Origin of the sequence: Kribbella caucasensis, from assembly GCF_004361855.1 — a bacterium.
Taxonomy (GTDB): domain Bacteria; phylum Actinomycetota; class Actinomycetes; order Propionibacteriales; family Kribbellaceae; genus Kribbella; species Kribbella caucasensis.
Window position 1 is genome coordinate 569896 of sequence record NZ_SNWQ01000002.1, and the last position, 114169, is coordinate 684064.

Genomic DNA, 114169 nt, shown 5'->3' on the forward strand with positions numbered 1-114169 from the left:
AACTGCTGGGCGTCCTCGCCGTACAGGAACGCGAGAACGTACCACTCACCCCTGTCGAGGAACGGCTTTTCGCGGGCCTGGCGAACCAGGCCGGCCTCGTACTGCGGGGCGTGCGGCTGCGGGCTGAACTCGTCCATCGGCTCGCGGAGCTCTCCACGTTGGCCGAAGAGTTGCAGTTGTCCCGGCAGCGACTCGTCGACGTACAGGATGCCGAGCGCAGACGGTTGGAGCGCGACATCCACGACGGCGCCCAACAGCATCTCGTCGCGCTCGCCGTGAACCTCAGGCTCGCCCACACACTGGCGCAACGGTCGCCCGACCGGGCCGACCGGCTGATCGCGGAACAACGCGAGGCGGCGACCGCGACCATCGAGACGATCATCAGCCTGTCGCGGGGTATCTACCCGAGCCTGCTCGTCGACGAAGGGCTGACGGCCGCTTTGCGTACGGCGATCGCCCGGAATCCTCTGCCGGTCGAACTCGTCGCGGCCGACCTCGGGCGGTATCCCGCCGGTGTCGAGGCAGCGGCGTACTTCTGCGCACTGGAGGCGCTGCAGAACTCGGCCAAGCACTCGGCGGCGAAAGCGATCCGGATGGACCTCCGGGGTGGTCCCGGCGTCCTGGAGGTGATCGTCCAGGACGACGGTTCCGGCTTCGATCTCGGCGCGACGCACGCCGGCGCCGGTCTGGCCAACATGCGGGACCGGATCGAGTCGGCCGGCGGAAGGCTGACGATCCGGACGGCACCCTCAGGCGGCACGCTCGTCGCGGCGAGGCTGCCGGGTGTGCGCCGGCCGAGCCGTCCGGAAGGATGACATGTACGCGCGCATGGCCTGGCTGCTGACGGCGCTCACCGTGCTTGCCGCCGGCGCGGACGTCTGGGTCACCTCGGCCTACCGGCCGCTGCTGTCCGAGGAAGCCGTCGCCGTGCACGGCTTCCCATTCGTCACCGCCGCGGTCATGGGCTCGGCGGTGATGGGTGCGCTGATCGTTCAACGGTACGCGCGGCACCCGATCGGCTGGCTGCTCTGTCTGATCGGTTTCCTTGCCTCGATCTCGTTGCTGACCGAGGCGTACAGCGTCTGGGTGATCACGGCTGACGGCCCCGGGTCACGGAGCCTCGGGGGTTTCGCCGGCTGGATCTCAGCCATCCTCGGCGGACAGTTGTCACTCGCCGCGTTCGCCATCCTTTTCCTGGTGGCGCCGGACGGTCGTCTGCTGTCCCGCCGTTGGCGCCTTGCCGTGGTTGTGACGTTGGTAGGGCTCGGCTCCTACACCGCGGGACTGCTGACCCTTGCGCCGGCCGAATTCGACCTCGACCACCAAGAGGCCGGGCCGGTCGGCAGCCTCTTCTTCATGGCCGGCATGCCTCTGATCGCCGTCGGCCTGATCGCCGCCATGGTGTCCATGGTCCGCCGGCTATGGGGTAGCCGGGGCGAGCAGCGGCAGCAGTTGCGGCTGATCGCCGTGGCGGCGGTGTTGATTGCCCTGAGCTTCGTCTTCCTGATCGTCGTCCAGCTGTTCAACGGCGGAGTGCAGACCTGGACCGCGAGCCTTCCCCTGTTCGCCTCGTACTTCTGCCTGCCGCTGCTGTTCGCCTTCGCGGTACTGCGGTACCGGCTGTTCGACCTGGACCTGATCATCAACCGGGCCGTCGTCCTTGCCTTGGGCACCGGTTTCGCCGCGATCGGCTACACCGTCCTGGTGGTGGCCGTCGCCGCACTCGTGAACACCCGGACCAGCGGATTCTGGTTGTCGCTGCTCGCCACCGCCCTGGTCGCCCTGGCCTTCCAGCCGCTCCGCCGGCAGGTCGTCCGGCTGGCGAACCGGCTCGCCTACGGGGCAAGGGCGTTGCCTTACGAGGCGCTCTCCGAGTTCAGCCGTCGCCTGGCGGAGACCCCGTCACCGACATCGCTGCTGCCGGCTGTCGCAGAGGCCGCGGGGCGGGCCGTTTCGGCCCAGTCCTCGACCGCGGTACTGCGTGTGCCCGGTGCCGAGGCCATCGTCAAGGTCTGGCCTGCCACCGCCAACGGAGCACCGGAGTACGAGGTGCCGGTTCGGCACGGCGGGGTGACCCTCGGCAGCATCGGCGTCACCATGCCGAAGGGGCGCGGGTTGCGCGCCGCGGACGAGCGCCTGCTGCATGATCTGGCCGACCAGGCGGCGCTGGCTTTCCGCAATGCGGCGATGGAGTCCGAGCTGGCCGCGCACGTGGCCGCGCTCGATCGGACCACTGGCGCGCTCGCCGAGTCCCGGCGAAGGATCATCGCGGCCGACGACGCCGCTCGGTATCGGCTGGAGGCCGCGATCTCCCGCGAGGTGTTGTCGCACGTCCAGCCGTTGCCGGAGCGGCTGAACAGCCTCAGCGTGGCCAGGTCCGGGACCGCCGCGTCGGCCGAGCTCGAGCAGTTGGTGACCCGGACGAACACCGCACTCGAGTCGCTGCGGGAACTGACCCGCGGGGTGTTTCCCACCCAGCTGGCCCGGGCGGGTCTGACCCGTGCGCTCCGGTCGCACCTGGCGAGGAGCGGTCTGGCCGCAACCTTGTCGGTCGATCCGGCGGCCGATCGGCGGTTCCCGCCGAGGGTGGAAACGGCGGTCTATTTCTGCTGTGTCGAAGCCTTGCGCGCCGGATCCCCGGCCGCCCGGATCGACCTGCGGATCGTCGGAGCGGACCTGGTCGTGCAGGTCCGTGGCGTCGCCCGCGACGAGATCGACGTCCAGGCGATCGTCGACCGGGTCGAAGCGGTGGGCGGATCGCCGTCGTTGGATGACCTGCGCCGGTTGTCCGTCAGCATTCCGGTCGGCGCCGTCGAGCCTCCGTCGGCGCCGGTGGCGGTCTAGTCCGGCAGGCTGGTGCTTCGGGATGGATCGGCGGGCTCGTGGCGGCGGCCCATTCGGCCGCGAGCCGGTCCGGGCCGAACGCGGCCTTGGCGAGGTACGCGGCGGCACCGCAGCCGGAGAGGTCGAACTCGTCCTGGTCGTAGGTCGAGAGCAGTACGACGACCGGCGGGTCGGCGGCCAGGGTGATCCTCCGGGTGGCCTCTATACCGTCGATGCCGGGCAGGTTGACGTCCATCAGCACCAGGTCCGGCCGGAGCCGCGCGACGGAGAGCAGCGATTCCTCGCCGGATGGGCTGGACGCGACCACGACGAAACCGTCCGTCTCCGCCACGACGGCGGCGATCGCCCGGCGAAAAGGCTCCTGGTCATCGACGACCAGCACGCGTACATCGGCCACTGACCCACCTCCTGGCGTCAGCATGACGCGGCAGCTGGTCGCGGCGACATCGTGCTGCCCGCTCGGATGGGTGGGGTTGTCCCCACCATCGAGCCGCCGGGCGGTCAGCGACCGGCCGGACCACCGGTGGCATCGAGGAAGGCGAGCACGGCCATCACCCGGCGGTTCACATCGGACTCGTCAGTCAGCCCGAGCTTCTGGAAGATCGCGCTGATGTGCTTCTCCACGGCGCGTTCGCTCATGAACAACGCCTTCGAGGTCGCCGCGTTGCTCCGCCCGGCGGCCATCTCCTGGAGCACCTCGCGCTCGCGGTCGGTGAGCCGGAGCAGTGGCGATCGCGACTCCTGGGCCTTCCTCGTGAGCAATCCCTCGACGACTCTCGGATCGAGGACGGAGCCACCCCGCGCGACGTCGTGCAGGGCCCGGACGACTTCGTCGAGCTGCGAGACCCGCTCCTTCAGCAGATACCCCAGTCCGGCGACGCCCTCGGACAGCAGGTCGAAGACGTAGTCCTCCTCGACGTACTGGGACAGTACGACGACTCCGGTCGAGGGGTGTTCGGCCCGGATCCGCTTGGCCGCGTCGATGCCCTCGGCCGTGAACGTCGGGGGCATCCGGATGTCGGTCAGGACGGCGTCCGGACGGTGCACGGCAACGGCCCTGAGCAGGGCGTCCGGCGCGGCGACAGTTTCGACCAACTCGATGTCGTCGGCTTCCGTCAGCAGTGCGGAAATGCCTTCGCGCACGAGAAAATTGTCCTCCGCAAAGACGACTCGCAGCGCCATGCTGCCACTCTAGTGTCCAGTGTCCAGCCCTGGTGTTCGTTGGCGAGCGGCCCTCTGGCGGGATTACTCGGAGGCGCGGCGGAGGGCTTCGGAGAGGCGTTCGGCGGCGGCCATGACGGCGGGGGCGTGCATCCGGCCGGGCTGGCGGGAGAGGCGCTCGATCGGGCCCGAGACGGAGACCGCTGCGATCACCTTGCCGCTCGGCGACCGGACCGGGGCGGAGACCGAGGCGACGCCTTGTTCGCGTTCGCCGACCGAGTGGGCCCAGCCGCGGCGCCGTACGCCGGCCAGGGCGGCCGCGTTGAAGGTCGCGTTGTGGAGGCCGCGGTGCATCCGCTCCGGGTCCTCCCAGGCGAGCAGTATCTGCGCGGCGGATCCGGCGGCCATGGTCAGCTGGCTGCCGACCGGGACGGTGTCGCGCAGGCCGGACGGACGCTCGGCGGCGGCGACGCAGACGCGGTACTCACCCTGGCGGCGGAACAGCTGTGCCGACTCGCCGGTGATGTCGCGGAGCCTCGCCAGCACGGGGCCGGCGGTGGCGAGCAGCCGGTCTTCGCCGGCCGCGGAAGCCAGTTCGCTCAGCCGGGGGCCGAGCACGAACCGCCCTTGCATGTCCCGTCCGACCAGGCGGTGGTGCTCGAGCGCGACGGCGAGCCGGTGGGCCGTCGGACGGGCCAGACCCGTGGCCGCTACCAGGCCGGCCAGGGTCGCCGGCCCGGACTCGAGCGCGGACAGAACGAGGGCTGCTTTGTCGAGAACGCCGACTCCGCTAGAGTTGTCCATGGGACGATATTGCCGTCTCGAATCGTGGAACGCAAGTCGCTCGGACGCACCAATACGGAGCAGTGTGAGCGATACAGCACCACAAACCATCCTCGTAAGGAGAAGTCTGATGGGCAGGACGTTGTCGGAAAAGGTCTGGGATGCGCACGTCGTGCGCCATGCCGACGGGGAACCCGACCTCCTCTACATCGACCTCCATCTGGTTCACGAGGTGACCAGTCCACAGGCGTTCGACGGGCTCCGGCTGGCCGGCCGGGGCGTCCGCCGCCCGGATCTGACCATCGCCACCGAGGACCACAACGTCCCGACCTTCGACGTCGACAAGCCGATCGCCGACCCGGTCTCCCGGACCCAGGTGGAGACGCTGCGGAAGAACGCCGAGGAGTTCGGTGTCCGCATCCACACGCTGGGTGACCCGGACCAGGGCGTCGTGCACGTGATCGGCCCGCAGCTCGGCCTGACCCAGCCCGGCATGACCGTGGTCTGCGGTGACAGCCACACCTCGACCCACGGTGCGTTCGGCGCGATCGCGTTCGGTATCGGCACCAGCGAGGTCGAGCACGTGCTCGCCACCCAGACCCTGATGCAGGCCCGCCCGAAGACGATGGCGGTCACCGTCGACGGCGTACTGCCGGACGGCGTCTCGGCCAAGGACCTGGTGCTCGCGCTGATCGCCAAGGTCGGCACCGGCGGCGGTCAGGGCTACATCGTCGAGTACCGCGGCGAGGCGATCCGCGCGCTGACCATGGAAGCCCGGATGACGATCTGCAACATGTCGATCGAGTGGGGCGCCAAGGCCGGCATGATCGCGCCGGACGAGACCACGTTCGCCTACCTGCAGGACAAGCCGCACGCCCCGCAGGGTGCGGACTGGGAGGCCGCGGTCGAGTACTGGAAGAGCCTGGCCACCGACGAGGACGCGAGGTTCGACCGCGAGGTCGTACTGCGGGCCGAGGAGATCGCCCCGTTCGTCACCTGGGGGACCAACCCGGGACAGGGCGTGCCGTTGTCCGCGACCGTCCCGGCGCCGAGCGACTTCGGCACCGAGAACGACCGGATCGCCGCCGAGCGCGCGCTGGAGTACATGGGCCTGACCGCCGGTACGCCGATGCGCGAGATCAAGGTGGACACCGTCTTCCTCGGCTCCTGCACCAACGGCCGGATCGAGGACCTGCGCGCGGCAGCCGGCGTACTGGCCGGCCGGAAGGTTGCCGAGGGCACCAGGATGCTGGTGGTGCCGGGCTCCGGCCGGGTCCGGTTGCAGGCCGAGGCCGAGGGCCTGGACGTGATCTTCAAGGACGCCGGCGCGGAGTGGCGGGGCGCCGGGTGCTCGATGTGCCTGGGCATGAACCCGGACCAGCTGGCCCCGGGTGAGCGCAGCGCGTCCACCTCGAACCGGAACTTCGAAGGCCGGCAGGGCAAGGGCGGCCGGACCCACCTGGTCTCGCCGCTGGTCGCCGCGGCCACCGCGGTCCTGGGCACCCTTGCCGCACCGGCCGACCTGGCGCCGGTAGAGGTCGCCGTACCCGAGAACGTCTGACCGCCGAGAACGCCTGAGGACAGAGGAATCATGGAAGCCTTCACCCAGCACATCGGCACGGCGGCCCCGCTGCGCCGCAGCAACGTCGACACCGACCAGATCATCCCCGCCGTGTACCTGAAGCGGGTCACCCGGACCGGGTTCGAGGACGGGTTGTTCGCGGCCTGGCGCAACGACCCGACGTTCGTGCTCAACCAGCCCGAGTACGACGGGGTCTCGGTGCTCGTGGCCGGACCGGACTTCGGCACCGGATCGTCCCGCGAGCACGCGGTCTGGGCCCTGCTCGACTACGGATTCCGGGTCGTCGTGTCGGCCCGGTTCGGCGACATCTTCCGCGGCAACTCCGGTAAGTCGGGTCTGCTCGCGGCACTGGTCACGGAGGACGTGGTCGAGCGGTTGTGGACCACGATCGAGGCCGACCCGGGGACCAAGGTCACGGTCGACCTTGAGAACAAGACGATTTCGGCGGGCGAGCTGGTCGCGCCGTTCGAGATCGACGACTACACGCGGTACCGGCTGCTCAACGGTCTGGACGACGTCGGCATCACCTTGTCGCGCGAGGCGGACATCGTCGCGTACGAGGCCACCCGGCCGTCCTTCAAGCCCGCGACGCTGCCGGCCAAGGCCTGAGTTTCACCAGCATCAGCAGCTGTGGTTGGGCATCTGCCCGGCCACAGCTGCTGTCGTTTCCGGAGGTTCTCGCAGTACCCAGGAGCCAGCGGCCGGAAACCTCGGCGTAACGGATTGCACATCCGGACCGATAACTCTGGTGTTACCCTTGGCGAGTTGTCCGAACAAGGCCGCGAGACTCTGGAGGTGAGGCGCTAGTGAACAGCGAACCCTCCAGACATACCGATCTCGCTCGGCCTTGAGGCTCTAGTTCCTCTTCCAGGTCAGGTCACCCCGGCGCGATCGCGTGGGGTGGGCTGTGCTGTGGTGTGCGACGTCCACGTCGCGAGGCCGGGCAGATGGTTGCCCCTCACACCACCTGACCTCGCACCTGGAGGACCATCATGTCCGACCGTCGCCTGCGCACTCTGCGCGCCTTCAGCCGCACCCCTTCGCTTCGCGCCGCCGCCCGCCGGTACGCCGGTGGCGTCGCGCCCGCCATCGAATCGGCCGAGCAACTGCCGAACGAGCATGCGGTGGACCTGAAGCCCAGAGGCCACAGCGTCGTCGACAGCGCGATCTACTGCGACGGCATGCGGGTCGCGTCGCCGGGTTCCCTGGCCGACACCTACCAGGTCCTGCACGAGGCGCCGAAGAGCCTGGCCTGGATCGGCCTGTACCGGCCGGACCGGCGTGAACTCGCCTCGCTGGCCAAGGAGTTCGACCTGCACGAGCTCGCCGTCGAGGACGCCATGGAGGCGCACCAGCGGCCGAAGCTGGAGCGCTACGGCGACACGTTGTTCGTGGTCCTGAAGGCCGCTCGCTACCGGGATGCGACCGAGGAGGTCGAGTTCGGCGAGGTGCACGTGTTCGTCGGCCCGGACTTCGTGGTGACGGTCCGGCATGCCGAGGCGCCGAACCTGGCCGCCGTACGCCGCCGGGTGGAACGCGATCCCGAGTTGCTCCGGCGGGGTACCGAGGCCGTTCTCTACGCGATCATGGACAAGGTCGTCGACGGGTACGCGCCGGTGGTCGCCGGGCTGGAGAACGACATCGACGAGATCGAGACCGAGGTGTTCCGCGGCGACCCGTCGGTGTCCCGGCGCATCTACGAGCTGTCCCGTGAGGTGATCGAGTTCCAGCGCGCGACCCGGCCGCTGGTCGGCATGCTGGACAACCTGCGGGCCGGTTTCGACAAGTACGGCGTGGACGAGGAACTGCAGCGTTCGCTTCGTGATGTGGCCGACCACGTCACCCAGGTGGTCGAGCGGGTGGACGGATTCCGCGAACTGCTGCGCGACATGCTGACCGTGAACGCGACCTTGGTGGCGCAGCAGCAGAACGAGGAGATGAAGGCTCTCACCGTCGCCAGCAACGCGCAGAACGAAGAGGTGAAGCGGATCTCCGCCTGGGCCGCGATCCTGTTCGCGCCGACGCTGATCGGCACCGTCTACGGGATGAACTTCGACATGATGCCGGAACTGCATTGGCGGTGGGGTTACCCGTTCGCGGTCGCCATGATGGCGGTCGTGTGCGTCAGCCTCTACCAGATCTTCAAGCGCCGCAGCTGGCTCTAGCGGGCCACCAGCTTCGGACCTCGCTACTCTGCTGGCACGACAGCGAGGAGGCTGAGATGTGGTTGTTCCTGCGGCGACGGCTGATCATGTGGGCGGTGCTGGCGATCGCGGTGCCGTTGCTGGACTGGTTGCTGGGCAAGGTGAGCGAGACCCTGCGGGCGCGCAAGGGTGAGACCGCGGTGACCCGAGGTCTCGACACCGCCCGATCGGGGGTCCGGACATTGCGCGGCAAACGCCGCTGACCGGTACTTCGGGGCTGTGGCGGGGGTTGCGTCAACGGTGCGGCGGGGTTGTGATTAGGGCTGTGGTGGGTTGTGGCATGGGTCACCGAAGGTCGCCGGATCGTTGCTCTACAGGGAATCCAGAGCCCTCCAGAGGTCGATTCGGGGCCAATTTGGGCCCAAATCGCCCAAAACAAGGCCGAATTGCCGCGTTGGTGTTTGTGAACTCACCCGTTAGTCCATAACGTTCACGAGAGATCGAGCGCTGTGCTCGACGTCTACGTTCACGGAGGGAAGCAGTGAACAAGAGCCAGTTGGTCGAAGCGCTCGCAGTGCACTTCGACGGAAATCGCCGTTCGGCCCAGCACGCCCTGGAGTCGGTGATCGACACCGTCCAGCGCGAGCTGACCAAGAAGGGCGGCAAGGTCGCCATCACCGGGTTCGGCGCGTTCGAGGCCATCGAGCGCGGTGCTCGGATGGTCCGCAACCCGCGGACCGGTGAGACCAAGCGCGCCAAGAAGACCGTGGTGCCGAAGTTCCGCGCGGGTGCGGAGCTGAAGGCCGTTGTCTCCGGTGCGAAGAAGCTGCCGAAGCTGGTTGCTCCGAAGCCGGCGACAGCCACCAAGACCGCCGCGGCCAAGAAGGCTGCCCCGGTCAAGGCCACAGCCACCAAGGCCGCCGCGACCAAGACCACCGCCAAGAAGGCGCCGGCCAAGGCCGCCGCGACCAAGACGGTGGCCAAGAAGGCGCCGGCGAAGAAGGCCCCGGCCAAGGCCGTTGCCAAGAAGGCGGCTCCGGTCAAGAAGGCCACTGTGGCCAAGAAGGCGCCGGCCAAGAAGGCCCCCGCCAAGAAGGCGCCGGTGAAGCGCGCAACCGCTCGCTGACCTTCAGCACTGCAGCACCGCAACACTGCACTACCGCAACACCAGCGAAGGCCGGTCACCCCGCACCAGGGGCGACCGGCCTTCGCCGTACCCGGTGTCGTCGGCCGGGACGATGTCGTCGGCAACTTGTCCCGTACTGCTTTGTCCCGTACTGCGGGGCGGCGGGCTACCGTATTGGTCATGCAAGCCACCGTGAGTCGCTACGACGCCGAGACGCGTTCGGGTGCAGTGCTGACCGACAAGGGGATCGAGCTGCCGTTCTCCGCGGACGAGTTGAGGTCGCCGGTGCGATTCCTGCGCGTCGGTCAACGGGTTCGGCTGGACACCAGTGGTTCGGGTGCGGGGATGGCGATCACCGGCGTCCACTTCATCACACTGCCGTAAAGCGCAGCATCACGTTGCCGTAGTAGGCATCACGTTGCCGTCGTACAAGCGGCTAGCAGGCGATGCCTTCGGTGCCGGTGGCGGCGCCCAGGACCAGGGACATGACGTCGGCGGTGCGGGGGCCGACGCCGAGTTGTACTGCGTGCGCGAGGTCCGCGGCGGTGTCGACATCGCGGCGGAGCGAGTCGATCGACGTGAGCTCGAGCGGAACGGCCCCGGATGCCTGATGCGCCAATGCGGAACCGACGCCGAAGCGGGGATCCAGTCCGACGCCCGGGCCCGCGGCAAGCATCGTCGTACCGGTCCCTGGCAGATCGATGACGAAGCTGCGATCGGCGACGGAGGCGGCGAGGGCGGTGGTGAGTTCGAGGGGACGCAGCGCGGGCAGATCGGCCGACAACGCGGCGACACCGGACTCGGGGAACTCCGCGGCAGCGACCGCCGCACCGTGCTCGAGGGCTTCGTTGAGGCCCACGCCGGGCAGGTCCGGGATCACCCGCGCACCGGCCTCGGTGACGTCCGCGGCGACCACCGGATCGTCGGTGACGACCAGTACGGCGCGGACGAGAGGAGAGGACAGGGCGGCGGCAGTAGTGTCGACTGCGAAGGCACGGGCCAGCTCCGGACGGTGCTGGGGGTAGGCCGCAGCGAGCCGGCTCTTCGCGATCGCCGTACGCTTCACCGGGATCACCACGATCCAGGGAGCGACCTGTAGGTGTGCCATCAGGCAGGATTCTCCCATGACCGACGGCAACGACGAGCACCAGGAGGCAGCAGTGGAGGGCCAACGCAACGATCCCCGGCCACCGCGGGGCTTCTGGTTCGGCCTGGTGGTCGCGATCGTCAAGCCGTTGCTGCTCGTCTTCACCAAGCAGGACTTCCGCGGCCGGGAGAACATGCCGCGGCAGGGCGGGGTGGTGTTCGTGACGAACCACATCTCGCATCTCGACCCGTTCGTGCTCGGGTTCTACATCTGGGAGTGCCGGCGGATCCCTCGGTTCCTGGGGAAGGCGTCGCTGTTCAAGCTGCCGGTGGCGGGGCGGATCATCACCAGTGCGGGACAGATCCCGGTGTACCGGGACTCGATCCAGGCGGCGGACGCGTTCCGGGATGCGGTTGCCGCGGTGGAGCGGGGGGAGTGCGTCGGGGTCTATCCCGAGGGGACGATCACCCGCGATCCGGACATGTGGCCGATGACCGGGAAGACCGGGGCGGCGCGGATCGCGTTGATGACCGGGTGCCCGGTGATCCCGATCGCGAACTGGGGTGCGCAGGAGATCTTCGAGTCGTACGGCAAGGTGCGGATCCGGTTGCTGCCGCGCAAGACGCTGCAGGTGAAGGCAGGGCCGCCGGTGGATCTGAGCGCTTTCCAGGGCAAGCCGATCACCAACCAGCTGTTGCACGAGGCAACCGACGTGATCATGACGACGGTCGCTGCCGGGCTGGCCGAGCTGCGGGGTGGGACGCCGCCGAAGGAGCTGTACGACGTCCGCAAGGCCCGCGCCGAGGCCGCCGCCGAACGCCGGGCGGAAGCGGAAGCCGGTGCGCGGAACGCCGACGGGGTAGACGCCGACGGGCCGGATGGGGTGAACTCCGGCGGGGCGGATAAAGCCAGCGGCGGCGGGGACGAAGTACAGGGGAGTCGTGGGGACGAAGTGCCGGTGAAGCGCGAGGACGAGGAGAACGCATGACGAAGGTCGCGGTGTTCGGTGCCGGTTCGTGGGGGACGGCGTTCGCCACGGTGCTGGCGAACGCGGGCAACCAGGTCTCGATCTGGGGCCGCCGGGAATCGCTCTGCGAGGTGATCAACAGCCAGCACGAGAACCCCGACTACCTCCCCGGCCTGCGCCTGCCCGACGCGATCACCGCGACCCACGATCCCGCGGCCGCGGCCGACGGTGCCGAAGCCGTCGTACTGGCCGTGCCGAGTCAGTCGCTGCGGGCCAACCTGTCCGAATGGGCCGGCGTGCTGCCGTCCGCGGTACCGCTGGTGAGTCTGATGAAGGGCGTCGAGGTCGGTACGACGAAACGCATGAGCGAAGTGATCGCGGAGCTCACCGGCGCCGGCCCGGAGCGGATCGCGGTCGTCTCCGGCCCGAACCTCGCCCGCGAGATCGCCGAAGGACAGCCGGCCGCGTCCGTGGTCGCGTGCGCCGACGAGGGGACCGCCACGCGGTTGCAGAAGCTGTGCCACTCGCCGACGTTCCGCCCGTACACGAACAACGACGTGATCGGCTGCGAGCTCGGCGGCGCGACCAAGAACGTGATCGCCCTCGCGGTCGGGATGGCGATCGGCCTCGGCTTCGGCGACAACGCGCGCGCTTCGGTGATCACCCGAGGCCTGGTCGAAACGGCAAGACTCGGTACGGCGCTGGGCGCGGACGAGCACACGTTCTCAGGGCTCGCCGGCTTGGGTGATCTCGTCGCCACGTGTTCGTCGCCGCTGTCCCGCAACCGGACCTTCGGCGAGAAACTCGGTCAGGGCCTGACGGTCGCCGAGATCGCCGGCGCGACCCGCCAGGTCGCCGAGGGCGTCAAGTCCTGCTCGTCGATCACCGACCTGGCCCACCACCACGACGTCGAGATGCCGATCGCCGAACACGTCACCAGGGTCGTCGCCGGCGAGATGACCCCGAAGGACATGCTCTTCAGCCTGATCTCCCGCTCCGCCAAATCCGAACGCTGGGGCTAGACCGGGACCGTCACGCTGGTTCCGGTCGGTAGCCAGCTGAGGCTGGTGCTGACGTCCGCGGGTGCGGCGGCGAAGGCCTGCTCGATGGTGTCGCGCCCCTGGGTGAAGTGACTCCAGCCTTCGTAGTGCACGGGCAACACCGTGCGCGGTCGCAGTTGCCGGCAGAGTTCGACACCGTCCGGGCCGGACATCGTGTAGCGCAGTGGCCCGGTGATGCCGAACTGGACGGCGCCGAGGTGGAGCAGCACCGTCCCCACGTCGAACCGGTCGCCCACCTGCCGCAGGCCGTCGTACAGGACTGTGTCGCCGGAGATCCACAGGATGCCGTGTTCCTGACCTTCCCAGCGCAGTGCGAAGCCGACCACGTCACCGGTGATCCGGCGGCTGAACGGCGGCCCGTGCCGGCAAGGCGTCGCGGTGATCTCCAGCGTCGGCAGTCCGGGCTTTCGCAGTGAATGCACCGACCACGGCGTGAGGCCGACGGCACCAAGTCGACGTGCGCCGACGGCCGTTGTGATGACGGTGCCGACGGCCGGCAACAGTGCTCGGCCGGCGTCGTCCAGGTTGTCGGCGTGCTGATCGTGGGTCAGCAGTACGGCGTCGATCGGTGGCAGGTCCGCAACGGCGACGGTGGGGCCCGACATCTTGGTGGAGGCCGAGCCCCAGCCGAACGTGTACCTGCGTCCTGGTGGATCGAAGGTCGGATCCGTGAGCAACCGCCAGCCCTCGATCTCGATCAGGGTCGTCGGTCCGCCGATGTGAGTGATCCGGACGTCAGTCACGAACAGCCGCGAGCGCCCAGTCCAGGACCTCGTCCGCGATCTTCTCCCATCCCGCCTGAGCCGGGAGCAGGTGCGCGTAGCCGTCGTACTGCTTGTGTTCAGTGACGGTGTTCGACTTGTAGTGCTTGGCGTTGGAGCGCTGTACCTCGGGCGGCATGATGTGGTCTTCCGAGCCGGAGACGAACAGCAGTGGCGCGCGGTTGTCGTTGTGGTAGTCGACCCAGGTGTCCTGATGTCCGGGCTGGAAGTTCGCGAGCACACTGCCCCACAGGATTCCGCCGTTCGCCGGGATCGCGTACCGCTCGTACAGGGCGTGGGCCTCGTCGTCGGTGAACGTGTTCGTGAACGCGTAGTTCCACTCGTCGAACGACAGCGGGATCGCCTTGTGCCGGTTGGCCGGGCTCTTCAGGACCGGGAACGTCGACTTGACCTGCGAGATCGGTACGACGCGTACGCCCTCCGTCGGGGCCGAGTTCAGGGCGACCCCGGCCGCTCCGAAACCGTGGTCGAGCAGGATCTGGGTGAACGCCCCACCGGCCGAGTGGCCCATGATGATCGGCGGCGTCTCCAGTTCGCGGACCACCGCTTCCAGGTGCTCGATGATCTGCGGGACAGTGACCTTGAGGATCGGCGTCGGGTCGGCGTTGAGCGCCTCGACCTCCACCTCGAAACCCGGGTATCCCGGCGCGAGCACGCGGAACCCACGCTGCTCGTAGTGCGTGATCCAGTGCTCCCAGCTGCGCGGTGTCACCCAGAAGCCGTGAACGAGAACGATGGTGTCAGGTGTCATGACTGGTCCTTCTGTCGAGGTGAGGTCATCAGGAGGTCTGCTCGGCGGCATCGACGATGAGGTCGGTGGTCGGGCCGGGCCTGGAGATCATCGCGACGTGAGACGCCTTCACCTCGGCGGTGTGGGCGCCGGCCCGTTGCGCCATGAAGCGCTGGGCGGCGGCGGGAATCACCAGGTCGTCGCGGGCGACCAGGGTCCAGGACGGGATCGACTTCCACGCCGGGACACCGGACGGTTGACCGAGCGTGTTCAGTTCGGCCGGTCGCTGACTCCTGGCCATCACGGCGGCGGTAGGCGGCGTGACGTCGGCTGCGAACACCTCCCGGAACAGCGAGAGCTTGATGTAGCTGTCCGTGCCGCCCGGGTACGGCCGGAAGTCCAGGGCGTCCGGGCCGAGGCGGCTGCCCGGGAACTGCATGGACAGGCCGCCGACCGTGTCGCCGGCATCCGGAGCGAACGCGGCGACGTACACCAGCGCCTTGACGTTCGGGTTGCCGGTGGCGGCGTTGGTCAGCACGAAACCGCCGTACGAGTGACCGACCAGCACGATCGGGCCGGTCACGGTCGCGAGAACGCTGCGCAGGTACGCGCTGTCGGAGTCGACGCCGCGCAACGGGTTCGCCGGCGCGAGTACCGGATAGCCCTTGCGTTGGAGGCGGTGGATCACGTCGTTCCAGCCGGAGGCGTCGGCGAACGCCCCGTGCACGAGGACGACGGTCGGCTTCGGGCCGTGATCCGAACCGGCGGCAGCGGATCCGGCGACGCCGAAGACCAGCGCGAGCGACAGCAGGAGATGGGCAACGGGCCACTTGCGCACGAACATGTTCTTCCTTCGCGGTCGATCGATCGGAGGGAGGGAAGACTGCGACAGCTGCAGTGGGGCGCCTGGTTGGCGAAAACGTAGCTCGGCTTCGGACGTGGACCGTAGGATGTGGCTGCACGGAACTGGGTTGTGAGTGCACAATCCGGTCGGTGGGTGCAGGCCCGGGGGTGGGCGCAGTGTCAGGGGGTTTGGATGGCCGTTCTGCTCGACACTGCGGAGCTGCCGCGGCACGACCGGGCCGAGGCGTTCTACGCGGCGATGATGTCGGCGAGTGTGCCGTCGCGGGTGGAGCATGAGGATCCGCACGGCGACGTGCACGCGCGGATGGATTACTGGCTGCTCGGTGCGCCCAATCTGTTCCGCAACGAGGGATCCGGGATCCGCCTGGTCCGTACACCGAAGCACGTGCGCATCGGTGGTCCGGAGCGACTCGCGCTCGCCGTCCAGGTGATCGGGTCCGGTGTCTTCAGCCAGAGTGGCGCCGATCAACGCGTGCACACCGGTGAGTTGATGCTGGTCGACCTGACCGCGCCATACGACTTCGCCTGGAGCAGACACGCGGCGTCGCAGGCATTCCAGATCGACTATGCGGACCTCGGGTTGAGCGTCGAGACGGTACGCGCGGCAGCGCAGCGGTTACCGAGCAGCCCTGTGTACGGTCTCGTGCTTCATCATCTGACCGTGCTGCCGGCGATCATCGACTCGCTCCAAGGCAGTCAGTCGGCCGACATACTCGGTGCTGCCACCACGCAACTGGTTCGGGCGTTGCTGACGTCGGCCGCGGATCAGGACGACCGGCAACCGCCGATGGCCGACGTACTGTTCACCCGCATCACTTGGTACGCCCGCCGGCACCTGGCCGATCCGGATCTCAGCCCGTCCCGGATCGCCGCGGAGCACAACATCTCGGTCCGGTACCTCTACAAGCTCTTCGCCGAACACGAGCTCAGCCTCGAGCAATGGCTGATCAGCCAACGCCTCGAGGGCGCCCGCCGCGAGCTGGCCTCACCCACCAGCCGCCACCGATCGATCGCCACCATCGCCGCCAACTGGGGCTTCCTGGACCCCGGCCACTTCACCCGCCGCTTCCGCCAGGCCCACGCGATGACTCCCCAGGAGTGGCGCCGGTTGCAGCAGTCGGGATGAGCTTGGGTTACCAACCCAGGGCGTGGTGGAGGACGAGGGTTGCGGCGCCTCGGAGGGCGGAGTCGGGGGTTGAACGGGAGCTGGTGACTACTAGTTCGGTGGTGGCTAGGGGCAACGATCTGGCGTAGATGGATTCTCGGAGGCCGGCCAGGAGGGCGTCGCCTGCTTGGGAGAGGGAGCCGCCGACGACGATGACCGACGGGTTGAGGAGGCTGACGCAGGCGGCCAGGACGGTGCCGATTTCCCGGCCGGCTTGGCGGACCGCTTGGGTTGCCGTGGTGTCGCCGGCACGGACCAGGGCGACCACGTCGAGGCTGGTCGCTGCGTCGATACCGGCCGCTCGTAGTTGTTCGGCGATTGCTGCGCCTGAGGCGACGGCTTCCAGGCAGCCGGTGTTGCCGCAGCGGCAGGGTTCGGTGCGGGCGGGGGACTGGATGTGGCCGATGTCGCCGGCCGCGCCTTGGGCTCCGCGGTGGAGGCGGCCGCCGCTGATGACGCCGGCGCCGATTCCGGTGGCGACCTTGACGAAGAGGAGGTGCTCGACGTCGGCGTACTCGGTGGTGTGTTCGCCGAGGGCCATGATGTTGACGTCGTTGTCGACCAGGACGGGGGCCGCGAGGTCGGCGGTGAGGTGGCCGGCGACGTCGTACGAGTCCCAGCCGGGCATGATCGGTGGGTGGTTCGGGCGGCCGGTTCGGTGGTCGACGGGGCCGGGGAGGCCGACCCCGATGCCGGCCAGGTCGGCGGTCGAGCGGCCGGCGGCGGACAGGAGTTCGCGGCCGGCGCGTGCGACTGCGGCGAGCACGATTTGAGGGCCCTCGGCGATGTTCAGCGGTGTCGACGACTGGTCGAGGATGACGCCGGTCAGGTCGGTGAGTGCGACCGACAAGTGCGTCGCACCGACGTCCGCGGCGAGGATCAGGCGGGCGGTCGGGTTGAACCGGAACCGCGCCGGCGGCCGACCACCGGTCGAGGCCGCTTCACCTGACGGTACGACGAGGCCCGCGGCGACCAGCGACTCGATCCGGCCAGTGACCGTGGAACGAGCCAGACCGCTCAGGTCGATCAGTTCGGCACGGGTCCGCGGGTGGCCGTCCAGCAGCAGACGCAGGACAGCACCCGCGCCCGCAGTACCGAGATCGGTCATGGGAGGAGGCTTTCGTCGTCGGGGTGGTGGACTTTTGCTTGACAGGGTTCAAAAGTGTCACATAGCGTCCCGAGCGTGTCCACAGACAAGCTCAGGATCGGGATCGTCGGCGGCGGGTTCATGGGGCGCGTGCACGGGCGGTCCGCGCTGGTCGCCGGGGCGAAGGTGGTCGGCGCGGTCGGGTCGAGTCCGGAGCGGGCGGCGGCCGCGGCCGAGGCGACCGGCGCCGAGCAGGGGTTCGCGACGATCGGCGAGCTGCTTGCCGCCGACATCGATCTCGTCCACGTCTGTACGCCGAACAACACCCACCTGGCGGTCACCCTCCAGGCGTTGGAGGCGGGCAAGCACGTCATCTGCGAGAAGCCGCTGGCCACTTCGCCGAAGGACGCGACCGGATTGCTAGCGGCAGCGCAGGAGACCGGGCTGGTCGGGACCGTGCCGTTCGTGTACCGCTACCACCCGATGGTCCGCGAGCTGCGCACCCGGATCGCCGAAGGTGAAGCCGGACAACTCACCAGCCTGCACGGCAGCTACCTGCAGGACTGGCTCGCGAATCCCGACGACGACAACTGGCGCGTCGACGACACCGCCGGCGGTCCGTCGCGGACGTTCGCGGACATCGGGTCGCACTGGTGCGACCTGACCGAGTTCGTCACCGGCGACCGGATCGCCGCGATCAGCGCGCAGACCCGCACCATCCGGGCGACCCGCGGCGGGGCCGAAGTACGGACCGAGGATCTGGCCACCGCGCAATTCCGGACCGAGGCCGGCGTGGTCGGCACGATCGTGGTCAGCCAGGTCGCGGCCGGCCGGAAGAACCGCCTGTACCTCGAGGTGTCCGGGACCGAGTCGAGCTTCGGTTTCGACCAGGAGGACCCGGATCGGTTGTGGGTCGGCCGCCGGGCCGGTAACCAGGTGCTGACCCGGGACCCGGAGACGTTGAGCCCGCCCGCGGCCCGGGTGAACCGGCTGCCGGCCGGCCACGCCCAGGGCTACCAGGACGCGTTCGACTCGTTCGTCGCCGACAGTTATGCCGCCGTCCAGGGCGATCGTCCGGACGGTCTGCCCGATTTCGCCGCCGGTGCGCGGTCCGCCCGCCTGGTGGACGCGGTGCTGCGGTCCGCGGCGGCGGACAGTTCCTGGATCACCGTCGAAACCTGAGGACTACCGTCGAAACCTGAGCCGGTCGGCCCGGCCCGGTACGGCGACCACTTACGTCAACCCCTGAGACGATCACCGGAGGAGTCCGCGGATGCCACGTCCGATCACCCTGTTCACCGGCCAATGGGCCGACCTGCCGTTCGAGGAGGTCTGCAGCCTCGCCTCGAAATGGGGCTACGACGGCGTCGAGATCGCCTGCTCGGGCGACCACTTCGACGTCCAGCAGGCGATCGATGACGACGGCTACATCGCCGGCCGGCACGAGATCCTGCGGAAGCACGACCTGCAGGTTTTCGCGATCTCGAACCACCTGGTCGGCCAGGCGATCTGCGACGACCCGATCGACTTCCGGCACCAGGCGATCCTGCCGTCCCGGGTCTGGGGCGACGGCGATCCCGAGGGTGTCCGGCAGCGCGCCGCCGAGGACATGAAGAACACCGCGCGGGCCGCGGCGAAGCTCGGCGTGAAGACGGTGATCGGGTTCACCGGGTCGTCGATCTGGCAGTACGTCGCGATGTTCCCGCCGGTGCCGGCCGAGCGGATCGAGGCCGGGTACAAGGACTTCGCCGACCGGTGGAACCCGATCCTGGACGTGTTCGACGAGGTCGGCGTCCGGTTCGCGCACGAGGTGCACCCGTCCGAGATCGCCTACGACTACTGGACCACCCAGCTCACGCTGGAGGCGATCGGGCACCGGGAGGCGTTCGGGCTGAACTGGGATCCGAGCCACATGGTCTGGCAGGACATCGACCCGGTCGCGTTCCTGTGGGACTTCAAGGACCGGATCTACCACGTCGACTGCAAGGACACCCGGATGCGGGTCGGCGGCGGCCGCAACGGCCGGCTCGGGTCGCACCTGCCGTGGGGCGACCCGCGACGCGGCTGGGACTTCTACTCGACCGGTCACGGCGACGTGAAGTGGGAGGACTGCTTCCGGGTGCTGAACGCGATCGGCTACGAAGGCCCGATCTCGGTCGAGTGGGAGGACGCCGGGATGGACCGCCTGGTCGGCGCCGCGGAGGCCGTCGACGTCATCCGCAACCTCGCCTTCGACCCGCCGGCCGCTTCGTTCGACGCGGCCTTCGCCACTGACAAATAACCCGCGGAAGTACGCCCGAAAGCCAACCAGTCGGCCCGGAATGGTCGGCGGGTTGGTGTATGTATGGGTGCCTACGACTGGAGGGGCGAGCGTGGAGCTGGACTGGGGAACGGGGAGCTACGAGGAGACCGGCGTACAGCTGCTGCCGGTGTCCGAGGTCGTGGTGGAGCTGGCGAAACCGCTGGCTGGACGCAAGGTCCTGGATGTCGGGTGCGGTACGGGTAACGCGGCTCTGTTAGCGGCGGCCGAGGGTGCCGAGGTGACGGCGGTCGACCCGGCTGCCCGGTTGCTCGAGGTTGCTGGTGAGCGAGCCGCTCAGCGGGGGCTGCAGGTTGAGTTCCTGTCCGGCGACGCGGGTGGGTTGCCGGTTGGGGACGGTACTGCGGACGTGGTGCTGTCTGTCTTCGCGGTGATCTTCGCGCCGGAACCCGAGAAGGCGATCGCGGAACTGGCTCGGGTCACCGCGGAGGACGGGCGGATCATCTTGACGGCCTGGCCGCCGGGTGGGCCGTTGACGGAGATCGCGGTGACGGCCGGGAAGTTCATGGCGCAGGTCTTCGGTCAGCCCGACGGTGATCAGGCCACGTTCGGTTGGCACGATCCGGATGCGTTGCGGGCCGCGTTTGCGCCGCACGGGTTCGAGGTCGAGGTCGAGCGTCGCGAGTTGGTCGTCAACCATCGGTCGCCCGAGGCGTTTGTCGAGCAGTCTTCGAGTCACCCGATGGCCGTCGCCGGGGCGAATGCGTTGGCCCAACGACCTGACGGCGCCGAGTTGGCGCAGGAGCTCGAGGCGCGTCTGCTGGCGGTTGCGCGCGCCGCAAACGAAGACGCCAACGCCTTCCGCGTCACCAACCCGTACGCCGTCGTGACCGCCCGCCGCGCCTGATCTCTACTTCGTTCCGACGCCGATGTTCAGTGGCGCGGTCAGGACGAGCGGGTCCTTGCCGCCGGAGCGCTCGCGGATCATGCCGTCGAGTACGCGGATGATGTCTTCGCGTTGCCGGTCGGTCAGATCGGCGACCAGCTGGCCGGGGATCGGGTTGCTGCCGATGGTCCAGTCCCACAGCTGCTGTCCGGTCCACACGCTGATGCGCTCCTGATTGCTCGTGTCGACGATGACGTCAGTCAGACCTGCGTCGATCAATCGCCGCCGCAAGACCTCCGGATCGGCAACCTGGAACTCGAGCATCGGCTCGTCGTCCGCCGGCCCCTCGAAGTCGGGGACCACCGCTTGCACCGCGCTGATGAAAAAGTGCAGCGCCTGGAACTCGCGGAGGTTCCCGTAGGCGATGAGGAACACGCGACCACCCGGCTTCGTCACGCGCACCATCTCACGCAGCGCCTGCGGTTGATCGGGAACGAGCATGACACCGAACTGTGAGCCCGTGACGTCGAAGCTGTCGTCGGGGACGTCGAGCGCGTGGCAGTCCATCACCCGGCCTTCGGCGTCGAGTCCTTCGGCGGCTACGCGCGCGTTGAAGTGCTCGATCATCTTCGGTGACCAGTCGGTCGCCAGTACTTTCGCGCCGAGCCGCGCGGCCGGAAGGCTCAACCCGCCGGTCCCAGCGGCGACGTCGAGGAACTCCTCGCCCGCTCGCAGACCCGCCAGCCGAAGTCCAGCCGTTGCCAGTTCGGACTCACCCGGCGCGACGTGCTCGTCGTACAGAGCCGCGATCGCATCCCACGCCTCGACGGGCGCGGTGTGTTGCTCTGATTCCCGCTGCAGATCTGTCATGGCCAGCTCCCCTGTCCTGAGATGTTCGAGGACTCGAACGCTAGGGCGGGCAGGGATCGACGGCTTCGGTCGAACAGCCCAGGACGGGCCCGGAAGGCGTGGGTAGTTCTGCGCACTAGATCAGGTTGTTCTCGTACCCGTAGGCGGTGGCCGCGGCTCGGGACGACACCCCAATCTTGGTGAAGATGTTGCTGACGTGACGGGCGATCGTCTTCTCGGACAGGCCGAGTTCCCTCGCGATCGCGCGGTTGGTCTTACCGGACGCGAGCAGGCGCAGCACCTCCGCCTCGCGCGCGGTCAGACCACCGGGGGCTTCGCCGTACGGCCGTCTCGTCAGCACCTCGAGCCGCTCGAGGTCCGGCTTGGCTCCCAGTTGCTCGAAGAGCCGCCGCGCGGCGTCGAGCTCCAGCGCGGAGGTCTCCGGATCGCCGAGTGCACCGCACGCCTGACCGATCAAGACCCGGACGCGCGCCGTCTCGTAAGGGGCAGTCAGCTCTCGCCACGCTGCCGCGGCGACGCGGAGTGTCCGCAGGGCCGATCGAGCGTCGCCTTCCGCGAGCTGAACCGCTCCCTGCGCCGAGGCGGCCACCGCCCGTAGGTAGAGCACATCGATGGACTCCGCGATCTGGCCGAGCTCGTCGGCGCCTGTTCGGGCCGAGAGCACATCCCCTGAGGCGAGCATGGTCTCGATGTAGGCGGGGAGGATGCGAGACCGGGCCGACGGCTCCTGCGGCTCGTTCAGCGCGCGCTGCAGGACGCTGGTCGCGACATCGATGCGCCCTTGTGCCAACCGGAGCAACGCCAGGCCGGGTTCAGGTTCGCGACCGGACTCATTGGCCTTGCGGTAGCTCTCCTCGGCTTCGGCGAACTCGCCACGCAATCGCTGCAGTTCGCCGAGCTGGTAGTAGGCCGAACCGAGCGTGTCCCACCTGACCGGGCCGGACAGGTGCTCGCACGCCTGCCGGGCGGCCGCGACCGCGTCGGTCCACGCGCCCTCCAGCTGCAAGAGCTCACATCGATGGACCAGGCAGTTTCCACGAAAGGGGACCAGATCGGGCTGGGAGTCGCACCAGCGGCTGAGCGCGGCCGTCCATTCCCTGGCCCGCCGCAGGTCGAAGACTTCCGAGCAGCCGGCGATCACCGTGCAGTACGCGATGCCGGCGTACATCGGCGACACCTCACCGGACGTGACCCCGACCATGACCTCGTCCAGCAGGGCCATCCCGTCCCGGACCAGTCCCTGGATGACCAGACACATTCCCTGGCCCTGGCGCGACATCGCCAGTAGGTCGGTGTCGTCGAAACGTCGGCCCACCGTGACGCCTTCCGCAAAGGCCGCCTGGGCATTCTCGAGGTCTCCGCCCCACATCTGCACATAGGCGTTCCAGGTGAGCAGCCAGCCACGTTCCGCGCAGTCGCCACAGCCTTCGAGTACGCGCTCACCGCGGGCGAACCACCCCATCGCGGGTGCGGACTCACCGCGGAACAACAGGCCGCCCCCGATCAGTACGGCGTTCCGGACAGCGCGCAGCCGATCGTTGCGCCGAACGGCTTCGTGGTGAGCGCGCGTCCAGGCCCGGGTGGATTCCGCATCGAGGCCGGACAGATATGCGGCGAGCGCGAGCTTCTCGAGGTCATCCGGATCGAGCGGCGCCGCGGCATCGGCCGTCGCGAACCGCTGGAACGCGTCGCGCCAGGAGCACTGGGCGAAGGACGCCCGCGCCTGCTCGAGTACGACGATCGTCGTCACAGGCCCATTGTGAGGTCTGGCCGAGGATCCGTCGGGGCGCGCCGCGGATCCGTAGTACAGGGCCAGGTCAGCGGGTCAGGGCGCGGCCGACCGTAGTACGGGGGTGCTCAGCGGGTTGGGGCGCGGCGGCGGGTGGGGTTGAGGACGGGGGCGAAGGCGATCAGGCCGATCGTCAGGGCGGTGACGACGATGAACGAGCTGGTCAGGCTGGACGCTTCGGCGATGCCGCCGATGACGGACGGGGCGACCAGGCCGGACGCGTAGGTGACGGTCGCGACGCCGGCGATCGCCTGGCTCGGGTTCGGGCCGGTGTGGCCGGCCGCGGCGAACGCGAGCGGGACGACGACCGCGATCCCGAGGCCGAGCAGCCCGAATCCGGCCATTGCGACCACCGGATGCGACGAGAGCACCACGAGCAGGCCGCCGAGGGCAGCGATGAGGCCGCTCACCCGCACGGTCGGTACGGCGCCGAACCGGTCGATCACCCGGTCGCCCGCGATCCGCGCGATCGCCATCGTCAAGGTGAAGCCCGTGGTCGCGCCGGCCGCGACACCAGCCGAGGTGGTCAGCACGTCCTCCAGGTAGACGGCCGACCAGTCCAGGCTCGCGCCTTCGGCGAACACCGCGCAGAAGCCGACCGCCCCGATCAGCCACGCCGACTTGGGCGGCAACGCGAAGCGCGGCGGCGCTTCCTCGTCCTCGTGCGGATGCAGGTTCAGCACGTAATGACACGCGAACGCACCGATCAGAGTCAGCACGACGGCCGCCGCGATGTGGTGCAGCTGGGCGTTCACGTCGAGGTGAGCGGCGAGGGTGCCGACCCCCGATCCGAGCAGGGCGCCGACGCTCCACATGCCGTGCAGGCCGGACATGATCGATCGGTTCAGCCGGTGTTCGACCTCGACGCCGAGCGCGTTCATCGCGACGTCGGCCATGCCCGCGGTCCCGCCGTACACGAGCAGGGCGGCGCAGAGGGCAGGCAGGTTCGGGGCGAGCGAGGGGAGGACCAGCGCGAGCGTCCAGAGCGCGAGCAGACCGCGCAGCGCCGCGCGGCTGCCGAATCGGTGGCTCACCCGAGCGGCGAGCGGCATCGCCAGCGCCGCACCGAGGGCCGGGAAGGCCAGAGCCAGTCCGAGCTCGCCGGGGCTGGCGCCCGCGTGGTCCTGGATCCATGGCACCCGGGTCGCGAACGAGCCGGTCACCGAACCGTGCACACAGAACACCACGCCGACCGCGATCCGGGCGCGGCGGACCACATCGACCGACAAGTGGGGGCTCCCTCGGCTGCGCTGGGACTGGGCTGGACTGCGGTTCGGCGAACAGCAGAAACCCTACACTCCAACAATCGGTTTGTTTGAACGATCAGCAGAATGTTAGATTCAGCGCCGTGAAGAGTGCCGAACGTCAGCGGATCATCGTCGAGCGACTGCGCGACGCACCCCGGGTCGCCGTCGCCGAACTGGTCGACGCCACCGGTGCGTCCGATATGACGGTCCGCCGCGATCTCGACTTCCTCGCCGCCCAGGGGGTGCTCAAACGCGTCCACGGCGGTGCGATCTCGGTGCTGCCGGCCGGCGTCGAGCCGCCGTTCGCCGCGCGGTCGACGGCCGACGTCGCCGCCAAGCTGGCGATCGCCCGAGCCGCGGTCGAGTACCTGCGCGACGGCGAGACGATCGTGCTGGACAGCGGTACGACGGCCCTGGAGGTCGCCAGGCTGCTGCGGAACCGCACGATGACGGTGATGCCGCTGTCACTGCACATCGCCCAGGAACTCGCCGACGCGCCCGGGATCCGGCTGCTGATGCCCGGCGGCGAACCCCGCAAGGGCGAGCTCGCGCTGGTCGGGCCGTTGACTACTGCGTCGCTGCGGGCGTTGCGCTTCGACGTCGCCGTACTGAGTCCGTGCGCGTTCGGTCTGGAGAGCGGGCTGACCGCGTTCGATCTCGGCGACGCGGAGGTGAAGTTGCAGGCCATGGAAGTGGCGACGCGGTCGATGATCCTGGCCGACGGCGCGAAGTGGGATCGGGCCGCACTCGCCTACATCTGCCCGGTCGAGCGGCCGGATCTGATCATCACCGACAGCTCTGCCCCTGAGTCGGCCCGAGCCGCCTTGGCCGAACGCGGCGTCTTCGTACACGTCGCCCGAGAGGACGATTTGTGACAGCCGCTCTCCCAAAGGCCGCGCGGGTTGCGACCTGGGTCTACTTCGGCCTGAACGGGTTCGCGGTCGGTATGTGGGTCGTCCACATCCCCGACATCGAACACGCGACCGGCATCTCGCACAGCACCCTCGGTCTGCTGCTTCTCGTCCTCGGCGGCGCCGCGTTCGCCGGGATGCAGATCGCCGGCCCGCTCGTCGACCGGATCGGTCAGCGTCGCCTGGTCCCGGCCGCTGGTGTGCTGCTCGGACTGGCGATGTTCGGGCCCGGTCTGGCGGAGAACTGGTGGACTCTCGGCTTCACCCTGCTGTTCGTTGGCTTCGGCAACGGTTCGCTCGACGTCGCGATGAACGCGCAAGCGGTCGTGGTCGAGCGTGCGTATCCACGGCCGATCATGGCGGCCTTCCACGCGATGTGGTCGATCGGCGGCGCCTTCGCGGCCCTCATCGGCGCCGGAGCGCTCAAGGCCGACGTGCCGGCGGCCGTCACGCTGAGCGGCGCCGGGGTTGTCTGCATCGTCGTCTCACTTGTCGCCGGCCGGTACCTGATCGAAGGCGAGCCGGTTGAGCAGGCAGTTGCCGACGAGCCCGCACCGAAGACGCCGGCCAAGTTGGTCTGGCAATTGGGTGCGCTCGCCTTCGGCCTGATGCTCGCCGAGGGCGTCGCGAACGACTGGGCCGCCCTGCAGTTCCGCGACGTACTGGACACCTCGACCAGTACCGCGGCCTACGCGTACGGCGCGTTCGCGGTCGCCATGACGGTCGGCCGGTTCGCCACGGACCGGGTCGCCGCGGTGGTCGGCCCGGCGGCGATCGTCCGGTACGGCGCGGGGCTGGCCGCGATCGGTCTGACCACGGTGATCGTGGTGCCGTGGGTGCCGGTGGCCCTGATCGGGTGGGCGCTGTTCGGGCTCGGTCTGGCCGGGGGAGTGCCGCAACTCTTCACCGCGGCCGGCAACCTCGATCCGCGAGCGTCCGGTGCGCTGATGGCAAGGGTCGTCGGGCTCGGGTATGTCGGCCTGCTCGCCGGGCCGGCCTTGATCGGTGGGCTGACGCACTGGATGCCGCTCAACGTGGCGTTCGTGCTGCCGGTGATCCTCTGCGTCCTCACCGTCATCGCCGCGCCGCTTCTGAAAACCGGCCAACCCGCGAAGGAAAAGGCCGAGACCCTGAGCGCCTGAGGCCGACAGCCGGCTGAGGTCCGGGCCCGGCTGAACCCGGGCCCGGCTGAGGTCCAGGCGGCCGGCTGACATTCAGAGCTTGAGTGCTTGAGCGAGGTCGGTCCAGAGGTCGTCGCGGTGCTCGATGCCTACCGACAGGCGGATCAGGTCCGCGGGGATCGTCGGTGCCTCACCCGCCCAGCGCCGACGGCGTTCGAGCATCGACTCGACCCCGCCCAGGCTCGTCGCGTGCACCCAGAGCCGCGTGCTCTCACACACGCGCTGGGCCGCCTCCGCATCTCCACCGAGCTCGATCGCGAGGATCGCGCCGAACCCGGACATCTGTACCGCGGCCCGCGCATGCCCGGGGTCGTCCGGTAGACCGGGGTACCGAACTCGGCTAACGCGCGGATGCTCCACCAGCCGAGCGGCCAGGAACCCGGCGGTCTCCTGTGCGCGGTCGAGTCGCAACGCGAGTGTGCGCAGGCCGCGAAGCGCGAGCCAAGCCTCCATCGGTCCTGGGATCGCGCCGAGATTCCGGCGCCTGAGCTCCAGCGCGGTCCAGAGATCGTCGTTCGTGGTGACGATCGCCCCGAGCAGCACGTCCGAGTGACCGGCGATGAATTTCGTTGCCGAGTGCATCACGAGATCCGCGCCCAGGCTCAACGGCTGCTGCAGCAGGGGCGTCGCGAAGGTGTTGTCGACGACGACGGTCGCCCCGGCGGCCCGGCCCGCGGCGGCGATCGGGGCGATCTCCGCGACCTCCATCGCCGGGTTGGTCGGCGACTCGATCCACACGAGGTCCGCTCCCGCGACAGCTGCCACAACGGCGTCGGTGTCCGCGATGTCCACCCGCTCGACTGACAACCGGCCGGCCGCCGCCTGCTGATCGAGCAGAGCCAGTACGCCGCTGTATGCGTGCTGTGGTGCGACCACACGACCGCCGACCGGGACCAGATCGCAAACCGCCGCGGCAGCCGCCATGCCCGACGCGAACGTCAGCCCGCGGCCGCGTTCGAGTGCGCCGAGGGTCTCCTCGAGCGCAACCCAGGAGTCGTTGCCGAACCGGCCGTAGCCGCGATCCCCGCCGGCGATGTAGGTCGAGCTGAACACCGGCGACCCGCCGAGCGGCGCGTTCGGCACCCGCTCCGGCCGACCCGCGTGCACCACGACCGTCGAGGGATCCAGCTCAGGCGTCATACCCGGATTCTGCCGGGTCTGCGGTCGCCAGGGGGTAGTGGGGCGCCGTCGGCGCCTAGTACGAGCGCGGGGTTACTGACAGCAATCTGAAGGGATCTTTACCAAACCCCGGTCAAGTCTTGACGCCGGTGCCGCTATCGTCGAGCCGGTGAGTGAATACTCGAGGGAAGAAAAAGGCAAGCCCCGCGTCGCCGTGGTTTTCGGCGGCCGGTCGAGCGAGCACGCCATCTCCTGCGTGACCGCGGCCAACGTGCTGCAGGCGATCGACCGGGACAAGTACGAGGTCGTGCCGGTCGGCATCACCACCGGCGGGCACTGGGTGCTGGAGAGCGGTGACCCGGAGCGGCTGTCGATCACCGACGGCAAGCTCCCCGAGGTCGACGTGACCGCGCTGCCGGTGCTGTTCGGCGCGGATCGCGAGCTGGTCGTCACCGAACCCGACCAGGTGCCCAGCACGCTCGGAGAGGTGGACGTGGTCTTCCCGCTGCTGCACGGGCCGTGGGGTGAGGACGGCACGCTGCAGGGACTGCTCGAGATGTCGGACATCCGGTACGTCGGGTCCGGCGTCCTGTCCAGCGCGGTCGGGATGGACAAGCACTACATGAAGGTCGTGTTTGCCGCCGCCGGCCTGGAGGTCACGCCGTACGTCGTGATCCGGGACCGGGACTGGTCCCGCGACCCGCAGGCCTGCCGGGAGGCGGTCGACCAGATCGGCTACCCGGTGTTCGTGAAGCCGGCCCGCGGCGGGTCCAGCCTGGGGATCAGCAAGGTGAACAACCTGGCCGAGCTGGACGACGCGGTCGCCGAGGCGCGGGCGCACGACCCGAAGGTGATCGTCGAGGCGTCGGCGAACGACCCGCGCGAGATCGAGGTCGGTGTCCTGGGCGGCCTGGACAACGGGCCGGCCGAGGTCAGCGTCTGCGGCGAGATCAGCGTCTCCGGTGGTGGGCACGACTTCTACGACTTCGAGACCAAGTACCTGCCCGAGGGTGAGGAGTACACCCAGCTCGCGGTGCCGGCCGACCTGCCCGAGGAGATCGTGGCCGAGATCCGGGCCAAGGCGCTGACCGCGTTCGACGCGATCGAGGGCGAGGGGCTGGCGCGGGTCGACTTCTTCCTGGAGTCCGACGGCCGGGTCGTCATCAACGAGATCAACACGATGCCCGGGTTCACCCCGACCAGCATGTTCCCCCGGCTGTGGGCGGCCAGCGGCGTCGACTACCCGGCCCTCGTCGACCGTCTGCTGACCCTGGCGCTGACCCGCCCAACCGGCCTGCGCTGACTCTGCCGGGGGCCGCCGCTGAGGCCTCAGGTGCACGGAGTGATCAGGGTGTTGTGCTGTTTGACGGCGTCCGACACGTCGGTGAGGGCGTTGGCCTCGGGGCGGTACTCCGACGGGACCGCGAGCTCGAGGTAGAGCTTGCGGCCGATGGTGGTGAAGATGACGCCGTTGGTCACCTCCTGCGCGAACCAGCCGACGCCGTTCACCTCGAAACACTGCGACTGTGCCTGCGCCATCCCGGCCGGCGGGGCCACGCCGCAGGTGACCTCGATCGGCGGATCCCCGTACGCCGTGGTGAGCGGGCTGGCCGGTTCGGTATCGCGGCGCTCGGCGTCCAGGACCTTGGCCGGCAGCGCCTTCACCAGGGACGCGCAGGCCTCGGCCACTTCGGGCGCGGGCGACGGTACGGCGACCGGCACAGGGCCGGACCCGCAACCGGCGGCGAGCAGCAGAACCGCGGCGGCGGCCGCGAACAACCGGTTGATGGGTCAGATGTGGACGACGGGGCAGGTCAGCGTGCGGGTGATCCCGGGCACGTTCTGCACCTTGGCCACCACCAGTTTGCCGAGTTCGTCGACGTTGCGGGCCTCGGCGCGCACGATCACGTCGTACGGGCCGGTGACGTCCTCGGCCAGCGTGACGCCCTGCACCTCGGCGATCTGCGCTGCCACGTCGGCCGCCTTGCCGACCTCGGTCTGGATCAGGATGTAGGCCTGGACCACCACGGCGTTCTCCACTCAGTCGTCCTCAGCTGGCTCCGGCCACAGTACTGCCAAGCGGCCGTGCGTACTCGTCGTTGCCTGGTCACCGTACCGCCTAGACTCCACGTGGGTATATGGGAGGCTGGCTGACGTGACAGAGACGTTGGGGAGTACAGGGGAGTTCGGCCTGATCGCGGCCGTCACCCGGGGACTCGCCAGAGGTGAGGACGTCCTGGTCGGGCCGGGCGACGACGCTGCCGTGGTGGCGGTGCCGGACGGCCGGCTGGTGATCACGACCGACCTGCTGGTGGAGGGCCGGCACTTCCGCCAGGACTGGTCCTCGGCGTACGACGTGGGCCGCAAGGCAGCCGCGCAGAACCTGTCCGACATCGTCGCGATGGGCGCCCGGCCGACCTCGATGGTGGTCGGATTCGGTGCGCCCGCGGACCTGCCGACCGCTTGGGCGCTGGAGCTGAACCAGGGGCTGGTCGACGAGGCCGAGCTGCTCGAGGTGAGCATCATCGGCGGCGACACGGTCCAGTCCGACAAGATCGTCGTCTCGGTGACCGCCTTCGGTTCACTCGACGGCAGAGCTCCGGTACTGCGCTCCGGTGCGCGCCCGGGCGACGAGGTGGCCGTGGTCGGCCGGCTGGGCTGGGCCGAAGCCGGGTACGCCGTACTGCAGCGTGGATTCCGTTCACCGCGTTCGGTCGTGGAGGCCCACCGCCGCCCGCAACCCCCGTACGCCGAGGGGCCGCGCGCCGCGATCGCGGGTGCGTCGTCGATGTGCGACGTGAGCGACGGCCTGCTCTCCGATCTCGGTCACATCGCCGAGGCCAGCCAGGTGGTGATCGACGTCCGATCGCGCGCGTTGACCGTGGCGGAGCCGCTGCAGGCGGTCGCGGCGGCCACCGGTGCGGATGCGCTGGGATTCGTGCTCACCGGCGGCGAGGATCATGCCCTGGTCGGCACGTTCGAGCCTGCCGACGTCCCGGACGGCTGGACCGTGATCGGCGCGGTTGCCGAGGGCAACGAGAACGTGCCGGCCGGGACGGTCACGGTCGATGGTGCCGCGTACACGGCGGTCAGCGGCCACGCGCATTTCAGGAGTTGATCAGATGACCACCGCGCCGCCTCGCGTCCTCACCATCGCCGGATCCGACTCCGGCGGGGGAGCCGGGATCCAGGCCGATCTCAAGTCCATGCTGGCCAATGGTGTGCACGGGATGAGTGTGCTCACCGCGATCACGGCGCAGAACAGCATCGGCGTACAGGGTGCGTGGGAGTTGCCGCCGGAGCAGGTGGAGGCGCAGTTCCGCAGTGTGGTGGACGACATCGGCGTCGATGCGGTGAAGACGGGGATGCTCGCGTCCGCGCCGATGGTTCGGTTGGTCGCGTCGCTGCTGCGGACGTTGCCGGCCGGCGTACCGGTTGTGGTTGATCCGGTGTCGGTGTCGAAGCATGGGGACGCTTTGCTGGCCGAAGACGCGATGGCCGCTGTGCGTGCGGAGATCGTGCCGTTGGCGACTGTGCTCACGCCGAATCTCACCGAGCTCGGTCCGGTTGCTGGGATTGAGTTGCGCACTCCGGAGGATCGCGAACTCGCTGCGAAGACGTTGCTGGATGCCGGTGCTCGATGGGTCTTGGTGAAGGGTGGGCACGACGCTGGCCCCGTGTCGGTCGACGTACTGCATGGGCCTGGGGTGCGGACGGAGTACAGCGCGCCTCGGGCGGACAACCGGCACACCCATGGGACCGGGTGCACGCTGGCGAGTGCGATCGCGTCGTACCTGGCCCGTGGGTACGACGTACCGGGGGCGGTCGGGGCTGCCAAGGAGTACATCAGTGGGGCGGTGGCGGCCGGGTTCGCGCTGGGTGGTGGGATCGGGCCGGTCGATCATGCGTGGCGTTTCCGAGGGAGTGCGAGTTGACGAAGAAGCAGCAGCCGCCGGTGGACGGGCTCTGCGAGGAGTGCGGGTTCAACTACGACACGGGTGAGTTGCAGGGCACGGTCACGTTGTTGATCCGGCAGGGTGCCGAGTGCGCGATGGCGTTGACGAAGGCGGCGGCCGGGCCGGATCCGGATGTGGTGCGGTTGCGGCCGGAGCCCGAGGTCTGGTCCGCGATCGAGTACGCCTGCCACGTGCGCGACGTACTGGAGGTGCAGCGGTTGCGGATCGCGCAGTGCCTCGCGGAGGAGCGGCCGGTGTACGCGCCGATGGACCGGACAGGGCGGGTGAAGGAGGCCAAGTACGAGGACCAGAACCCGATCGAGGTGGCGGCGGCGCTGACCCGGTTCGCGCGCGAGTTCGGGGCGGCGGCGCGAGTGCTGACACCGCCGCAGCTGGGGCGGCTCGGGCTGTACAACTACCCGGTCCGGGCACCCCGCACGCTGGGCTGGATCATCCGGCACACGGCCCACGAAATCCAGCACCACCGCCAAGACATCCTCACCATCCTCGCCAAAGTAGAACCCCCGATAATCCCCGCCCCCAAGCCCTCAGAGCCCGCCGCTGAGGATGCCGACACCGCCTCGGCGCCTCTGTCGTAGCCCTGCACGAGTTGCTTCAGGCAACTGTTGGGTCAGGCGTGGATTTCGGACCAGGCGGCGAGGGCTGGTTCGGTGGTGAGGTGGTCGAGGCCGAGGGCGGCCGCGCCGCGGAGGGCTCCGTCGTCCTGGTGCGCCGAGTCGAGCACCGGCGGCGGCGCGTCGCGGTGGAACGCCATCAACCCATCGGCGTAAGCCTCCTCGAACGCCTCAGGAGCCGCGGCCCGAAGCGGGATCGCCAAGCCGCCGAGCGTGACGACCTCTGGATCATGCGCGTTGACAAGACCAGCGATCCCGGCAGCGAGCGCGGTGGTGACCTTGGCAATCGCCTTCGCGGTCGTCTTGCCCGCCGCCCGGCTGAGTACGCTGATCGCATAGCCGTACGGGTCATCCGGTTCGGGTTCGCGCAGGTGCCGGGCCAGCGCGCGCCCATCGGTCTCGAGATCCCAGCAACCGTGCGCCCCGCAGGGACACACCAGCCTGCGATCGCCAAACGGCATATGCCCGTACTCACCGCCGGCGCCCGTCGCACCGCTGGCCGGGATCCCGTCCTGGATGAGCGTCCCGCCGATGCCCACCTCGACGATGAGATGCAGTGCCGTACCGGCCCCGGCCGCCGCACCAGTACGAGCTTCCGCCACACCGCTGAGCGTCGCGTCGTTCCCCACAAGCAGGGGTACCCCCGTGTCGGCCGTGGGCGTGTTCAGGTCCACGTCGCGCCAGTTGAGGGTCGACGCCTGCATGAGGTGGTTGTCGCGGACAGTTCCAGCGATTGCGAGAGCCACAGCGAGCAGGCGGTCGGCGTACTGGTGCTGGGTGGTGAGCACTGCCTCGCGGAGGGTCGACAGTACGGACTCCGGTCGCCTGCTGCGGTGTCGCTTGGACTGCATGGCGTCCAGCGAGCCGTCGAGGCCCACCACCGCGCTGCGCCAGCCACCTTGCCGTAGGTCGAGCGCCAGTACTACGGGACCGCGCGGGTGCGCCTGGAGGAGTGTGGTCGGCCGCCCGCGTCCATGACTAGGTGCGGGTGCCTCGGTGATGAGTTCGAGTTCTCGGAGACGTGCGGTCACCTCGGTCGCCGTACTGGTGCTCAGATGAAGCTCGCGGGCGACCGCGGCCCGGGTGATGCCCGGGTGCCGCCCGAGGAGGCCGAGCACCTCGGCAGCCGTCTGCCAGCGCCCCCGTCGCGCCGTACCGGATGCTGTATTAGCGCTTGCAGTCACGGGGACCTCCTCGGTTATCCTCGTAGGACGAGTTTAATGGAGGGGACGATGGAACTGCGGGAGATCCGCGCGGTCTTGTTCGACATGGACGGCACTCTCGTCTCGTCGGACGCGGCGGTCGAGCGGGCGTGGACCGCGTGGGCGCGGGAGTACGACGCCGACCCGGCCGCGGTGCTCGCCATCGCCCACGGCGCTCCGGCCGATTCCACCGTGGCCCGCATCCTGCCCGCCCTTGACCCATCGGCCCAAGTGACCGCGGCGGCCCGGCAATTGGAACTCCAGTACGACGACCTGTCGGACGTTGCCGCGACTCGTGGAGCGGCCGAGGTGATCGGCGTACTCGAGCGGCTCGGGTTGCCGTGGGCCGTCGTCACCAGCGCGGACCAGCGGCTCGCGAAGGCGCGGCTCTCCGCGGCGGGCATCGAGCCGCCGGTGCTGGTCACGTTCGAGGACATCAGCCACGGCAAGCCTCACCCCGAGGGCTACCTTCGCGCCGCCGCGCTCCTCGACGTACCGGCTGCTCACTGTCTGGTCGTTGAGGACGCGGAGGTCGGGCTGAAGGCAGGCCGCGCCGCGGGCGCGTACACCGCTGCCCTCAAGGGTCTCGTCGGCGACCTGTCGCTGACCGACCTGCAGCAGCTGGCGGACCTCCTCCCGGCTAGTCGCTGACGCCGTGCACGGCGGACTTGTGATGAGCCGGCGCCAAGGCGACCTGTTGGCCAGCCTGTCGCTGGCGGGACTCGGCTTCGCGATCGCCAGCCTCGGCCCGTGCGTAGCCCTGCTTGCGCGTGACCTGGAGGAGCCTGCAGGCGACCTTGCCTGGCTGTCGTCCACGTTCGCGGTCGGCCTGCTGGTCATTGCCGCGGTTGGTCCGCTGGTTCTCCGCACCGACGCCAGAATGCCGGTACTACGGGCCGGCGCCCTGGTCTGTGCAACGGGTGCCGTCCTGCTGGCGGTTGCCCAAGGCCTGATCGTCGCCCTCCTCGGCGGCCTGCTGGTCGGTCTGGGTGGCGCGCTGATGCTGCTGGTCGTCCCTCTCATGTTGAACGGTCCCGACGCAGCGGTTCGTATCGCCCGAGCCAACGCCATCTCCAGCGGCCTCAGCATCCTGGCCCCGCTCCTCATCGGCGCCCTGGACACGCAAGGCCCCACCGGCCGCCTGGCCATCTTGCTCGCGATCCCGCCGCTCGTGGTCCTGGTAGCCCTAGCCCGCCCGACCCCCTCCCGCGCCCTCAGCGCCAGATCCTCACGTCGCACCGACGTCCCCCAAGCCAACACCCTCGAGCCCGCCATCGCGCCGCGCGCTGAAGGGTTCGGGACCACTGGCGCCGCGGCCGGTGTGCCCAATACCGCCGTACCGCGGGCGGATGGGGTCGGGGCCGGCACACCCGACTTCACCAGCCCGGGCCTCGTTGTACTCGGGGCGGCGCAGGGAATGTGGGGGACTGTTGCCGCGCGGTGGGTACGGGTGGTGCTGGCGGTCGGGGTGGAGTTCTGCTTCGTCATCTGGGCGGTGGCCCGACTGGTCGCGACCGGGTTGCCAGCGGCAACGGCCGCGTTGCTGGGCAGCGTGTTCCCGCTCGGTATGGCGATCGGGCGAATGATCGGTCCGGTGCGACTTGGCCGGACGTCTGCGTTGTTGCCTGGTTCCGTGGTGGCCGCGGCGGGCGCAGTACTGGTCTGTTCGGCCAACTCACCAGGGCTTGTCACGATCGGCCTCGCCCTTGCCGGCCTGGGTGTCGCGACCCTCTACCCGATCACGGTCGCCGACCTGATCGGTACGCCGGGCGCCCGCCCCGCCCATCTCGCATCCCTCAGCGCCTTCGCCTCCGGCATCGCGATCCTGGTCGCCCCCGCCGTCCTCGCCGCACTGGCCAACGTGGTCGACCTCCGAACCGCCTTCCTGATCACCTTGCCGTTGCTGGCGATCCTGCTGACGGTCCGGGTCCGACGGCCTGATCCGGCCCTTCCCGACCAGGACAACCAAGGCCCGGACAAGCTCACGAACGAGCACTACAAACAAGCATCCTGACCACGCTCACGCCCCACCGCCGCCGACGCCCTCCACCGCCGCCGACGCCCTCCACCGCCGCCGACGCCCTCCACCGCCGCCGACGCCCTCCACCGCCGCTCATCCCACACCGTTGCCCTCAGCACCGTTCTCCTCAGCGCCTTTCCTCTCCACCCTGATGACCACCAACGCCAGCTCCTCGGTCAACTGCCCCCGCGGCCTCCTGTGGATAGTGGCAGGAGATTGCCAACCCTCACCTCCTTTGGCGCAGCACCATCCTCCCGACGGCTAGCTGCCCTGCGGATATCTGTGGATAGTGGCAGGAACTTGCCAATCCCGAGATCCCTTGTAAATAAGGTCTTCTGAGCCCAGAAACTGTCGGCGGCGCCATCTAGGCTCTCGGTATGGACAGGTGGTACGAACGGCCCGCATGGTCGATGACCGGCAGCGAAAAGCTGTTGGCCCTCGACACATTGCAGGCCGACCTCACCCGCCTGTCCACCCGCCGCCTCGAACTCCTCGCCGCGTTGGACACCGACGGCTACGCCACCGAGCTCGGCGCCCGCGACACCGTCGACCTGATCGCCATCCGCCACCGCCTCGACCCGACGGAGGTACGCCGAGACCTCAAGCTCGCCCATAACCTCCCCAAGTACAGCGCTGTCAACGCCGCCCTCCACGCCGACCCCACCACCACGGACGACGACGATGACCACCCAGCGCCGGACACGGCCGCGGAACCCCCACCCGCGACCCAGCCGGCAGCCGACACCGACAACCCGACCGACACGGACGGCGCCGAACCGGACGGGGACCAGGAGCACGATGGGGAGCCGGCGGCCGAGCCGCTGGTGCTGCATCTGGGGCAGGCGGCCGTGATCGTCGATGCGCTGGACAAGATCCCGTCCTCGGCGCGGGTCTCGGCCGAGAGCCTCCGGTTCGCCGAGGAACAGATGGTCAAAGCCGCCCAGGTGTTGCCGCCCGGCGAGCTGCGCAAACTCGGCCGGGAGGTCCGCAACCGGCTCGACACCGACGGCCCCGAACCGGCCGAGAAACGCGCCGCCGCGAACGAACGGCTGTGGCTGAAGCGGACCGACGACGGCATCAAGTTCGGCGGGTTCCTGGCCGGTGACAACGCCGAGTTGCTGCAGACGATGGTGTTCGCCAACTCCAAGCCCCACAAGACCCCCGACGGGCAGCGCGACCCGCGCAGCCGCGGGAAACTCCAGGCCGACGGCCTCACCGACATCCTGCACACCGCCGCCGCCACCGGTGCCGCCCCGGCCCACGGCGGCATCAAACCCCACATCACCGTCACCATCTCGCTGGCCGACCTGCTCGCCGCCACCGGGACCGGTGACCTGGCCCACGGCGGCACCCTGTCGGCGGCCGCGATCCGCCGGCTCGCATGTGATGCCGGCATCATCCCGCTGGTCCTCGGCGCGAACTCCGAGCCCCTGGATGTCGGCACCGAAGAACGGTTCGTCAACCGCGCGATGCGGCGTGCGTTGAACGCCCGGGACAAGGGCTGCATCGTCTGCGGCGCCCCACCCGCCATGTGCGAGGCCCACCACATTGTGCATTGGGCCAACGGCGGCCCGACCACGGTCGAAAACCTGGTCCTGCTCTGCAAGCGCCACCACATCGACGTCCACCACGGCCACTGGACCATCACCATGCACAACGGCCAGCCCCAACTGTCCCGACCCGGCTGGGCCACCCCCACACCAACCCACACCCCCACACCTACCCGCAGCCCCAGCCCAACCCGGACTCCCGCACCGCCGCCGGATCCCTGGACCGCCAGCCCACCCGACGCGCCACCCGCCCCGAGGCGACGCGGTGGCTCACCCGAGCCTGCACCAGAAACTCCACCAGGTGCCGGGCCAACCACACCCGAGCCCAGGCCAACCACACTCGAGCCCAGGCCAACCACACCCTGGGCCGACGAGCAAACCACACCAACCACACAGCCGGACACCCACACCACCCGGCCACGCCCGCCTGGCACCGGTCCGACCAGCCCAGACCCCTGGCCGGACAACGATTCCACCGCGCCAGCCACCGCCGGCGGGACAGATCACGTCATCGCGCGCCCGCCCGGCCGATCCGCGGATCCGCTCGGCGACAGCCCCCACCCACTCGGCGGTACCGCCCGCCCGCTCCCGATCTACGAACAGTTGCGCCGCGAGTTCGCCGACTCCCCGGATCCCTGGGCCGACCCACCGGCGCCACCACCAGCAGATTGGCAGCCGCACGCGCCTGGCACCAACCCCCGACCAACCACCACACCCGGCCGATGACGACACCGCCCCGAGAACCGCACCACACCCACCGCGCCGCCGGCGGGTGTCGGTCGGTTCAGACGAGTGCTTGGAAGGTCCAACCCCAGGCCCAGATAGACCCCAGGCCCAGATTCACCCCAGGCCGGGAACCGCGCTCACTTGTCCGGGTCGGTATCGGCGATGCCGTCGCCGAATGCGGCTGCGAGCGCCTTCGCGATCAGGTCGGGTAGCTCGGTCCGTCCGTCGTCCTCGGCCCAGCGCACCAATGCCGTATGCATGGCGGCCAGGCAGGCGCTGGCGGCCGCGTGGGCGTGGAACGCGGTGTCGGGATCGGTGCCATCGTCCCCGAGCGCGTCGACGATGGCCTGCTGCAGCGCGTAATTGTTGTCCAGGTGCTTGGCCCGCAACGCCGGCGTCGAGATCATCAGCCGGAGGCGCGCCAGCAGGAACTGCTCGTTCGCCGTCAGGTCGTTTCCGCTGCCGCCACCGGTCAGCGCCTTGGCCGAGTCGACGAGCGCGCTGCCGATTCGGCGTACCAGGGGCTGTAAGGCGGACGTCGCGGTGATCTGCTCGGCGACGAGCTGGACGCGCTGGTCGACGAGTACGAGGTCCTCCTTCGTTGGGAAGTGCCGGTACACGGTCATGGGGGAGACGCCCGCCGCTTCGGCGACGTCGGCCACGGTCGTTGCGTCGTAGCCGCGCTCGGTGAACAGCCGTACCGCGTGCGTCTGAATCATGCGCTGCGTGTCGGATCGCCGTCGCGCTCGCAAGGTTGAGTGTTGGTCTGGCACGTGATAGACACTACCGCAGTGGTAGTCACTAACAGTTTGGTAGTAACTAACATCACGAGGTGGTTGATATGAGTGATCTGACCGGCAAGACGGCTCTCGTGACCGGCGCATCGCGTGGCATCGGGCAGGCGATCGCGACTCGGCTGGCGGCCAACGGGGCAGCGGTCATCGTGCACTTCGGCACGGACAAGGACGGTGCGACGGCGACGGTCGACGAGATCGAACGTGCCGGTGGAACCGCGTTCGCCGTCCGGGCAGAGCTGGGCGTGGATGACGACGTCGAGACGCTCTTCGCGGGAATAGAGACCGGCCTGGCTGGACGGCCACTCGACATCCTGGTCAACAACGCGGCGGCTTTACCCGCCGGCCCGATCGGAGTCACGACGCGAACGGAGTTCGATCACCTCTTCGCGGTGAACGTGCGAGCACCGTACTTCATCATCCAGCGAGCATTGCCACTACTCCGCGACGGTGGCCGCATCATCACGATCTCGTCCGTGGCGACCCGGATGGCCAACAACACGCAGACGTCCTTCGCTATGACGAAGGGTGCGGTCGAGACGATGAGCATGACCTTGGCCAACGAACTCGGGGTCCGGGGAATCACGGTGAACGCGGTCGCTCCCGGCGGCACCCGGACGGCGACCAACGAAGCGGTCCTCGAAGCGCCGGGCGTGACCGAACTCATCACTGGTTTGACGGCTCTCGATCGACTGGGCGAGCCCTCCGATGTGGCCGACGTGATCGTGTTCCTCGCCTCCGACGCTGCGCGCTGGATCACCGGTCAGGTCATCGACGCGAGTGGTGGGCTGTTTCTCGGTCCACGCGTCTGATCGCAGGTTGCCCGGCTCATGACGTCGCGGTTCATGGAAGTGCGGGGGTGATGTCGCTCCGGTCGGTGATGGGGAGGTCGTAGGTGCGGCGGACGCTGCTGCCGGTACGGCGGAGGTCGGTGCCGTAGATGTGCAGGGAGATGCCGACCGTCGTACCGGCGTTGGTGACGCGATGGATGTCTCCGGGGGGAGCGAAACCGGATACGGAACCGGGGCGGTCGAGACGTTCGCCGATCGGGTTGAGGTGTGCGCCGGCCGGGTCGAGCCGGAATCGTTCCTCGCGCTCGATGCCGTCGATCAGGGCGACCACGCACCAGGTGGTGTGGTCGTGGATGCTGGTCGCCTGTCCGGGACGGGTGACGAGGGCGACGATGGAGAAGGTCCCGTCCGGCTCGACGTGCAAGGTCTGGCTGCGATCGTGGCCGCGCCGGGCGCTCTCCGGGATGGCGCGCAGTACGTCCTGCGCCTGCGGCAGACACGGCCGGACCTTGGCGGCGACGGTGTCGACCGTGAGGTCCCAGTCCGCCGGCGTACGGGTCGCGACGCGTACTGCCTGACACAGCTCGTCCAGTGCGCTCGATACTTTCGTCATCATGTCTCCTAGTGACTAGATGACTTGAACGTACGGCGATGACTGGCATGCCGTTAAGGTCCGGTTGTATGGCAGTTGAATGGTCCGGTTTGACGCCGGAGATCATGCTGCAGCTGGATCGCGGTTCCCGCGGCACGCTCGGCGCGCAGCTCCAGGGGGCGCTGCGTACGGCGATCCGGTCTGGACGGCTGCGAGCCGACGAGCGGCTGCCGTCGTCGCGGAAGCTCGCGTCGGACCTCGGGGTCTCCCGCGGACTGGTCCAGAGCACGTACGAACAACTGGCGGCCGAGGGGTACCTAACGGCGACGGCCGGTGGCACAACGCGGGTCGCGCCGGCCGTACGGCAGTCGGCGATCGAGAGGACCGCGGTCGGTTTGCCGGTCGACGTGGGCATCGCCTTCACCCCGGGACGGCCGGACTTGAACAGCTTCCCTATGCGTGACTGGCTGTGGGCCTGTGGTGAAGCCGCCCGGATCGCGTCGCGAAGGGACATCGGGTACGGCGAGGCAGCCGGTTCGTCACGTCTGCGGGAGGTGCTCGCCGCCTACGCCCAGCGGGTCCGGGCCGCGTCGATCGGTTCCCGTGACGTGATCGTCTGCAGTGGTTTCACCCAGGGCGTCGCGCTCACGCTGCGAGTGCTGCGGGAACAGGGCGCCGAAACCGTGGCCGTCGAAGACCCGGGCCACGGCGAGCTGACCATGCACGTTCGCCGCGCCGGTCTTCAGGCAGTACCCGTGCCCGTCGACGCCGATGGTTTGATCGTCGACGAACTGCGCAGTACATCAGCCACGGCCGTCATCCTCACCCCGGCACACCAGACACCCACGGGCGTCGTACTCGGTCCCGGACGTCGCCAAGAGTTGCTGCGATGGGCCGACGAACGTGACGGCATCATGATCGAGGACGACTACGACTCGGAGTTCCGCTACGACCGCCAACCGGTCGGTGCCCTCCAGGGGCTGGCGCCCGACCGCGTGGTGATGATCGGCTCGGTCAGCAAATCCCTCGGACCCGGTCTGCGGTTGGCCTGGATCCTCGCGCCGTCGCGTCTCGCCGCGGCGATCGCCGAGGAGAAGCACCACAGCGACCTGGGGTCACCCAGTCTCGACCAGCTCGCACTCGCCCGACTCCTCGAATCCGGCCGGTACGACGCTCACCTGCGCCGGATGCGCAGGGCGTACGCCGCCAAACGGGTCGCGCTCACCGAAGCGCTGCAGCAGCATGCTCCGCATCTACGGTTGACCGGACTCGACGCCGGCTTCCACGCCGTAGCAGAGCTGCCTCCGGGGACGGACGAGGCCGCGATCATCAGAGCCGCGGCTCGGCGGTCGGTCCACCTGCACGGGATGCAGCGGTACCGGGTGCTTGGTGCGGACGACCGCCCAGCCATCGTCTTCGGCTTCGGTGACCTCAACGAGCACGCCATCCGGTCCGGCATCGCCCGCATCGCAAACCTCCTGCAACCAGCCGTCGACGTCGGCGATGCCTAGTGCCGACGTCAGCCTGAGCCGGTGCGGGGCTGTGTGGCTGGCAGGTTGTTAGACCGACGGCGGGTTGTCGCGGGCTATCGGTGCAACGGGCCGATTGTGGTCCAACAACCCGCCATCGGGCGGGCCGGTACTGCTTATGGGCGGGCGTTGGTGGCAACCATTCTGACCAAGGTGTCGGGTGGGACGATCTTGACGTGTGGGGCGAGGCCGTTGACCACGGTCATCACGCTGTCGACGGACTTGCTCCAGGCGTGCCAGAGGACGACCGAGTAGCCGGCGGTGGAGGACGGGTTGCGGGTGGCGCTGTTGAGTTCGGCGATGACGCTGGTCTCGTCGGCGCCGGGCAGTCCGTCCCAGAGCATCGTGCGCGCGGAGATCACCGGCTTGCCTTCGAACCAGACCACTTGGCCCTTGTGCGTGTCGTAGCGGGAGTACTCGAGATAGATCAGCCCGTCGATCTGCGGGCGCTTCAAGTACGACGACCACAGGCGCGTGTTCGGGAACGAATCGAAGTCGATGATCTGCACAACCGAGAGGTCGGATCGCTCCATCGCCTGGGCCAGGGATGAAGTGTGCTTCTCCAGGGCGCTCGCCGGATAGCGGCTCGGGTACATGTACCCACCACCTGATGGGCCGACGACCCACCTGTCCTTCACTGACTGGTCGTAGTACCAACGCATCACCGACGGCGCGAGATCGATCAGCGACGGCGAGATCCCCCACCCGAGATCGACCTGTCCCCGCAACGGGCTCCCGAACCACCGGCGATCAGTCACGAAGTCGCCGAGCATCCACTGGATGTTGTCCCCGTCGGTGATCAGGAAGGTCACATAATGCGCATCCGGATCGGGCTTCGGCGCTGCTTCTGGGGCCCCACCCCCACCCCCTCCACCGTTTGTGACCGTGCCGGCGGCTCTCGGCCCGTGGGCAGGGTCGTAGAGCCGACCGCGTTGGGTCAGCCGGTCTTCGCTTACGCCGGACAGCACGGACAGGTTGCGGGCGTGGTCGGCGGGGATCGCCTTGACGCCGGCGGTCGAGTTCGTGCCGATGAAGGCATCCTCGCCGTCGGACGCGTCGCCCCAGCCGATCACGGTCGCGTCGTCGTCCAGGGCGCCGACCACGTCCGCGCGGAACTTCGAGTTGCCGTCGAAGAACGTGAACGCGCCTGCCATCGCCGCGTAGTCGCGAAGCCGTTCGGGCCAATCTCCTCTCTGCTCGATCGCCACGTCGTGCCGGAGCCGGGACCAGTAGTTGTCCCGGACCCAGCGGTCGTCCTTGTCCCGGACGTCCAGGACCTTGCGCAGGCCGCGCCGGATCGCGGTCGCTTCCAGGGACTCCTCGATCGCCACCGCACCAGTCAGGCCGGAGAGAGTGGTTGCGACGTTGACCGATGGAGTGCCCTGTCGAAAGAGAAGATATCCGTCCACCTGTGCTCGCCAGACGGTTTTCCACAGGTCGCCGGGTTGGGTGCGGACGCCGTACCGCTTGATCAGGTCGTCGAGCCAGATGTGGTACCCGAGGGAGGGGATATCGAGGTAGATGCCTTCGCTGCTGCGGCGGGCGAGGAGGCCTTGCAAGGTGGTCGCGAGGGTGCGCTCCGCGGGGGAGAGCGAGTTCTCGTCGAAGACGTTGAGGATCCGCGGCCGGACACCCTTGGGGTAGGCGGTGGGGGCCGGCGTCGTACCGGGTGAGCCGCCGGCAGCGGTCGAGGGGCCGGCTGCGAAGGCGTTGGAGCTGAGGGCGTTGGGGCCGAGGGCGCCGAGGCTCGCGCCGAGACCGGCGGTGAAGCCGAGGCCTAGAGCGCGGCGGCGGGTCAGGGCGAGGCGGCGGGGGCGGTGGGGGTGTCGATCGGACATGTAGTGCCTCCCAGGGCGGCGGGGGGTGAGCTGTCCTACGTTGTCAACCGGCCGTGACGATGCCACAGCCGCGCACAGCGGACAAGACCTCAGTCCGAAGAAGACCGCACGATTGCTGTCAGGGAGTCGGGGGGAGGCCGTGGGTGGCTAGGAGGGTGCGGAGGGCGGGGATGCCTTCGTCCAGGTCGTACTGCGCGGCCTGAAGGCCGACGGCGCGGGCGCCTTCGATGTTGGCGGCCTTGTCGTCGATGAAGAGCACCGACGACGCGGGTTTGTCGAGCGCGGTCAGGATCGACTTGAAGTACGCCGTGTCCGGCTTCGCCACGCCCAGATCGCATGAGTAGAACGTCTGGTCGAACCAGTCGCGGTAGCCTCGCTCGTCCTGCATGATCGCTCGCCGGTACGCGTGCTGGTTGGTCGCGAGATGGCAACCGATACCGGCGGCGCGGAGTTCGGCGATGATCGCGACGACCGCCGGCTCGGCCTCGAACCGGTGCCACAGGTCCAGCACCGTCTCCATCGGAGCGGTCGACTCCCAGCGAGCCAGCACATCGGCCACGGCGACGCGGAAGTCGCCCTTGCCGGAAAGCCCCGGCACCTCCGACTCCATCAGATCGAGCACGAACTCCTCGGCCGACTGATCAGGGCGGACGAAAGACTCCAAAGTGGTTCGCCAGTCCACGGTCGGACGCTGGATCACGCCGTCGGCGTCGAAGAGCACGGCCTCGATGGTCATGCCCCCATCCAATCAGGCGCCGGTAACCAGTCGCCGGGCCACATTCAACCCGCGGACTTTCTTTACGGCAAAGGAAAAGTCTTGATCCCGCACGATGACTACAGTCCGTCCTGCGTCGATGGACACAGTGACACAACGGACCCTTGACCGGTTCAGTCGGTATGCGCTTACCTTGGGCCTGGCTCCAACATTTGTGGACAGCTTCTAGCGGAAACGAACACTCACAGCGAACACCCCGCGAACACCCCGGAGAAAGACCCAGGTGAGGCACATGACTGTGACAAGACGGAAGTTCCTGGCGATCGGGGCCGGCGGGGCCGCGGCCGCCGCGGGTCTCACCGGGTGCGGTGGGTCGCGAAGTTCGCTCGGCGGTCCGGACGAGCTCAGCATGTGGACCTGGGTCGGCTCGGTCAACGACACCCTGATCGGTCAGGCCGAGAAGGCGATCCCGGGCGCGGACACCATGCGCCTGTCGATGACCCGGATCGGCACCGGCTACAAGACCAAGCTGCTGACCGCGCTGGCCGGCAAGTCGCTGGTCCCCGACATCGTCGCGATGAACGACGACGTCGCCACCTACTTCCCGAACGCGGACCAGTTCCACGACCTGCGCGACCTCGGTGCCGAACAGCTCGCCGGCGACTACCTGCCGTGGAAGTGGCGGCTCGGCGTCACCCCGGAGAACCGGATGATCGCGTTCCCGATGGACACTGGCCCGACCGCGCTGTTCTACCGCTACGACGTCTTCCAGAAGGCTGGCGTAGAGATCGAACCGGACGACGTCGCCGCCGCCGCGCCCGACTGGGACACCTACATCCAGCTCGGCAAGAAGATCAAGCAGGCCGTCCCCGGATCGGTGATCACCGACAACATCTCCGGCGTCTACCAGTCGGCGCTGGCCCAGCAGACCAAGCGGTACATGACCAAAGAGGGCCAGTACATCGGCGACCAGGACCACGTCCGCCAAGTCTGGGAGCTCGCCGTCCGGATCGTGAAGGAAGGACTGTCGGCCAACGCCCAGTCCGGTACGACGGACGTCAACGCGGTGGTCACGAACGGCAAACTCGTCGCCTACAACTCCGCGGTCTGGTGGGCGCAGCTCGGGCCGAAGAACGCCGCTCCGGACACCAAGGGCAAGTGGCGGGTCTGCCCGGCTCCCGGTGGCGCCGGCAACCGCGGCGGTTCGTTCCTCGCGATCACGAAGTACTGCAAGGATCCCGAGGCCGCCTTCAAGTTCATCACCTGGCTCGAATCGGCCAAGAACCAGGCCGAGGCCTTCCTCGACCCGGTGCTCTTCCCGTCCACGCCGGCCAGCTACACAGACGAACGGATGACCGCCCCGGACCCGTTCTTCGGCGGTCAGCGCATCGTCGACGTGTTCGCCGCGTCCGCGAAGAAGTACCCGGGCGCCTACTTCAGCCCGTTCGACACGATGATCCAGACCCCGATCACGGCCGAACTGGTCAACGTCGAGGTCGGCAGCAAGTCGTCCGACCAGGCCTGGAAGGACGCTCAGACCCAGATCGAGCGCGAACTCACCAGGGCGGGGGCGATCTGAGATGGCTGTCACCACCGAGAAGGTCGACGTACCGGCGGTCAGCACCCCGAAGCATGCCGGCGGCAACAAGCGGCCGAACAAGTACCGCAGCGCGCTGCCGCAGTACGTCGCGATCTCGCCGTTCTTCATCCTGTTCGCGATCTTCGGCGCGTTCCCGGTCTTCTTCTCGATCTGGTTGTCGTTCCACTCCTGGGACGGCATCGGCGCGATGAAATGGGTTGGGCTGGAGCAGTACAACTACCTGCTCGGCGACCCGAAGTTCTGGACCGCGATCAGCAACACCCTGGTCATCTGGGTGCTGTCCACCGTGCCGATGCTGCTACTGGCCCTGGTGATCGCGAACGCGCTGCACAACGCGACCCGGTTCCGCAGCTTCTACCGGATCGCCTACTTCATCCCCAATGTCACCTCCGTGGTCGCGGTGACGATGGTGTTCGGCTCGATCTTCAGCAACAACTTCGGCCTGCTGAACGCGTTCCTGCAGTCGATCGGGCTGTCCCAGATCGAATGGCTCAGCCAGCCGTGGGGGATCAAGATCGCGATCGCCACCATCGTCACCTGGCGCTGGGTCGGCTACAACGCGATCATCTTCCTGGCCGGCCTGCAGGCGATCCCGTCCGACGTCTACGAGGCCGCCAAGGTCGACGGCGCCTCGCCGCGGCAGACGTTCTGGCGGGTCACCGTACCGCTGCTGCGCCCGGTGATCCTGTTCACCGCGGTCACCTCGACGATCGGCGGCCTGCAGATCTTCACCGAGTCCCAGGTGCTGCTCGGCGACACCGGCGGCCCGGGCGGCGCCGGTACGACGATCGTGTCGTTCCTGTACGAGAACGCCTTCGTGAAGAACCAGTTCGGGTACGGCGCCGCGATCGGCTGGGCGCTGTTCATCCTGATCGTGCTGTTCTCCATCATCAACTGGCGCCTGATCGGCGGCGACGAATCCGAACGACTGACCAGCCGGCTCCGTCGGCGGACCCGGAAGGAGCAGACCGATGCGCACTGACCGGATCCGCGACCTCGTCAGCCACGTGGTGCTGATGTTCGGCGTCGCGCTGTCGATCTTCCCGTTCTACTGGATGCTGGTGATGGCCTCGAACACCACGCCGGACATCTTCACCTACCCGCCGAAACTGCTGATCGGCTCGCACCTGTTCGAGAACATGGGCAAGGTGCTGGACAACATCGACTTCTTCGGCTCGATGCTGGTCACCGTGATCGCCTCACTCGGCGTCACCGTGCTGGTGCTGTTCTTCGACTCGCTCGCCGCGTTCGCGTTCGCGAAGTACGAGTTCCCCGGCCGGAACTGGCTCTTCGGGTTGCTGCTGGCAACCTTCATGATCCCGGCCCAGCTGGCCCTGGTGCCGCAGTTCGTCACCCTCGCCGAGTTCGGCTGGATCGGATCGCTGAAGGCGCTGATCATCCCAGGCGCGGCGAACGCGTTCGGCATCTTCTGGATGCGCCAGTACGCCCGCGGCGCCATCCCCGACGAGCTGATCGCGGCCGCCAAGGTCGACGGCGCGAGCTTCTTCCGCCAGTACCTGACCGTCGGCCTGCCGGTACTGCGGCCCGGGCTGGCGTTCCTCGGCATCTTCACCTTCATCAACGTCTGGAACGACTACCTCTGGCCGCTGATCGTGATGACCGACCCGAACAAGCTTCCACTCCAGGTCGCCCTGCAACAGCTGAACGGTGTGTACGGAACCGACTACAGCATGGTGATGGCGGGCGCCCTGATGAGCGTGATCCCCTTGATCGGTGTCTTCATCATCGGCGGCCGGCACTTCATCGCCGACATCGCCGCCGGCGCCGTGAAGTCCTGATCCTGATCGCACCACCCGACGAGGGGACCCTCTGTGCCAATCGAAAAGCTCCGCTGGGGAATCCTGGGCACCGGCAACATCGCCGCCCGGTTCGCCAGTCAGCTCCCGTCCTCGACGACCGGACAGCTCGCCGCGGTCGGCAGCCGCAGCAGCGCCTCGGCCGACGAGTTCGGTGACCGTTTCGCCATCCCGCACCGGCACGCGTCGTACGGCGAACTGCTTGCCGACGACACCGTGGACGCCGTCTACATCGCCACCCCGCATCCGTCCCACGTGGAGTGGGCGATCAAGACGGCCGAAGCCGGCAAACACGTGCTCTGCGAGAAGCCGCTCGCGATCAACCGGTCCTGGGCCGAGGCGATGATCGAGGCCGCGGTACGCAACGACGTCTTCCTGATGGAGGCGTACATGTACCGCTGCCTGCCGCAGACCAAGCTGATCGCCCAGCTGATCCGCGACGGCGAGATCGGCACTGTGCACCAGATCCAGGCGTCGTTCGGGTTCCAGGCGGCGTTCCGCGCCGAGAGCCGGATCTTCGCCGACGAACTGGCCGGCGGCGGCATCCTCGACGTCGGCGGCTACCCGGTCTCGATGGCGCGGATGATCGCCGGCGCGGCCGCCGGAGCGCCGTACGCCGATCCGGCGGCGGTGACCGCGGTCGGTCAGGTCGGCGAGACCGGGGTCGACGAATGGACCGTGGCGACCCTCTTCTTCGACGCCGGGATGACCGCGCAGGTCAGCACCGGGGTCCGGCTCGGCGACGAGAACCGGGTCCGGGTGCTCGGCTCGAAGGGGTACCTGGTCGTCGAGGACCCGTGGTTCGGCGGCGACGGCAAACCGACCCACGTCACCGTGCACAAGGTGGGGGAGGAGCCGCGGGACATCTCCGCGGAGCCGGCCTTCATCTACGCAGCTGAGGCGGACGCCGTCGCGGCCGCGATCGAGCAGCGGCAGGCGCCGGAGATGTCGTGGGCCGACACCCTCGGCAACCTGACAGTCCAGGACGCGTGGCGGAAGGCGATCGGGCAGCAGTACGCGAGCGAGCGCGACGACGTGGCCGTCCCGACCGCGACCGGGCGCCCGCTGACCAGGCGCGACGACGCCCCGATGACGTACGGCAAGGTGGCCGGCCTGGACAAGCAGGTGTCCCGGCTGGTCATGGGCGTGGACAACCAGGAGACCCTGACCCACGCCGCGACCATGTTCGACGATTTCGTCGAGCGTGGCGGCACCACCTTCGACACGGCGTACATCTACGGCGGCGGACGCGGCGAGAAGCTGCTCGGCCAGTGGATCAAGTCCCGCGGCAACCGCGACGAGGTCGTTGTCATCGGCAAGGGTGCGCACACGCCGTACTGCGACCCCGAGTCGATCGCCTGGCAACTCGAGGAGAGCCTCGATCGGCTGCAGACCGACCACGTCGACCTCTACCTGATGCACCGGGACAACGAGGAGATCGGCGTCGGCGAGTTCGTCGACGTACTGGATGAGCAGTTCCGGGCCGGCCGGATCAAGGCGTACGGCGGGTCGAACTGGTCGACTTCACGGTTCGACGAGGCGAACGCGTACGCCGAGGCCAATGGGAAGCAGCCGTTCACGTTGCTCAGCAACCACCTCAGCCTCGCCCGCGCGTACGACGTACCGTGGAAGGGCTGCCGGCACGTCAGCGATGACGAGTCGCAGGCGTGGTTGCGGGATCGGCAGGTCGCGCTGTTCCCGTGGTCGAGCCAGGCGCGCGGGTTCTTCACCGGTCGGGCGAAGCCGGAGGATCGGTCCGACGAGGAACTGGTCCGCTGCTTCTACTCCGACGAGAACTTCGAGCGGCTCCGGCGTGCCCGGGAGCTGGCGGCCGCGAAGGGCGTCGAGCCGACCGCGATCGCCCTGGCCTGGCTGCTGCACCAGTCCTACCCGGTGTTCCCGCTGATCGGGCCGCGGCACATCAGCGAGACGCGGACCTCGCTGCCGGGGCTTTCGGTGCAGCTGACCGACGAGGAAGTGGCCTGGCTCACGCTGTGATCTTTGGACCGGTTCGGCCTCACCTTGTGCGGGTGAGGCCGAATTGGTCGGGGGTCGGAGCCCTGTGTAACATGGTCTGTCGGTGTCACGACCCTGAACACGGAGAATCATGTCTAAGAAGTGCGAAGTTTGCGGCAAGCAGCCGCAGTTCGGCAACAGCGTTGCGCGACTCGGTAAGGGCGCGATGATCCGTCGGGTCAAGGCTCGTACCGCGCGCCGGTTCAACCCGAACATCCAGCCGGTCCGCGCCATCATCAAGGGCACGCCGACCAAGCTGAAGGTCTGCACCTCCTGCATCAAGGCAGGCAAGGTCCAGCGAGTCGTCGGCTAGTACTTCCGGCCGGCCACCCCGGCCGGACCTCCGTACAGGGCTTCGACCAGGCGCCCGGGAACCTCCCGGGCGCCTGGTCGCGTATACCCACAGCTCCACTGCCCCGGCACCCTGCCCCGCCACCCCGCCCCGGCACACCCTGCCCCGCCACCGGACCCGCCACCGCCACCGGACCCCGCCCCCGGCGAATCTCGGAGGCTAACCTCTCCGCTGAATGGTTAGCCCACCGAAATGCCGAGGGGCAACCATTCACCTCGGAGGTTAGCCTCCGAGATTCGCCTGGGGTGGTCGGCGGTTCGCCGGGGTGTGGGGGACCCGGCTGGGGATGGCCGTGCGGGGGACTCGGCTAGGGGAGGTGGGCGATTACGGTTAGTTCGCGGCGGTTGTGGTGGAGTTGGCGGGCGTGGAGTACGGCGTACTCCTTGGCCAGCAGTTCGATGCCGCGGCGGGCCGAGTCGAGAGGATTGCGGCCGCCGCCTTTGAGGGTGACAATCGCGAGGGCGCCGCGGCGGAGGTGGGGGACGGCGTCGAGCATCACCCGGGCGCTCATCACCTGATCCATCCGCATGTCATTGACCACGACGTCGAACCGCACCCGGTTGTCGTGGAAGAACCGGCCGGCCGTCGTCGGTACGTGGTGGATCCCGCGGTCGCCGGCGAGGCGCGCGTCGAGGGCACCGGGGTCGACCGACCAGACCTCCTGCCCGTACTCCCGCAGGATCCTGGTCCACCCGCCCGGACTCGCGCCCAGGTCCAGTGCCTTTCCACCGGGCGCGAGGAACCCACCGGTTGACGGGCGTTCACCGGGTCCGCCGGGCGAGAGGCGCCCGCCGGGTGAGTGGAGCGCACCGGGTGAGGACGGTCCGCCAGGCGAGGGGCGCCAACCGGCGGACGGGAGCTCACCGCGAGAGGGGACCCCACCGGGTGAGGAATGTCCGCCGGGCGAGGGGACCCCACCGGGGGGCGGGTCGCCGGGAGTGGGGTGTCCGGCGGGGGAGTGGGGTTCGCCCGGGGTGAGGGCTAGGTGGAAGGTTTGGATTGCTTCCTCGAGCTTGAACTCCGAGCGGGAGACTCGGTCGTCCGAGCGGGCGAGGCGCATTCGGCCGCCGGGCCAGTCGGAGAGGCTGTAGTCGAGCAGGTTCACGCCGAGGATGACGGTTTTGCGGGAGATGAAGCAGGACACGACGACGTCTTGACCTGACCGGGTGACCTCGACGCCGCGCTCGCCGAGTGCGTCGGCCAGCAGGTGGTAGAAGGATCCGCCGGTCCCGGCGCCGTCGGTCCACGTCTGCACCGCTAGCGCGTTCGGGTGTCGTGGGAGCTCGGCCAGTACAAGGTCGGCCAGTTCGTGCGCGGGCGGGATGTCGTCCGGCGGGAAGGTCGCGATCTCCTGGGTCAGGTGCCGGACGAACATGATCCGGCCGACGTCGCATGCCTTCGCGAGTTCGACGATCGGGGGAGCGTCGGCCACGATCCGGCCGAGGTCGCCGCTGACTCGCTCGATCCCTAGGTCGCGGCCGAACTCCTCCCGCAGTTCCCGGACCGCCAGGTTGTAGCTGTCGGTCGCCACCGAGAAGAGCAAAGGAAGCACAGCACATGGTAGGGCGGGAGGCGAAATCCCCGGCGCGCGCCTCGCCCCCTCCGCGCCGCGCGCCTCGCGCCTCGCGCCCCTCCGCCCTCCGCACCTCCGCCCTCGCGCCCCTCCGCGTCTCGCGCCCGCGCGCCCTCCGGGGGGTGCGAGACCCAGGTAGCTCTCGAAAGTAACGCGGGATACATTGGGGCATGTGACGGCTGATCGAGCTGGGCAGCGCTGGTTGGTACTGGTGATCCGGATCCCGACCGAGCCGTCGCGGCATCGGGTCGCGGTCTGGCGGGAACTGCGGAAGGCGGGCGCGCTCTCGCTCGGGCAGGGTGTGTGGGCGGTGCCGGATCTGCCGGTGTTCGCTGCTGGGATCGAGCATGCGGTGGAGTTGGCCGAGCGGGCCGAAGGGGAGGCGACGATCCTCGCGGCGGCGGGGCGGAGTGAGGCTGACTCGGCTCGGTTCGCGGCGTTGTTCGATGCCGCGCGGGAGGCGGACTGGACCGAGTTCCTGGCCGACTGCGGGAAGTTCGAGGTCGAGATCGCGAAGGAGATCCAGATCGAGAAGTTCACCCTGGCCGAGCTCGAGGAGGAGGAACAGAGCCTGGAGCGCCTGCGCCGGTGGCACCGCGACCTGACCGCCCGCGACGTCTTCGGCAGCCCCCTCGCCCCGGACGCAACAGCCCGCCTGAAGCAGTGCGCGGAGATCTGCGAGGACTACGCCGACAGAGTCTTCCAACACCTCCACGAAACCCCCGTGGGCGGGGTGGAAGTGGGTGCTACCGAAAGGGCGGAGGCGGCGGGGTGTGGGTGAGTGGTGCGCGCGGCGGGGCGGAGGCGGCGGGGTGTGGGTGAGAGGTGCGCGCGGCAGGGCGGAGGCGGCGGGGTGCGGGTGAGAGGTGCGCGCGGCGGGGCGGAGGCGGCGGGGGTGCGGGTGAGTGGTGCGCGCGGCGGGGCGGAGACGGCGGGGGTACGGGCGGGCGGTGTGCAGGGCGAGGCGAGTGGGGCGCGCGGGGCGGGCGCGGGTGGTGGCGGGAAGGCGGCGGGGGCGGCTGGCGAGATGGGGGCGGGGGAGCGGTGACGGCGGTGGGTGAGCGGTGATGGCGGTGGGTGAGGGCCCGGCGTCGAGGTGGCGGATGGCGCCGTTGTGGGCGGCCGGATTCACTACCGCGTTCGGGGCGCACGCGGTGGCGGCGAACCTGGGCGGCTTCTCCGAGGACGCCGTGAGGTCGCTGCTCACCCTGGGCGTCTTGCTAGCGCTGTACGACGGTGCCGAGGTGGTGCTGAAACCGGTGTTCGGGGCGATTGCGGACCGGATTGGGGCTAGGCCGGTGTTGCTCGGGGGGCTGGTTGGGTTTGCGGGGGCGTCCGCGTTGTATGCGGTCGCGGACAGTCCGGGGTGGTTGTGGGCTGCTCGGCTTGGGCAGGGGGCTGCTGCGTCGGCGTTCTCGCCGTCGGCGTCGGCTCTGGTGGCACGGCTCAACCCGGCCGCGAAACACGGGCGCGCCTTTGGGAGTTACGGGTTCTACAAGAGCATCGGGTACACACTCGGCCCGTTGCTCGGTGGGGCGATCGTCTGGTTGGGCGGGCTGCGGCTGCTGTTCACCGTCATGGCGGTGCTGGCGATGGTGGTCGCCGCGTGGGCGTTGGCCGTCGTACCGGCTGTGCCGCCGCTGCCGCGGACTCGGCAGACCGTGTTCGACCTGGTCCGGCGGGTGACTGACGGGCCGTTCCTCAGGCCGACTGCTGCGCTGGCTGGGGCGACGGCCGCGCTGTCGGTTGGGGTTGGCTTCCTGCCGGTGACGGGTGCTGCGGCCGGGTTGGGACCAGTCGCCACCGGTGCGGCGGTATCTGTCCTCGCTGCGACCGCCGCCCTGGTACAGCCTCGCGCCGGGCGTGCTCTGGACGCGGGGCGGCTCTCCATTCGCACGGGGATCACGACAGGTCTACTGCTCTCCGCAGCGGGGCTAGCGGCAGCCACAATCCCCGGACTGGTCGGGGTACTCCTTGCCGCAGTACTGATCGGTGTCGGCACGGGCCTGATCACGCCGCTGGGCTTCGCTGCGCTGGCGGCCTCGACTCCGCAGGCGCGACTCGGACAGACCATGGGGACGGCAGAGCTGGGGCGCGAGCTCGGTGACGCCGGCGGGCCGTTGCTGGTCGCGGGGGTCGCCACTGTGGCGACCCTCGGGTATGGGTACGCCGCCCTCGCGATCGTTCTGGCGGTCGGGCCGGCGGTGGGGCTGATCAGGACCTCCCGACGCCTCCTCATCTCGAATCCGGACCGGAGCGGTTAGCCTTCGGGCGTGGGTGAGCTGACGGTCGAGGTACTGCGGAGCTGGGCTCGTACGGCGCTGGCGGAGCTGGGGCGCGCGCGGGTCGAGATCGACGAGCTGAACGTGTACCCGGTGCCTGACGGGGACACCGGGACGAACCTCTACCTGACCTGGGAGGCCGCCTGCGACGCCTTGCCTGAGGGGGAGCTGACGTTCGCCGAGGCGGTGCAGGCGTTCGGACGCGGTGCATTGCTCGGTGCGCGGGGGAACTCGGGGGTGATCACGTCCCAGCTGGTTCGTGCGTGCGGCCTGCGGTTGGCGGAGAACCTGCCGCGGTACCAGGAGGTCGAGCCGAAGTCCGTGCTGGCCGATCCGCGGATGAGTGAGGCGGTGGCCTTTGCTGACGCGCTCGTGTACGCCGCGGATGCCGCGTACGGCGCGGTCGCGCAGCCGGTGGAAGGCACGATGCTGACGGTCGCCCGGGCGGCGGCGAATGCGGCACTGGCGGCGGCGAATGAGGGGAAGACCCTTGCCGAGGTGTGCCTGGCGGCGGTCGCGTGTGCGCGGCAGGCGTTGATGCGTACGACGGATCAGCTGGAGGTACTGCGGCGGGCGGGAGTGGTCGACGCGGGCGGTGCCGGGCTGGTGGTGATCTTGGGCGCGATGGAGTCGGTGCTGTCGGGTCGGGCTCCCGGCGAGTCGACCGGAGTGCCGCCCCGTCAAGCCGTTCAAGCAGGCACGCCGACAGCGGACGGTTCCGGGGACGCGGGCAGCGCCGGAGACGCGGCGGGGGCCGGACGTACGGCGGGACCGGGGGAAGCCGGCGTCGGCGGCGCGGCGGGTCCGGGGGAAGCGGGGAGCCCCGGCGGTACGGCGTACGAGCTGGGGCCTGAGGGGCCGGCGTACGAGGTCATGTATTTGCTGGATGCGGCCGATGAGGCGATCGGGGAGTTCCGGCGGAAGCTGGACGGGCTGGGCGACTCGGTCGTCGTGGTCGGTGGCGACGGGCTGTGGAACGTGCATGTGCACACCGACGAGGTCGGGCAGGCGATCGAGGAGGGCATCGGGATCGGCCGCCCGTACCGGATCCGGGTGACGCATTTCGCCGATCTCGCCCCGCACGAACCCGTGCCGAGCCGGGCCGTGATCGCGGTCGCGGCGGGCGACGGACTGGCCGGCCTGTTCAGCGAGGCGGGCGCGATCGTCATCCCCGGCGGCCCCGGGCGGCGATGTTCGACCGGCGAGATCCTGAAGGCGATCGAGCGGTCCAAGGCCCTCGAGATCGTGCTGCTGCCGAACGACAAGGACTCGATCGCAGTCGCCGAGGCAGCGGCCACGGCGGCCCGGCAGGACGGCGTACGGGTGGCTGTGATCCCCACCAGGGCGCAGGTTCAAGGGCTAGCCGCGATCGCCGTGCACGATCCCGAGCAGAGCTTCGACGACGTCGTCGTACACGTGTCGGCGGCGGCAGGGCAGACTCGGCACGGCGCGGTCACGATCGCGGTGAAGGACGCCTGGACGATGGCCGGAACCTGCCGGGTGGGCGACGCGTTGGGGGTCGTGGACGGCGACTTCGCGTTGATCACCGACGACCTGACGGCGGCCGCGATCGGCGTCACCGACCGGCTGCTCGGCGGTGGCGGCGAGCTGATGACGATCGTGACCGGCCAGGGCGCCGACCCGGCGCTGGTCGACGGGGTGGTGCGGCACGTCCGCCGGCTTCGCAAAGATGTCGACGTGATGGTGTACGACGGTGGGCAGGAAAGGTACCCGTTGCTGATCGGGGTGGAATGAAGACTGACATCGACCGGTTGCTGCGCGACTTCCTCGGCGCCCGGACGGCCAAGACGTTCGCCGAGGTGCTCGGCATCGAGACCGTCGGCGAGCTGTTGCGGCACTACCCGCGGCGGTACCTGAAGAAGGGCGAGCTGACCCCGTTCGACGAGCTCGAGGTCGGCGACCAGGCCACCGTCAGCGGGCGGGTGAAGAAGGTCACCGTGCGCGATCTCGACAAGAAGATGGAGATCAAGCTCGACGACGTGCAGAAGTACCGGCGGCGCAAGACGCTGACCAAGGTGATCGTCACCGACGGCCGCAACGACCTGGAGCTGGCGTTCTTCAACCAGCCCTGGCTGGCGACCAAGCTGCTGCCCGGGACGGCCGCGCTGTTCTGGGGCGAGGTGACGAAGTTCCGCGACATCCTGCAGCTGAAGACCCCGGGCACCGAGATCCTCGACGAGGACGACCTGACCGAGGCCGAGATCGAGCGCCGGGCCAAGCCGTTCCGGCCGCTCTACCCGGCCAGCGCGAAGCTGCCGACCGCGACGATCGAGCGCAGCCTGAAGATCGTGCTGGACAACCTCGAAGAGCTGGACGACCCGATCCCCGAGCTGATCCTGCGCAAGGAGAAGTTGCTCGGCCTCGGCGAGGCGCTGCGCCGGATCCATCTGCCGGAGACCGAGCAGGACTGGCTGGCGGCGCAGAAGCGGTTCCGGTTCGAGGAAGCCCTGGTGATGCAGACGATCCTGGCCCAGCGCCGGGCCGTCACCGACGCGCTGAACGCGGTGCCCCGCAAGCGGACCTCGGGTGGTCTGCTGGACGACTTCGATACCCGGCTGCCGTTCGAGCTGACCGCCGGGCAGACCGAGGTCTGCGAGGAGATCTTCGCCGATCTGGCCCGCGAGCACCCGATGCACCGGCTGCTGCAGGGTGAGGTCGGCTCCGGCAAGACCGTGGTGGCACTGCGCGCGATGCTGTCGGTGGTCGACGCCGGCGGCCAGGCGGTGCTGCTCGCCCCGACCGAGGTGCTCGCCACCCAGCACCACAAGACGCTGACGAAGATGCTCGGCGACCTGGCCGAACAAGGCATGCTGGGCGGCGCCGACCGGGCGACCCGGGTGGGTCTGCTGACCGGATCACTGGGCGCGGCGGCGCGTCGTACGGCGATGCTGGACGCCGCGAGTGGAGCCGCGGGGATCATGGTCGGTACGCACGCGTTGCTCGAGGACAAGGTGCAGTTCGCGGACCTGGGGCTGGTGGTCGTCGACGAGCAGCACCGGTTCGGCGTCGAGCAGCGGGCCGCGCTGAGCCAGAAGTCGGGTGACAACACCCCGCACGTGCTCGTGATGACGGCGACGCCGATCCCGCGGACGGTCGCGATGACGGTGTTCGGCGACCTCGCGGTGTCGACGCTGACCGAGTTGCCGGCCGGCCGGTCGCCGATCAGTTCGTCGGTGGTCCCGGCCGCCGAGAAGCCGGCCTGGCTGGAGCGCGCCTGGCAGCGGATCCGCGAGGAGGTGGCCAAGGGACACCAGGTGTACGTCGTCTGCCCGCGGATCGGCGACGAGGTGAAGAACGCGGCGGACGAGGAGGCCGAGTTCGCCCAGATGGAGGAGGACAACGGCGGCAAGCCCGGCCGGAAGGAGCTGCGGCCGCCGCTGTCGGTGGTGTTCATGGCGGAGAAGCTCGCCGAGATCCTGGCCGGGCTGCGGATGGAGGTCCTGCATGGGCGGCTGCCGGCCGACGTCAAGGATTCGGTGATGACGCGGTTCGCGGCGGGCGAGATCGACGTCCTGATCGCGACCACCGTGATCGAGGTCGGCGTCGATGTGCCGAACGCGTCGACCATGGTGGTGATGGACGCGGACCGGTTCGGCATCTCCCAGTTGCATCAGTTGCGTGGCCGGGTCGGCCGGGGCAAGGTTCCCGGACTCTGCCTACTGGTGACCGACAGTTGGCCAGTCTCGAAGTCCCGCCAGCGCCTCGACGCCGTCGCCGGCACGACGGACGGGTTCGAGCTGTCCCGGATCGACCTGGAAAGCCGCCGCGAGGGTGACGTGCTCGGTGTCGCCCAGTCCGGCCGCCGGTCCAGCCTCAAACTGCTCAGCGTGCTCCGCGACGAGGACATCATCTACACCGCCCGCCACGTGGCGACCTCGATCGTCTCGGTGGACTCGGAGCTGACCGGCTATCCCGTACTCCGCTCCGTCGTCCGCAGCGCGTTGGAGACCGAGAGCACCGAATACCTGGAGAAGACGTGACCCGGATCGTCGGCGGAGCGGCGGGCGGCCGGCGGATCGTCGTACCGCCCGGAAGTGGGACCAGGCCGACCGCGGACCGGGTCCGGGAGGCGTTGTTCTCGTCCCTGGAGTCGGAGTTCGGCAGCTTCCACGGGTTGTCTGTCCTGGACCTGTACGCCGGATCCGGGGCGATCGGGTTGGAGGCGTTGTCCCGGGGTGCGACGCGGACCGTGCTGGTGGAGGCGGATCGGCGGGCGGCCGAGGTGATCGCGGCGAACATCCGATCGGTGGGGCTGCCCGGAGCCACGCTGCTCACCCGGCCGGCCGAGAAGGTTGCCCAGGGCGACAATTCGGGTGCGGTGTTCGACCTGGTGTTCGCCGACCCGCCGTACAAGCTGGAAACCGTTGAACTGCAGGAGGTTCTGCTCGCGTTGGCCGAGCACGGCTGGCTCGCGGACGACGCGGTGATCGTGGTCGAGCGCGGCAAACGGGAGCCGTGGGAGTGGCCGTCCGGGTTCGCCGCGCTACGGGATCGCAAGTACGGCGAGGCCCGGCTTTGGTACGGTCACCGCCATGAGTAAGGCGGTCTTCCCGGGCACTTTCGACCCACCCACCAACGGGCATCTGGATGTGATCGCCCGGGCGTCGGTTGCCTTTACCGAGGTGGTCGTCGCGGCCGGGGTGAACGCATCGAAGCAGCGACTGTTCAGTGTCGAGGAACGGATCGAGATGCTGACCGAGATCGCCAAGCCGTTCGGCAACGTCACGGTCGGCACGTTCGACGGCCTGCTGGTGGACTACTGCCGCTCGATCGACGCGGCCGTGATCGTGAAGGGTCTGCGGGCCGGCGGCGACTACGACTACGAGCTGCAGATGGCCCAGATGAACCGCAAGCTGACCGGTGTCGACACCGTCTTCCTGCCGACCGCGCCGGACAACGCCTACGTCTCCTCGTCGCTGGTCAAGGAGATTGCGAGACTCGGCGGTCCGGTTGACGCTTTCCTGCCCCCGGCCGTTCACTCGCGGTTACTCGCGAAACTCTAGACTGCCCCCGAATTGGGCCGAACGGCGCTGAGTTGGTAGTCTTGTCAACCGGTCTCGACGAGACTGAGATTCTGCCTGCCCACGCCTGAAAGGGATGTTCTGAGCGTCTTGGACCCGCGGTCCCCACTCGTGATCGACACGCACGAGTTGACCCGCCGCGCAGGGTCCCAGCGCGAAGTCTCCTTCACGGCACCGGCACCGGCCGATCTCGGGATCGACGTGATCGGCGTCCCCGAAGGCGACCCCATCCAGTTCGATCTACGGCTGGAGTCGGTTGTCGAGGGGGTACTCGTCACCGGGACGGCTGCAGGCCGGCTGACCGGGGAGTGCGCGCGGTGCCTGGTCGATATCGAGGACGAGTTCCTCGCTGACGTCCAGGAGCTGTACGTCTACCCGGAAAGCGAAGCCGAACCTGACGAGGCCAGCCGGATGGAGGGCGATCTGATCGACCTCGAGCCGGTGCTGAGGGACCAGGTGGTGCTTGCGCTGCCCTTCCAGCCCTTGTGTACGGACGACTGTCCGGGACTGTGCCCCGACTGTGGGGTGCGCCTGGCGGACGAGCCCGGCCACAAGCACGAGGACGGCGCCGACCCGCGGTGGTCCGCGCTCAGCGGTCTGCTCCAGACCGACGAACGCCCGCAAGACAACTAGATACTGATCAAGCCAGCCAGCCGGCCGGGTCTCGCAACCCCCGGCCGAACCGAGGAGTCATAACCGTGGCCGTTCCGAAGCGGAAGATGTCGCGCAGCAACACCCGCAACCGCCGGGCCCAGTGGAAGACCAGCGCGCCGTCGCTGGTCACCTGCGTGAACCCCGCCTGCCGCGCGAAGCACCTTCAGCACACCGTCTGCCCGACCTGCGGCCAGTACGGCGCCAAGGGCGAGCGTCGCCAGGTCGTCGAGAGCTAAGAGGCACCAGCCAGTGAATTCGGTCAACCCTGAGTTGATCTCCAACGGGGGACTCTACGCCGAGCTGAACCAGCGGCTCGGCGTATCGCTGGCTGACGAACTACTGGAGCACGCCTTCACGCATCGCTCGTACGCGTACGAGAACGGTGGCCTGCCGACCAACGAGCGGCTGGAGTTCCTCGGTGACTCGGTGCTCGGTGTGATCGTCACCGAGTCGCTCTTCCGGAACCACCCGGACCTGTCCGAGGGCCGGCTCGCGAAGCTGCGGGCCGCTGTGGTGAACATGCGCGCCCTGGCGTCGGTCGCCCGCGAGCTCAAGCTCGGCAAGTACCTGCGGCTGGGCCGGGGCGAGGAGGCGACCGGTGGGCGGGACAAGTCGTCCATCCTGGCCGACTGCGTCGAGGCGCTGATCGGGGCGGTCTACCTCGATCGGGGCTTCGAGGTGGCCGGCCGGGTGGTGCACACGCTGTTCGACGACCTGATGGCGTCGTCGGCACGGCTCGGCGCCGGCCTGGACTGGAAGACGTCGCTGCAGGAGCTGGTCGCGCAGTTGAGCGTCGGCATCCCGGAGTACGTGATCGCCGAGTCCGGCCCGGACCACGCCAAGACGTTCGAGGCGCGGGTCCGGATCGGCGCCGACACGTACGGGCACGGCATCGGCCGGAGCAAGAAGGAAGCCGAGCAGCAGGCCGCCGAAACCGCCTGGAAGGCTTTGCGCGCCGCCCATCCCGACAGCACAGACCCCTCCCAGTAGTCCTGAGGTGCCTGAGCTTCCCGAAGTAGAGGTCGTCCGCCGCGGACTCGCGGAATTCACCACCGGGCGGACGATCGACGCCGTCGAGGTGCTGCATCCACGGCCGCTGCGGCGGCATCTGGCCGGGCCGGACGACTTCGCGGCGCGGCTGAAGGGCCAGACCTTCGCGGAACCGGCCCGGCGCGGGAAGTACCTGTGGCTCCCGCTCACCTCGGGCGACGCGGTGCTCACGCATCTGGGGATGAGCGGACAGTTCCGGGTGCAGCCGGTCGGTGCGCCCGAGGAGAGGCATCTGCGGGTCCGGATCCGGTTCGCCGACGACGGCGGAGAGGTCCGTTTTGTGGACCAGCGGATGTTCGGTGGTCTGTCGTACTCCGAGGGTGGCGCGACGCTGCCGGAGGAGATCGCGCACATCGCCCGGGACCCGTTCGATCCCTTGTTCGATCTGGAGCGGTTCGTGGCCGGCGTACGGCGTCGCAAGACCGGTCTCAAGCGTGCATTGCTGGACCAGTCGCTGGTCAGCGGAATCGGCAATATCTACGCTGACGAAGCGTTGTGGCGCGCCAAACTGCACTACGCCCGGGCCACCGAGACGATGAAACCCTTGCAGATAAGGGAAATCCTCCGGCACGCCCACGAGGTGATGGCCGCCGCGCTGGACGTCGGCGGGACCAGCTTCGACGCCCTGTACGTCAACGTGAACGGGGAATCCGGGTACTTCGAACGTGGGCTAGCGGTCTACGGGCAAGAGGATTCGCCGTGTCCGCGAGATGGCCGGCCGATCCGTCGCGAGTCGTTCATGAACCGTTCCTCGTTCCGCTGCCCGAAGTGTCAGCCCGTCCCCCGACACGCCCGGTGGTGAGCGAGGTATCGTTAATTGGCGTAGCTCAGGTTGACCCGTGGCTCAGCCGGTGCCACCCTGAAAGACGGCACACTTTTTTGAGGCGCTCCTCGGACCAGGGGCGCTACCTGCCAGAACCCTTCCGGAGGACAGCACAATGGCCAAGGCTCTTCTAGGGCACCTTGGAGGCACTGACCCGCGCATGCTCGAGCAGGTTCGTCTGCTCAACCGGCGTGTCGCCGATCTGGAGGCGCATGTGATGCGCCTGCAGGCAGAGAACGACCATCTGGTCGCGGCCGTTCACGACGGCCGGCTGCTAACCGTGGACGAGGCGCTGAGCGCCCCCGCCTCGGTCTGAGGTTTCCGAGCCACACAGCAACAGCGGTTTTCAGAGCAACACCCAGCACCGTCCGCATCACCCACGGCGGCGGCCCCCGTCCGGGCCTCCGCCGCCCTTTTTGCCCGACCCTGATGCCCCCGCCGCATTTCGGCGCCGGATGTCGCCTGACCGCCTTCGCGGTCGGCCTCCACAGGATCAGCCCAGGCAGTCGGTAGACTGCAGGCGGAACACTTCCCCCGGGTAGCGGCAGCGACACCAGCGGTTACGACGGTTCCTTCGGTATCGTCTGTCCTTTCACGGGTTGGAGAGCAACGCTTTGTACCTGAAGAGCATGACGCTCCGGGGTTTCAAGTCGTTCGCGTCGGCCACGACGATGAACTTCGAGCCAGGCATCACCTGCATCGTCGGCCCGAACGGCTCCGGCAAGTCCAACGTCGTCGACGCCCTCGCCTGGGTGATGGGTGAGCAGGGCGCGAAGTCACTGCGTGGCGGCAAGATGGAGGACGTCATCTTCGCCGGCACCTCCGGCCGGGCCCCGCTGGGCCGCGCCGAGGTGGTGCTCACCATCGACAACACCGACGGCGCGCTGCCGATCGAGTACTCCGAGGTGACGATCTCCCGGACGATGTTCCGCAACGGCGGCTCGGACTACCAGATCAACGGCCAGAACTGCCGGCTGCTGGACGTCCAGGAACTGCTCAGCGACTCCGGTATCGGCCGGGAGATGCACGTCATCGTCGGCCAGGGCCAGCTCGACTCGATCCTGCGCGCGACCCCGGAGGGCCGCCGCGGTTTCGTCGAGGAGGCCGCCGGCGTACTGAAGCACCGCAAGCGCAAGGAGAAGGCGCTGCGGAAGCTGGAGGCCACCGAGGGAAACCTGCACCGGCTCGGCGACCTGATCAACGAGATCCGCCGTCAGCTCAAACCGCTCGGGCGCCAAGCGGAGGTGGCGCGCCGGGCTGCGACGATCCAGGCGGAGGTCCGGGACGGCCGGTCCCGGCTGCTCGCCGACGACATCGTGCAGGCCCAGTCCGCGCTCGAGGCCGAGCTGAAGGACGAGGCCCGGCTGACCGAACGGAGGGCCGAGATCGAGGCCGCGCTGCGGGAGGCCCGCGAACTGGAGGCCGACCTGGAGGAGGCGCTGCGCGAGGACGCGCCGGCGCTGCAGGCCGCGCAGGACACGTGGTACCAGCTGTCCGGCTTCGGTGAGCGGATCAAGGGCACCGCCCGGATCGCAGCCGACCGGATCCGCTCGCTCAACGACGAGGCCGACGAGCCCCGGGCCGGTCGCGACCCGGAGGAGCTGGAGCTCGAGGCAGCCCGGGTCCGGGAGACCGAGGCGCAGATCGAGGCCGAGGTCGAGGCGCACTCCGAGCTGCTCGCCGAGGCCGTCGAGCGACGCCAGCAACTTGAGGCCGAGCACGCCGAGGAGGAGCGCCGGATCGCCTCGCTGATCCGGGCCGCCGCCGACCGGCGCGAAGGGCTGGCCCGGCTGACCGGCCAGGTGAACGCGCTGAAGAGCCGCGCGGCCGCCGCCGAGTCCGAGATCGGCCGGCTGGAGAGCAACAAGAGCGAGGCCGAGGCGCGGGCCGCGAAGGCGCAGCACGACTTCACCGCGCTGGAGACCCAGGTCGCCGGGCTGGACGCCGGTGAGAAGGGCCTGGACGAGGAGTACGAGGCCGCCCAGAGCGTGCTCGACGAGCAGGACGAGCGGCTCGCCAAACTGCGGGCCGAGGAGCGCGACGCCGAGCGGGAGCGGACCGGTCTGGCCGCCCGCAAGGAGGCCCTGGAGATCGGCCTCAACCGCAAGGACGGCGCCGGCGCCCTGCTGGCCGCGTCCGAGCAGGTCACCGGGCTGATGGGCTCGGTCGCCGCTCTGCTGAGCGTGCGGGTGGGTTACGAGACTGCCATCGCAGCCGCTCTCGGTGAGGCCGCCGACGCGGTTGCCGTGACGCACACCGAGGCGGCCGTGGACGCGGTCGGGCACCTCAAGGAACACGATCTCGGCCGCGCCGGGATGCTGCTCGGCGACGCCCCTGCCGACGACTACTCGTCATGGCCCCAGTTGCCGTACGGCGCGACGTACGCGACCGACGTCGTGGACTGCCCGGAGACCCTGCGCCCGGCGTTGCGCCGGCTGCTCCGCAAGGTGGCCGTGGTCGACGACGTACCGGCCGCACGGTCGCTGGTCCGGCACCTGCCCGATGTCACTGCGACGACTCGGCTCGGCGACGTACTCGGTGCGCACTTCGCGTACGGCGGGTCGGATGCGGCACCGAGTCTGATCGAGGTGCAGTCCGCGGTCGACGAGGCCGCCGAGAAGCTGATCGAGGCGACTGCCCGGAGTGAGCGGCTGCGGTTCGAGCTGGCCGCCTTGGAGCACGAGCGGGCGCGGCAGAAGGAGCACGTCGAGATCACGCTGGCCCGGCTGCACGAGTCGGACGCGGCGATGGCCGCGGTGGCCGAGCAGCTGGCCCAGTTCGGGTCGCTGGCGAAGGCGTCCCGCGGCGAGGCGCAGCGGATGGCCGAGGCGATCGCGGCGGCCGCCGAGGAGCGGGACCGGAACCTGTCCGGCCTGGCCGACCTCGAGCACCGGCTGACCGAGGCCGAGATGTTCGATGACGAGGGCGACGAGCCGGACTCGACCGAGCGCGACCGTCTTGCCGAGGCGGCCAAGGCCGGCCGTGCGACGGAGATGGAAGCGCGGCTCGCGCTGCGGACCACCGAGGAGCGGGCGCGGGCGCTGGCCGGCCGGGCCGACTCGCTGGAGCGCGCGGCGCGGCAGGAGCGCGAGGCGCGGGCCCGTGCGGTCGCGCGGGCGGCCCGACGTGCTCGGCAGGCCGAGGCGGCGCAGGCCGTGCACCTGGCCGCCGGACACGTGCTGGCCCGGCTGGAGCACTCGCTGCAGCTCGCGGCCACGGAGCGTTCCGCGATCCAGGCGCAGCGGGCCGACCGGGAGAAGGCGCTGGCCCAGGCCCGGTCGGCGACCCGGAACCTCAGCTCCGAGCTGGAGCAGCTGACCAACACCGTGCACCGCGACCAGCTGGCCCGGGCCGAGCAGAAGATGCGGCTCGAACAGCTCTACGAGAAGGCGCTCGGCGAGCTGGGCACCGAGGTGGAAGCGCTGATCACGGAGTACGGGCCGGATCAGCTGGTGCCGCCGCTGCCGAAGGACGGCGAGGAGAACACCCTCGAGCTCGAGGGCGAGCCGTTCAACCGGACCAAGGTGGAGAAGCGGCTCAAGCAGGCCGAACGCGCGCTCAACCAGCTCGGCAAGATCAACCCGCTCGCGCTCGAGGAGTTCGAGGCGATGGAGGAGCGGCACCGGTTCCTGGCCGAGCAGCTTGACGACCTGAAGAAGTCCCGTCGCGACCTGATGGACATCGTCAAGGAGGTCGACGACCGGGTCGAGCAGGTCTTCACCGAGGCCTACCGCGATGTCGAGGTCGCCTTCGAGCACGTCTTCAGCCGGCTGTTCCCCGGTGGTGAGGGACGCCTGGTGCTGACCGATCCGGACGACATGCTCGGCACCGGGATCGACGTCGAGGCGCGCCCGCCGGGCAAGAAGGTCAAGCGGCTGTCGCTGCTGTCCGGTGGCGAGCGCTCGCTGGTCGCGGTCGCGTTCCTGGTCGCCCTGTTCAAGGCCCGCCCGTCGCCGTTCTACATCCTCGACGAGGTCGAGGCCGCGCTGGACGACACCAACCTGGGCCGCCTGCTGGAGCTCTACGAGGAGCTGCGCGAGAACAGCCAGCTGCTGGTGATCACCCACCAGAAGCGCACCATGGAGGTCGCCGACGCCCTGTACGGCGTAACCATGCGCGGCGACGGCGTATCCGCCGTCATCTCCCAACGAATCCGCGAGCCCGAACCGGTGTGAACGGGGACCGTGAACAGGTTGCCGGGGGCGTAGACAGGTCCCGTTGCTGTTCGCAGTCCCGCGTTGGTGTTCAAGCCCCTCAGGCGGTGATTGTCATGGAGGCGATCTGGTCGGCCTGGACGTCGAAGGTGAAGTGGGACGGGCCGTTGAAGCCGTCGCCGCCGACCTGGGTGAGCAGGGTGATCGGGTTGCCCGGGGTGGTCACTTTCGTGTCCGTGAAGGTGACGTTCTTGCCGATCAGCTCGTTGTCGCTCCAGGACCGGATTCGGTCCGGCCCGCGGAACTGCCGGCCCCAGTCGTCCACGTACCCGTCCTGCGCGAAGGCGGCCACGAAGGCGTCGTTGTCCAGCCGGTCGATGGCGTCCAGAGTCCGCTGTACGGCGGCGGGGATGTCGTTGGTCATATCGTGACCTTAAACCTGTCGCCGGGGCTGAACCGGTTGGCGTGAATGTCCGTGTGGGTGGTGACGAGTGGTCAACAACCCGAGGAGTTCAGCCATGAAGCGCATCGCCATCCTTGTCGGCACCGTTGCACTGGGCCTGTCCGTGGTCGCCTGCGGTGACGACAGCACGCCGGCCGGATCGCCGGGAACCACCACCAACACCACGACCAGCCAGCCCGCGGCCGCTGCGGTGAAGCTGGCTACGGCCGACGTTGCGGACTTCGGCAAGGTCGTTGTCGACGGCACTGGCCGCACGCTGTACGTGTTCGACAAGGACACCGCCAACCCGTCCAAGTCCAACTGCGACGGCGAGTGCGCGGCGAAGTGGCCGCCGGTGCTCGCCGGTTCTGGTACGCCGCAGCTGGACGGAGTGGACGCCGCGCTGGTCGGCACCGTGACCCGGACGGACGGGACCAAGCAGGTCACGCTGGCCGGACTGCCGCTGTACCAGTTCGCCAGCGACACCAAGGCCGGTGACGCCAAGGGTCAGGCCGTCGGCGAGGTCTGGTGGGTCGTCGGCGCGGACGGCAAGAAGATCACCACAAAGCCCAAGTCGGGCGACGGCTACTCGTACTGATCAACGATGAGCTCCACCAGTTACCTCCTGCTCGGCCCCGACCTGGTTCGCCCCGACCTGGTTCGGGGCCCCGCGGTCTCGCCCGGGAGGCGATCCCCTATCGTACGATCGACCGCGAGAACCGACCCCGGGAGGACAGCGGTGGGGGAGACGGACCGCCGTCCGGACAGCGCCGAACTGTTGATCCGGTCGCTGTACGCCGAACACGGCCGCAGCCTGCTCGCGTATGCGACCCGGCTGACGGGTGATCGCGCCGCGGCCGAGGACGTCGTACAGGAGACCCTCGTACGGGCGTGGCGGCACGCCGACAAGCTGGTCGAGGGCAAGGGATCGGTGCGGGGCTGGCTGTTGACCGTGGCCCGCAACCTGGTCACGGACCGGGCCCGGGCGCGTGCGGTGCGGCCCGCGGAGGTAGCCGAGATCGAGGACCGCCCGCCGGTGGAGAGCGACCACTCCGAGGCAGTGGTGAACACCATGGTCGTGATGGACGCACTGGAGCAGGTGTCACCGGAGCACCGCGAAGTGCTGGTGGAGCTGTACTACCGGGGCCGGTCGGTGACCGAGGCCGCACAGGAGCTGGGTGTGCCGCCCGGTACCGTGAAGTCGAGGTCTTACTACGCCCTGCGTGCGTTGAGAACCGTGTTGGGTGGACCAGGAAGCAAACCAGGAGCGGAGGTGGCCCGATGAGTGAACACGACCACTCGCAGCTCGGCGCCTACGTTCTCGGTGGGCTGGAGCCGGACGAGATCCGCACTGTGGAGGAGCACCTGGCCGGGTGCGCCGAGTGCCGGACAGAGGTTTCCGAGCTGGAGGAGATGAAGGAGTTCCTCGGTGAGGTCCCGCCGGAGGCGTTCCTGGACGGTCCGCCGCCGGACGGCGATCTGTTGCTGCAGCGCACGTTGCGCGAGGTACGGGCCGAGGCCGCTGTTGCGGTCGAGCCTCCGCCCAGTGTGGAAGCTCCCGCGCGGCATGCGGCGGCGCCTAAGCGGTCGCGGTGGTTGGCGGTGGCCGCTGCGGTCGTGATTGTCGCGGGTGCGCTGGCAGGCGGTGTGGCGATCGGGCGGCAGTCGGTCGACCAGGTGGTCGCGGAGCCGCCGGTGGCCGGGTCGAAGCAGGTGACCACGACGGACCCGACTACCGGTACGACGATGGCGACCACGGTGGAACCACGGGCCGGCTGGAGCTGGATCGACGTCAACCTCACCGGGCTGAAGGCCGGCGCGGAGTGCGAGATGCTCATCACCGACACGTCGGGCAAGACGTGGGTGGCGGGCAGCTGGGTGGTGTCGCCGAAGGCCGCGAAGGAAGGCAGCAAGTTCAGCGGTGGAGTGCTGGTGCCACTGGACAAGGTGAAGTCGGTGGAGGTCCGGACCGTTCAGGGAGAACATGTAGTCACGGCCCAGGTGTAAACGAGTTGCCGCCCTGGGAGAGGATGGAAGGGTGGCTTACTCGACTACCGCTACCTCCGATGATCTCCGGGCTCGACGTAAGGCGGCCGCTGCCGAGTGCACCCGCTGGCTGACCGGACGCAGGCTCCCCGTGGCCGAAACCCTGCGGCAGCTGGCCGACGTGGCGACCGAGGACGAGCGGGACGGGTACGGCAACGGTGGTGAGGTCGCCCTGCTCGAGCAGGAGGTCGCGGAGCTGCTCGGCAAGCCCGCTGCGGTGTTCATGCCGACGGGGGTCGCCGCTCAGCAGAGTGTGTTGCGGGTGTACGCCGACCGGGCCGGGACGCAGCGGGTCGCGGTGCACGGCCTGTCGCATTTCCTGCAGCACGAGTTGAACGCGCTGGAGGAAGTGCACCACCTACGGATCGAGCGGTTGACGTCCGACCCGCGTCAGCCCCGGCCGGACGAGCTGGCGGCCATTCCGGGGAAGCTGGCCGCGGTAACGCTTGAGTTGCCGCTGCGCGATGGCGGATTCGTTCTGCCGACGTGGGACGAGCTGGTCGTGTTCGCCGGCGCCTGCGCGGATCGCGGCGTACCGCTGCACTTGGACGGTGCGCGGTTGTGGGAGAGCACGCCGTACCTGGAACACAGCCTGGCCGAGGTGGCCGCGCTGGCGTCGACCGTGTACGTGTCCTTCTACAAAGGGCTTGGCGGGCTGAGTGGTGCCGCGGTTGCCGGGCCTGCGGATGTCGTCGCCGAAGTACGCCGCTGGCAACGACGGCTGGGCAGCAACGTCTATACCCTCTTCCCGTACGCCGTGTCGGCGCGCGAGGGGTTGCGCAAGGTGCTGCCGTTGATGGGGGAGCTCCACCAGCGTGCGGTCGAGCTGTCGGCCGCACTGCAGGCGAACGGATTCCGGGTGTTCCCGGAGCCGCCGCATACCAACTCGTTCCGCGTCTACGCGCCGGTGCCGGCCGATCGGATCGAGCTGGCCGCGATCCGGCGGATGGAGGTGACCCGGGAGGCGATGAGCTACACGTGGCAGGCGGCCGACGTACCCGGCTGGTCGTGGGTCGAGCTGGTGGTGACTCCGGACACGTTGGCGTGGCCGGTCGACGAGGTGGCGAAGGGTTTCGCGGAACTTCTGGAAGACTGAGTTCGTAGCACTACGAGTGAGGGTAGTGCCGGGGAAACAGGCGGGGAGCGAAGTAACACTGTGCTGACTTTTGTCATCACCATGGTCATTCTGTTGGTTCTGTCGGGGCTGGTGCTGCTGGCCGTCGCACGGGGCGAGGGGAAACACATCGGCCACTGAGCTGGGGTACTAACCTGCTGGGATGAGACGGCTCATCTTCCAGGAATACGTGACGCTGGACGGATACGCGGCCGGGCCGAACGACGAGCTCGACTTCTCGACACGGTCGCGGAGCAGGCGGACGAGGACAATCTCGAGCTGCTCGATCGGCTCGACACGATGCTGCTCGGCGCCCGGACGTACCGGCTGTTCGTCGACTACTGGCCGACGGCAACCAACGAGGTGATCGCGCCTCGGCTGAACGCGCTGCGCAAGGTGGTCGCTTCGACGACCCTGGACGCCGCGCCGTGGGGTGACTGGGAGCCGGGCGTGGTCGTCCGTGATGCGGTTGCGGCGGTGCGGGAGCTCAAGGCCGAGGACGGCAAGGACATCATCCTGTGGGGCAGCATCTCCCTGTTCCACACGCTCTTCACCGAGGGCCTGGTCGACGAGGTCCAGCTGCGGGTATGCCCGCTGGTACTGGGTGCGGGAAAGAGCGTGTTCCCCACCGGCGCCGACTCCGTACCACTCGAGCTGGTCGAGGCCAAGCCCTGGGCGAGCGGCGGCGTACTGCTCCGCTATCAGCGCACCGGTGGGTGAGTGATCACGCCGAGTGGATGAGCTACATCGGCGAGCGGGTGGGTGACATGGCCGGGTGGATCACCCACAGCGCCAGGCTGTGAAGTCGGCAGTGGGTCGTCCTCCCACGGATCTTGGCGTGCGGCGTCGTCACCCCACGGATCTTGGCGTCCGGCCTCGTCACCCCAGGGGTCCTGGCGCGGGGCTGCGGTCGCGGGTTCGGTGACAGGGGTCGTTGGCCATCCGGGTGCCGCTGGTGTGGTGGGTGGGCTTGTGGTCCACGGGTCCGGTGGCGTGGCGGGTGGTCTGGTAGTCCACGGGTCCGGTGGGTCGGCGGTCGAGTGGTCCGGTGGTGGGGCCGAGATGGGGTTGGCCCAGCCGGGGCGGGACAGCCTCGGTTGGCTGTTGACCATGGTGATGGTCCAGTGGCCGTGGTGTACGTCGATGTGATGGGCCTTGCACAGCAGCACCAAGTTCTCGACGCGGGTCGGGCCTCCGTTGGCCCAGTGCACGAGGTGGTGGGCCTCGCACATCGCCGGCGGGGCGCCGCAGACGATGCAGCCCTTGTCGCGGGTGTTCAGGGCGCGGCGCATGGCGCGGTTGACGAAGCGTTCTTCGGTGCCGACATCGAGGGGTTCGGAGTTGGCGCCGAGGACGAGGGGGATGATGCCGGCGTCGCAGGCGAGGCGGCGGATCGCGGCGGCGGACAGGGTGCCGCCGTGGGCGAGGTCGCCGGTGCCGGTGCCGGCGAGCAGGTCGGCCAGGTTGATGGTGACGGTGATGTGGGGTTTGATGCCGCCGTGTCCGGGCGCGGCCGTCCCGGTGCCGGCGGCGACGGTGAGGGCGGTGACGAGGCCGTCGGCGTGGCGTTTGCCGCGGGGGCGGGGATCGGGTTGCCCGTCGGGGGTCTTGTGGGGTTTGGCGCCGGCGAAGATGACGGTCTGGAGGAGTTCGGCGTTGTCGGCGGCGAGGAAGCCGCCGAACTGGATGCCGTCGTCGCGGCGTTTCAGCCAGAGGGTTTCCTTGGCGTGGGCGCGTTTCTCGGCGGGTTCGGGGCCGTCGGTGTCGAGGGTGTCGCGGACGCGTTTGCCCATCTTGCGCAGTTCGCCGGGTGGCAGCACCTGCGCGGCTCGCACCATCTGTTCCTCGGCGACCCGCAGGTTCTCCACCGGCACGTTCGCCGCGGCCGGGACCCGCTCGAGGGCGTCGATGATCGCCTCGGCCTGGCCCGGATGCAGCACCAGCGGGCCAGGCTCCGCACCACCCTCGGCGCCCACGTCGCCGTCGGCGCTCGCGCTCGCGCCAGCGTCCGCGCCCGTGCCCGTGTCGGGCCCTGCGTCGGTGGTGGGTTCGGTGTGGAGGGCGGTGTTGACGGCCTCGTATCTGGGCAGTGCTTTGGCGAGTTTGAGGTCGTTGCGGACGATGGTGGGGTCGAGGCGGTGGCGGATGGCGATGAGTTGGACGGTGTTGCGGGCGCCGATTTCGGTGGCGTGGCCGTTGGCGTCGAGGGCGGCGAGGAGTTCGAGGCGGTGGGTGTTGATCCGGTTGAGGTCGGCCTGGATTCGGTCGAGGGCGGCCAGCATGTCGCTGCCGCTCATCGACCACACGGGCCGTTGCTCCAACCGTTCCATGACTAGAACCCTAGACGAGACCACCGACAGTTTTCGATCCAGAAGCCCTTATCTACAAGGGATCTCAGGATTGTCCGGTTCCGGCCAAGTTGTCCACAGGAACGCACAGGCTGTCCACAACTTCGGCAATTTGTTGTAGGCCAACCCGTGTAGGAGTTGGAGTCCCGTTAGCTGAGGGCGTTTGCGAGTGCTTTGAGGATCGGGGCGGCGACGGTGACGGTGGGCAGGACGAGTAGGGCCGCCGCAGCGGCGTACGTGGTGGCTGAGAGGACTGGGTAGCGGGGCTCTGGGTCGGCTAGTCGCTGCACTCTGAGGACTGTTGACGACTTCGCTGCGGCGAGGCCTGCCTCCGGTGCGGGGGAGCCGGCGAGTGCTACGAGGGCGCGGGCTAGTGGGAGTGGGCCGTTGCGTCTGCGGGCGTCGTCGTCGGCCAGTAGCTCGACCAGAGTGCGTGCCTGCTCCAGAGCTACCTCGCTGCGAACCCAGCGGGGGAAGGCGGTGTGCAGGGCGGTGAACGCTTCCAGCACTAGGTCGTGCCGAGCCCTGAGGTGTGCCTGCTCGTGGGCGAGGACGGCGCGCAGTTCGCTGTCGTCCAACCTGTCCAGCGCGCCGACGGACACGACCACTCGCGCGCCGCGGAGAGCGGGTAGGCAGTAGGCGAGTGGTGTTTGTTCGGCCAGTACGCGCAGGCCGGGGATCAGTCCGTCCGGTGTGGCCAGTACGTCGACCAGGTCGCGGTGGCGTTTTCGCCGTGCTCTGGTACCGACCGCGACTCGGCCCGCTGCCCACAGCAGCTTGATGCCGACCAGCGCGGTCAGCGCAAGTACTGCAGCTGCAGCGAGGTCGCGTGCCGAGGACGGGTCGAACTGTGGTTCGCCGGGCTGGCCCGCGGTCGAGTACGACAAGGCGATGCCCGCCCCAAGCGCAGCGAGTACGGCGGCCAGCGCGATCGCCTGCCACAGGGCGACAGCCGCTCGGGGGATCCGGTAGGGCCAGGTAGACCGCGCCAGGAGGGCCGGTGCCGGTCCCGTCAGCACCAGGGCCAGCGCGGCGAGCAAGACCGGGGCGATCACCCCTCCCGCTCCTCCAACTTCCTGGCAGCCGGCGCGACGCCGTCCGCGTCGACGCCGCCCAGCTCCGTGGCCTCCAACCGGCTGAGCGCCTCGCGGAGGAGAGCGGCCTCCTCGTCGGAGACCTGGCCGACGAAGCGAACCAGTGCCTCGCGCCGGTCGCCGGCCCGGTCCAGGGCGTCCCGCATCAGGTCCACGGCCAGCTCCTCGCGCGGTGCGGCCGCCTTGTAGCGCCAGGCCTTGCCGTCCCGCTCGCGCTCGGTCAGCCGCTTCTTGGCCAGCCGGTCCAGCACGGTCATCACCGTTGTGTACGCGAGCTCACGGGTCCCGGACAGCCGCTCGTGCACCTCGCGCACGGTCAGCGCGCCGTCGACCGCCCACAGCTGGTCCATGACCAGTCGCTCGAGGTCGCCGAGCGGTCGCGGGGCCTTCGGATCACTGGTCACGTGACCAGTATAACTACACCTTGTAGTAGATCTCCGCTAGCATCTACTACGTAACGTCGTAGACAGCTCCGGAGGGCTGACGCGTGGACACCCTGGACCTGGCCCGCTGGCAGTTCGCGATCACCACCGTGTACCACTTCTTCTTCGTCCCGGTGACGATCTCGCTGGTCGCGATCACAGCCGGCCTGCAGACCGCGTGGTACCGGACCGGGAAGGACAAGTACCTGCGGCTGACCAAGTTCTACGGGAAGCTCTTCCTGATCAACATCGCGATGGGCGTCGTCACCGGCCTCGTGCAGGAGTTCCAGTTCGGGATGAACTGGAGCGACTACTCGCGCTTCGTCGGCGACGTGTTCGGCGCCCCGCTCGCACTGGAGGGGCTGCTCGCGTTCTTCCTGGAGTCCACCTTCATCGGGCTGTGGATCTTCGGCTGGGACCGGCTGCCCCGCCGCGTGCACCTGGCCTGCATCTGGATGGTGGTGCTGGGCACGCAACTGTCGGCGTACTTCATTCTCGCGGCCAACTCGTGGATGCAGAACCCGGTCGGCTTCCGCTACAACGCCGACCGCGGCCGGGCCGAGCTGACCGACATCTGGGCGGTGCTGACCAACAAGGTCGTGCTGGTCACCTACCCACACACGATTTTCGCCGCGTTCATGGTCGGCGGCGCGTTCGTCGCCGCGGTCGCCCTCTGGCACCTGATCCGCCGTGCTGGCACCGATACAGAAGCATTCCGTACTGCGCTCCGCATGGGTGCGGTCATCGTGATCGTCGCCGGCGCGGGCGTCGCGTTGAGCGGTGACCAGCAGGGCAAGGTGATGACAGAGGTGCAGCCGATGAAGATGGCCGCGGCCGAAGCGCTGTACGAGTCGGAGAAACCCGCGTCGTTCTCGGTCTTCACGATCGGCACGCTGGACGGGTCGAAGGAGATCTTCTCGGTCAAGGTGCCGTACCTGCTCTCGTTCCTCGCGACCGGGCACTTCGACGCCGAGGTGCAGGGGATCAACTCGCTGCAGCAGGCTTACGAGGAGCTGTACGGACCGGGGTCGTACAAGCCGAACATCCCGCTCACCTACTGGACCTTCCGGTTGATGATCGGGGTCGGGATGTCGGCCGCCGCCGTCGCAGCCTGGTTGCTGTGGGCAACGAGACGCGGGCGGTCGCCGAGCCGGTGGATGGTCTGGCTGGTGGCGCCGCTGCCGTTGCTGCCGCTGGCGGCGAACACGTTCGGCTGGATCTTCACCGAGACCGGGCGGCAGCCGTGGCTGGTGTTCGGCCTGCTGCCGACGTCGGCGGGTGTGTCGCCGGGGACCACCACAGCCGAAGTACTGACGTCGCTGATCGGGTTCACCGTCCTGTACGGCGCGCTGGCGGTGGTCGAGGTGAAGTTGATGACCAAGTCGATCCGGGCCGGGCTGCCGCCGGCGGATGTCGTGCCGGCCGATCCCGACGGGTCCGATGACGGGTCCGGCAAACCGTTGTCGTTCGCCTACTGATTCGCGGACTGAGGGGAGCAGAGATGGAACTCACGACGGTCTGGTTCATCATCATCGCGGGGCTGTGGGTCGGGTACTTCGTGCTGGAGGGGTTCGACTTCGGGGTCGGCACCCTGCTCCGGGTGATCGGCCGGGACGAGCCGGAGCGGCGCGCGGTGATCACCACGATCGGGCCGGTCTGGGACGGCAACGAGGTCTGGCTGATCGTGGCCGGCGGCGCGACGTTCGCGGCTTTCCCGGAGTGGTACGCGACGTTGTTCAGCGGGTTCTACCTGCCGTTGTTCGCGATCCTGGTGGCGTTGATCCTGCGCGGGGTGGCGCTGGAGTACCGGGGCAAGCGCGACGATCTGCTCTGGCGGGGCCGGATGGACACGGTGATCACCATCGGGTCGGTGGCGCCGGCGTTCCTGTGGGGGATCACGTTCGCCAACCTGGTTCGCGGCGTACCGCTGGACTCGTCGTACGAGTACGTCGGGAGCCTGGGGGATCTGCTGAGTCCGTTCGCGTTGCTGGGCGGGGTGGCGTTCACGGCCGTGTTCGTGGCACATGGGGCGATCTTCTTGGCGCTACGAACGACCGGTGAGTTGCGGGAGCGGGCGAACCGGTTTGCGGCCCGCTTCGGAGTGGTTGCGGCTGTGTTGACCGTCGGGTTTCTCCTGTGGGCGTTGGAGTTGCGGGGTGATGTGGCGTCGAGCGTGCTGGCGGGGGTGGCCGCGTGCGCGTTGGTGGCCGGGTTGGTGGCGAACCGGTTCCGGCGGGAGGGCTGGGCGTTCGCGGGGACGGCGCTGGCGATCGGGTTGGCGGTGACGGCGTTGTTCGTCGCGATGTTCCCCGCGGTGATGCCGTCGACTCTTGATCCCTCGTCAACGTTGACAACAGTTGATGCGGCGTCAACCCCGTACACGTTGAAGATCCTGACGATCATCGCCGCGATCTTCACGCCGCTGGTGATGCTGTACCAGGGCTGGACGTACTGGGTTTTCCGCAAGCGCGTCACAGTCGAGCCGGTCGCGGTTTCATGAGGCCGGTTGATCCGCGGTTGCTGAGGCGGGCACGGCCGGCCCGGGTGTTCCTGGCGGGCTCGGTGCTGATCGGGGTCGCCACTGGTCTGCTGGTGATCGTCCAGGCCGTGCTGCTGGCCCGCGGGATCAGTGACGTCGTACTACGGGACGCGGGCGTCGGACCCGTCGCGTGGATGCTTGCGGCCGTGATCGCCGTACGGGCAGGCCTGGTGTGGTTGCAGGAGGTCGTGGCGCAACGGGCATCGGCCGCGGTGAAGTCGACATTGCGGCGACAGGTGCTCGAGCACTCGCTGAAGCTCGGGCCGGCCTGGTTGAGTGGGGAGCGCAGCAGTCGACTGACCACGTTGCTGACCAAGGGCCTGGACGACCTGGACCCGTACTTCGCCCGGTACCTCCCACAGTTGGTGCTGGCGGCAACGGTCCCCGCGGGTGTGATCGGCTGGATGGCGACCGGTGATCTGATCGCGGCCGGGACCGTGCTGGTGACGCTGCCGTTGATCCCCGTCTTCATGGCACTGGTCGGTTGGGCTACCCAGGCGCACAGCAGGCGGCGGCAGCGCGCGTTGGAGGTGTTAGCGCACCACTTCGCCGATGTGGTGTCGGGACTGCCCACGTTGAAGCTGTTCGGCCGGGCGAAGGTCCAGGCGTCCGCAGTACGGCGGGTGACCGACAAGCACCGGGCGGCGTCGATGTCGACCCTGCGGTTGGCGTTCATGTCGTCGATGGTGCTGGAGTTGCTCGCCAGCATCTCGGTCGCGCTGGTCGCGGTGGGGGTCGGGCTGCGCCTGGTCGAGGGGCGGCTCGGGCTGGAGACGGCGTTGATGGTGCTGATCCTCGCGCCCGAGGCGTATCTGCCACTGCGGCAGGTGGGGGCGCAGTTCCACGCGAGTGCCGACGGGGTGGCGGCTGCCGAGGAGGTCCTGCGGGTGCTGGAGACGCCGTTGCCGGTGGCGGGGGAGCGGGCGGATGTGCCGGATCTACGGCGGACGCCGCTGTATCTGCACGACGTGACAGTGCGCTACCCGGATCGGTCGGAGCCTGCGGTCGAGGGGTTCGACCTGGAGCTGTGGCCGGGGGAGGTGGTCGCGCTGACTGGTCGCAGTGGGGTGGGGAAGTCGACCCTGCTGGCGGCGATCCTCGGGTTCGTCACTGTGGAGCGCGGAGTGGTTGTCGCCGGTGGAAGTGCTGCGGATGAGTTCGATCCAGTCCTGTGGCGGCGGCAGTTCGGGTGGGTGCCGCAGCGGCCGGGGCTTCGGGTCGGGACGGTCGCCGACAACGTGCGGCTCGGACGGCCCGACGCGGCCGACTCGCAGGTGCGGCAAGCACTGGATGCCGCCGGTGCCGCGGAGCTCGCACTGGACACGCCTGTGGGTGAGCAGGGCCGGCTCCTGTCGGGTGGTCAACAGCGGCGGGTCGCCCTGGCGAGAGCCCTCATCACCGAGGCCCCCGTCCTGCTCCTGGACGAGCCCACTGCCGGCCTGGACGCCGACACCGAAGCCACCGTCATCGCCGGCCTTCGAGGAACCGGCCGCACAGTCCTCCTAGTCGCACACAGACCCACCCTCCTAGCCGCCGCTGACCGCACAGTCGAAGTCGGCGCACGCAAGTCCCCAATTGACCGGTTGGTTGAACGTGAGTTGGTGACGCCTTGAGTGCGTACGGGATCGCATTGCCCGACCGGCGGTTGGGGTGGCGGCTTGCCCTCGCGTTACTGGCCGGAGTGTTGGCTTCCGCCTCGTCTGTGGCGCTGCTGGCGACCTCTGCCTGGCTGATCACGACAGCGGCTGCGCAACCACCTGTGCTGATCCTCATGGTGGCGATCGTGGCTGTGCGGGCCTTCGGCGTGGGACGGGGCGTGTTCCGGTACGTGGAGAGGCTCGCGGGACACGACGCGGCGTACGGGGTGTTGGGGGAGACCCGGGCGCGAGTGACGGAGCGGTTGGAGGAGTTGGCGCCTGCGGGGTTGTCGTTGCGGCGTGGGGATCTGCTGACCCGGTTGTTGATGGACGTGGACGCAGTACTCGATCTCTGGTTGCGTGTCGTGCTCCCGGTGCTGGTGGCAACGGTGACTGCGACCGCCACGGTCGGGTTGTTGGTGGTGCTGTTACCGACAGCGGGTGTGGTGGTTGCGCTGGCCGTGCTCGTGGCGTGCATGGTCGTGCCCTGGTTGACGGCGACTACCGCGCGGCGGGCCGAGCGGACGATCGCGGGGGCCAGGGGAGAGGTCGCAGCCCGGGCTACTGAGGATCTGTTGACCGCGGCGGATGTGGTGGCGTTCAACTCGGTGGACGACGTACTGAAGGAGTTCGCCGCGGCCGATGCGGAACTCGCTGCCGCGGAACGGCGGTCTGCGTGGAGTGCAGGGCTCGGCAACGCGTTGCTGGTGGTGTGCGTTGGAGTGGCGACTCTCGCGGGACTCGTGCTCGGCAGCGGTGCGGACCTGGCCGGCCCGGCGTTCGCAGTACTGGTGTTGACGCCGCTGGCATTGGCGGATGTGCTCGGTGGGGTTCCATTGGCTGCACAGCTGGCGATTCGGGTACGCGGGTCGCTGGACAGACTGCAGGACGTGCTACGAGCTCCGGCGCCGGTCACAGAGCCAGCCGAACCGGACGAGCTGCCCGGTGGGTGGGGGTTGCGCGTACGGGGCCTGCGAGCCGGGTACGACGGGGCCGACGTACTGCGGGACGTGGAGATCACCATTCCCGAGGGGAGCCGGGTCATCGTCACCGGGCCGAGTGGTTCGGGGAAGAGCACGTTGGCCGCGGTACTGCTGCGATTCCTCGAGCCCAGTGGTGGTGAGGTGCTGCTCGATGGTGTAGCCACGACCAGGCTCGGGGGCGACCAGGTGCGGTCCGTGGTCGGGTTGCTGACGCAGGAGAGCCACGTGTTCGACACGAGCATCCGGGAGAACCTGTTGCTCGCGCGGCCTGATGCGAGTGACCTGCGGCTGTGCAACGCGTTGTACCGGGCCCGCCTCGGGGAGTTCGTCGAGGGGCTGCCGAAGGGGCTCGACACGATGGTGGGGGAGCACGGCGCCCGGTTGTCAGGTGGTGAGCGGCAGCGGCTCGCGTTCGCCCGTCTGTTGCTCGCCGACCACGACGTACTGGTGCTGGACGAGCCGACCGAGCACCTGGACGAGGAGACGGCGCGGATCCTCCTGAAAGACCTGTTCGCCGCCGCGGGCCGCCGTACGGTCGTCCTGCTCACCCACAGACCGGAGCTGGCCCCTCACCCAACGCAACCAGTACTACGTCTCACCTGAAGGATGCGGGGCTGCGACCGGGCGTCTGCGAAGATTGGGAACCGTGTTGACTTCCCAGCTCGTTCCCCTGCTCGCCGACGCGGTCCTGATCGCGATCATCGCGGTGGCCGTCGTCCTCGTCGCCGGTACCGCCGGACTGGTCGTCACCCGGCGCCGTAAGTCCGCCGAGCTGCCCGCGCCGACCCAGCCCGCGCCGCTGGAGACGGCTGAGCCCAAGGTCGGTGAGGACGCGGAGGAGCCGCGGGACACGCCGACGCGGACGCTCGAGGACACCGAGCTACCTGCGCTGGAGAAGCCCGAGTCCGCACAGGGCCGGCTGGTCCGGTTGCGGGCCAAGCTGGCGCGGTCGCAGGGGTCGCTCGGCAAGGGCCTGCTCGCGCTGCTGTCGCGGGACAAGCTGGACGAGGAAGTGTGGGAGGACATCGAGACCACGCTCATCACCGCCGATGTCGGCGTCGCCCCGACCCAGGAACTGGTCGAGCGGTTGCGTACGAGGGTCCGGGTGGAAGGCGTCGGGCCGGAGCAGGCCCGCGCGATCCTGCGCGAGGAGCTGATCGAGCTGGTGAACCCCTCGCTAGACCGGTCACTCAAGGTCGAGCGCAACGGCGACCAGCCGGCCGTCGTACTGGTCGTCGGCGTGAACGGCACCGGTAAGACCACCACAGTCGGCAAGCTGGCGCGGGTGCTCGTCGCGGAGGACAAGCACGTGGTGCTCGGTGCGGCCGACACGTTCCGCGCCGCGGCGGCGGACCAGTTGCAGACCTGGGGCGAGCGGGTCGGCGTGCGGACCGTACGGGGGCCGGAGGGCGGCGACCCGGCGAGCATCGCGTTCGACGCGGTGAAGCAGGGCATCGCCGAGTCGGCCGACGTGGTGGTGGTCGACACGGCCGGGCGGCTGCACACCAAGATCGGGCTGATGGACGAGCTCGGCAAGGTCAAGCGGGTGATCGAGAAGACCGCCGAGGTGGACGAGGTGCTGCTCGTCATCGACGCCACCACCGGGCAGAACGGGTTGACCCAGGCGCGCGTGTTCGCCGAGGTGATCAACGTGACCGGCCTGGTGCTGACCAAGCTGGACGGCACCGCGAAGGGCGGCATCGTGATCGCGGTCCAGCGTGAACTGGGCGTCCCGGTCAAGCTCGTCGGCCTCGGCGAAGGCGCAGACGACCTGGCCCCGTTCGACGCCGAGCAGTTCGTCGACGCCCTCCTCGACTGATCCGGTCCGAGTGTCCCGTGTCGGAGACCCCGATGACCCTGGAAGACCTGTTGCGGGAGCTCGCGCCGCAGGTTCTGGGGGCAGTGGTCCGGCGTACGGGTGACTTCACGGCGGCCGAGGACGCGGTGCAGGAGGCGTTGCTGGCCGCGGCACAGACCTGGCCGCGCGACGGTACGCCGGACAACCCGAAGGCATGGTTGATCCAGACCGCGTACCGGCGGGTGATCGACGAGATCAGGCAGGAACAGGCGCGGCGCCGCCGGGAGGAGCGCGCGGCGTACCGGGAGGTCCCCGCCGGTGAGGTGGAGGAGCGGGACGACACCCTGCAGTTGCTGTTCCTCTGCTGTCACCCCGACCTGAGTCCGGCCTCGGCGATCGCGTTGACGCTGCGTGCGGTGGGTGGTCTCAGTACGGCCGAGATCGCCAAGGCGTACCTGGTGCCCGAGGCAACCATGGCGCAGCGGATCAGCCGGGCCAAGCAGCGGATCAAGACAGCGACCCTCGAGGTGGACCCGAGTGAGGAGCGGCTGCGGAACGTACTGCACGTGCTCTACCTGGTGTTCAACGAGGGCTATGCCAGCAGCGGCGGTGCGGAGCTGCACCGCAGTGACCTCGCCAACGAGGCGATCCGGCTGACCCGGATGGTGCACCGGCTGCTACCGGACAACGGGCAGGTGACCGGGCTGCTGGCGCTGATGCTGCTCAACGACGCGCGGCGGGACGCGCGCACGGGCGACAAAGGCGAGCTGATCCCGCTGGCCGAACAGGACCGCAGCCGGTGGGACAAGGAGTACATCGAGGAGGGGCTGGCGCTGGCCGTCGAGGCGTTCGGCAAGCAGCCGCTGGGGGAGTACCAGTTGCAGGCCGCGATCGCCGCACTGCACGACGAGGCCGAGCGGCCGGGGGACACCGACTGGCCGCAGATCTTTGCCCTGTACGGCTTGCTCGAGGACCTGTCGGGCAACCCGATGGTCACCCTCAACCGGGCCATCGCGGCCGCAATGGTGGACGGCCCTTCGGTCGGGTTGGCGATGCTCCAACCACTCGATGACAAGCTGGCCGGGCACTACCGGCTCGACGCCGTCCGCGGGCACCTGTACGAGATGCTCGGTGACACCGACACCGCGGCCGAACACTTCCGCGCGGCGGCCCGGCGTACGACGAGTCTGCCGGAGCGGGACTACCTGACCACCAAGGCGGCAGCGGTCAGTGGTGCTGCGCGAAAGCCGCAGTGATCTCGTCCGTGCCCTCACCTGTTGCCAGCAGCAACCTCAGCAGCACGCGGGCCTTGTACGGGTCGAGGAAACCGCCGTCGATCAAGCCCCGGCCGAGCAGGTCCGTCTCGGAACCGACAGAGCGGTAGGTGGTGCGCAGGATCGAGCCGGCGCCGGTCCGTGACGTCAGCACGACCGGGATCCGTTCGGCGAGCGCACCGAGCACGGGAGCCAGTGCGGACGGGACATGGCCCCCGCCGTACGCCGCGACAACCAGTCCTTGGTGCGTGTCGGCCAGTCCCTCCAGGAGGAGCCCGTCGTCGTCCAGCGTGACGGTGTAGAGCGCCACCCGCGTGGCATCCAGGTCGGCAGGCTCTGCACGACCCGGTACGCCGTCCTGCCGGGCGGGGCGGGTGAGGATACGGACCTGGCCCTCCACGACGTGGCCGATCGGGCCGGCGTTGGGGGACGCGAACGTCGCAGTACTGGTGCTGTGCGTCTTCCGGACCCAGCGGGCCGCGTGGATCTCGTCGTTGAACACCACCAGCGCACCGAGGTCCCGGGCGGCGGGGGAGTAAGCGACGCGGGCAGCGGCCAACAGGTTGGCCGGGCCGTCCGCACCGGCCAGGGACGGGTTGCGCATCGCGCCGGTGAGGACGAACGGCTGTGCGTGCGGCCAGACCTGGTCGACCACGAAGGCGGTCTCCTCCAGCGTGTCCGAGCCCTGCGTGACGACGATACCGGTGGCGCCGCCACTGATCGCCTTCGACGCGGCGTCGACCACGTCGAGCATCCTTGCGACGGTCAGATTCGCACTGGGCACCGCCTCGACGTCCTGCACCTCCAGGGTTGTCCCCAGCTCAGCCAGGCCAGGGACCGCGGCGGTCAGATCGGCACCGGACAGACGGTCCGCACCGCCGCTCACCGAGATGGTGCCGCCAAGGGTGAAGAGCGCGATGCCCACAACCGATTCCTCTCGCTAGCAACAACCAGCCGCCGCAGGTTACTACCTGCCGGGGAGCGCTCGGGAGTACCTACTTCGAGCGGGCGCGGACGTGCATGCGTTCGCCCTGCGGGCCGTAGAGGCACAGCATCTCGGCCGGCCCCGGGCCGGGGTTGCCGAACCAGTGCGGCACCCGGGTGTCGAACTCCGCCACCTCGCCCTCGGCCAGCACGAAGTCCTTGTCGCCGAGCACCAGCCGGATCCGCCCTGACAGCACGTAGATCCAGTCGTAGCCCTCGTGCGTCTTCTGATCCACCTCGCCGCCCGGCCAGCCCTCCGGCACGATCTGCTTGAACGCCTGCAGCCCACCGGGCCGCCGCGAGAGCGGGATGTGCACCACGCCGTGATGCTTGATCGGTTTGGCGTGGATCCGCGGGTCGCCGGTCGTCGGGGCGTCGACCAGTTCGTCCAGCTGGACCTGGTGGGCGCGGGCGAGTGGGAGCAGCAGTTCCAGGGTCGGGCGGCGCTGCCCGGACTCCAGCCGGGACAGCGTGCTCACCGAGATCCCGGTGTCCGTCGACAGCTGGGCCAGCGTCGTACCCCGATCCTGCCTGAGCTTCCTCAGCCGCGGTCCAACCGCCTGAAGTACATCTTCGTATGTCTCCATGTTGAACTCCTTCCCCGCCCCACCACCCCGGTCGTTGCCATTCTGGCAAAGAAACTTGTCGTTTCGGCCAGGATCGCGGATCTTCGGGTCAGGACTTCCAGAAGGAGACAGCATGTACGACGTGATCGTGGTCGGCGGAGGAGCCGCCGGACTGAGTGGGGCCCTCGCACTCGGACGGGCCCGCCGGTCCCTGCTGGTGATCGATCAGGGCGATCCCCGCAACGCACCTGCCGAGGGGGTGCACAACTACCTGTCCCGGGACGGCGTCGCACCGCACGAGCTGTACGCGATCGGCCGAGAGGAGATCACCGGCTATGGCGGCGAGGTGATCGATGGCACGGTGGTCTCCGCGACCGCACTACCGACAACGGACACCCCGGTCGAAGTACAAGTCCCCGGGTTTGTTGTTGCGCTGGAGGGCGGATGGTCGTTCGAGGCGCGGCGGTTGCTGGTGGCAGCGGGGGTCACGGATCAGTTGCCGGAGGTGCCGGGGCTCGCGGAGCGGTTCGGGCGTGATGTGTTGCACTGCCCGTACTGCCACGGGTGGGAGGTGCGCGACCAGGCGATCGGCGTACTGCAGACAGGTCCGATGGCGATCCACCAGGCGTTGCTGTTCCGGCAGTGGAGTGACGACATCACCCTGTTCCTGCACGAGGGACCAGAGCCCACCGATGACGAGTGGGAGGAGCTCGCGGCCCGCGGGATCTCCGTAGTACAAGGCGAAGTGGACGCAGTCGAGACCGAGGACGACCGGCTGACCGGCGTACGGCTGAAGGGCGGCAAGGTGATCGCGCGGCAGGCTCTGGTGGTGCAGACGTACCTCCAGGCCCGCGCGGACTTCCTGGACACGCTGGGGTTGAAGGCCGTTGATCGGGAGGCCCGCGGCGTGCGCATCGGGACCGCGATCGAGTCCGACCCGACCGGCGCGACGAACGTCCCCGGTGTGTGGGTGGCGGGCAACGTGACCGATCCGATGAGCCAGGTGATCAGCTCGGCCGCAGCTGGGCTGACCGCCGCGGTGACGATCAACGCGGACCTGATCGCCGAGGAGACCCGGCTGGCCGTGGCCGCCCGCCGTCGCTGAAGCGTCAAGGCGTCGAGGCGTCAAGGAGTTGGGGCGCTGAAGCGTTGGGGCATTGAGACGTCGAGGCGTTGAGGCGCCGGGGCGGGGAGGAGTTGAATAGGGGCGGGAGGTCGGATGCGCGACACGGTCGACCCCGAGTTCGCCTCGTACGTGGACGCCCGCCAGGCCAGGTGGTTGCGATGCGCCTATCTGGTGTACGGCGACCTGGACCGGGCTGAGGAGCAACTGCTGCACGCCTTCAGCCGGCTGGCGCCACGGTGGGGCAGGGTGGATGACCCGGACGTGTTCGTCCAGCGCCTGCTGTACCAACCCGCCCTGCCCCACTGGACCGCCGCCCCCTGGAACCACGCCCCACCGCAACCCGGCGACGAGGACCCGGTCCGTACTGCGCTCGCCGGGTTGAGCGCAGTACAGCGCACGGTGTTCGTGCTGCTGTACTTCGAGGAGCTCACCGAGTTCGAGATCGCGGACGTGCTCAACCTGTCCCACAACGCGGTCCACGGCCATGCGCAGAGCGCGATGACCGCCTTCCGCACCGGCCTCGGGTACGGCGACTGGCGGAACGCGGGGAAGCCCCGATGAGACGCGAAGAGGTCCGGCCGCTGCTGGAACGCGTCACCGACGACCTCCCCGAACCGGACCTCGCCGACGCGGCCTGGTCCGGCGGACTGGCCCTCCAGCGCAAACAACGCCGCAGTACCGCGATCGTGGTGCTGGTGGTCGCCCTGGTCGTCGCGGCCACCGTCATCACCGCCGCGATCACCGGTACGAGGCCAGGCGTGGTACCGCCGGATCGGCCGCCGACCCACCCGCCCGGCTACGTGCCGCCGGCCGGACAGATCGCGGGGATGGACTTCTGGATCGCTCCGCCGTCGGGGAGCGAGCGGTTCCTCGACCGGTTGGCCACTCCGCTTGGAGACCCCCTTCGGCTGCCGGACGACCCGAGCGATCTCGCCATCGAGCCGATCGAGCAGATCGCCGCAGTCGTGCTCAGCAGGCTCGGTGACGGATACGAGCCGATCCTGCTCGGCAGCGACGGACTCTGGGCCCGGGCGAACCGTCTACTCGACCCGATCGCGACGGGCGCACCCCTCAGTCCGGGGGCGATCTCGCCCGACGGGCGGCGAGTGGCGTTCCCGCAGCCCGGCCACGTGGTCGTGATCGACTCGATGACGGCGGAGGGTATGCGCATCCCGTTGCCTACCGGGGACGTGCGCAGTGTCTCCTGGTTGCCGGATGGCGAGCGGGTGCTGGTCAGTGGCCCCACTGCCACGTACCGCGTGCTCGTCGGGACTGGTGGGAACGGCGAGCGCCTGATCACGTCGCTGCACACCGGGACGACTCCGGACGCCGCGACAGCGCCGTACCGGCTGGACAACCTCGAGGGGCAGGCGACGCTACTGGACTATGTCGAGAGCGGTTGGACGGCCGACTATCCGCTGCAGCTGCCGGTGGACACGTGGGTCGGGCAGACGTTCACCGGCGACGCCGTGGCGGCTCGGCTGTTCGTCGCGTACCCGTTGCCGCAGGTACCGACAGTCGCGTCCAGGGCGCAGGTCTTCGCGGCGATCTCCACTCTGCGGTGGCAGCCCAGCCGCCTGCTGGTGCTCGGCGAGACCCCGCACCCCACGCCGACCCCCGGATCGCCGACCCCGGCGGCGGTCCGCACCTCGGGCTGCTGTCAGATGCTCGGCTGGTACAACGAGGGGACGGCGCTACTACAGGTCAGCGGCTGGGTGCTCGCCTGGGAGCTGCGGACCGGCCAGGTTCACCGCGTCGCCGCACTCGAGGTCGACGGCCTCGCCGTCGGCCCCGGTATCGACGGCTGAGCGCGCGCCGGCAGTTGTCGTACCGGACCTCTCACCACCTTGTCACAGCGTGCTGGTCGGTCCTCTCACTCCGTGATAGAGCGCATCGTCATCGCGACCAGGTGGTCGACGTCCTCGACCGTCGGCATCGGCTGGTTGGTCAGCATCCGGAGGATGAGGACGCCCGCGAGCCACTCGACCATCAGCACCGGATCCGCGTCGTCGCTGATCGGCTCACCACGCTGCCGGGCTCGCTCGAGCGCTTCCTCGGTCAGCTTGATCCGCCGGTCCAGGAACTCCCGGTATAGCGAAGCGATCTGCACGTCCCGGTTCGCCTCGGTGACCGCCAGCCGGATCAGCCCGCTGCCGCGCGGGCTGTTCACGAAGGCCAGCGCGTCGGTGTAGACCCGGAGCAGGTCACCCGCGATGGAACCCGTATCGGCATCCGGGATCTGGATGTCGAACATCTCCGTCAGCGCGTCGTTGGCCAGCTGTTCCTTGCTGGCCCAGCGCCGATAGATCGTCGCCTTGCCGACGCCGGCCGCTTCGGCCACGTCGTCCACCGTCATCTTGTCGAATCCGCGCTCCAGCAGCAGCTGGACCGCGTACCGGCGGATCCTCGGCTCCGCCTCCGGATCGCGCGGCCTGCCGCGACGCGGCCTCTCCCCGTGAGTCTCCATTTCGCGTCCCCAGTTCGGACGATCGCAGTGGCGCGGCTCCGATCGTGTGATGAGGCCAGAGTGCCACACCTGAGCCGATGTCACCTGGATGTCACTTTCGGGAGTGCTTTGTCACATTCCTGAAACATGAGGACCGATTGGTTGAAACGGCTCGCCGACACCGTTTGCGGTGTGGCCGCGAGCGGGCTTCCCGGCGTTGTGGAGTTCCCCACCGATGAGAACGTCGGCCACCCCCCGATCGATCGAAGGGATGACGTTGATGGAGATCAACGCCGGCGATACCGCCTGGGTCTTGGTAAGTGCCGCCCTGGTGTTACTGATGACACCTGGCCTGGCTTTCTTCTACGGCGGCATGGTGCGTGTGAAGAGCACGCTCAACATGATGATGATGAGCGCCATCACCATCGCCGTCGTCACCGTGCTGTGGGTGGTGGTCGGATACTCGCTCACCTTCGGCGGTGACACCGGACGGGTGATCGGTGATTTCTCCACCGTCGGCCTGAAGGGCCTGCTGGCCGAGGACGCGGTGAGCGGAACCATCCCGACGCTCGCCTTCGTGGCCTTCCAGCTGATGTTCGCGATCATCACCCCGGCGCTGATCTCGGGTGCCATCGCCGACCGCGCGACGTTCCGCGGCTGGATCGTGTTCGTCGCGCTGTGGACCACGCTGGTCTACTTCCCGGTCGCGCACTCGGTGTGGTTCCTGGACGGTGACAACCCTGGTGGCTTCATCGGCACCGGGATCAAGGCGATCGACTTCGCCGGTGGTACGGCGGTGCACGTGAACGCCGGTGCGGCCGCGCTGGCACTGGCGATCGTGCTCGGCAAGCGGATCGGCTGGCGCAAGGACCCGATGCGGCCGCACAGCCTGCCGCTGGTCGTGCTCGGCGCCGGACTGCTGTGGTTCGGCTGGTTCGGCTTCAACGCCGGCTCGGCGCTGAGCGCCGGCGCCACCGCGGCGATCACCTTCGTGAACACCCAGGCCGCGACCGCCGCCGCCGTGATCGGCTGGCTGATCGTGGAGCGGATCCGGCACGGCAAGGCCACCACGCTGGGGATGGCGTCCGGTGCGGTCGCCGGTCTGGTCGCGATCACCCCGGCCTGTGGTGCGGTCACCCCGCTCGGCGCGCTGATCCTGGGTCTGGTCGCCGGCGGTATCTGCGCCTTCGCGGTCTCGCTGAAGTACAAGCTGGGCTTCGACGACTCGCTCGACGTGGTCGGCGTGCACCTGGTCGGCGGTCTGGTCGGCTCGCTGGGGATCGGCTTCCTGGGTACGGCGGCCGCTCCGTCCGCGGTGGACGGCCTGTTCTACGGCGGCGGTGTCGACCAACTCGGCCGGCAGGCGCTGGCGAACCTGATCGTCGGTGTCTACTCCTTCGTGGTCGCCTTCATCCTGGCCAAGCTGATCGACCTGACCATCGGCTTCCGGGTCAAGGAGGACGACGAGGTCATCGGTGTCGACCAGGTCGAGCACGCGGAGACGGCGTACGACTTCCTCGGCGCTTCCGGCCTGCGCGGTCACGGCCCGGCGATTCGCACCACCGCCCCGGCCGAGGTGGAGGAGGCTTCCTCCGAGGAGCCCACTAAGAAGGAAGGCGCGAACGCATGAAGCTGATCACGGCGGTGGTCAAGCCGCACAAGCTGGAGGACGTCCGGGCCGCGCTGGAGACGTTCGGGGTGACCGGGATGACCGTCACCGAGGCGAGCGGCTACGGCCGGCAGAAGGGCCACACCGAGGTCTACCGCGGCGCGGAGTACGAGGTGGACCTGGTTCCCAAGGTCAAGCTCGAGGTGGTCGTCGAGGACGGCGACAGCGCCGAGGTGGTGGACGTGATCGTCAAGGCCGCGCAGACCGGCAAGATCGGCGACGGCAAGGTCTGGGTCGTTCCGGTCGAGTCGATCGTCCGGGTCCGCACCGGTGAGCTCGACGGAGACGCTCTGTAGATGGTGGATCGAGCAGAACAGCGGCGCGCTCGTGCCGACGAGGCCGACGCGCTGCTGTACCTGCTCCTCTCGAAAGCCTGTGACGCCCTCGGTGTTCCCACCGAGGGCGTCGCGCTGGTCGCCGTCGGCGGCTACGGCCGGGAGGAGCTGTCGCCGTACAGCGATCTCGACGTGATGCTCGTGCACGCCGAGGACTACCCACGGGTGGACGAGCTCGCCGCCCAGATCTGGTATCCGCTCTGGGACTCGCGGACCAGGCTGGACCACAGCGTCCGGACGATCGCCCAGGCCCAGCAGGCGGCCGCGGACGACCACCGCGTCGCACTGGGGTTGCTGGACGCACGGCATGTGGCCGGCGATTCACACCTCACCCTGCAACTGCGGTCCGTGCTGATGGCGGACTGGCGCCGTACTGCGAAGACCCGGCTGCCCGCGCTCGCCGATGCGTGCCGTGACCGGGCAAGGACGGTCGGGGAGCTCGCCCACTTGGCGGAGCCCGACCTGAAGGAGGCGTACGGCGGTCTGCGTGACGCCGTCGTACTGCGTGCTCTGGTGGCGTCCTGGTTGGTCGACGTACCGCATCCGGTGGTGGAGCGGGCCCGGCTCGATCTGCTGGACATCAGGGACGCATTGCATGCCGTCGCTGGGCGGTCCACCGACCGCCTGATCGCCGACGTGGCCGGTGACGTGGCGACCAGGTTGGGGATGTCCGATCGGGACGAGTTGCTGCGGCACGTGTACTCCACCGGCCGCACGCTCGCCCACGTGTGCGATGTGTCGTGGCGGCGGATCGAGAGCCTGATGGCGAGGCCCCCTCGGTCGCGGCGCGGGCGGCGCTCGGGCGGACCGTTGCTGCTGGCACTGGACGAAGGGGTCGCGCAGCACGAGGGCGAGGTCGTCCTGATGCCCGACGCGCGTCCCGAACGCGACGCCGCCCTCGGTCTGCGCGCTGCTGCGGTCGCCGCCGACCGCGAACTGGTCCTCTCACCTGCTGTGTGTGCACGGCTGGCGTCCAGCGCGGCCGCGTTGCCCGAGCCGTGGCCGGGGGAGGCCCGCCGGCTCTTCTGCGCCCTGCTCGGTGCGGGGCCGGGGTTGCTCGAGGTCTGGGAGGCGATGGACCAGGCCGGGTACGTCTCGCGGTTGCTGCCGGAGTGGGACGGCGTCCGGTTCCGTCCGCCGCAGTCCGCGGTGCACCGCTTCACTGTCGACCGGCACCTGCTGGAGACGTGTGTCGAGGCTTCGAAGATGGTCCGGGACGTACGCCGCCCCGACCTGTTGCTGGTCGCGGCGCTGGTGCACGACCTAGGCAAGGCGGTCGACGGAGACCACAGCGTCACCGGCGCCGTGATTGCCGCTCAGGTGGCTCGCCGGATGGGGTTCACCGAGGCGGACGCCGACACGATCACGCTGCTGGTCCGGCAGCACCTGGTGCTCGCGCAGGTGGCGACCCGGCGCGATCTGGACGACCCGATGACGGTGGAGCTCGTCACGGGCATCGTTGGCAATACGGACACACTGGATCTGCTGGAAGCCCTCACGTATGCGGATGCCCGGGCTGCCGGTCCCGCCGCTTCGTCGCCCTGGCGGATGCGTCTGGTCGGTGAGCTGTCCCGGCGAGTGCGTGCGGAGCTGTCCGGTGGGGGTGCGGGGATCTGGACCGAGTCGCCGCCTGTCCCGGTCCCCGAGTTGCACCAGGTGGTCGGAGTGGGGCGGCTGGGTGTGACCGTGTCCGAGCATCACGGCGACCTGCGGATCAACGTCGCCGTACCGGACCAGGTCGGCACGCTGTCCACCGTCGCCGCAGTACTGGCTGTTGAGAGGCTCGCTGTACGGTCCGCGGTGATTACGTCGGTCGAGGGCCTCGGCATCTCGCAGTGGACCGTTGCCGGATCGCTGCCTGACCCCGTGCGGCTGCGGGACCGGCTCGCTGTCGCGCTGCGCGATGACAGCGACCTGGTACGCCGCCTGACCGCGCGCGACTCGTCGGTGAGCAGGGGGCCCGCCAGCCGGGTCGACTTGTTGCCGGAGGCATCCGAGACCGCCACGGTGCTGCAGGTGCGGGCGCACGACCGCCCGGGCCTGCTGTACGACGTCACGGCGGCCATCGCGTCGACCGGGGCCGACATCCGCTCAGCCCACGTCAGCACGCTCGGCGCCGAGTGCGTGGACGTCTTCTATCTCACCGACCAGCACGGCTCGCCTCTGGACGAAGAAGACGCGCGGGTCACCGCAAAGTCAGTCCTGGATCGCCTGACCTTCTAGCCTCGGTGCGTGGACCTTGTAGAGGCTTTCCAGCGCCAGGCGGTTGCTTGCGAGGAGCTCGGCTCACCGCTCTATGCAGAGCTGCTCCGTCGGGTTGTAGACGATTACGAGCTTGGTGGTGTGTCCACGGAGGTGCTGGCCGGGCGTGAGCAGGACCCTGGGCCGTCTGCGCTGGCACTGCGGTTGTTGGGGTCTGTGCACCGGCTCGTGCTGGCCGGTGACGTTCCGGAGCTCGCGGTGTTCTATCCGAGCGTTGGGGGAGAGTGGGACCCGGTGCTTGGCTGGGAGGCGTTCGAGCAGGTGCTGCAGGCACGGGGTAGGGAGCTGCGCACGCTCCTGGACCAGCCACCGCAGACGAACGAGGTGGGACGCTCGATCGCCTTGTACGGCGGCCTGTTGCAGCTTGCCGAGGAGGTTGAGTTACCAGTTCGGTTGTTCGAGATCGGTGCGAGCGGTGGGTTGAACCTGCGCGCCGATCACTTCCGCTTTGACGTTGCAGATGGGACGTCGTACGGGGCGGTGGAGAGCCCGGTGGTGTTCCGGGACGCATGGTCCGGTCGGCGGATCGCGCCGGTGCCGGGGTTGCGGATCGCGGACCGGATCGGGAGCGACATCAACCCGGTGAACCCGTTGTCCGAGGACGGCGCGCTCACGCTTACGTCGTACGTGTGGCCGGACCAGGCCGCGCGACTTGAGCGCTTGCGTGGTGCGTTGGCGGTGGCCCGGGAGGTACCGGCCGACGTACGGCGGGAGGACGCGTTGTCCTTCCTGCGGAACGTGGAGCTGAGCGAGGGACACGTGACGGTGATCTGGCACTCGGTCATGTGGCAGTACTTGACGCCGGACGACAAGGTGGCCGCGGACCGGGCGATCGGAGTACTGGGGGAGCGGGCGACTCGGTCGGCCCCGTTGGCACGGCTCTGCTTCGAGCCGTTGCGCCGTACTGCTGGTAGCCGGCACGAGTTCCTGATCGCGTTGCAGGTGTGGCCGGGCGGCGTACGGCGGATCCTCGGGCGGGCCGAGCCGCACGGGCTGCCCGTCGTCTGGGAGTGAGACTTCCACTCAGCGGCGCCACCGCGCTGACCGCCGGCCTGGTCGCTCCGGCCTCGGCCGCGCCCGGCAGCGCCAGCAACCTCGGCATGACCCTCAACGCCTCCAACGCGACCGGTCTGGCCGCCGCCGGCGAGACCATCACGGTCACCGGCAGCGGCTACAACCCGCTGGCCGGGTACTACGTCGCCCTGTGCGCTGTACCGTCCGACTACAGCTACGGAACCAAGCCGAGCCCGTGTGCGGGTGGCGACGGCCAGGGCGGTACCGGGGTCGGCGCGTCCGCGTGGGTGACGAACGCCCCGATCGGCGGCAGCGCGTCCTACCCGATCGCCGCCGACGGCACGTTCACCGCGCAGATCCACATCGGCGAGGTGAACACCGGCCTGGACTGCAGCGACCCGGAGATCACCTGCGCGATCGTGACCCGGCGCGACCACCTGGCCGCGAAGACCGCACCGGCGACGTCTACATCCCCGTCTCGTTCAGCTGACGGCCCACTGACCACCGCCGGCTGGACGGCCACTCCAGCCGGCGGTGTCTTTTTGGGTTGCGCTCTGTCTTTCGGCGCCGTGCCTATCAGCTGAGGGCGTCCACCAGGGTGTCGGTGAGCTCCGCCGCATAGCGTCCGTCCGGGTCGAGGTCCGGGTCGAAGATCCCGATGTCGATCCCGACGCATTTGTCCGATGCCAGCATCGGTCGCAACAAGTCCTTCAGTTGCTGATGATCCAGCCCGCCCGGATCCGGGCTGTCGACGGCCGGCATCACCTCGGCGTCCAGGATGTCCACATCCAGATGCACCCAGAACCCGTCGAGCTCGTCCCGCTCGAGATACTTCAGTACTCCGGCCGCGGCCGCCCCTGGGTCGTCGATGATCTCCCTTGCCCGCCACAACGGAATCCCGGCGGTCTCCACGTCCCCGGCGTACTCGTCGTCCTCCCGAATCCCCAGCAGTACCGCGTCCGTGTCCCTCGCGTACGGCCCGAGCTTCTCCAGGTCGGTCAGATCCGCCTGCCCCCGCCCGGTCACCAACGCGAGCGCCTCACCGCCTGCGGCCCCGACGTACGGCGAGTTGTCCACGGTCCTGAAGTCCGAGTGCCCGTCGAGATACACCACCCCGAACCGCCCCCGCCGCCGCAACGCCAACCCCGGCCCCAACAGGTTGCTGCACTCCCCACCCAGCAACACCACGAACTTGTCCTCATCGAAGAACTTCCCCAGCCGATCCGCCAGCTTCACGGTGTACCCGGCAATCGCCGCGGCGTTGAACACCCCATCCCCAGGCTTCCAGTCCCCCCGGTCGTACCGAGGCGGCGTCACCACCCCGCCCTCCTCCGCCCCAACCCTCCGAACGAATCCCTCATCCCGCAACGCCCCCGCCAACTTGTAACACCCCGGCACCACCCCCACCCCCGGCGGCCTCAACCCCAAATTGGACGGCCCATCCACCACCACCCGCCGCTTCACCACATCGGCCCCTAACCTCTAGATCACAAACAATCGGTTAGCGAATGCTCCCGGCGCGGCATGGGCATGTCAAACGTTTCGCCCTTGGGCCAACCAGCCACCATCAGCTGCCCGCCGTCGGGTCGTAGTCGTCGCTCCAGGGATAGAACCTGCTGTCCAGGAGTTCCTGTTCGGCGCTGTCCAGCGGGCGGGGCATATAACGAATCCGGGCGGCGTCTTCACCGGCTCGGTCGGCGTTTATCCACAGGCTCAGCTCGCTCTACTCGCGCGGGCGATCCGGAGGTCGCTGCGAGGGGGAGTGAGTGAGGGGCCGTACCGACGTCGCCCCGGTGTCGCGTGCTCCGTCCCCGAGTGCCGGTTTCGCATGTACAGCACCCGTCGGCGGCGCCTGGCCGGCAAGGAACCTCATCTGCTCGGCGCCAGCCACACGATGCTGTACGTCGGTATCCGGTGCCCGCATCTGTACTGGGTTAGGTGGTTCCGCCGGGAAGGGCTGCTGCGGATTCGGCAAGTAGTACCGACGGATCTCGTCGACCTTGGCGTTGAGATGTTGGCGGACCTCGTTCGCGAGGTGTTCTCCCGCGTCCGCGGGACGATGCTGGATGCTCGGCCAATACGCGTGGGTCATCGTTGGGATCAGTGCGGCACGGACGGCGCGCCGGTGCTCTGGATGGTGAGGAACGACCTCCGCCAAGCGGTTCCGGACCACTGCATCAGCCAGTTGATCGAAGTGCATGACTCCCGGTCCGCGGGTCGCCTCTTCAAGGAGCGCAACGGTGGATTTGGCTGGTCCAGTCGCTTGGGCGATCAGACCTTCCGCGGCGGTCAACGCGCCGGGGTACTGCGGCTCCGCCAGGACCAGCCCGGAGTAGCCGGAGCGCTCTGTGAAGAGGTCGAAATCGGCCAGGGTCCGGACTTCGGCGATGCCTTCCATCAATCCCAGCGAGTGCCTGGTCCGTACGGCGTTCGGCTCGTCCGGCGCGTCGGTCAGCATCCCCGCGTGGGTTGCTTCGTGCAGGACGGTGGCGAGCGCTTGGGCCTGCCGGTGCGGTTCGGTCGGAGAAATCGAGCCGGTGAGATGCCGGAGAACCCGGCTCGGGGACAGACGGATGGAGCCCGTCGCTGGGTCAAAGGCACCCCAGTTCTCGGCCGCAACGGCGTAGAGGTCTCCGTTCCAGCGGTCGACGCTGGTCGGACGAAGCTGCCGGGCGACTTGGTACAGGCGGACGAACTCCTGATAGACGACGGAGTCGCGTGGGACGAGCCCATCCCGGTCGGCCATTGTTCACCCCGACTGGCCGGGCGGTTCGGCTGGCCAGTCGGGGTTTCGTAGGCCGTTCTCCAGGTGTTCCAGGGATCTCGTCATGGCTCGGATGTCGGCTTCCTCCTCGTCTGACGCTCGGTCGGCGATCGCCCAGATTTGGCGCCGGGCTGCTTCGAGGGCGGCGAGCTGTTGTTCGGTCGTGCCGCCGGAGTAGAAGGCGGCTGAGTGGATCCGGCCCGCTTCCGCGTAGAGCTCGCTCCGCTGTGGGGGGTCGGGGAGTGGTTCGGCGAGGCGGTCGATCATGCGGAGGGCCCAGTCGCGTTCGTCGTCGTCGGGCTCTTTGGCGATCAGTTCGCGCAGGTACGCCTGGGCCGTGGTGACGTCGAAGTCCGGCTCGGTGCGCTGTCGGCGGCGCGCATCGGAGAACACCGAGTTGAACTTGGCGATGTCCATGTCCTGCCTCCTTGGGGCTGGCTCCTGGGCTGGGGTGACTGATCGTCACGATAGCGATCGGTGGGGTGTGCTGGTGTCGGTTGTCCACAGGGTCCCGCGAGAGGGGTGTGGCGGCGGTACGGCGTACCGGGGGCTGGGGGGCCGGTAGACTCGCTGAGTTGCCGGGTTGTGTGGTGACGATCTGCTCCATCGAAAGAAACGGACTGTTCCTCGTGTTCGACACGCTTTCCGATCGGCTATCCACCGCGTTCAAGAATCTGCGGGGGAAGGGCAAGCTGACCGACGCCGACATCGACGCGACCACCCGGGAGATCCGGATCGCGTTGCTGGAGGCGGATGTCGCGCTGCCGGTGGTGAAGGAGTTCATCGGCGCGGTCCGGGAGCGGGCCAGCGGGGCCGACGTCCGGGGCGGGCTGAATCCGGCCCAGCAGGTGATCAAGATCGTCAACGAGGAACTGGTCAAGATCCTCGGTGGCGAGACCCGTGAGCTGCGGATGGCCAAGCGGCCGCCGACGGTGATCATGCTGGCCGGTCTGCAGGGTGCCGGTAAGACCACGCTGGCCGGGAAGCTGGCCAAGTGGCTGAAGGAGATCAAGCACCAGACGCCGATGCTGGTCGCCGCCGACCTGCAGCGGCCGAACGCGGTCACCCAGTTGCAGGTGGTCGGCGAGCGGGCCGGCGTACCGGTGTTCGCGCCCGAACCGGGCAACGGCATCGGCAACCCGGTCGACGTCGCCCGGAAGGCGATGGAAGAGGCCAAGGCCAAGCAGCACAGCGTGGTGATCGTCGACACGGCCGGCCGGCTCGGTGTCGACGAGGAGCTGATGAAGCAGGCGGCCGACATCCGGGACGCGGTGTCGCCGGACGAGATCCTGTTCGTCGTCGACGCGATGATCGGTCAGGACGCGGTCACCACCGCGCAGGCCTTCCTCGACGGTGTCGGCTTCGACGGGGTGGTGCTGTCCAAGCTGGACGGTGACGCCCGCGGTGGTGCCGCGCTGTCGATCTCGCACGTCACCGGCCGCCAGGTGATGTTCGCCTCCAACGGCGAGAAGCTCGAGGACTTCGACGTCTTCCACCCCGACCGGATGGCGTCACGCATCCTCGGTATGGGCGACGTGATGAGCCTGATCGAGCAGGCCGAGCGCACCTTCGACGCGGATGCGGCCGCCAAGACCGCGGCCAAGCTGCAGAAGAAGGGCGGCAAGGACTTCACCCTGGACGACTTCCTCGCCCAGATGCAGTCGGTCCGCAAGATGGGCCCGCTGACCAAGATCTTCGGCATGCTGCCCGGCGCGGCCCAGTTCAAGGACCAGTTGGAGAACTTCGACGAGCGCGAGATCGACCGGATCGAGGCCGTCATCCACTCGATGACGCCGGCCGAGCGGGCCGACCCGAACATCATCAACGGTTCCCGGCGGGCCCGGATCGCGAAGGGTTCCGGCACCGAGGTGGCGACCGTCGGCGGGCTGGTCGAGCGGTTCTTCGAGGCGCGCAAGATGATGTCCGCGATGGCCACCGGCAAGGGCATGCCCGGGATGCCCGGGATGCCGGGGATGCCCGGGATGGGTGGTGGCAAGCGGGCCAAGCAGCAGGCGAAGAAGGGCAAGGCCAAGCGCGGTTCCGGCAACCCGGCCAAGCGCGCCAACCAGGCCACGAACCAGCCCGCGGAGCCGGCGCCCGGTCAGCTGCCCGCGGCTTTCGGCGGTACGGCGGCCGGTGGCGACGACTTCGAGCTCCCGGACGCCCTGAAGAACATGCTCGACGGAAAGTGACGACCGTCTCGCGGTGGGCGACGCCACCTGGCAGCTAGGTAACAGATAGTCACCATCCTCGGGGGAGGCCTTGACTGCGTCGGTCGGACGCACCGTTACTGGTTGTCGGGGGGCAGCCGGCGGCTAAGATCGTCCCTACGCCCGGAGTTGGTACTGCGGAATACGTCGAGGGACGGTTCGGATGAGGCAGCAGTTCAGAGATCTGGATACGTGGCGGGGGAAACTGACCGCGACGTGGATCTGTCTCGCTCCGCCTGCCGCGATGGTTGCCGTGTTCGTCGCCGGTGGCGTTCCCTCCAACACGTTCGTGGTCGACTCGCACGCACTGTCCCAGCCGCGGCAGGACGCGATCTTCGACGACCTGCTCGAGGACGTACCGGCCGAACCGGGTGTGGACGGCAGCGTCGGCACCGAGAAGCGGTCCTCCATCGAGGTACCGGTGACCGGTGCCATCGACAACAAGCAGCAGCCCGTGATCGGTCCGATCGGTTCGGCTGCCGGAATCCCGAGCACCGTGCTCGCGGCGTACCAGAAGACCGCCCGGGACCTCGCCCTCGCGCAGCCCGGCTGCCACATCACCTGGCCGTTGCTGGCCGGGATCGGCAAGGTCGAGTCCGCGCACGCGTCCGGCGGCCGGGTCGATGCCGCGGGCAACACGCGTGGGCAGATCCTCGGGCCGGTACTCGACGGTGGTCCGGGGATGGCCGCGATCAGTGACACCGACCAGGGGCAGTTCGACGGCAACACCCAGTGGGACCGGGCGGTCGGGCCGATGCAGTTCATCCCGGGGACCTGGAAGTCGTTCGGTGCCGACGGCAACGGTGACGGGCTGAAGAACCCGCACAACATCTTCGACGCGACCCGGGCGGCCGGTGACTATCTGTGCTCGGGCGGCGCCGACCTGAGCAACGCGGCGGGCCTGGTCCAGGCAGTACTCCGGTACAACCATTCGATGGACTACGTGTCCACGGTGCTGCGCTGGATGCAGACCTACAGCAAGTCGACGATCACCACGCCGAACGGTGACGGCGTGATCGACGAGCCGGGCGACGACGGCAACGTGCAGCACGGCGATGACCCGAATCAGGAGCTCCCGAGCGACGACGACACCACACCGATCCCGACAGCGACCGCGACGACCACCAGTACTACGGCCGTCCAGCAGCCGACCAAGTCGCCCACGACGACGCCGACGCAGACCCTCCCGGTCAGCCCGAAGCCCACCAGCCCCAAGCCCCCGTGGACCGTCTCGCCGTCGGACAGCCCCACCAAGCCCCCGCCGCCGACGCTCACCCCGTCGCCCACGACGACCCCGACGACGCCGACGAACACTCAGGACACCGAGACTCCGCCGACCGAGACCCCGACGACCTCGACCCCGACGTCGCCGTCGCCCTCGGACCCGACGATCTCGACTCCGCCGACCTCGACCCCGTCGGACACGCCAACGACGACGGACACCCCTTCGCCGACTTGCGACACCCCACCGGCCGGAACAGAGACCCCGACGCCGGCGCCGACCTGCACCCCCACGGCGCAGGAGAGCACATCCGCCTCGGACAGCGTCTCCGCCTCGGACAGCACCCCCACCGCCAGCTCCTCCTGAACCACCCATCCGTACGCCGCCCGCTCGGCCGGCCGCCGTTCCCGGTGCCGCGTGACTGCTGCGGTCCCACCCAGGGGGAAATCTCAGAGGCTAACCTCCGAGACGACACGTTGGCCCATCAGATTCTCAGGGGGCGGCCTCCCTTCCCGGAGGTTAGCCTCTGAGATTCGCCAAAGTGGCGATCAGGGGGCGGGCGGATGGGTTGGAGGTGGATGTGGGAGTGGGGCGGGACCTGCGGGCGCGGAGGTGGGAGCGCGGCGTACGGGTGTTTTAGGCGGTTCGGAGGCTGTTGACGCGGGTGTTATCGACTCAGGTAACTTTCCGTCGCTCTTCGGTAACTTTCCGGCGCGTCGGTCGTTGAGGGGACTATGCGCCTAACCCGTAGTGGTAATCGTCGGGTCAAAATAATCATCGCTTCACTGTGCACGGCCCCTCTCCTGGTTGGGGCCATCGTGACAGTCGCTTCGGGTGGGACCGGTGCCTCCGGTCAACTCGCGGCGGACAGCCCGGTCGCCCCTTCGCCTGGGGCCGGGCTGAACAGCGGTGAGTTCGACGAACTGACCATGGTCGTTCCGCAGCGTCCCGGAGTGGACGGCCGGATCGGATCTGACAAGCCTGCCCGTGCCGACGTCCCCGTGCAGGGGGCGACCGACGGCCGGTCCGTGGTCCGCCCGGGCCGCCCCGGCGCGGTGAACGGCATTCCGCGCGGAGTATTCCCCGCGTACCGCCGGGCCACCGCCAACCTCGCCGTCGTCCGGCCGAACTGCGGACTCACCTGGCCGCTGCTGGCCGGGATCGGCAAGGTCGAGTCGAACCACGCAAGCGGCGGCCGGGTCGACGTGGCCGGCACCACCCGGGGCAAACTCCTCGGCCCGGTGCTCAACGGCAAGGCCGGGCTCGGCAAGATCCGCGACACCGACAAGGGCCGGTACGACGCCGACCTGACCTGGGATCGCGCGGTCGGGCCGATGCAGATCATCCCGGGCGTCTGGTCCGAGTTCGGCGCCGACGGCAACGGCGACACCTACCGCAACCCGAACAACGTGTACGACGCGGTCACGACCGTCGCGGTCTTCCTGTGCTCCGAGGGCGACGACCTGAAGGCGCCCCGGGACCTGGTCGCGGCCCTGCTGCGGTACCAGCACTCCAAGGACTTCGTGGCCACCGTGCTGCGCTGGATGCGGGTGTACAGCAAGAGCGCCGTGCTGATCCCGAACGCGAAGGGCAACCTGTCCACCCCCAAGCCGGGTGGCAACGCCGAGCGCAAGGTCGACCCGCGGGACGTCCCGGACATCCCGGACGACAAGAAGGCCACGCCGAAGCCGACGACGCCGACCGCCACGGCGACCGACCGGCCGACGATCCCGTTGCCGGTCGAGGAGACGCCGACCAGCCGCCCGACCACCAGGCCGACGCAGAAGCCGACCGACCGGCCGACGACGCAGACGCCGACACCGCGGCCGACGCCGACCCCCACGCCGACACCCACTCCGACCCCAACGCCGACACCGACCCCCACGCCGACACCGACGGACTCTCCGACCGGCTCGCCGTGCGCCACCGAGACGAACCCCACGCCCTGCACCCAGGGCACCGGCTCGCACGGCTGACACCACCCCGGTTACGGTCGGCGGTATGACGACCGGAACCGGGGTACTCAGGCTCGCCGGCATCGTGCTGCCGGCCGGCGAGCGGCAGGACATCCACCTCAGCGGTGGGCTGGTTGTCGACCGGCCCACCGCTGCCGACGTCACCACCATCTGCGCCGACGGCTGGATCGTGCCCGGCCTGGTCGACGCGCATTGCCACATCGGTCTGGACCAGCGCGGAGCCGTCGACGAGGCGATCCAGACCGAGCAGGCGATCGCCGACCGGGACGCCGGCGCGCTGCTCGTCCGCGATGCCGGGTCCGCCGCCGACACCCGCTGGATCGACGACCGCGAGGACCTGCCGAAGATCATCCGGGCCGGCCGGCACATCGCAAGATCCAAACGCTACATCCGCAACTACGGCTGGGAGATCGAGCCGGACGAACTGGTCGCGTACGTCGAGCAGGAGGCCCACCGCGGGGACGGCTGGGTCAAACTCGTCGGCGACTGGATCGACCGGGACGCCGGCGACCTGACCCCATGCTGGCCGGCCGAAGTCCTCGACGCCGCGATCGCCCGCGCCCACGAGCTCGGCGCCCGCGTCACCGCCCACGTCTTCGGCGAACACGCATTGCCTGATCTGCTTGCCGCCGGCATCGACTGCCTCGAACACGGCACCGGCCTGCTGCCCGAAATGCTGGACGAGATGGCCGCTCGCGGTGTCGCGGTGGTGCCGACGCTCGTCCAGCTGGAGAACTTCCCGATGTACGCCGACCAGGCCGAAGCGAAGTTCCCGCAGTACGCCGCCCACATGCGCGACCTGTTCGACCGGCGGCACGAAACGCTACAAAACGCGGTTGAGGCCGGCGTGCCCGTGTACGCCGGGACCGATGCGGGCGGCGTCCTCGGTCATGGTCTGGTGGCGGCCGAGATCCAGGCGCTGACCGAGATCGGGATGACAGGGGAGGAGGCGTTGGCCGCGGGTTCGTGGGCGGCGCGCGAGTGGCTCGGCGTACCGGGGGTGCTCGAGCCGGGTGCGCCCGCGGACCTGGTCGTGTACGACGAGGACCCGCGCGCGAATCCCGCCGTACTCGATCACCCCCGGCTGATCGTCCTGCGCGGCCGAGTCGTCAAAGGCTGAGTCGTCGTCAAAGGCTGAATCACCGATACGTGACCAGGCAAGTTCATGCCGTGACCGGAAGATGTTCACCTGACCCCTGGTATGGAGGGAACATTTTCCCCTACGGTGAGCTGCACCCGCCGACGCCCCTCGGTGGGACGTCCGGTCGCGGGAGGCGCGTGCGGACGGAGCAGGGGAAGGATCCGGCCATGCGCAAGACCGCCCGCATCCCCAGACTGACCGCGGTGCTCGCAGCCGCGGCCGCCGGTGCCCTCGCACTCAGCGGCACCATGCCGAGCAACGCCGCCCAATCACCCGAACCCGCAAGCGCACCCGGCCTGGCCGACGCCTTCCGGACCGCCGCCAGCCAGTTCGACGTACCGCGGGAGCTCCTCGTCGGGATCGGGTACGCCGAATCCCACCTCGACGACCACGACGGCCAACCGAGCCAGGCGAACGGCTACGGCCTGATGCACCTGGTCAGCAACCCCTCCAACCCGACCATGTCGGAGGCGGCCAAGCTCACCGGGCTCGGTGTCGAAAGGCTCGCCAAGGACCCCGGGTCCAACATCCTCGGTGCGGCCGCCGTCCTCGACTCGTACGCCGACCAGGCCGGCCTCACCGCCGAGGCCCGCAAGGATCCGGGCAAGTGGTACGAGATCGTCGCGCAGTACTCGCACTCCGCGGACGGCCCGACCGCACGGCTCTACACCGACGAGGTGTACAAGATCATCGGCACCGGAGTCGGGGCCGAAGGCGTCTCCACCAAGCCGCTGAAGGTGACCCCGGACCGCGGCCAGTACGCGAACGTCGCCCCACTGGGTACCAGGACGCCGGCCTCGATCGCCGCGGTGGACTACCCAGGCGCGATCTGGAACGCGGCCAGCACGAGCAACTACCGGGTCGGCCGGACCGCGGCGATCACCACGATCGTCATCCACGTGACCCAGGGCTCGTATGCCGGCACGATCAGCTGGTTCAAGAACCCGTCGGCCCAGGTCAGCGCGCACTACGTGGTCCGGTCCAGCGACGGCCAGATCACCCAGATGGTGGCGGAGAAGGACACCGCCTGGCACGTCCGCAGCGCCAACCCGTACACGATCGGGATCGAGCACGAGGGCTGGGTCGACCAGCCGTCCTGGTTCACCGACGCGATGTACCGGGCGTCCGCGGCGCTGACCAAGAACATCGCCGACCGGCGTGGCATCCCGAAGGACCGGGCCCACATCGTCGGTCACAACGAGGTGCCCGGTAACGACCACACCGACCCGGGTCCGCACTGGAACTGGAACTACTACATGCAGCTGGTGAATGACGGGAACCCGCCGCCGCAGTACAACTTCAGCACCTACGGCACCGGCGTCCGGGTCCGGTCGGCGCCGAGGTTGTCCGCGTCGATCGTCACCACCCTGCCTGGTCCGACCCAGGTGTATGTCGTCTGCCAGGTTCAGGGCGACACCGTCACCGCCGAGGGCGTCACGCACAACTGGTGGTCCAAGCTGCGCGACCAGGGCGGCTACATGACCAACATCTACATCGACCACCCCAGCGCCCAACTCCCGGGCGTCCCGATCTGCACCTGACCGAACCGCCCCGACCTTGGGGGTCCCGGCGCAGCTGCCGGGACCCCCAAGGCCATGCCCTCAGGCGTGCAGCAGGCCGGCCCACGGGACCAGCCCGATCGGCGGACCGACGACGGTCGAGGTGATCCTGCCGTGCGAGTAGTGATCCTCGAGGACAACCCGATCCTCGCCGAAGGTCTCGGCCTGCTGCTCGGCAACTCCGGCTTCGAGGTCGTCGCCGTCGCTCAGGACGCCGACGCCTTCGCCAAGGCCGTCGAGGTCGATCCGCCGGACATCGCGATCGTCGACGTCCGGTTGCCGCCCACCTTCACCGACGAGGGCCTGCGCGCCGCGATCGAGGCCCGCCGGGTTCGGCCAGGTCTGCCCGTGCTGGTCTTTCGCAGTACGTCGAGGAGGTGTACGCCGCGGAGTTGCTGGCCGCCGGCAGCGAGGGGTCGGGTACCTGCTCAAGGATCGGGTCTCCCGGGTGGACGAGTTCCTGGAGGCGGTCCACCGGGTCGCGGCGGGCGGGACCGTGCTGGATCCCGAAGTGGTCAGCCAGTTGATGGTGAAGAAGAGCAACCCGCTCGAACGCCTGACCCCGCGCGAGCGCGAGGTACTCGCCCTGATGGCCGAGGGCCTCGGCAACACCGCGATCGCCGAGAAGCTCGTGATCAGCGAGGGCGCGGTCCACAAACACGTCGGCAACGTCTTCCTCAAGCTCGACCTGCCACCCACCGACTCCGGTCACCGCCGCGTCCTCGCCGTACTGGCCCACCTCGGGCTGTAACCGCTTGCCCAGCTCCTCCGCTGCGGCAGGGCTCTGACAACGTCGGCACCGAAGTCTTGACGGTTTGTGCCGGATCCAGGACGCTGTGTCGCGAGAGCGCTCTCACCGCACCAACCCGCCCCGAGGTGAGGAGAGTCCCCATGAAAGTCCTGTTGGCCACCGCCGTGGTCGCCGCCATGCTCACTGTTCCCGGCCAGGCCGTCGCGGCCACAACTCCGGAGCAGCCGCCCGCCGGTTCGGAGCTCGCAGTACCGCGCCAGGCAGCCGCGATGCAGAACGATCTCGGCCTGACCGAGCGGCAGATGAAGGAACGACTGACGGCCGAGTCGGCCGCCACCAAGCTGGTGCCGACCGCGCAGCGCGCAGCCGGGTCCGCCTTCGGAGGTGTCTGGTACGACGCCGCCCGGCAGAAGCTGATCGTCGGGGTCACCAACCCCAAGGCAGCGGCTGCGGTACGGGCAACGGGTGCCGAGGCGTCCGTAGTACCGGCGTCGACCAAGCAGCTCGATCAGCGGAAGGCTGCCGTCGACAAGCTGGCCGGCAAGGCTGTGCCGGATGCCGTCAGCGGCTGGTCGGCCGACCCGATGAGCGGCAGCGTCGTCGTGAACGTCCAAGCAGGCAAGCGATCCGCCGCGGTCGATGCTTTCGTCAACAAGGTGTCGAAGGCCGGCGCCGTCACCGTCCGGGAGGTAGCCGCCCAGGCGCCGCGTACCTTCGCCGCCGGCACGGTCGGGGGAGACCCGTACTACGTCAGCAACATCCGCTGCTCGATCGGCTTCTCCGTGCACGGCGGATTCGTCACCGCCGGCCACTGCGGTCGCAGTGGCACGGTCCGCGGCTGGGACGGCTCGGACATGGGCAGCTTCCGCGGCTGGTCCTTCCCCGGCAACGACTACGCGTGGGTCTCGGTCGGCAACGGTTGGTGGACCGTCCCGGTCGTGCTCGGCTGGGGTCAGGTCAGCGACCACCTGGTCCGCGGTTCGTGGGAGGCGCCGGTCGGTACGTCGGTCTGCCGCAGCGGGTCGACCACGCACTGGCACTGCGGCCACATCCTGGCCAAGAACGAGACCGTGAACTACGGCAACGGCCAGCTGTTCTACGGCGCGACCAAGACCAGCGTCTGCGCCGAAGGCGGCGACTCCGGTGGCTCGTTCATCACCGGCGACCAGGCCCAGGGCGTCACCTCCGGCGGCTGGGGCAACTGCAGCAGCGGCGGTGAGACCTGGTTCCAGCCTGTCAACGAGATCCTGTCCGCCTACGGGCTCACGTTGCACACGGCATAGCAGCTGTGCCCGACAAGGAGGCCCGGATCCGCCTTTGGAACAAGGCGGATCCGGGCTTCTTGTCAGCTCAGCAGATCGGGACGCCCGGGAGTTGGGCGGCCGGATGGTCGATGTAGATGTTGGTGATGAAGCCGCCCTGGTCGCGCAGCTTGGACCACCAGTTGTTCGTGTAGCCCTCGGCGGTCACGGTGTCGCCCTGCTTCTGGCAGAGCACGAAGACCTCGGTCGGGCCAGGGATCGTGCCGACGACCGGTGAGCTCAGGTACGCGTCGGAGCGGACCCGAATTCCGGAGCCCCAGGTCATGAACGGCGTACCGCCACCGCCGCCGCATCCGTTGTCGCTGGTCAGGTACTTCTGGTGGTACGAGCCCGGGTACGGCGCGAGCGAGCCGCCGTTGATGACGATCGTCTGGCCGACGCCGTTGTACAGCTGCTCGTAGTGGATGTGCGGTCCGGACGAGTTGCCGGTGCTGCCGGTGGTGCCGATCTGCTGGCCCTGGGAGACGGCCGCGCCGTTGGGGACGGAGTACGCGGCGAGGTGGAAGTAGTACGTCTTCCAGCCGCCGCCGTGGTCGATGACGATGTAGTTGCCGGCTCCGCTGGGCTGGGAGTGGCGGGTCGCCGTACCGGCCGCTGAGGCGAGTACGGGAGTGCCGTTGGTCGTCCCGCCGTCGGCGCGGACGAAGTCGAGAGCCAGCCGGACCTCGGCCGAGTGGTGGCTGTAGGTCCAGCGCTGACCACACGGGAACGGGGCCTTGAAGTTCGGCGCGGCCTGCGCCTCGGTCGGTACCGCCACCAGCGTGGCGGCACCGACTGATTAACCTACGGTCGAAAGGTCAGGCCGTCTCGTCCGGGACCGACTCCAGGGTGGGCTGCTGCCCGTTCGGCTTGGCGCTGAGCGACTCGATCAGCTGCTTGGCCAGCGCGAACCCGGAACCACCCATGGTGATGGTCTTCACCAGGGTGTCCTCGATGCCCTGGGCACCGTTCAGGACGACCATGTTGCCGACCTTCTCGAACGAGCTGGCGGCCGCGGCCACGATCTCCGGGTACGCCTCGGCGAGCTGCTGCGCGACGACCGCGTCGGTGTTGGTGGCCAGCGCCTCGGCCCGGGCCTTGATACCGGCCGCCTCGGCCATCGCCTTCGCCTGCACCGCGGACGCCTCGGCCTTACCGTTCAGCTCGGTGGCCTTCGCTTGCGCCTCACCGCGCAGGGTGACCTCGCGGGCCTGCGCCTCGGCCGCCGCGATCTGCGCGTCGCGGGCGGCCTGGGCCAGCGTGCGCTGCCGGTACGCCTCGGCGTCGGCCGGCTTCAGCACGGTCGACTCCAGCTGCTTCTCGGCCAGCGACGCGTTCAGCTTGGCGGTCTCGGTCTCGGCGACCACGACCTCCTGGCGGGCCAGCGCCTCGGCCAGCGGGCCGGACTGCTGGGCCTTGGAGTTCGCCTGGTCGACCTCGGCCTGGTACCCGGCCTGCGCGATCGAGCTCTGCCGGACCGCGGCCGCCTTCGCCGCCGCGGCGACCTGCTCGCGCTCGGTCGCCTCCCGGTCCCGCTCGGCCTGCGCGATCCGGGCCGCGGCCTCGACGGCGGCGGCCTGCGGACGGCCGAGGTTCTTGATGTAGCCGGACTCGTCGTCGATCTCCTGGATCTGCAGCGAGTCGACCACCAGGCCGAGCTTCTCCATGTCACCGGCCAGCGAGCCGCGGATGTTCGTGGTCAGCGTCTCCCGGTCGTGCAGCATCTCCTCGACCGTGGTGGAACCGACGATCGCGCGCAGGTGACCCGCGAACAGCTCGTGGATGGTGCTCATCACCTGCTCGTCGCTCTGCTCCAGGAACCGCCGGGCCGCGTTCGCGATCGAGCCGTAGTCGTCGCCCACCTTGTACGCCGTGACGCCCTTGATGTGCAGGGGGATGCCCTGACTGGAGACACAGGTGACCGTCAGCGGGGTGGCCCGGATGTCCAGCGGCAGCCGCCGTACGGTCTGGAAGCCCGGCAGTACGGCGGTACCGCGGCCGACCACGATCTTGAAGCCGAGGGTCTCGTTGATCTGCTCGGCGCTCGAGTGCGCGCCGAGGCCGGAGATGATCAGCGCCTCGTTCGGCTCCGCCACCCGCCAGACCATCCGGAACAGGATGAGCAGGACCACCAGGCCGACGGCACCGATGATCAGGTACGTCCAGAGCATTTCCCCTCCAGGGAACGAGTGTTCAGAAGGCGCGAGCGACGTAGACCGTCCGGGGTGGGTCGAAGTCGACCACCACCACCGGCGTACCCACCTCGATCACCTCGTCGGCCGCGGGGTAAGCGTAGAAGGCCTCGGTGGCACCGCGGACCGGCAGCATCACTTCACCGACGATCCCAGGCCCGACCCGCCCGACCACGCGTCCCCTTTTGCCAACCATGTCGACCCCTCCGACGCACACCGATCCACAGCAGTTCCGGAAGCTTATCCGGCCGCGCCGACATCACGTCACGCCTTGTGGTCGAGGCGGCACAAGCCCATCCTTGGAGAGTCGACACGACCTGGGGGATGGGGGAGGCGTGATGGGCGCGGAGGTTCGCGTTGGGGTGGAAGAAGTCGGGTCCGATGACGCACGGCTCGAGGAGCTGGCGCTGCAGCTGCGCCAGGAGTTGCTGACGCTCGACGTCCGCTCGGTCGAGCCTTACCGGGAGGGCGAGGCACCGGAGGGGACGCGAGGCGGCCTCGCCGCGCTCGCCGGCGTGCTGTCCGTCTCGCTGGCGCCAGGCCTGCAGGCTGTCGGCGCCGTCGTGGCGGTGGTGCGCGCCTGGCTGCAGAGGTCCGGCAGTGGGCGGACGGTGAAGATCGCGATCGACGGGGACGTGATCGAGCTGACCGGAGCCAGCGACGCAGTACAGCAACAGCTCGTCGACGCCTGGGTGAAGAAGCACTCGGCGACGGACTGATGAGATGGACGGCTCACGTGTCGCGCTCGTCGTGGCGAACGACCAGTACGACGATCCCGGTTTGCGTCGGCTGGTGGCTCCGGCACAGGACGCGGCCGCCCTGGCGGAGGCGCTGGCCGATCCGTCGGTCGGCGGCTTCGAGGTCCAGGTACTGCGGAATGAGTCGGCGCAGGCGATCCGGTTCGCGGTCGAGAACTTCTTCGCGGATCGGGCGCCGGAGGATCTGTTACTGCTGCACTTCTCCTGCCATGGGCTGAAGAACGGGGCCGGCGAACTGTTCCTCGCGGTCGCCGACACCTTGCCGACCCGGCTGGCGTCCACCGCTGTGGCCGCGGACTTCGTGAACCGGCAGATGGCGGACAGCCGGGCGCAGCGGATCGCGTTGTTCCTGGACTGTTGTTACGGCGGTGCGTTCCCGCGCGGGATGGTCGTCCGGGCGGCCGGTGAGGCCCAGGTGCGGGATGCGTTCGCGGGGCAGGAAGGCGTGGGCGGCGGGCGCGGCAGGGTGGTGGTCACGGCGTCCAGTGCAATGGAGTACGCCTTCGAAGGTGGTCAGCTCGCGACCGATGCGTCGGCGGCGACGCCGTCGGTGTTTACCGGAGCGGTGGTCGATGGCCTGACAACGGGCGAGGCCGATCGGGACGGAGACGGGTGGGTCGGTCTGACCGAGTTGGTCGGCTACGTGACCGATCGGGTCCACCGGGTGACGCCGAACCAGAACCCGCAGATGTGGACGTTCGGGTCGCAGGGCGAACTGCTGATCGCCCGCAGCCGGGTACGCCGGATCACGCCTTCTCCATTGGCCCCGGAACTGCTCGAGGCGATGGAGAGCCCGCTGACGGCGACCCGCTTCGGCGTCGTCGACTATCTCCGCGAGAAGTCGCACGAGTCCGACCTGGGACAGGCGTACGCCGCGTGGCAGGCGCTGGGCCGGATGGTGGACGACGACAGCCGGAAGGTCTCCGAGGCGGCCCGGCGCGCGCTCGACCAATCATTGCCCCGGGCAACGCCGGAAGAGCTGGATCTCGGCGCCGGGGACACGCCGGCTGAGCTTCGCCTGGCGGGATCGCCGATCGCGCTCACCGCGGTGGCGACGTCGACCGTGCCATGGATCCGGGTCGAGCAGATCGGCACGGTCATCCGGGTGACCGCCGACCCGCCCGAACCCGGCCCCCACGAAGCCTCGATCATCCTCGCCGGCCCCACCGGCGAGCACACGGTCCCAGTAAGGGTGCAGGGCCCCGAAACCAAGCACCTACCAGAAGCCCAGCCCCCACCCCCACCAGAAACTGAACCGGAACCTCAGCCACAGCCGGAACCCGAACCAGAACCCGAGCCCGAACCGGAGCAGCGGCTCACGCCTGAAGCGCCGTCCACGCTTGAGCCCCAGCCGCCGGCGCCGGTGTCAGACGAGGCGCCACCCGCAGGGGAGGCACCACCTGTCAAGCAGGTGCCATCGCCTGAGCACGTGCCGGTCTCGGAGGTGGGGCGGCCGGTGGGGGTTGCGGCGTTGACTGCTGAACCGGCCGCGGTTGCGGTTCCATGGTGGGTGGCCGGTGCGTTGACCGTCGGTGCGTTGGTGTTGCTGCTGGTGAACTGGCCGGGAGAGGTGGACTCGCGGCTGATGTGGTCCGACGAGTCGACCGGGTGGTCCGTGTACCGGAGCTGGGGCGACACGATGGTCGTCTCGTCGCTAGGCGCGCTCGTGGCGAGTCTGGTCGCCCGGTGGTCAGGACGAGGGGCACCGCTCGTACTGGGTGTGGTCGCCGGCTGCGCGGCCTTCGTCGTCGAGGGCGGCATGCTGGTCCTGGGCGGCCGCATCGCCGGCGAGGAAGTCGGCAACTGGACCGCCGCGACAGCGATCGCCGTCGGCATGTTGGCCGTTCTGCTGGTCCAGCTGGGGCCGGGGCGCCTGCACCTCTGGCCGGTACCGATCCCAGCCGCGGTTCTGGTCATTGCCGGCGGCATCATGCTGCTCGTGAGTACGGCCATCAAGCAGGACAGCGGGTACGCCTTCCTTGATGTCACCAAGCTGGCTGCACTGGATGCGATCGTCACGGTCGCGGTCGCGTGGCCCGCTCTGGCAGCCAGACAAGCCCCGGCAAGACTGTGGCTCAGCGCGACGGCGTCGACGTATGTGCTGATCGGGATCGTCTCCATCATCAGGGGCCTGACCACAGACGCTTCGCGGTCCGCCTTCCTCAGCGCCACGGTCGGCAGCGTGCTGGTGCTGGTGGGAATCGTCTACGCGGCCGGGCGACCGCTGCCGCAAACCGGCATCGAGCAACCGACCGTGCCGGCAAGTATCACCGACTGGCTGAGGCGTAACCGAGCGGTGGCAGCTGTGGTGGCCGGCCTCGGCGCCCTGCTCCTGGCCTACGTGAATCAGAAGGGAATCGCTGACGAACTCAAGCTCTGGTACAACTCGGACATCGGCACACCGGACCTCTACCGGCACGTCGCCGACGGGACCCTGGCAGCGTCGATCATCGCCCTGCTCGGAGCGGCCGTTGCGTGGCGTCCGGGACGAGTCGGGGCCTACGCGGCGGGTGTCGCCGCCGGTGCGGCCGCCCTCTTCGCGACCGCGGGCGTGGTCATCCTCGGCGGCCGGATCCCGTACGACGACAACGTGTACCCCTGGTCGGCATCACTGGCGATCGGCACCGTGATGCTGCTCCTCCTCATGGGCAGCGCAGGCCCCCGCCTCGCGTCGCCATATCGCCGTCCCGACCGACTGACGGGCAGTTTGCTCGCCGCCGGGTTCGTTCTCCTGGTGGTGGTGCAGTTGGTGCCCGCAGAGGACGGTTCGTCCGCAACGACGTACACGAGGGGCCTAGCACTCCTGCTGCCGGTCATCGCCGCCGCACTGGTGCTGCTGGCAACGACGGCGGCCGACACCGCAATGGCGGTCGGCATGGCCGCGTCGTACCTGCTGCTGTTCATCGCGGCGGGGATCTACCCCATCAGCGTGAGTGCGGCGCCCAATTACTTCACAGGGATGCTGTGCGGCCATGTCGTCTTGCTTGCCGCCCTGGCGTCGAGCCTGCGGCCGGTACTACGAATCAAGCCGACCGCGGGGGAGTAGTCATGGCGGAGCTGACAGAGCTGATTCGCAGCGAGCGTCTCGCACTCATCGAGTTCCTGGAGACGCTCGCTCCGGAGGATTGGTCGACGCCGTCGCTGTGTGGGGCGTGGACGGTCCAAGAGGTCGCCGCCCACATCGCCTGGGCGCCGGTCATGCCGCGAGCCCAGACCGCGGTCGGCCTGGCGAAGGCGGGTTTCCGGATCAACAAGGCCAGCGCCGACAGCGCGAGGGTCTGGGCGCGTCGCGGGACGGACGCGATCCTCACGCAACTGAAGGAGAACGCGGAGACGGGTGCCACGCCTCCCGGCGTACCGATTCCGGCGGCCCTGATCGAGGCACTGGTGCACGCCATCGACATCAGGCGGCCGTTGGGCAAGCCCCGGCCGGTCCCGGTAGCCGCGTTCGGACTGGCGGCGGACGCCTCGCTGAGTTTGCGCTGGCCGTTGACGGTCGTCGTCGGTGGCAGCACCCGTAAGCGGGTGGCCGGCCTCAAGTTGGTTGCGATCGGCTACGACTGGTCCCATGGCGACGGCCCCGAGGTACACGCCTCCGGTGAGTGCCTGCTTCGGCTGCTGAACGGCCGCCCGATCGAGCGCTCCGAGCTGACCGGCCCGGGCGCCGATCAGCTCTTCGCGAGGGTCAGCCCCGACTGAGCCTCAGCCGCGGATGGCTCCCTCCGTCGCGCCCTTGATGAACTGGCGGGCGAAGACGGCGAAGACGATGATCAACGGGACCATCGCCATCAGCGCGCCGGTCATCACCATGCTGTAGTCGACGCCGTGCGAGCGGTTCAGCTGGGACAGCGCGACCTGCAGGGTCAGATGGTCGGGGTTGGTCAGCACGATCAGCGGCCACATGTAGTCGTTCCAGGACGCCACGAAGGTGAAGATGCCGAGGAACGCCAGCGCCGGCCGTGCCGACGGCAGCGCCACATGCCAGTACGTCCGGAGGAAACCGCAACCGTCCAGCGTCGCGGCCTCGACCAGTTCGTCGTGGATCGAGTTCTGGAAGTACTGCCGCATCCAGAAGATGCCGAACGCGTTGGCCGCGGCCGGGACGATCAGCGCCTTGAGCGAACCGACCCAGCCGAGCAGCGCCATGGTCTGGAACTGCGGTACGGCGGCCAGCTGTGCGGGCAGCAGCATCGTCGCCAGCAGGATGACGAACAAGGCGTTCCGGCCCGGGAACCGGAACTTGGCGAAGGTGAACGCGGCCAGCGAGTCGAAGAAGAGCACCAGCGCCGTGGTCGAGATCGCCACCACGGCGGTGTTCGTCATCGACTGGAAGAACGCCACGTTCTCCAGCACGTGCCGGACGTTGTCGTCGAACTGGTCCCCGAAGGTGAACTTGGGCGGGAACCGGTAGATGTCGGCCGTGCTGTTCGACGCCATGATCAGGGTCCACGCGAACGGGAACATGAACAGCACGAGCGCGAACACCAGGACGACGTGCAGCGCGATACCGCGCAGTCGGTAGCGCATCACTTCGCGTCACCCCTCACCCGGAAGATCCGCCAGTTGATTGCCGTGAACAACAACACGAGCATGAAGATGCTGAGCGCGATCGCCGCGGCGTACCCGTAGTCGTTGTCGAGGAACGCGGCCCGGTAGAAGTACAGGACGACCGTCATCCCGCTCTGCCCGGTACCGCCGCTGTTGCCGACCATCACCTGTGGTTCGGTGAAGGTCTGCAATCCGCCGATGGTCGAGATGATCACCGTGAACAACACGATCGACCGCATCTGCGGCAGCGTGATCGAGAAGAACGTCCGGACCGGACCGGCGCCGTCGACCTTGGCCGCCTCGTACTGGTCCTTCGGGATCGACTGCAGACCGGCCAGGTAGATCAGGGTGTTGTAGCCGACCCACTGCCACACGATCATCGTCGAGACCGCGATCTTGATCCCCCAGGGCTGGCCGAGCCAGTCCTGCTCGGGGATGCCGAGGGACCGCAGCCCGGCGTTGATCAGGCCGAAGTTGGTGCTGAACACGGCGCTGAAGAAGATCGCCATCGCGACCAGCGAGGTGACGTTGGGGATGAAGTAGGCGATCCGGTAGACCCCGGTGAAGCGCACGGCCGACTGCAGCATCACGGCCAGCACCAGCGCGATACACAGCGTCGGGATGGTCGACATGAAGAACAGCACGACCGTGTTCTGCAGCGACAGCCAGAACGTCGGGTCCTCGAACAGGAACCGGAAGTTGTCCAGGCCGGTGAACCGCCGCGGGCTCAACCCGTCCCAGCGCTGGAACGCCAGCACGATCGTGGACAGCATCGGGTACAACCCGAAGACCGCGAACAGGACGTAGAACGGCGACAGCGCCAGGTAGAACCGCCAGTACGACCAGACCCGCCGGCCGCTCCGCTGACCGGACGAGCGCCCGGTCAGTGGTTCGGCCGACGGTGCCGGCGCAATCGCCGTTCCGGTCACTGCACCCCCTGCCGCTTGGCGATCGCCTTGGCCTTGGAGACCGCGGACGACCAGGCGGCGTCGGACGCCTTGGCGCCGGACTGGACCGACTTGAGCTCGTCCTTGAACGGCTGGGCGACGGCGGAGTCGGCCGGCGCCTCGTAGGCGACCGGGATGTTCTTCGCGGCCGGGCCGAAGACCTCGATCGGCACCTGGCCGCCGAAGAACGGGTCCGCGGCCTTCAGCTGTGGCTTGTCGTACGCCGCCGGCGTGGCCGGGAAGATCTGCGCGTCCGCGAACGCCTTGGCCTGGTTGTCAGCGTTGAGCATGTACTTGATCACCTCGAACGCCTTCGCCGGGTCGGCCGCGTTCTTGGTGATGGTCAGGAACGAGCCGCCGAAGTTCGCCGGGCCACTCGGGGTCGGCGCCAGCCGCCACTTGCCGACGCTCGTCTTGCAGGCGGCCTTCACGTCGAGGGCGACCCAGGCGGCGCCGACCAGCGCGGGCACGGTGCCCTGGTCGAGCCCGGCGTTCCAGTCCGGTGAACCGCCCGGGGTCTTGCCGTCGACCTTGCTGGTCATCATCTTCACGCAGATGTCCCAGGCCTTGCGGATGTGGTCCTGGTCGCCGATGAACTTGTTGTCCTTGTCGATGTACCGGGTCGGGTTCTGGCCGATGATGATGTCGTAGAAGTCGGTGGCGTCGGACACGATCGGCGCCTTCGGGTTCGCCTTCCGCAGTTCCACGCCGGCGGCGATGAAGTCGTCCCAGGTGCTCAGCTCGGCCGCGACCTTGGCCGGATCGCCGGGCAGGCCGCCCTTGGTGAACACGTCCTCGCGGTAGTACAGCGCGGTCGGGCCGATGTCGATCGGGATGCCGAGCACCTTGCCGTCGAGCGTGGTCGCCTGCTTGACCTTCCACTCCAGGTAGTCGCCGAGGATCGCGTCCGCGCCGACCGTCTTGAGGTCCACGAACCGGTTGGCCTGCGGCAGCATCGAGGCGATGTCCTCGCCCTTGATACCGGTGATGTCGGGGATCCCTGTACCGCCGTTGAAGGTGGTGATCAGCTTCTGCTTGAAGTCGCCGCCGATCTCGGAGTACTTGATCGTCGGGTCCGGGAAGTGCGTGATGGTCTCGTCGAGGACCGACTTGCCCAGACCGCCCGGCCAGCACCACAGGACCAGGGTGGTGGCCACGTTCGTCTTGGCGGGGGCGCTGGTGTCCATACCGGACGAGCAGCCGACCATTGTGCCGCCGACAAGCGCGAAGCCCCCTGCTAGCAGCGAACGACGTGAGAGCTCCATGGTTCTACCTTTCTGACTGGTTGCGCCCATCGGCGCTTCCGTTGACTGCACTGGTGACTGCCTCGTTGACTGCACGGTC

Annotated in this window: 106 protein-coding genes and 2 pseudogenes (2 of these 108 running past the window's edge); 71 read left to right on the forward strand and 37 right to left on the reverse strand. The window is 69.0% G+C overall.

What is annotated here, in order from left to right:
* Positions 1-815, forward strand: the 3' portion of a protein-coding gene (locus tag EV643_RS06720) for a GAF domain-containing sensor histidine kinase (protein ID WP_133799075.1). 493 nt of this gene lie to the left of the window's left edge; the window shows 815 of its 1308 coding nt (coding positions 494-1308); its start codon lies off the left edge, out of view; it ends in the stop codon at positions 813-815.
* 1 nt (position 816) lies between these two features.
* Positions 817-2844 (forward strand): hypothetical protein, encoded by a 2028-nt coding sequence (locus EV643_RS06725; RefSeq protein ID WP_133799076.1) that lies wholly within the window; start codon positions 817-819, stop codon positions 2842-2844.
* On the opposite strand, the gene EV643_RS06730 is transcribed toward EV643_RS06725, so the two are convergent.
* The 3 genes from EV643_RS06730 to EV643_RS06740 all read right to left on the reverse strand — a co-directional run bounded on the left by EV643_RS06730 (position 2792) and on the right by EV643_RS06740 (position 4809).
* The gene (locus tag EV643_RS06730) at positions 2792-3241 is read right to left on the reverse strand and encodes a response regulator (RefSeq protein WP_202869412.1); all 450 of its coding nucleotides are present in this window, start codon (positions 3239-3241) and stop codon (positions 2792-2794) included. The genes EV643_RS06725 and EV643_RS06730 overlap by 53 nt on opposite strands.
* 104 nt (positions 3242-3345) lie before the next feature.
* Complete coding sequence (locus tag EV643_RS06735) at positions 3346-4026, reverse strand: response regulator transcription factor (RefSeq protein ID WP_133799078.1); 681 nt, start codon at positions 4024-4026, stop codon at positions 3346-3348.
* Positions 4027-4089: 63 nt separating this feature from the next.
* Entirely contained in the window at positions 4090-4809 is a 720-nt protein-coding gene (locus tag EV643_RS06740) for an IclR family transcriptional regulator (protein WP_012922430.1), read from the reverse strand.
* Between the two features lie 109 nt (positions 4810-4918).
* On the opposite strand from EV643_RS06740, the gene leuC reads away from it, so the two are divergent.
* The 6 genes from leuC to EV643_RS06770 all read left to right on the forward strand — a co-directional run bounded on the left by leuC (position 4919) and on the right by EV643_RS06770 (position 10024).
* Positions 4919-6349 carry a 3-isopropylmalate dehydratase large subunit gene (gene leuC / locus EV643_RS06745; RefSeq protein WP_133799079.1) on the forward strand — a complete coding sequence of 477 codons (1431 nt, stop codon included), beginning with the start codon at positions 4919-4921 and terminating at the stop codon, positions 6347-6349.
* A 30-nt stretch (positions 6350-6379) separates the two neighbouring features.
* The gene (leuD, locus tag EV643_RS06750; RefSeq protein WP_133799080.1) at positions 6380-6979 is read left to right on the forward strand and encodes a 3-isopropylmalate dehydratase small subunit; all 600 of its coding nucleotides are present in this window, start codon (positions 6380-6382) and stop codon (positions 6977-6979) included.
* A gap of 383 nt (positions 6980-7362) precedes the next feature.
* Positions 7363-8535 carry a magnesium/cobalt transporter CorA gene (corA, locus tag EV643_RS06755; protein ID WP_133799081.1) on the forward strand — a complete coding sequence of 391 codons (1173 nt, stop codon included), beginning with the start codon at positions 7363-7365 and terminating at the stop codon, positions 8533-8535.
* A gap of 56 nt (positions 8536-8591) precedes the next feature.
* Positions 8592-8777 (forward strand): hypothetical protein, encoded by a 186-nt coding sequence (locus tag EV643_RS06760; RefSeq protein WP_133799082.1) that lies wholly within the window; start codon positions 8592-8594, stop codon positions 8775-8777.
* Positions 8778-9055: 278 nt separating this feature from the next.
* Positions 9056-9640, forward strand: a complete 585-nt coding sequence (locus EV643_RS06765; protein WP_133799083.1) for an HU family DNA-binding protein — start codon at positions 9056-9058, stop codon at positions 9638-9640.
* Positions 9641-9820: 180 nt separating this feature from the next.
* Entirely contained in the window at positions 9821-10024 is a 204-nt protein-coding gene (locus tag EV643_RS06770) for a hypothetical protein (protein ID WP_133799084.1), read from the forward strand.
* A 52-nt stretch (positions 10025-10076) separates the two neighbouring features.
* Here EV643_RS06770 and cofC read toward each other — a convergent pair whose 3' ends face one another.
* On the reverse strand, positions 10077-10748 hold the full coding sequence (gene cofC / locus EV643_RS06775) for a 2-phospho-L-lactate guanylyltransferase (protein WP_133799085.1): 672 nt from the start codon (positions 10746-10748) through the stop codon (positions 10077-10079).
* A 16-nt stretch (positions 10749-10764) separates the two neighbouring features.
* Here cofC and EV643_RS06780 point away from each other — a divergent pair, with 16 nt between their 5' ends.
* Positions 10765-11715, forward strand: a complete 951-nt coding sequence (locus tag EV643_RS06780) for a lysophospholipid acyltransferase family protein (protein ID WP_133799086.1) — start codon at positions 10765-10767, stop codon at positions 11713-11715.
* Complete coding sequence (locus tag EV643_RS06785; RefSeq protein WP_133799087.1) at positions 11712-12716, forward strand: NAD(P)H-dependent glycerol-3-phosphate dehydrogenase; 1005 nt, start codon at positions 11712-11714, stop codon at positions 12714-12716. Before EV643_RS06780 ends, EV643_RS06785 begins: the two co-directional genes overlap by 4 nt.
* Here the strand turns inward: EV643_RS06785 and EV643_RS06790 are convergent.
* From EV643_RS06790 to EV643_RS06800, 3 genes are read right to left on the reverse strand one after another with little or no spacing between them, the layout of a single operon-like run.
* Positions 12713-13498, reverse strand: coding sequence for an MBL fold metallo-hydrolase (locus EV643_RS06790; RefSeq protein ID WP_133799088.1), 786 nt, complete (start codon positions 13496-13498; stop codon positions 12713-12715). The two genes, EV643_RS06785 and EV643_RS06790, sit on opposite strands and share 4 nt — an antisense overlap.
* Positions 13491-14288: an alpha/beta hydrolase gene (locus EV643_RS06795; RefSeq protein WP_133799089.1), complete on the reverse strand. Its 798-nt coding sequence runs from the start codon at positions 14286-14288 to the stop codon at positions 13491-13493. The genes EV643_RS06790 and EV643_RS06795 overlap by 8 nt, the downstream gene beginning before the upstream one ends.
* Positions 14289-14316: 28 nt before the next feature.
* Complete coding sequence (locus EV643_RS06800) at positions 14317-15111, reverse strand: alpha/beta fold hydrolase (RefSeq protein WP_133799090.1); 795 nt, start codon at positions 15109-15111, stop codon at positions 14317-14319.
* Positions 15112-15303: 192 nt separating this feature from the next.
* Between EV643_RS06800 and EV643_RS06805 the strand changes: the two genes are divergently transcribed.
* On the forward strand, positions 15304-16257 hold the full coding sequence (locus EV643_RS06805) for a helix-turn-helix domain-containing protein (protein ID WP_133799091.1): 954 nt from the start codon (positions 15304-15306) through the stop codon (positions 16255-16257).
* A gap of 7 nt (positions 16258-16264) precedes the next feature.
* On the opposite strand, the gene EV643_RS06810 is transcribed toward EV643_RS06805, so the two are convergent.
* Entirely contained in the window at positions 16265-17404 is a 1140-nt protein-coding gene (locus tag EV643_RS06810) for an ROK family transcriptional regulator (protein ID WP_133799092.1), read from the reverse strand.
* Positions 17405-17479: 75 nt separating this feature from the next.
* Here EV643_RS06810 and EV643_RS06815 point away from each other — a divergent pair, with 75 nt between their 5' ends.
* From EV643_RS06815 to EV643_RS06825, 3 genes are all read left to right on the forward strand, one after another.
* Complete coding sequence (locus EV643_RS06815) at positions 17480-18565, forward strand: Gfo/Idh/MocA family protein (protein ID WP_238165403.1); 1086 nt, start codon at positions 17480-17482, stop codon at positions 18563-18565.
* A 91-nt stretch (positions 18566-18656) separates the two neighbouring features.
* A complete protein-coding gene (locus tag EV643_RS06820; RefSeq protein WP_133799094.1) occupies positions 18657-19664 on the forward strand; it encodes a sugar phosphate isomerase/epimerase family protein in 1008 nt (335 codons plus the stop codon).
* A gap of 91 nt (positions 19665-19755) precedes the next feature.
* A complete protein-coding gene (locus EV643_RS06825; RefSeq protein WP_133799095.1) occupies positions 19756-20550 on the forward strand; it encodes a class I SAM-dependent methyltransferase in 795 nt (264 codons plus the stop codon).
* Between the two features lie 3 nt (positions 20551-20553).
* Here EV643_RS06825 and EV643_RS06830 read toward each other — a convergent pair whose 3' ends face one another.
* The 3 genes from EV643_RS06830 to EV643_RS06840 all read right to left on the reverse strand — a co-directional run bounded on the left by EV643_RS06830 (position 20554) and on the right by EV643_RS06840 (position 24417).
* A complete protein-coding gene (locus EV643_RS06830; protein ID WP_133799096.1) occupies positions 20554-21399 on the reverse strand; it encodes a class I SAM-dependent methyltransferase in 846 nt (281 codons plus the stop codon).
* A gap of 115 nt (positions 21400-21514) precedes the next feature.
* Positions 21515-23149 (reverse strand): helix-turn-helix transcriptional regulator, encoded by a 1635-nt coding sequence (locus EV643_RS06835; protein WP_133799097.1) that lies wholly within the window; start codon positions 23147-23149, stop codon positions 21515-21517.
* A 107-nt stretch (positions 23150-23256) separates the two neighbouring features.
* Positions 23257-24417 (reverse strand): MFS transporter, encoded by a 1161-nt coding sequence (locus tag EV643_RS06840; protein ID WP_133799098.1) that lies wholly within the window; start codon positions 24415-24417, stop codon positions 23257-23259.
* 119 nt (positions 24418-24536) lie between these two features.
* Here EV643_RS06840 and EV643_RS06845 point away from each other — a divergent pair, with 119 nt between their 5' ends.
* Together EV643_RS06845 and EV643_RS06850 are read left to right on the forward strand one after the other, a co-directional pair.
* Entirely contained in the window at positions 24537-25310 is a 774-nt protein-coding gene (locus EV643_RS06845; protein WP_202869413.1) for a DeoR/GlpR family DNA-binding transcription regulator, read from the forward strand.
* Complete coding sequence (locus tag EV643_RS06850; RefSeq protein WP_133799099.1) at positions 25307-26488, forward strand: MFS transporter; 1182 nt, start codon at positions 25307-25309, stop codon at positions 26486-26488. The genes EV643_RS06845 and EV643_RS06850 overlap by 4 nt, the downstream gene beginning before the upstream one ends.
* Positions 26489-26560: 72 nt before the next feature.
* On the opposite strand, the gene EV643_RS06855 is transcribed toward EV643_RS06850, so the two are convergent.
* Positions 26561-27667, reverse strand: coding sequence for a trans-sulfuration enzyme family protein (locus EV643_RS06855; RefSeq protein ID WP_133799100.1), 1107 nt, complete (start codon positions 27665-27667; stop codon positions 26561-26563).
* 148 nt (positions 27668-27815) lie between these two features.
* Here EV643_RS06855 and EV643_RS06860 point away from each other — a divergent pair, with 148 nt between their 5' ends.
* Positions 27816-28949 (forward strand): D-alanine--D-alanine ligase family protein, encoded by a 1134-nt coding sequence (locus EV643_RS06860; RefSeq protein WP_133799101.1) that lies wholly within the window; start codon positions 27816-27818, stop codon positions 28947-28949.
* Between the two features lie 26 nt (positions 28950-28975).
* On the opposite strand, the gene EV643_RS06865 is transcribed toward EV643_RS06860, so the two are convergent.
* Both EV643_RS06865 and EV643_RS06870 read right to left on the reverse strand, forming a co-directional pair.
* Positions 28976-29425, reverse strand: a complete 450-nt coding sequence (locus tag EV643_RS06865) for a DUF3515 domain-containing protein (protein WP_238165404.1) — start codon at positions 29423-29425, stop codon at positions 28976-28978.
* 12 nt (positions 29426-29437) lie between these two features.
* Positions 29438-29674 (reverse strand): Lrp/AsnC family transcriptional regulator, encoded by a 237-nt coding sequence (locus EV643_RS06870; RefSeq protein ID WP_026163142.1) that lies wholly within the window; start codon positions 29672-29674, stop codon positions 29438-29440.
* A gap of 127 nt (positions 29675-29801) precedes the next feature.
* Between EV643_RS06870 and EV643_RS06875 the strand changes: the two genes are divergently transcribed.
* The 3 genes from EV643_RS06875 to EV643_RS06885 are packed head-to-tail and all read left to right on the forward strand — an operon-like array spanning position 29802 to position 32201.
* Positions 29802-30764 (forward strand): thiamine-phosphate kinase, encoded by a 963-nt coding sequence (locus EV643_RS06875; protein WP_133799104.1) that lies wholly within the window; start codon positions 29802-29804, stop codon positions 30762-30764.
* Between the two features lie 4 nt (positions 30765-30768).
* The gene (gene thiD / locus EV643_RS06880; protein ID WP_133799105.1) at positions 30769-31581 is read left to right on the forward strand and encodes a bifunctional hydroxymethylpyrimidine kinase/phosphomethylpyrimidine kinase; all 813 of its coding nucleotides are present in this window, start codon (positions 30769-30771) and stop codon (positions 31579-31581) included.
* Complete coding sequence (locus tag EV643_RS06885; RefSeq protein ID WP_133799106.1) at positions 31578-32201, forward strand: DinB family protein; 624 nt, start codon at positions 31578-31580, stop codon at positions 32199-32201. Before thiD ends, EV643_RS06885 begins: the two co-directional genes overlap by 4 nt.
* 32 nt (positions 32202-32233) lie before the next feature.
* Here EV643_RS06885 and EV643_RS06890 read toward each other — a convergent pair whose 3' ends face one another.
* On the reverse strand, positions 32234-33421 hold the full coding sequence (locus tag EV643_RS06890; RefSeq protein WP_133799107.1) for an ROK family transcriptional regulator: 1188 nt from the start codon (positions 33419-33421) through the stop codon (positions 32234-32236).
* Between the two features lie 48 nt (positions 33422-33469).
* On the opposite strand from EV643_RS06890, the gene EV643_RS06895 reads away from it, so the two are divergent.
* The 3 genes from EV643_RS06895 to EV643_RS06905 all read left to right on the forward strand — a co-directional run bounded on the left by EV643_RS06895 (position 33470) and on the right by EV643_RS06905 (position 37735).
* A complete protein-coding gene (locus tag EV643_RS06895) occupies positions 33470-34090 on the forward strand; it encodes an HAD-IA family hydrolase (protein ID WP_133799108.1) in 621 nt (206 codons plus the stop codon).
* Between the two features lie 22 nt (positions 34091-34112).
* On the forward strand, positions 34113-35453 hold the full coding sequence (locus tag EV643_RS06900; RefSeq protein ID WP_133799109.1) for an MFS transporter: 1341 nt from the start codon (positions 34113-34115) through the stop codon (positions 35451-35453).
* Positions 35454-35836: 383 nt separating this feature from the next.
* A complete protein-coding gene (locus EV643_RS06905) occupies positions 35837-37735 on the forward strand; it encodes an HNH endonuclease signature motif containing protein (protein WP_133799110.1) in 1899 nt (632 codons plus the stop codon).
* A gap of 137 nt (positions 37736-37872) precedes the next feature.
* Here the strand turns inward: EV643_RS06905 and EV643_RS06910 are convergent, their stop codons facing one another.
* Positions 37873-38454 (reverse strand): TetR/AcrR family transcriptional regulator, encoded by a 582-nt coding sequence (locus EV643_RS06910; RefSeq protein WP_133799111.1) that lies wholly within the window; start codon positions 38452-38454, stop codon positions 37873-37875.
* Positions 38455-38576: 122 nt separating this feature from the next.
* Between EV643_RS06910 and EV643_RS06915 the strand changes: the two genes are divergently transcribed.
* Positions 38577-39341 carry an SDR family oxidoreductase gene (locus EV643_RS06915; RefSeq protein ID WP_133799112.1) on the forward strand — a complete coding sequence of 255 codons (765 nt, stop codon included), beginning with the start codon at positions 38577-38579 and terminating at the stop codon, positions 39339-39341.
* 31 nt (positions 39342-39372) lie between these two features.
* Here EV643_RS06915 and EV643_RS06920 read toward each other — a convergent pair whose 3' ends face one another.
* Positions 39373-39933, reverse strand: a complete 561-nt coding sequence (locus EV643_RS06920) for a cysteine dioxygenase family protein (protein WP_133799113.1) — start codon at positions 39931-39933, stop codon at positions 39373-39375.
* Positions 39934-40001: 68 nt separating this feature from the next.
* Here EV643_RS06920 and pdxR point away from each other — a divergent pair, with 68 nt between their 5' ends.
* The gene (gene pdxR / locus EV643_RS06925) at positions 40002-41423 is read left to right on the forward strand and encodes a MocR-like pyridoxine biosynthesis transcription factor PdxR (protein WP_133799114.1); all 1422 of its coding nucleotides are present in this window, start codon (positions 40002-40004) and stop codon (positions 41421-41423) included.
* A 134-nt stretch (positions 41424-41557) separates the two neighbouring features.
* Here the strand turns inward: pdxR and EV643_RS06930 are convergent, their stop codons facing one another.
* Positions 41558-43279, reverse strand: coding sequence for a GxGYxYP domain-containing protein (locus EV643_RS06930; protein ID WP_133799115.1), 1722 nt, complete (start codon positions 43277-43279; stop codon positions 41558-41560).
* 118 nt (positions 43280-43397) lie between these two features.
* Complete coding sequence (locus tag EV643_RS06935; protein WP_133799116.1) at positions 43398-44015, reverse strand: HAD family hydrolase; 618 nt, start codon at positions 44013-44015, stop codon at positions 43398-43400.
* A gap of 271 nt (positions 44016-44286) precedes the next feature.
* On the opposite strand from EV643_RS06935, the gene EV643_RS06940 reads away from it, so the two are divergent.
* The 5 genes from EV643_RS06940 to rpmB all read left to right on the forward strand — a co-directional run bounded on the left by EV643_RS06940 (position 44287) and on the right by rpmB (position 49740).
* The gene (locus EV643_RS06940) at positions 44287-45573 is read left to right on the forward strand and encodes an ABC transporter substrate-binding protein (RefSeq protein ID WP_133799117.1); all 1287 of its coding nucleotides are present in this window, start codon (positions 44287-44289) and stop codon (positions 45571-45573) included.
* Between the two features lies 1 nt (position 45574).
* On the forward strand, positions 45575-46576 hold the full coding sequence (locus EV643_RS06945; RefSeq protein WP_133799118.1) for a carbohydrate ABC transporter permease: 1002 nt from the start codon (positions 45575-45577) through the stop codon (positions 46574-46576).
* Positions 46566-47393, forward strand: coding sequence for a carbohydrate ABC transporter permease (locus EV643_RS06950; protein WP_133799119.1), 828 nt, complete (start codon positions 46566-46568; stop codon positions 47391-47393). The genes EV643_RS06945 and EV643_RS06950 overlap by 11 nt, the downstream gene beginning before the upstream one ends.
* Positions 47394-47426: 33 nt before the next feature.
* Entirely contained in the window at positions 47427-49409 is a 1983-nt protein-coding gene (locus EV643_RS06955) for an aldo/keto reductase (protein ID WP_133799120.1), read from the forward strand.
* A gap of 109 nt (positions 49410-49518) precedes the next feature.
* Positions 49519-49740: a 50S ribosomal protein L28 gene (gene rpmB / locus EV643_RS06960; protein WP_133799121.1), complete on the forward strand. Its 222-nt coding sequence runs from the start codon at positions 49519-49521 to the stop codon at positions 49738-49740.
* Between the two features lie 346 nt (positions 49741-50086).
* Here rpmB and EV643_RS45415 read toward each other — a convergent pair whose 3' ends face one another.
* A complete protein-coding gene (locus EV643_RS45415; RefSeq protein ID WP_238165405.1) occupies positions 50087-51310 on the reverse strand; it encodes an SAM-dependent methyltransferase in 1224 nt (407 codons plus the stop codon).
* Between the two features lie 214 nt (positions 51311-51524).
* On the opposite strand from EV643_RS45415, the gene EV643_RS06970 reads away from it, so the two are divergent.
* The 12 genes from EV643_RS06970 to smc all read left to right on the forward strand — a co-directional run bounded on the left by EV643_RS06970 (position 51525) and on the right by smc (position 65378).
* On the forward strand, positions 51525-52133 hold the full coding sequence (locus tag EV643_RS06970; RefSeq protein WP_133799123.1) for a Chromate resistance protein ChrB: 609 nt from the start codon (positions 51525-51527) through the stop codon (positions 52131-52133).
* A 286-nt stretch (positions 52134-52419) separates the two neighbouring features.
* Positions 52420-53616, forward strand: coding sequence for an MFS transporter (locus EV643_RS06980; protein ID WP_202869416.1), 1197 nt, complete (start codon positions 52420-52422; stop codon positions 53614-53616).
* Positions 53617-53625: 9 nt separating this feature from the next.
* On the forward strand, positions 53626-55389 hold the full coding sequence (locus tag EV643_RS06985; protein WP_238165406.1) for a DAK2 domain-containing protein: 1764 nt from the start codon (positions 53626-53628) through the stop codon (positions 55387-55389).
* Positions 55386-57635, forward strand: a complete 2250-nt coding sequence (recG, locus tag EV643_RS06990; protein WP_133799124.1) for an ATP-dependent DNA helicase RecG — start codon at positions 55386-55388, stop codon at positions 57633-57635. The genes EV643_RS06985 and recG overlap by 4 nt, the downstream gene beginning before the upstream one ends.
* Positions 57632-58195: a 16S rRNA (guanine(966)-N(2))-methyltransferase RsmD gene (gene rsmD / locus EV643_RS06995; protein ID WP_133799125.1), complete on the forward strand. Its 564-nt coding sequence runs from the start codon at positions 57632-57634 to the stop codon at positions 58193-58195. Before recG ends, rsmD begins: the two co-directional genes overlap by 4 nt.
* Positions 58188-58658, forward strand: coding sequence for a pantetheine-phosphate adenylyltransferase (coaD, locus tag EV643_RS07000; protein WP_133799126.1), 471 nt, complete (start codon positions 58188-58190; stop codon positions 58656-58658). Before rsmD ends, coaD begins: the two co-directional genes overlap by 8 nt.
* Before the next feature lie 129 nt (positions 58659-58787).
* Positions 58788-59309: a YceD family protein gene (locus EV643_RS07005; protein ID WP_238165407.1), complete on the forward strand. Its 522-nt coding sequence runs from the start codon at positions 58788-58790 to the stop codon at positions 59307-59309.
* Between the two features lie 65 nt (positions 59310-59374).
* On the forward strand, positions 59375-59566 hold the full coding sequence (gene rpmF / locus EV643_RS07010) for a 50S ribosomal protein L32 (protein WP_133799128.1): 192 nt from the start codon (positions 59375-59377) through the stop codon (positions 59564-59566).
* Positions 59567-59579: 13 nt separating this feature from the next.
* Complete coding sequence (gene rnc / locus EV643_RS07015; protein WP_238165408.1) at positions 59580-60320, forward strand: ribonuclease III; 741 nt, start codon at positions 59580-59582, stop codon at positions 60318-60320.
* A gap of 7 nt (positions 60321-60327) precedes the next feature.
* Positions 60328-61182: a bifunctional DNA-formamidopyrimidine glycosylase/DNA-(apurinic or apyrimidinic site) lyase gene (mutM, locus tag EV643_RS07020; protein WP_133799129.1), complete on the forward strand. Its 855-nt coding sequence runs from the start codon at positions 60328-60330 to the stop codon at positions 61180-61182.
* A 181-nt stretch (positions 61183-61363) separates the two neighbouring features.
* A complete protein-coding gene (locus EV643_RS07025; protein ID WP_238165409.1) occupies positions 61364-61519 on the forward strand; it encodes a hypothetical protein in 156 nt (51 codons plus the stop codon).
* Between the two features lie 298 nt (positions 61520-61817).
* Positions 61818-65378 carry a chromosome segregation protein SMC gene (gene smc, locus EV643_RS07030; protein ID WP_166665345.1) on the forward strand — a complete coding sequence of 1187 codons (3561 nt, stop codon included), beginning with the start codon at positions 61818-61820 and terminating at the stop codon, positions 65376-65378.
* Between the two features lie 79 nt (positions 65379-65457).
* On the opposite strand, the gene EV643_RS07035 is transcribed toward smc, so the two are convergent.
* On the reverse strand, positions 65458-65781 hold the full coding sequence (locus EV643_RS07035) for a nuclear transport factor 2 family protein (RefSeq protein WP_133799132.1): 324 nt from the start codon (positions 65779-65781) through the stop codon (positions 65458-65460).
* Positions 65782-65875: 94 nt separating this feature from the next.
* Between EV643_RS07035 and EV643_RS07040 the strand changes: the two genes are divergently transcribed.
* From EV643_RS07040 to EV643_RS07060, 5 genes are all read left to right on the forward strand, one after another.
* Positions 65876-66397, forward strand: a complete 522-nt coding sequence (locus tag EV643_RS07040) for a hypothetical protein (RefSeq protein WP_133799133.1) — start codon at positions 65876-65878, stop codon at positions 66395-66397.
* A 141-nt stretch (positions 66398-66538) separates the two neighbouring features.
* Positions 66539-67084 (forward strand): sigma-70 family RNA polymerase sigma factor, encoded by a 546-nt coding sequence (locus EV643_RS07045; protein WP_255512941.1) that lies wholly within the window; start codon positions 66539-66541, stop codon positions 67082-67084.
* Positions 67081-67806: an anti-sigma factor family protein gene (locus tag EV643_RS07050; protein ID WP_133799135.1), complete on the forward strand. Its 726-nt coding sequence runs from the start codon at positions 67081-67083 to the stop codon at positions 67804-67806. The genes EV643_RS07045 and EV643_RS07050 overlap by 4 nt, the downstream gene beginning before the upstream one ends.
* Before the next feature lie 31 nt (positions 67807-67837).
* Positions 67838-68941, forward strand: a complete 1104-nt coding sequence (locus tag EV643_RS07055; RefSeq protein WP_133799136.1) for a threonine aldolase family protein — start codon at positions 67838-67840, stop codon at positions 68939-68941.
* 318 nt (positions 68942-69259) lie between these two features.
* On the forward strand, positions 69260-69679 hold the full coding sequence (locus EV643_RS07060) for a dihydrofolate reductase family protein (RefSeq protein WP_238165410.1): 420 nt from the start codon (positions 69260-69262) through the stop codon (positions 69677-69679).
* Here the strand turns inward: EV643_RS07060 and EV643_RS07065 are convergent.
* The 3 genes from EV643_RS07065 to EV643_RS07075 form a co-directional block, all read right to left on the reverse strand.
* On the reverse strand, positions 69661-71289 hold the full coding sequence (locus EV643_RS07065) for an HNH endonuclease signature motif containing protein (protein ID WP_133799137.1): 1629 nt from the start codon (positions 71287-71289) through the stop codon (positions 69661-69663). The genes EV643_RS07060 and EV643_RS07065 overlap by 19 nt on opposite strands.
* 167 nt (positions 71290-71456) lie before the next feature.
* Positions 71457-72362, reverse strand: a complete 906-nt coding sequence (locus EV643_RS07070; RefSeq protein ID WP_133799138.1) for a M56 family metallopeptidase — start codon at positions 72360-72362, stop codon at positions 71457-71459.
* The gene (locus EV643_RS07075; RefSeq protein ID WP_255512942.1) at positions 72359-72805 is read right to left on the reverse strand and encodes a BlaI/MecI/CopY family transcriptional regulator; all 447 of its coding nucleotides are present in this window, start codon (positions 72803-72805) and stop codon (positions 72359-72361) included. The genes EV643_RS07070 and EV643_RS07075 overlap by 4 nt, the downstream gene beginning before the upstream one ends.
* Before the next feature lie 83 nt (positions 72806-72888).
* Here EV643_RS07075 and EV643_RS07080 point away from each other — a divergent pair, with 83 nt between their 5' ends.
* The 6 genes from EV643_RS07080 to EV643_RS07105 are packed head-to-tail and all read left to right on the forward strand — an operon-like array spanning position 72889 to position 81036.
* On the forward strand, positions 72889-74301 hold the full coding sequence (locus tag EV643_RS07080) for a cytochrome ubiquinol oxidase subunit I (protein ID WP_133799139.1): 1413 nt from the start codon (positions 72889-72891) through the stop codon (positions 74299-74301).
* Positions 74302-74324: 23 nt separating this feature from the next.
* Positions 74325-75323, forward strand: coding sequence for a cytochrome d ubiquinol oxidase subunit II (gene cydB / locus EV643_RS07085; RefSeq protein WP_133799140.1), 999 nt, complete (start codon positions 74325-74327; stop codon positions 75321-75323).
* Positions 75320-76975 (forward strand): thiol reductant ABC exporter subunit CydD, encoded by a 1656-nt coding sequence (gene cydD / locus EV643_RS07090; protein ID WP_133799141.1) that lies wholly within the window; start codon positions 75320-75322, stop codon positions 76973-76975. Before cydB ends, cydD begins: the two co-directional genes overlap by 4 nt.
* The gene (cydC, locus tag EV643_RS07095) at positions 76972-78585 is read left to right on the forward strand and encodes a thiol reductant ABC exporter subunit CydC (RefSeq protein WP_133799142.1); all 1614 of its coding nucleotides are present in this window, start codon (positions 76972-76974) and stop codon (positions 78583-78585) included. Before cydD ends, cydC begins: the two co-directional genes overlap by 4 nt.
* Positions 78586-78628: 43 nt before the next feature.
* Positions 78629-79801, forward strand: a complete 1173-nt coding sequence (gene ftsY / locus EV643_RS07100) for a signal recognition particle-docking protein FtsY (protein WP_133799143.1) — start codon at positions 78629-78631, stop codon at positions 79799-79801.
* Positions 79802-79833: 32 nt separating this feature from the next.
* On the forward strand, positions 79834-81036 hold the full coding sequence (locus EV643_RS07105; protein ID WP_133799144.1) for an RNA polymerase sigma factor: 1203 nt from the start codon (positions 79834-79836) through the stop codon (positions 81034-81036).
* On the opposite strand, the gene EV643_RS07110 is transcribed toward EV643_RS07105, so the two are convergent.
* Both EV643_RS07110 and EV643_RS07115 read right to left on the reverse strand, forming a co-directional pair.
* Positions 81008-81979 (reverse strand): asparaginase, encoded by a 972-nt coding sequence (locus tag EV643_RS07110; RefSeq protein ID WP_133799145.1) that lies wholly within the window; start codon positions 81977-81979, stop codon positions 81008-81010. The two genes, EV643_RS07105 and EV643_RS07110, sit on opposite strands and share 29 nt — an antisense overlap.
* 70 nt (positions 81980-82049) lie before the next feature.
* Positions 82050-82625 carry a helix-turn-helix domain-containing protein gene (locus EV643_RS07115; protein ID WP_133799146.1) on the reverse strand — a complete coding sequence of 192 codons (576 nt, stop codon included), beginning with the start codon at positions 82623-82625 and terminating at the stop codon, positions 82050-82052.
* Between the two features lie 112 nt (positions 82626-82737).
* Between EV643_RS07115 and EV643_RS07120 the strand changes: the two genes are divergently transcribed.
* The 3 genes from EV643_RS07120 to EV643_RS07130 all read left to right on the forward strand — a co-directional run bounded on the left by EV643_RS07120 (position 82738) and on the right by EV643_RS07130 (position 85538).
* Positions 82738-83709: an NAD(P)/FAD-dependent oxidoreductase gene (locus EV643_RS07120; protein ID WP_133799147.1), complete on the forward strand. Its 972-nt coding sequence runs from the start codon at positions 82738-82740 to the stop codon at positions 83707-83709.
* Positions 83710-83823: 114 nt separating this feature from the next.
* Positions 83824-84291 carry a sigma factor-like helix-turn-helix DNA-binding protein gene (locus EV643_RS07125; RefSeq protein WP_133799148.1) on the forward strand — a complete coding sequence of 156 codons (468 nt, stop codon included), beginning with the start codon at positions 83824-83826 and terminating at the stop codon, positions 84289-84291.
* A complete protein-coding gene (locus tag EV643_RS07130) occupies positions 84288-85538 on the forward strand; it encodes a TolB-like translocation protein (RefSeq protein WP_133799149.1) in 1251 nt (416 codons plus the stop codon). Before EV643_RS07125 ends, EV643_RS07130 begins: the two co-directional genes overlap by 4 nt.
* Positions 85539-85603: 65 nt before the next feature.
* Here the strand turns inward: EV643_RS07130 and EV643_RS07135 are convergent, their stop codons facing one another.
* Positions 85604-86197, reverse strand: a complete 594-nt coding sequence (locus EV643_RS07135) for a TetR/AcrR family transcriptional regulator (protein ID WP_133799150.1) — start codon at positions 86195-86197, stop codon at positions 85604-85606.
* Positions 86198-86447: 250 nt separating this feature from the next.
* Here EV643_RS07135 and EV643_RS07140 point away from each other — a divergent pair, with 250 nt between their 5' ends.
* The 5 genes from EV643_RS07140 to EV643_RS07160 are packed head-to-tail and all read left to right on the forward strand — an operon-like array spanning position 86448 to position 92040.
* Positions 86448-87806, forward strand: a complete 1359-nt coding sequence (locus tag EV643_RS07140; protein WP_202869436.1) for an ammonium transporter — start codon at positions 86448-86450, stop codon at positions 87804-87806.
* Positions 87803-88141, forward strand: a complete 339-nt coding sequence (locus EV643_RS07145; RefSeq protein WP_133799151.1) for a P-II family nitrogen regulator — start codon at positions 87803-87805, stop codon at positions 88139-88141. Before EV643_RS07140 ends, EV643_RS07145 begins: the two co-directional genes overlap by 4 nt.
* A complete protein-coding gene (locus tag EV643_RS07150) occupies positions 88142-90403 on the forward strand; it encodes a [protein-PII] uridylyltransferase (protein ID WP_133799152.1) in 2262 nt (753 codons plus the stop codon). It begins immediately after the preceding gene.
* A gap of 9 nt (positions 90404-90412) precedes the next feature.
* Complete coding sequence (locus EV643_RS07155; RefSeq protein ID WP_133799153.1) at positions 90413-91456, forward strand: DUF2332 domain-containing protein; 1044 nt, start codon at positions 90413-90415, stop codon at positions 91454-91456.
* Positions 91453-92040: a neocarzinostatin apoprotein domain-containing protein gene (locus EV643_RS07160; protein WP_202869417.1), complete on the forward strand. Its 588-nt coding sequence runs from the start codon at positions 91453-91455 to the stop codon at positions 92038-92040. The genes EV643_RS07155 and EV643_RS07160 overlap by 4 nt, the downstream gene beginning before the upstream one ends.
* Here the strand turns inward: EV643_RS07160 and EV643_RS07165 are convergent.
* The 3 genes from EV643_RS07165 to EV643_RS07175 form a co-directional block, all read right to left on the reverse strand.
* Positions 92033-92776, reverse strand: a complete 744-nt coding sequence (locus EV643_RS07165; protein ID WP_238165412.1) for an arginase family protein — start codon at positions 92774-92776, stop codon at positions 92033-92035. The two genes, EV643_RS07160 and EV643_RS07165, sit on opposite strands and share 8 nt — an antisense overlap.
* A 403-nt stretch (positions 92777-93179) precedes the next feature.
* Complete coding sequence (locus EV643_RS07170) at positions 93180-94202, reverse strand: hypothetical protein (RefSeq protein WP_133799155.1); 1023 nt, start codon at positions 94200-94202, stop codon at positions 93180-93182.
* Positions 94203-94205: 3 nt separating this feature from the next.
* A complete protein-coding gene (locus tag EV643_RS07175; RefSeq protein WP_133799156.1) occupies positions 94206-94637 on the reverse strand; it encodes a hypothetical protein in 432 nt (143 codons plus the stop codon).
* 212 nt (positions 94638-94849) lie between these two features.
* Between EV643_RS07175 and ffh the strand changes: the two genes are divergently transcribed.
* The 7 genes and pseudogenes from ffh to EV643_RS07220 form a co-directional block, all read left to right on the forward strand.
* Positions 94850-96412, forward strand: a complete 1563-nt coding sequence (gene ffh / locus EV643_RS07180; RefSeq protein WP_133799157.1) for a signal recognition particle protein — start codon at positions 94850-94852, stop codon at positions 96410-96412.
* Between the two features lie 181 nt (positions 96413-96593).
* Entirely contained in the window at positions 96594-98018 is a 1425-nt protein-coding gene (locus EV643_RS07185) for a lytic transglycosylase domain-containing protein (protein ID WP_133799158.1), read from the forward strand.
* 452 nt (positions 98019-98470) lie between these two features.
* Complete coding sequence (locus EV643_RS44045; RefSeq protein WP_238165413.1) at positions 98471-99628, forward strand: lytic transglycosylase domain-containing protein; 1158 nt, start codon at positions 98471-98473, stop codon at positions 99626-99628.
* A gap of 25 nt (positions 99629-99653) precedes the next feature.
* Positions 99654-100748 (forward strand): amidohydrolase family protein, encoded by a 1095-nt coding sequence (locus tag EV643_RS07205; RefSeq protein WP_133799162.1) that lies wholly within the window; start codon positions 99654-99656, stop codon positions 100746-100748.
* Positions 100749-100936: 188 nt separating this feature from the next.
* Complete coding sequence (locus tag EV643_RS07210; RefSeq protein WP_133799163.1) at positions 100937-102310, forward strand: N-acetylmuramoyl-L-alanine amidase; 1374 nt, start codon at positions 100937-100939, stop codon at positions 102308-102310.
* Between the two features lie 132 nt (positions 102311-102442).
* Positions 102443-103079 (forward strand): annotated as a pseudogene (locus EV643_RS07215) (LuxR C-terminal-related transcriptional regulator).
* A 311-nt stretch (positions 103080-103390) separates the two neighbouring features.
* Positions 103391-104362 (forward strand): annotated as a pseudogene (locus EV643_RS07220) (S1 family peptidase); the annotation flags it as partial.
* A 67-nt stretch (positions 104363-104429) separates the two neighbouring features.
* On the opposite strand, the gene EV643_RS07225 reads toward EV643_RS07220, so the two are convergent.
* Genes EV643_RS07225 through EV643_RS07235 form a run of 3 tightly spaced genes read right to left on the reverse strand, consistent with a single transcriptional unit; the run spans position 104430 to position 106768 of the window.
* Entirely contained in the window at positions 104430-105158 is a 729-nt protein-coding gene (locus EV643_RS07225) for a peptidoglycan DD-metalloendopeptidase family protein (RefSeq protein ID WP_238165414.1), read from the reverse strand.
* 40 nt (positions 105159-105198) lie between these two features.
* Positions 105199-106551, reverse strand: coding sequence for a flotillin family protein (locus tag EV643_RS07230; RefSeq protein WP_133799166.1), 1353 nt, complete (start codon positions 106549-106551; stop codon positions 105199-105201).
* 22 nt (positions 106552-106573) lie between these two features.
* Positions 106574-106768 carry an NfeD C-terminal domain-containing protein gene (locus EV643_RS07235; RefSeq protein ID WP_133799167.1) on the reverse strand — a complete coding sequence of 65 codons (195 nt, stop codon included), beginning with the start codon at positions 106766-106768 and terminating at the stop codon, positions 106574-106576.
* A 142-nt stretch (positions 106769-106910) separates the two neighbouring features.
* On the opposite strand from EV643_RS07235, the gene EV643_RS07240 reads away from it, so the two are divergent.
* Genes EV643_RS07240 through EV643_RS07250 form a run of 3 tightly spaced genes read left to right on the forward strand, consistent with a single transcriptional unit; the run spans position 106911 to position 111029 of the window.
* Positions 106911-107291 (forward strand): hypothetical protein, encoded by a 381-nt coding sequence (locus EV643_RS07240; protein ID WP_133799168.1) that lies wholly within the window; start codon positions 106911-106913, stop codon positions 107289-107291.
* A gap of 4 nt (positions 107292-107295) precedes the next feature.
* The gene (locus EV643_RS07245; protein WP_133799169.1) at positions 107296-110376 is read left to right on the forward strand and encodes a caspase, EACC1-associated type; all 3081 of its coding nucleotides are present in this window, start codon (positions 107296-107298) and stop codon (positions 110374-110376) included.
* A 2-nt stretch (positions 110377-110378) separates the two neighbouring features.
* Positions 110379-111029, forward strand: a complete 651-nt coding sequence (locus tag EV643_RS07250; protein ID WP_133799170.1) for a maleylpyruvate isomerase family mycothiol-dependent enzyme — start codon at positions 110379-110381, stop codon at positions 111027-111029.
* Between the two features lie 3 nt (positions 111030-111032).
* Here the strand turns inward: EV643_RS07250 and EV643_RS07255 are convergent, their stop codons facing one another.
* The 4 genes in view from EV643_RS07255 to EV643_RS07270 are tightly spaced (at most 4 nt apart) and all read right to left on the reverse strand, a layout consistent with a single transcriptional unit that may run on beyond the window.
* Positions 111033-111857: a carbohydrate ABC transporter permease gene (locus EV643_RS07255; RefSeq protein WP_133799234.1), complete on the reverse strand. Its 825-nt coding sequence runs from the start codon at positions 111855-111857 to the stop codon at positions 111033-111035.
* Entirely contained in the window at positions 111857-112807 is a 951-nt protein-coding gene (locus EV643_RS07260) for a carbohydrate ABC transporter permease (RefSeq protein ID WP_238165415.1), read from the reverse strand. Before EV643_RS07260 ends, EV643_RS07255 begins: the two co-directional genes overlap by 1 nt.
* A complete protein-coding gene (locus EV643_RS07265) occupies positions 112804-114090 on the reverse strand; it encodes an ABC transporter substrate-binding protein (protein ID WP_166665335.1) in 1287 nt (428 codons plus the stop codon). The genes EV643_RS07260 and EV643_RS07265 overlap by 4 nt, the downstream gene beginning before the upstream one ends.
* Before the next feature lie 4 nt (positions 114091-114094).
* On the reverse strand, positions 114095-114169 hold the final stretch of the coding sequence (locus tag EV643_RS07270) for a carbohydrate kinase family protein (RefSeq protein ID WP_133799172.1). 942 nt of this gene lie beyond the right edge of the window; only the last 75 of its 1017 coding nucleotides appear in the window; its start codon lies off the right edge, out of view; it ends in the stop codon at positions 114095-114097.

Bases quoted from the DNA above. Each gene is read 5' to 3' on its own strand.
- EV643_RS06725 (WP_133799076.1), top strand. From the start codon at position 817: ATGTACGCGCGCATGGCCTGGCTGCTGACGGCGCTCACCGTGCTTGCC.
- EV643_RS06735 (WP_133799078.1), bottom strand. From the start codon at position 4,026: ATGGCGCTGCGAGTCGTCTTTGCGGAGGACAATTTTCTCGTGCGCGAA.
- EV643_RS06740 (WP_012922430.1), bottom strand. From the start codon at position 4,809: ATGGACAACTCTAGCGGAGTCGGCGTTCTCGACAAAGCAGCCCTCGTT.
- leuC (WP_133799079.1), top strand. From the start codon at position 4,919: ATGGGCAGGACGTTGTCGGAAAAGGTCTGGGATGCGCACGTCGTGCGC.
- leuD (WP_133799080.1), top strand. From the start codon at position 6,380: ATGGAAGCCTTCACCCAGCACATCGGCACGGCGGCCCCGCTGCGCCGC.
- corA (WP_133799081.1), top strand. From the start codon at position 7,363: ATGTCCGACCGTCGCCTGCGCACTCTGCGCGCCTTCAGCCGCACCCCT.
- EV643_RS06760 (WP_133799082.1), top strand. From the start codon at position 8,592: ATGTGGTTGTTCCTGCGGCGACGGCTGATCATGTGGGCGGTGCTGGCG.
- EV643_RS06770 (WP_133799084.1), top strand. From the start codon at position 9,821: ATGCAAGCCACCGTGAGTCGCTACGACGCCGAGACGCGTTCGGGTGCA.
- cofC (WP_133799085.1), bottom strand. From the start codon at position 10,748: ATGGCACACCTACAGGTCGCTCCCTGGATCGTGGTGATCCCGGTGAAG.
- EV643_RS06780 (WP_133799086.1), top strand. From the start codon at position 10,765: ATGACCGACGGCAACGACGAGCACCAGGAGGCAGCAGTGGAGGGCCAA.
- EV643_RS06785 (WP_133799087.1), top strand. From the start codon at position 11,712: ATGACGAAGGTCGCGGTGTTCGGTGCCGGTTCGTGGGGGACGGCGTTC.
- EV643_RS06795 (WP_133799089.1), bottom strand. From the start codon at position 14,288: ATGACACCTGACACCATCGTTCTCGTTCACGGCTTCTGGGTGACACCG.
- EV643_RS06800 (WP_133799090.1), bottom strand. From the start codon at position 15,111: ATGTTCGTGCGCAAGTGGCCCGTTGCCCATCTCCTGCTGTCGCTCGCG.
- EV643_RS06805 (WP_133799091.1), top strand. From the start codon at position 15,304: ATGGCCGTTCTGCTCGACACTGCGGAGCTGCCGCGGCACGACCGGGCC.
- EV643_RS06810 (WP_133799092.1), bottom strand. From the start codon at position 17,404: ATGACCGATCTCGGTACTGCGGGCGCGGGTGCTGTCCTGCGTCTGCTG.
- EV643_RS06820 (WP_133799094.1), top strand. From the start codon at position 18,657: ATGCCACGTCCGATCACCCTGTTCACCGGCCAATGGGCCGACCTGCCG.
- EV643_RS06830 (WP_133799096.1), bottom strand. From the start codon at position 21,399: ATGACAGATCTGCAGCGGGAATCAGAGCAACACACCGCGCCCGTCGAG.
- EV643_RS06855 (WP_133799100.1), bottom strand. From the start codon at position 27,667: ATGACGCCTGAGCTGGATCCCTCGACGGTCGTGGTGCACGCGGGTCGG.
- thiD (WP_133799105.1), top strand. From the start codon at position 30,769: ATGACCACCGCGCCGCCTCGCGTCCTCACCATCGCCGGATCCGACTCC.
- EV643_RS06895 (WP_133799108.1), top strand. From the start codon at position 33,470: ATGGAACTGCGGGAGATCCGCGCGGTCTTGTTCGACATGGACGGCACT.
- EV643_RS06900 (WP_133799109.1), top strand. From the start codon at position 34,113: ATGAGCCGGCGCCAAGGCGACCTGTTGGCCAGCCTGTCGCTGGCGGGA.
- EV643_RS06905 (WP_133799110.1), top strand. From the start codon at position 35,837: ATGGACAGGTGGTACGAACGGCCCGCATGGTCGATGACCGGCAGCGAA.
- EV643_RS06910 (WP_133799111.1), bottom strand. From the start codon at position 38,454: ATGATTCAGACGCACGCGGTACGGCTGTTCACCGAGCGCGGCTACGAC.
- EV643_RS06915 (WP_133799112.1), top strand. From the start codon at position 38,577: ATGAGTGATCTGACCGGCAAGACGGCTCTCGTGACCGGCGCATCGCGT.
- EV643_RS06920 (WP_133799113.1), bottom strand. From the start codon at position 39,933: ATGACGAAAGTATCGAGCGCACTGGACGAGCTGTGTCAGGCAGTACGC.
- pdxR (WP_133799114.1), top strand. From the start codon at position 40,002: ATGGCAGTTGAATGGTCCGGTTTGACGCCGGAGATCATGCTGCAGCTG.
- EV643_RS06930 (WP_133799115.1), bottom strand. From the start codon at position 43,279: ATGTCCGATCGACACCCCCACCGCCCCCGCCGCCTCGCCCTGACCCGC.
- EV643_RS06935 (WP_133799116.1), bottom strand. From the start codon at position 44,015: ATGACCATCGAGGCCGTGCTCTTCGACGCCGACGGCGTGATCCAGCGT.
- EV643_RS06940 (WP_133799117.1), top strand. From the start codon at position 44,287: ATGACTGTGACAAGACGGAAGTTCCTGGCGATCGGGGCCGGCGGGGCC.
- EV643_RS06945 (WP_133799118.1), top strand. From the start codon at position 45,575: ATGGCTGTCACCACCGAGAAGGTCGACGTACCGGCGGTCAGCACCCCG.
- EV643_RS06950 (WP_133799119.1), top strand. From the start codon at position 46,566: ATGCGCACTGACCGGATCCGCGACCTCGTCAGCCACGTGGTGCTGATG.
- rpmB (WP_133799121.1), top strand. From the start codon at position 49,519: ATGTCTAAGAAGTGCGAAGTTTGCGGCAAGCAGCCGCAGTTCGGCAAC.
- EV643_RS06980 (WP_202869416.1), top strand. From the start codon at position 52,420: ATGGCGGTGGGTGAGGGCCCGGCGTCGAGGTGGCGGATGGCGCCGTTG.
- recG (WP_133799124.1), top strand. From the start codon at position 55,386: ATGAAGACTGACATCGACCGGTTGCTGCGCGACTTCCTCGGCGCCCGG.
- coaD (WP_133799126.1), top strand. From the start codon at position 58,188: ATGAGTAAGGCGGTCTTCCCGGGCACTTTCGACCCACCCACCAACGGG.
- EV643_RS07025 (WP_238165409.1), top strand. From the start codon at position 61,364: ATGCTCGAGCAGGTTCGTCTGCTCAACCGGCGTGTCGCCGATCTGGAG.
- EV643_RS07035 (WP_133799132.1), bottom strand. From the start codon at position 65,781: ATGACCAACGACATCCCCGCCGCCGTACAGCGGACTCTGGACGCCATC.
- EV643_RS07040 (WP_133799133.1), top strand. From the start codon at position 65,876: ATGAAGCGCATCGCCATCCTTGTCGGCACCGTTGCACTGGGCCTGTCC.
- EV643_RS07050 (WP_133799135.1), top strand. From the start codon at position 67,081: ATGAGTGAACACGACCACTCGCAGCTCGGCGCCTACGTTCTCGGTGGG.
- EV643_RS07060 (WP_238165410.1), top strand. From the start codon at position 69,260: ATGCTGCTCGGCGCCCGGACGTACCGGCTGTTCGTCGACTACTGGCCG.
- EV643_RS07065 (WP_133799137.1), bottom strand. From the start codon at position 71,289: ATGGAACGGTTGGAGCAACGGCCCGTGTGGTCGATGAGCGGCAGCGAC.
- cydB (WP_133799140.1), top strand. From the start codon at position 74,325: ATGGAACTCACGACGGTCTGGTTCATCATCATCGCGGGGCTGTGGGTC.
- cydD (WP_133799141.1), top strand. From the start codon at position 75,320: ATGAGGCCGGTTGATCCGCGGTTGCTGAGGCGGGCACGGCCGGCCCGG.
- EV643_RS07105 (WP_133799144.1), top strand. From the start codon at position 79,834: ATGACCCTGGAAGACCTGTTGCGGGAGCTCGCGCCGCAGGTTCTGGGG.
- EV643_RS07115 (WP_133799146.1), bottom strand. From the start codon at position 82,625: ATGGAGACATACGAAGATGTACTTCAGGCGGTTGGACCGCGGCTGAGG.
- EV643_RS07120 (WP_133799147.1), top strand. From the start codon at position 82,738: ATGTACGACGTGATCGTGGTCGGCGGAGGAGCCGCCGGACTGAGTGGG.
- EV643_RS07125 (WP_133799148.1), top strand. From the start codon at position 83,824: ATGCGCGACACGGTCGACCCCGAGTTCGCCTCGTACGTGGACGCCCGC.
- EV643_RS07130 (WP_133799149.1), top strand. From the start codon at position 84,288: ATGAGACGCGAAGAGGTCCGGCCGCTGCTGGAACGCGTCACCGACGAC.
- EV643_RS07135 (WP_133799150.1), bottom strand. From the start codon at position 86,197: ATGGAGACTCACGGGGAGAGGCCGCGTCGCGGCAGGCCGCGCGATCCG.
- EV643_RS07140 (WP_202869436.1), top strand. From the start codon at position 86,448: ATGACGTTGATGGAGATCAACGCCGGCGATACCGCCTGGGTCTTGGTA.
- EV643_RS07145 (WP_133799151.1), top strand. From the start codon at position 87,803: ATGAAGCTGATCACGGCGGTGGTCAAGCCGCACAAGCTGGAGGACGTC.
- EV643_RS07150 (WP_133799152.1), top strand. From the start codon at position 88,142: ATGGTGGATCGAGCAGAACAGCGGCGCGCTCGTGCCGACGAGGCCGAC.
- EV643_RS07170 (WP_133799155.1), bottom strand. From the start codon at position 94,202: ATGGCCGACCGGGATGGGCTCGTCCCACGCGACTCCGTCGTCTATCAG.
- EV643_RS07175 (WP_133799156.1), bottom strand. From the start codon at position 94,637: ATGGACATCGCCAAGTTCAACTCGGTGTTCTCCGATGCGCGCCGCCGA.
- EV643_RS07185 (WP_133799158.1), top strand. From the start codon at position 96,594: ATGAGGCAGCAGTTCAGAGATCTGGATACGTGGCGGGGGAAACTGACC.
- EV643_RS07205 (WP_133799162.1), top strand. From the start codon at position 99,654: ATGACGACCGGAACCGGGGTACTCAGGCTCGCCGGCATCGTGCTGCCG.
- EV643_RS07210 (WP_133799163.1), top strand. From the start codon at position 100,937: ATGCGCAAGACCGCCCGCATCCCCAGACTGACCGCGGTGCTCGCAGCC.
- EV643_RS07230 (WP_133799166.1), bottom strand. From the start codon at position 106,551: ATGCTCTGGACGTACCTGATCATCGGTGCCGTCGGCCTGGTGGTCCTG.
- EV643_RS07235 (WP_133799167.1), bottom strand. From the start codon at position 106,768: ATGGTTGGCAAAAGGGGACGCGTGGTCGGGCGGGTCGGGCCTGGGATC.
- EV643_RS07240 (WP_133799168.1), top strand. From the start codon at position 106,911: ATGGGCGCGGAGGTTCGCGTTGGGGTGGAAGAAGTCGGGTCCGATGAC.
- EV643_RS07245 (WP_133799169.1), top strand. From the start codon at position 107,296: ATGGACGGCTCACGTGTCGCGCTCGTCGTGGCGAACGACCAGTACGAC.
- EV643_RS07250 (WP_133799170.1), top strand. From the start codon at position 110,379: ATGGCGGAGCTGACAGAGCTGATTCGCAGCGAGCGTCTCGCACTCATC.
- EV643_RS07255 (WP_133799234.1), bottom strand. From the start codon at position 111,857: ATGCGCTACCGACTGCGCGGTATCGCGCTGCACGTCGTCCTGGTGTTC.
- EV643_RS07265 (WP_166665335.1), bottom strand. From the start codon at position 114,090: ATGGAGCTCTCACGTCGTTCGCTGCTAGCAGGGGGCTTCGCGCTTGTC.